This is a genomic window from Streptomyces sp. NPDC058796, assembly GCF_042745235.1.
In the GTDB taxonomy this organism is placed as follows: Bacteria; Actinomycetota; Actinomycetes; order Streptomycetales; family Streptomycetaceae; genus Streptomyces.
The window spans coordinates 1-115343 of sequence record NZ_JBHYOP010000007.1 but is presented as its reverse complement, the minus strand read 5'-3'; the positions used below and the strand labels follow the sequence as shown (position 1 = coordinate 115343).

The window sequence follows — 115343 nt, the reverse complement described above, 5'->3', positions numbered from 1 at the left end:
TGATGGGCCAGAGCAAGATCCGCATCAGCGAGTCCGAGATCAACAGCAACCCGGACCCGTACAACACCTACACCAACAAGGGACTGCCGCCCGGCCCCATCGGCAACCCCGGCGAAGAGGCGCTGAAGGCGGCGCTCGACCCGACGAGCGACGGCTGGATGTACTTCGTCGCCACCGACGGCGTGAGCAAGACAGAGTTCGCCAAGACACACGACGAGTTCCTGAAGCTGAAGGACAAATACAATGCCAGCTCCGGCAACTGACCGTCGCCGGGCCGCCGTTCTCGGTTCCCCGATCGCGCACTCGCTCTCCCCGGTGCTGCACCGCGCCGCCTACGCCGAGCTGGGGCTGGAGCGCTGGGCGTACGACCGCTTCGACGTCGACGAGGCGGCGCTGCCGGGCTTCTTCGAGAAGCTCGGCCCCGAGTGGGCGGGACTGTCGCTGACCATGCCGCTGAAGCGGGCGGTCATCCCGCTGCTCGACTCGATCAGCGAGACCGCCGCCTCCGTGGACGCGGTCAACACCGTCGTCTTCACCGAGGACGGCCGGAAGATTGGCGACAACACGGACATCCCGGGCATGGTCGCCGCCCTGCGCGAGCACGGCATCGAGAAGACCGAGACCGCCGCGATCCTCGGCGCCGGCGCCACCGCCTCCTCCGCGCTGGCCGCCCTGGCCCGGATCTGCACCGGCGAGATCGCCGTCTACGTCCGCAGCGAGGCGCGCGCCGCCGAGATGCGGGGCTGGGCGGAGCGCCTGGAGGCCGATGTGCGGATCGCCGACTGGGCGGACGCCGAGGAGGCGCTGCGCGCCCCGCTGGTCGTGGCCACCACCCCGGCCGGTGCCACCGACGCCCTCGCCGCCGCCGTCCCGGAGATGCCCGCGACCCTCTTCGACGTGCTCTACGACCCGTGGCCCACCACACTCGCCGCCCGCTGGTCCGCGTACGGCGGCGCCGTCGTCAGCGGCCTCGACCTGCTGCTGCACCAGGCGGTGCTCCAGGTGGAGCAGATGACCGGCCGGTCGCCGGCGCCGCTCGCGGCCATGCGCGCGGCCGGGGAACGCGCCCTCGCCGGCTGACCGCCGCGCGGTGCGCCGCGCCCGCTCCCGCCCTGTCCGTCCAGCGGACCGGTTCCGGACCGTACCCGCGGACGTGGGAGGATCGGAGGTGGCGGGCCGGGGCCGCGCACCCGGTCGGGCCGTTGCCGTACGTGGTCAGGACGCGTACGCGAGGCATAACCGGGGCGCGAGCACTGAGGAGCACCGTTGAGCAGGTTGCGCTGGCTGACCGCGGGGGAGTCCCACGGTCCCGCACTCGTCGCGACGCTGGAGGGTCTGCCCGCCGGCGTGCCGATCACCACGGACATGGTGGCGGACCATCTGGCGAGGCGGCGGCTCGGCTATGGCCGCGGTGCGCGGATGAAGTTCGAGCGTGACGAGGTCACCTTCCTCGGCGGTGTCCGGCACGGGCTCACCCTCGGTTCCCCGGTCGCGGTCATGGTGGGCAACACCGAGTGGCCCAAGTGGGAGCAGGTCATGGCGGCCGACCCGGTCGACCCGGAGGTACTGGCCGGCCTGGCCCGCAACGCGCCGCTGACCCGTCCGCGTCCCGGTCACGCGGACCTCGCCGGCATGCAGAAGTACGGCTTCGACGAAGCCCGGCCGATCCTGGAGCGCGCCTCCGCGCGGGAGACGGCGGCCCGCGTGGCGCTGGGCGCGGTGGCGCGGTCGTACCTCAAGGAGACGACCGGCGTGGAGATCGTCAGCCATGTGGTCGAGCTGGCCTCGGCCAAGGCCCCCCAGGGCGTGTACCCGACGCCGGCCGACGTGGAGAAGCTGGACGCCGACCCCGTGCGCTGCCTGGACGCCGACGCCTCGAAGGCGATGGTCGCCGAGATCGACCAGGCCCACAAGGACGGTGACACCCTCGGCGGCGTCGTCGAGGTCCTCGCCTACGACGTGCCGGTGGGCCTCGGCTCGCACGTCCACTGGGACCGCAAGCTCGACGCACGGCTCGCGGGCGCGCTCATGGGCATCCAGGCGATCAAGGGCGTCGAGATCGGTGACGGCTTCGAGCTGGCCCGGGTGCCGGGCTCCCAGGCCCACGACGAGATCGTGAACACGGCCGAGGGCATCCGCCGGGTCTCCGGCCGCTCCGGCGGCACCGAGGGCGGCCTCACCACCGGCGAGCTGCTGCGGGTGCGGGCCGCGATGAAGCCGATCGCCACTGTGCCGCGCGCCCTGAAGACCGTGGACGTCACCACCGGCGAGGCCACGCAGGCCCACCACCAGCGCTCCGACGTGTCCGCCGTGCCGGCCGCGGGCATCGTCGCCGAGGCGATGGTCGCCCTCGTCCTGGCGGACGCGGTGGCGGAGAAGTTCGGCGGCGACAGCGTGACCGAGACGCGCCGCAACGTGCGGTCCTACCTCGACAACCTGGCGATCCGGTGAGCGCCCCGCTGATCGTCCTGATCGGCCCGATGGGGGTCGGCAAGTCCACGGTGGGGCAGCTGCTGGCCGAGCGCCTGGGCACGGGCTACCGGGACACGGACGCGGACATCGTCGCCGCGCAGGGGCGGGCCATCGCCGAGATCTTCGTCGACGAGGGCGAGGCCGCCTTCCGGGCCCTGGAGAAGGAGGCCGTGCGGAGCGCGCTCGCCGAGCACGAGGGTGTCCTCGCCCTCGGCGGCGGTGCGATCCTGGACGCGGACACCCGCGCGCTGCTCGCCGGGCAGCGCGTCGTCTACCTCTCGATGGGCGTCGAGGAGGCCGTCAAGCGCACCGGTCTGAACGCCGCGCGCCCGCTGCTCGCCGTCAACCCGCGCAAACAGTGGCGCGAGCTGATGGAGGCCCGCCGCCACCTCTACGAGGAGGCCGCCACGGTCGTCGTGGCCACCGACGGCCGTACGCCCGAAGAAGTCGCCGAAGCCGCCCTGGACGCAGTGGAGTTGAAAGAAGCATGAGCGAGGCAGTCACCCGGATCCAGGTCGGCGGCACCCCGGGTTCCGACCCCTACGAGGTCCTGGTGGGCCGTCAGCTCCTGGGTGAGCTGGGCGGCCTGATCGGCGCCAAGGCCAAGCGGGTCGCGGTCATCCACCCCGAGGCCCTCGCCGAGACCGGTGACGCGCTGCGCGCCGACCTCGCCGAGCAGGGCTACGAGGCGATCGCCATCCAGGTGCCCAACGCGGAGGAGGCCAAGACCGCCGAGGTCGCCGCCTACTGCTGGAAGGCGCTCGGCCAGTCCGGCTTCACCCGCACCGACGTCATCGTCGGCGTCGGCGGCGGGGCCAGCACCGACCTGGCCGGCTTCGTGGCCGCGACGTGGCTGCGCGGCGTGCGCTGGATCGCCGTGCCCACCACCGTGCTGGCCATGGTGGACGCGGCCGTCGGAGGCAAGACCGGCATCAACACCGCCGAGGGCAAGAACCTCGTCGGCTCCTTCCACCCGCCGGCCGGTGTCCTGTGCGACCTGGCCGCGCTGGACTCGCTGCCGGTCAACGACTACGTCTCCGGACTCGCCGAGGTCATCAAGGCCGGCTTCATCGCCGACCCGGCGATCCTGGACCTGATCGAGGCCGACCCGCAGGCCGCGCGCACTCCCGCCGGACCGCACACCGCCGAGCTGATCGTGCGCTCCATCAAGGTCAAGGCGGAGGTCGTCTCCTCGGACCTGAAGGAAGCCGGTCTCAGGGAGATCCTCAACTACGGCCACACCCTCGGCCACGCCATCGAGAAGAACGAGCGCTACAAGTGGCGCCACGGCGCCGCCGTCTCCGTCGGCATGCACTTCGCCGCCGAACTGGGCCGTCTCGCGGGCCGTCTGGACGACGCCACCGCCGACCGGCACCGCAGCATCCTCGAAGCGGTCGGCCTGCCGCTGCACTACCGCTACGACCAGTGGCCCAAGCTCGTCGAGAACATGAAGGTCGACAAGAAGTCCCGCGGCGACCTGCTGCGCTTCATCGTCCTGGACGGCCTCGCCAAGCCCACCGTGCTGGAGGGCCCCGACCCGGCCGTCCTCCTCGCCGCCTACGGCGAGGTGGGCGAGTAGTACCCCGGCGTACCTTCCGTCCGATTCGCCTTGCGGGGCGGGCACTTCACACCGCCCCCGGCCGTTCACCAAACGACGGCCGGGGGCGGTACCGTTCGGTAGCAGCGGGCGGGCCACCCCCTCCCGCCGTCAGCGCCCATCGCCTGTACGAGACGGAGTGGCACCGGATGCAGCACGCAGTGGGTTCTCCGCTGCCGCCGCCCCCTCAGCCGGGGCACGGACCGGCCGTCGGCTGGTCCCCGGCCGCACACCACCCGGGCCCGCACCAGGGGGCCGCCCCGGTGCCGCCGCCCGTGGCGCCGGGATACCCCGCGCAGGCCCCGCCTCCGCACCCCGTGGCCCCCCAGCAGGCCCCCGCCCCCCAGCAGCCCCCCGCCCCCCAGCAGCCCCCGGGCGCGCACCAGGCGCCAGGGCCGCACCGGGCCGCCCCCGTACCGCCCGCGCCGGACACCACCGGCACCACCGGCCACGTTCCGCTGCCGCCCGGCGCCCCCGTGGCCGTGCCCAGTGTGCCGCCGGCGGCGACGGCCCTGCCCGACCCGGCCTCGGCCACCCTGGCGGTACTGCTCATCGGTCCCGCGGGCGCGGGCAAGACCAGCGTCGCCAAGTACTGGGCGGACCACCGCCGGGTGCCCACCGCGCACATCAGCCTCGACGACGTCCGTGAATGGGTCCGCTCCGGCTTCGCCGACCCCCAGACCGGGTGGAACGAGAACAGCGAGGCGCAGTACCGCCTCGCCCGCCGCACCTGCGGTTTCTCCGCCCGGAACTTCCTCGCCAACGGCATCTCCTGCATCCTCGACGACGCGGTCTTCCCGGACCGCCCGGTCGTCGGCCTCGGCGGCTGGAAGCGGCACGTCGGACCCGGTCTGCTGCCGGTCGTCCTCCTGCCGGGCCTGGACATCGTCCTGGAACGCAACGCCGAGCGCAGCGGCAACCGCCGCCTCACCGACGAGGAGGTCGCCCGCATCCACGGCCGCATGGCCGGCTGGTACGGCTCAGGCCTCCCGATCATCGACAACTCCCAGCTCGACGTGCCGGAAACGGCGAGAGTCCTGGACGAGGTCCTGTCCCGCTCGATAGCGAGCCCGCCTGCCTGGTAGGCGCGGGGGAGTATGCCGGCCAAGGGGCGTGGGGAACTGCGCGACCAGCCCCGACTCGCCGGTGGACGCCACACAACGATCACCCCCGCCCCAGTCGGCGCAACCCGGCATCCCCACTCGGCCTCTCCCGAGCGGCGCCAGGTGAGCGGAGCTCATACGCTCGCCTCATGTCACAGGTGTACGCGGCCCGCCGAACCCGCCTACGAGAACGCTGCAACGCGGGCGGCAGCGCGGCGGCGCTCGTCTCCCGGCCCGCCAACGTGCGCTACCTCGCGGGTACCGCCCCGCACGGTGCCGTGCTGCTCCTGGGCAAGAGCGAGGACCTCCTGGTCTGCTCCGTCCCGCCGGACGACCGGCCCGCCGACGGAAGGCCCGACGACTCACTCCCGGTGCGCACGCTGCCCGGCCCCGGCGGCGACGCGGCCGTCGCGGCCACCGGCCTCGCGGCGGCCCAGGGCGCCGAGTCCCTCGCCACCGAGGACCACCACCTCACCGTGGTCCGGCACCGCGCCATGCGCTCGGTCGCACCGCGCCTGCGCCTGACCGACCTCGGCCAAGCGGTCGAGCAGCTCCGGGTGGTCAAGGACGAGGAGGAGATCTCCTGCCTGCGCATCGGCGCCGAGATCGCCGACCAGGCCCTCGGCGAGCTGCTGGAGTCCATCCTGGTGGGCCGTACCGAGCGGCACCTCGCCCTGGAGCTGGAACGCCGCCTGGTGGACCACGGCGCCGACGGCCCCGCCTTCCCGACGTCCGTCGGCACCGGCCCGAACTCCGGGCGCCGCGGCCACCGCCCCACCGACCGGCGGGTGGAGGAGGGCGACTTCCTCTCCGTCTGCCTGGGCGCCACCTACCGCGGGTACCGCTGCGAGATCGGCCGTACGTTCGTCATCGGAACGTCTCCGGCCGACTGGCAGATCGAGCTGTACGACCTCGTCTTCTCCGCCCAGCGGGCCGGCCGGGAGGCCCTCGCGCCCGGCGCGGCCTGCCGGGACGTGGACCGGGCCGCCCGCCAGGCACTGGATTCCGCCGGGTACGCTGAGCACCTTCCCGCCCTCACCGGTCACGGGGTCGGACTCGAAATCGACGAGGACCCGCAGTTGGCTCCCGCGGCCATGGGTAAACTGGACGCTTGTGTGCCGGTCACCGTCGAACCGGGGGTTCACCTCCCGGGCCGGGGCGGGGTCCGGATCGATGACACGCTCGTCGTGCGCCCCGAGGCGGACGGCGGACCCGAGCTACTCACCATCACGACCAAGGAGCTGCTCGCGCTCTAGCCTTCGCGCTGTGCGCATGCCTGCACCGGGGTCGTCCACGTCAGTCCAGTCCAGGAGATTCCGCAACCGTGGCTTCCACGAACGACCTCAAGAACGGCATGGTGCTCAAGCTCGAAGGCGGCCAGCTCTGGTCCGTCGTCGAGTTCCAGCACGTCAAGCCCGGCAAGGGCCCGGCCTTCGTGCGCACCAAGCTCAAGAACGTGCTTTCCGGCAAGGTCGTCGACAAGACCTTCAACGCCGGCGTCAAGGTCGAGACGGCCACTGTCGACAAGCGTGACATGCAGTTCTCGTACATGGACGGCGACTACTTCGTCTTCATGGACATGGAGACCTACGACCAGCTGCACATCGACCGCAAGGTCGTCGGCGACGCCGCCAACTTCCTGATCGAGGGCTTCGAGGCCACCGTCGCGCAGCACGAGGGCGAGGTGCTCTTCGTCGAGCTGCCGGCCGCCGTCGAGCTGGTCATCCAGGAGACCGAGCCGGGCGTCCAGGGCGACCGCTCCACCGGCGGCACCAAGCCCGCCATCCTGGAGACCGGTCACCAGATCAACGTCCCGCTCTTCATCACCACCGGTGAGAAGATCAAGGTCGACACCCGCACGAGCGACTACCTCGGCCGGGTGAACAGCTAACCGTGGCTGCCCGCAACACGGCCCGCAAGCGCGCCTTCCAGATCCTCTTCGAGGGCGATCAGCGCGGCGCCGACGTCCTGACGGTCCTCGCCGACTGGGTCCGGCACTCCCGGTCCGACACCCGGCAGCCGCCGGTGAGCGAGTACACGATGGAGCTGGTCGAGGGCTACGCCGAGCGCGCCGAGCGCGTCGACGAGCTCATCGCCCAGTACTCGGTCGGCTGGACGCTCGACCGGATGCCGGTCGTCGACCGCAACATCCTGCGCCTGGGCGCGTACGAGCTGATCTGGGTCGACGAGACCCCGGACGCCGTCGTCCTGGACGAGATGGTGCAGCTGGCGAAGGAGTTCTCCACGGACGAGTCGCCCGCGTTCGTCAACGGCCTGCTCGGCCGGCTGAAGGACCTCAAGCCTTCGCTGCGTCGCGACTAGCTCCACGACGTGCCGAAAACGCCGGGGTGGCGGGAACCGAACGGTTCCCGCCACCCCGGCGGCACGTTTCTGCTGAGGCTGCTGCGGCTCAGATGTCCTCGTGGGACGCCACCGCGCGGCGCGCGTCCGCGTCCAGGACGCCCCAGCTGATCAGCTGCTCGGTCAGGACCGAGGGCGACTGGTCGTAGATGACGGCGAGAGTGCGCAGGTCGTCCTGGCGGATCGAGAGCACCTTGCCGTTGTAGTCACCGCGCTGCGACTGGATCGTGGCCGCGTAGCGCTGGAGCGGGCCCGCCTTCTCGGCCGGCACCGTGGCCAGCCGCTCCAGGTCCAGGACCAGCTTCGGCGGGGGCTCGGCGGCACCGCCCGGGGTGGTGCCCGGGAGCAGCTCCTGCACGGGAACGCCGTAGAAATCAGCCAGCTCGGCGAGGCGCTGCACGGTCACGGCGCGGTCGCCGCGCTCGTACGAACCGACCACCACGGCCTTCCAGCGGCCCTGGGACTTCTCCTCGACACCATGGAGGGAAAGGCCCTGCTGGGTGCGGATGGCCCGGAGCTTGGCCCCGAGCTGTTTGGCGTATTCGCTGGACATATGGCTCCCCGGACAAGGTGTCGACGCGGTCTGCACAGGTGCGCACCCGCGCGGCTGGTAACTCACTGTGAGGTTACGCAGCGTTACTCTTGTGCGTCAAGCCGAATGGTCCGCACCGACTCTTCCGTGGTATTCGCCTTCCGTTGCTCCGAACGGGTGGTGACGGGGTGGCGCAAGGGTGACGCGGGAGCGTCCCAGGGGTCGTCGAGACGGTTCTGTGAGCCTGATACCGTGGGTGGCGCACATCCCGACGTCCTTTAAGGTCCGTCCCGTGAGGCGGAGAAGGAGGTCCGTTTCGTATGGACAAGCAGCAGGACGCGCCCTCGGGCGCGCAATCCGATGCGCGGCCCGTTCTCGAAGGCCCCGACATCGCCCGGGTCCTGACCCGCATCGCCCACGAGATCGTCGAACGCGCCAAGGGTGCCGACGACGTGGTGCTCCTCGGCATCCCGACCCGCGGCGTCTTCCTCGCCCGGCGGCTCGCCGACAAGCTCGAGCAGATCACCGAACGCAAGATGCCGGTCGGCTCGCTCGACATCACCATGTACCGCGACGACCTGCGCATGCACCCGCCGCGCGCCCTGGCCCGCACCGAGATCCCCGGTGACGGCGTCGACGGCCGTCTGGTCGTCCTCGTCGACGACGTGCTCTTCTCCGGCCGCACCATCCGTGCCGCCCTCGACGCGCTGGGCGACATCGGCCGCCCGCGCGCGGTGCAGCTCGCCGTGCTCGTCGACCGCGGCCACCGTGAACTGCCCATCCGCGCCGACTACGTCGGCAAGAACCTCCCGACGTCGCTGCGGGAGACGGTCAAGGTCCAGCTCGCCGAGGAGGACGGTCGCGACACCGTGCTGCTCGGTGCCAAGCCGGCCTCCCCGGGCGCCCACCCGTAGCACCCCGCGTACGCGCCCAGCCGTGCCGTACGCCCGCTCGGTGTGCCCGCACGCACGCCCGGCCGCCCGAATTATCCCGCTCTTCCGCATGAATCGCCCTACGGAGCCTGACAGATGCAGCGTCATCTCATCTCGGCCGCCGACCTCACCCGCGACGACGCCGTCCTGATCCTCGACACCGCCGAGGAGATGGCCCGGGTCGCCGACCGGCCGATCAAGAAACTGCCGACCCTGCGCGGCCGGACCGTCGTCAACCTCTTCTTCGAGGACTCGACACGGACCCGGATCTCCTTCGAGGCCGCCGAGAAGCGCCTGTCGGCGGACGTCATCAACTTCACCGCCAAGGGCTCCAGCGTCTCCAAGGGCGAGTCCCTCAAGGACACCGCCCAGACCCTGGAGGCCATGGGAGTCGACGCCGTCGTCATCCGGCACGGCGCCTCCGGCGCGCCCTACCGCCTGGCCACTTCCGGCTGGATCGACGCCCACGTCATCAACGCCGGTGACGGCACCCACCAGCACCCCACCCAGGCCCTGCTGGACGCCTTCACCATGCGCCGCCGCCTGGTCGGCCCCGACGCCGGCCTCGGCAAGGACCTCGACGGCCGCCGCGTCACCCTGGTCGGCGACATCCTGCACAGCCGCGTCGCCCGCTCCAACGTCGACCTGCTGCACACCCTCGGCGCCGAGGTCACCCTGGTCGCCCCGCCCACCCTGCTGCCGGTCGGCGTCGAGACCTGGCCCTGCGAGGTCTCCTACGACCTCGACTCCACCCTGACCAAGTCCGACGCGGTGATGCTGCTGCGCGTGCAGCGCGAGCGCATGAACGCCGCCTTCTTCCCCACCGAGCGCGAATACTCCCGCCGCTACGGCCTCGACGGCGACCGCATGGCGAAGATGCCCGACCACGCCATCGTGATGCACCCCGGCCCGATGGTCCGCGGCATGGAGATCACCGCCGACGTCGCCGACTCCGACCGCTGCACCGTCGTCGAACAGGTCACCAACGGCGTCTCCGTCCGGATGGCCGTCCTCTACCTGCTGCTCGGCGGAGCCGAGCCCGCCGTCACCCACGCCCGCCCCACCGAGGAGAAGTAAGAAGATGAGCAAGACCCTGATCCGCGGTGCGAAGGTGCTCGGCGGCGAGCCGCAGGACGTGCTGATCGACGGCACCGTCATCGAGGCGGTCGGCCAGAACCTGTCCGCCGGGGGCGCCGAGGTGATCGAGGCCGGCGGCAAGGTGCTGCTGCCCGGCCTGGTCGACCTCCACACCCACCTGCGCGAGCCCGGCCGTGAGGACTCCGAGACCGTGCTGACCGGCACCCGCGCGGCGGCGAGCGGCGGCTACACCAACGTGTTCGCCATGGCCAACACCTTCCCGGTCGCCGACACCGCCGGTGTCGTCGAGCAGGTGTGGCGGCTCGGCCAGGAGTCCGGCTACTGCGACGTGCAGCCCATCGGCGCCGTCACCGTCGGCCTGGAGGGCGCCAAGCTCGCCGAACTGGGCGCCATGCACGAGTCCGCGGCCGGCGTCACCGTCTTCTCGGACGACGGCAAGTGCGTCCACGACGCCGTGATCATGCGCCGTGCCCTGGAGTACGTGAAGGCCTTCGGCGGCGTCGTCGCCCAGCACGCCCAGGAGCCCCGGCTGACCGAGGGCGCCCAGATGAACGAGGGCGTCGTCTCCGCCGAGCTGGGCCTCGGGGGCTGGCCGGCCGTCGCCGAGGAGTCGATCATCGCGCGGGACGTGCTGCTCGCCGAGCACGTCGGCTCCCGCGTCCACATCTGCCACCTGTCGACCGCGGGCAGCGTCGAGATCGTCCGCTGGGCCAAGTCCCGGGGCATCGACGTCACCGCCGAGGTCACCCCGCACCACCTGCTCCTCACCGACGAGCTGGTCCGTTCGTACAACCCGGTCTACAAGGTGAACCCGCCGCTGCGCACCGAGCGTGACGTCCTGGCCCTGCGCGAGGCGCTCGCCGACGGCACGATCGACATCGTCGCCACCGACCACGCCCCGCACCCGCACGAGGACAAGGACTGCGAGTGGGCCGCCGCCGCCATGGGCATGGTCGGCCTGGAGACCGCGCTGTCGGTGGTCCAGGAGACCATGGTGGACACGGGCCTGCTGGACTGGGCCGGCGTCGCCGACCGGATGTCCTTCAAGCCCGCCAGGATCGGACAGGCCACCGGACACGGCCGTCCCGTCTCGGCTGGTGAGCCCGCCAACCTCACCCTCGTCGACACGGAATACCGTGGCCAGGTGGACCCCGCGGGCTTCGCCTCGCGCAGCCGCAACACCCCCTACGAGGGGCGTGAGCTGCCGGGCCGTGTGACGCACACGTGGCTGCGGGGCAAGGCCACGCTCGTCGACGGGAAGCTCACGTGACATCTGTAGCACCGGTAATCCTGCTGGCCGCCGAGAAGGAATCGGCGGAAGTGACCGACTGGGCCGCCCGGATCGGCTGGGTCGTCGGCCTCGGCCTGTTCGTCGCGCTCGTCTACTGGCTGATGCGCGAGGGCTGGAAGTGGCGCAGCACGCTCCAGAGCGACCTCCCGGAGCTGCCCAGCGCGCCGGACACCCCCGGCCCGGCGAAACTGACCCTGAGCGGCCGCTACCACGGCTCCACCACCGCCGGGCAGTGGCTGGACCGCATCGTGGCGCACGGCCTGGGCACCCGCAGCCGGGTCGAGCTCGCCCTGACGGACGCGGGCCTGGACGTCGTACGCCCCGGCGCGGACGACTTCTTCGTCCCCGTCGCCGCACTGCGCGAGGCGCGTCTCGACAAGGGCATCGCCGGCAAGGTGCTCACCGAGGGCGGCCTGCTGGTCGTCACCTGGGAGCACGGCGACAAGCTGATCGACTCCGGCTTCCGCTCCGACCACGCGGCCGAGCACAGCGAGTGGGTCGAAACACTGAACGACATGATCAACAAGATGGAAACGGAAGGCGCGCGATGACGACCTCCACCCGGGGAGCCGGCAAGGCTCCCGCCGTACTCGTCCTGGAGGACGGCCGGATCTTCCGCGGCCGCGCCTACGGGGCCGTGGGGGCCACGTTCGGCGAGGCCGTGTTCTCCACCGGCATGACCGGCTACCAGGAGACCCTCACCGACCCGTCCTACCACCGCCAGGTCGTCGTGATGACCGCCCCGCACGTCGGCAACACCGGCGTCAACGACGAGGACATGGAGTCCAAGAGGATCTGGGTCTCCGGCTACGTCGTCCGCGACCCCGCGCGCGTGCCCTCCAGCTGGCGCTCCCGCCGCACGCTGGACGACGAACTGGCCGCCCAGGGCGTCGTCGGCATCTCCGGCATCGACACCCGCGCCCTCACCCGCCACCTGCGCGAGCGCGGCGCCATGCGCGTCGGCATCTTCAGCGGCGACGCCGTCCAGGACGACGCCGCGCTGCTGGCCCGCGTCCAGGAGGCCCCCGAGATGACGGGCGCCGACCTCTCCGCGGAGGTCGCCACCACCGAGGCGTACGTCGTCCCCGCGATCGGCGAGAAGAAGTTCACCGTCGCCGCCGTCGACCTGGGCATCAAGGGCATGACCCCGCACCGCATGGCCGAGCGCGGCATCGAGGTGCACGTCCTGCCCGCCACCGCGACCGTCGAGGACGTCTACGCCGTCAACCCGGACGGTGTCTTCTTCTCCAACGGCCCGGGCGACCCGTCCACCGCCGACCACCCGGTCTCCGTGATGCAGGGCGTCCTGGAGCGCGGCACCCCGCTCTTCGGCATCTGCTTCGGCAACCAGATCCTGGGCCGCGCCCTCGGCTTCGGCACCTTCAAGCTGAAGTACGGCCACCGCGGCATCAACCAGCCCGTGCAGGACCGTACGACCGGCAAGGTCGAGGTCACCGCGCACAACCACGGATTCGCCGTCGACGCCCCGCTCGACAAGGTCTCCGACACCTCTTACGGCCGCGCCGAGGTTTCCCACGTCTGCCTCAACGACAACGTGGTGGAGGGCCTCCAGCTCCTCGACAAGCCGGCCTTCAGCGTCCAGTACCACCCCGAAGCGGCAGCGGGCCCGCACGACGCCGCCTACCTGTTCGACCGCTTCGTGAACCTCATGGAGGGCCAGCGTGCCTAAGCGCACCGATATCCAGTCCGTCCTGGTCATCGGCTCCGGCCCGATCGTCATCGGCCAGGCCGCCGAGTTCGACTACTCCGGCACCCAGGCGTGCCGGGTCCTGAAGTCCGAGGGCCTCAGGGTCATCCTCGTGAACTCCAACCCGGCCACGATCATGACCGACCCGGAGATCGCCGACGCCACCTACGTCGAGCCGATCACCCCCGAGTTCGTCGAGAAGATCATCGCCAAGGAGCGGCCCGACGCGCTGCTGCCCACCCTGGGCGGCCAGACGGCCCTCAACACCGCGATCTCGCTGCACGGCAACGGCGTCCTGGAGAAGTACGGCGTCGAGCTGATCGGCGCCAATGTGGAGGCCATCAACAAGGGCGAGGACCGCGACCTCTTCAAGGAGGTCGTCGAGGAGGTCCGCAAGAAGATCGGCCACGGCGAGTCCGCCCGGTCCTACATCTGCCACTCCATGGACGACGTCCTCAAGGGCGTCGAGGAGCTCGGCGGCTACCCGGTCGTCGTCCGCCCGTCCTTCACCATGGGCGGTGCCGGCTCCGGTTTCGCGCACGACGAGGAGGAGCTGCGCCGCATCGCCGGCCAGGGCCTGACCCTCTCGCCGACCACCGAGGTGCTCCTGGAGGAGTCCATCCTCGGCTGGAAGGAGTACGAGCTGGAGCTGATGCGCGACAAGAACGACAACGTCGTGGTCGTCTGCTCGATCGAGAACTTCGACCCCATGGGCGTGCACACCGGCGACTCGATCACCGTGGCGCCCGCGATGACGCTGACCGACCGCGAGTACCAGGTGCTGCGCGACGTCGGCATCGCGATCATCCGCGAGGTCGGCGTCGACACCGGCGGCTGCAACATCCAGTTCGCGGTGAACCCCGTCGACGGCCGGGTCATCGTCATCGAGATGAACCCGCGCGTGTCGCGCTCCTCGGCGCTCGCCTCCAAGGCGACCGGCTTCCCGATCGCCAAGATCGCCGCGAAGCTCGCCGTCGGTTACACGCTGGACGAGATCCCCAACGACATCACGCAGGAGACCCCGGCCTCCTTCGAGCCGACGCTCGACTACGTGGTGGTCAAGGCCCCGCGGTTCGCCTTCGAGAAGTTCCCGAGCGCCGACTCCACCCTCACCACCACCATGAAGTCGGTCGGCGAGGCCATGGCCATCGGCCGCAACTTCACCGAGGCCTTCCAGAAGGCGCTGCGCTCGCTGGAGAAGAAGGGCAGCCAGTTCACCTTCGTCGGCGAGACGGGCGACAAAAAGGCGCTGCTGGAAGAGGCCGTCCGGCCCACCGACGGCCGGATCAACGCCGTCATGCAGGCCATCCGCGCGGGCGCCACGCCCGAGGAGGTCTTCGAGTACACCAAGATCGACCCCTGGTTCGTCGACCAGCTCTTCCTGATCAAGGAGACCGCCGACGAGCTGGCCGCCGCGCCCGAGCTGACCGCCGACCTGCTCGCCGAGGCCAAGCGGCACGGCTTCTCCGACCAGCAGATCGGCGAGATCCGCGGCCTGCGCGAGGACGTCGTCCGCGAGGTCCGGCACGCGCTCGGCATCCGCCCGGTGTACAAGACGGTCGACACCTGCGCCGCCGAGTTCGCCGCGAAGACGCCGTACTTCTACTCCTCCTACGACGAGGAGACCGAGGTCGCGCCGCGCGAGAAGCCGGCCGTCATCATCCTGGGCTCCGGCCCGAACCGCATCGGCCAGGGCATCGAGTTCGACTACTCCTGTGTCCACGCCTCCTTCGCGCTCAGCGACGCCGGGTACGAGACCGTGATGGTCAACTGCAACCCGGAGACCGTCTCCACCGACTACGACACCTCCGACCGGCTGTACTTCGAGCCGCTCACCCTGGAGGACGTCCTGGAGATCGTCCACGCGGAGCAGCAGGCCGGCCCGGTCGCGGGCGTCGTCGTCCAGCTCGGCGGCCAGACCCCGCTGGGCCTGTCCCAGGCGCTCAAGGACAACGGCGTGCCGATCGTCGGCACCTCGCCCGAGGCCATCCACGCGGCCGAGGACCGGGGCGCCTTCGGCCAGGTCCTCAAGGAGGCGGGCCTGCCCGCCCCGAAGCACGGCACCGCCACGACCTTCGCCGAGGCAAAGGCGATCGCCGACGAGATCGGCTACCCGGTCCTGGTCAGGCCCTCCTACGTCCTCGGCGGACGCGGCATGGAGATCGTCTACGACGAGACCCGCCTGGAGGCGTACATCGCCGAGTCGACCGAGATCAGCCCGTCCCGGCCGGTCCTGGTCGACCGCTTCCTCGACGACGCCATCGAGATCGACGTCGACGCCCTCTACGACGGCGAGGAGCTGTACCTCGGCGGCGTCATGGAGCACATCGAGGAGGCCGGCATCCACTCCGGCGACTCGGCGTGCGCCCTGCCCCCGATCACGCTCGGCGGCTTCGACATCAAGCGGCTGCGCGCCTCCACCGAGGGCATCGCGGCGGGCGTCGGCGTGCGCGGCCTGATCAACATCCAGTTCGCGCTGGCCGGGGACATCCTGTACGTCCTGGAGGCCAACCCGCGCGCCTCGCGCACCGTGCCCTTCACCTCGAAGGCGACCGCGGTACCGCTGGCCAAGGCCGCCGCCCGCATCTCGCTGGGCGCGACCATCGCCGAGCTGCGCGCCGAGGGCCTGCTCCCGGCCAACGGCGACGGCGGCACGCTCCCGATGGACGCGCCGATCTCCGTCAAGGAGGCCGTGATGCCGTGGTCCCGCTTCCGGGACATCCACGGCCGCGGCGTCGACACGGTCCTCGGCCCGGAGATGCGCTCCACCGGCGAGGTCATGGGCATCGACACCGTCTTCGGCACGGCGTACGCCAAGTCGCAGGCCGGCGCCTACGGCCCGCTGCCCACCAAGGGGCGTGCGTTCATCTCGGTCGCCAACCGCGACAAGCGCTCGATGATCTTCCCGGCCCGGGAGCTGGTCGCCCACGGCTTCGAGCTGATGGCCACCTCCGGCACCGCCGAGGTCCTCAAGCGCAACGGCATCAACGCCACGGTCGTGCGCAAGCAGTCCGAGGGCACCGGCCCGAACGGTGAGAAGACCATCGTCCAGCTCATCCACGACGGCGAGGTCGACCTCATCGTCAACACCCCGTACGGCACCGGCGGCCGCCTCGACGGCTACGACATCCGTACGGCGGCCGTGGCCCGCTCCGTGCCGTGCCTGACGACGGTCCAGGCGCTGGCGGCGGCGGTGCAGGGCATCGACGCCCTCAACCACGGAGACGTGGGAGTGCGCTCACTCCAGGAACACGCGGAATTCCTGACCGCGGCCCGCGACTAGCAGTCAGCCCCGAGGGGGACACCGGAAACGGTGTCCCCCTCTTCACGAGGACACCATGTACAAGACCTTCTTCTCCCTCGTCTTCAAGCGGATGGACCCGGAGCGCGCGCACCACCTCGCCTTCCGCTGGATCCGCCTCGCCGTCCGCGTCCCCGTCCTGCGCACCTTCGTCGCGGCGGTGCTGGCACCCCGCTACGAGGAGCTGCGCACCGAGGCATTCGGCCTGCGCATGCACGGCCCCTTCGGGCTGGCCGCCGGCTTCGACAAGAACGCCGTCGCCGTCGACGGCATGGCGATGCTGGGCTTCGACCACGTCGAGATCGGCACCGTGACGGGGGAGCCGCAGCCCGGCAACCCCAAGAAGCGGCTGTTCCGGCTGGTGAGCGACCGCGCGCTGATCAATCGCATGGGCTTCAACAACGACGGCTCCCTGACCGTCGCCGCCCGCCTGGCCTCCCGCACGCCCGTGTTCAAGACGGTCGTCGGCGTCAACATCGGCAAGACCAAGGTCGTCCCGGAGGAGGAGGCCGTCGGCGACTACGTGAAGTCCGCCGAACGCCTCGCCCCGCACGCCGACTACCTGGTCGTCAACGTCTCCTCCCCGAACACGCCCGGACTGCGCAACCTCCAGGCGACCGAGGCGCTGCGCCCGCTGCTGACCGCCGTGCGCGAGGCGGCGGACCGCGTGGTCACCACGCGGCGCGTCCCCCTGCTGGTCAAGATCGCGCCGGACCTCGCCGACGAGGACGTCGACGCGGTCGCCGACCTGGCGGTGGAGCTGGGCCTGGACGGCATCATCGCCACCAACACGACGATCGCCCGCGAGGGCCTCGGCCTGACCTCCTCGCCGGCCCTGGTCCGGGAGACCGGCGGCCTGTCCGGCGCCCCGCTCAAGGAGCGCTCCCTGGCGGTCCTGCGCCGCCTCTACGCGCGCGTGGGCGACCGGATCACCCTGGTGGGCGTCGGCGGCGTCGAGAGCGCCGAGGACGCCTGGCAGCGCATCCTGGCCGGGGCCACGCTGGTCCAGGGCTACAGCGCGTTCATCTACGAGGGCCCCTTCTGGGGCCGGGCCATCCACAAGGGGCTCGCCGCGCGCCTGCGGCAGAGCCCGTACGCCACCCTCGCCGACGCGGTCGGCGCCGACGTGAGGAAGTCCCGATGACCGGTATGACCGAGCAATTCGGTGCGCGCCTGCGCCGTGCCATGGACGCACGCGGGCCGCTGTGCGTGGGCATCGACCCGCACGCCTCCCTGCTCGCCGAGTGGGGTCTGAGCGACGACGTGGCCTCTCTGGAGCGCTTCAGCCGCACCGTGGTGGAGGCCGTGGCCGACCGGGTGGCCGTCCTCAAGCCGCAGAGCGCCTTCTTCGAGCGCTTCGGCTCGCGCGGTGTCGCGGTGCTGGAGAAGTCGGTCGAGGAGGCGCGGGCGGCCGGCGCGCTGGTCGTCATGGACGCCAAGCGCGGTGACATCGGCTCCACCATGGCCGCGTACGCCGAGTCCTTCCTGCGCGAGGACGCGTCCCTGTTCTCGGACGCGCTGACCGTCTCGCCGTACCTCGGCTACGGCTCCCTGAAGCCCGCCGTCGACCTGGCGCGCGAGAGCGGCGCGGGCCTGTTCGTGCTGGCGCTCACCTCCAACCCGGAGGGTGGCGAGGTCCAGCACGCGGTGCGGGCCGACGGGCGGAGCGTCGGGGCGACAATGCTGGCGCACCTGGCGGCCGAGAACGCAGGGGAGGCACCCCTGGGCTCGTTCGGCGCGGTGGTCGGCGCCACACTCGGCGACCTCTCGTCGTACGACCTTGACGTCAACGGTCCCCTCCTCGCCCCGGGCATCGGTGCCCAGGGCGCGACGCCGGCCGACCTGCCCCGGGTGTTCGGAGCGGCGGTGCGCAACGTCGTGCCGAATGTCAGCCGGGGTGTCCTTCGTCACGGTCCCGACGTGACCGCGCTGCGGAACGCGGCGGACCGCTTCGCCGACGAGGTCAGGACCGCGGTGGCAGCCGCCTAGGCTTCCAGACCCTGGATACATCCTCAAATCCGAGGCAGTATGTCTGAAATGTCTGGCCTGACGGAGGCTGACCAGGACTTTTCCGCCGTTCTCGCTGACTCTGGCGGACTTGACCGCTAGTCTCCGTCGAGAGTCAACGGGCAAGCGTGTTGCTCGCGACTCCCCAGGTGTGGGGCGACTAGGTTCCTCACCGGTCCGTATCCGACAGTTCGACATCCGAGGTGACGTAGGCGTGGCTCTTCCGCCCCTTACCCCTGAACAGCGCGCAGCCGCGCTCGAAAAGGCCGCCGCGGCTCGCCGGGAGCGGGCCGAGGTCAAGAATCGACTCAAGCACTCCGGCGCCTCCCTCCACGAGGTCATCAAGCAGGGCCAGGAGAACGACGTCATCGGCAAGATGAAGGTCTCCGCCCTGCTCGAGTCCCTGCCGGGCGTGGGCAAGGTCCGCGCCAAGCAGATCATGGAGCGGCTCGGCATCTCCGAGAGCCGCCGCGTGCGCGGCCTCGGCTCCAACCAGATCGCCTCCCTGGAGCGCGAGTTCGGCAGCACCGGCAGCTGAGTCAGAAGCTGAGTCCGGACCACTGCGGAACAACTGGAATAATCGCCGCATGGCTGCAACATCCCGGGGGACGCCCCCCGTACCCCCGGAATCACGTCCGCGGCTGACCGTGCTCTCCGGCCCCTCGGGGGTCGGCAAGAGCACGGTCGTCGCCCATATGCGCAAGGAACACCCCGAGCTCTGGCTCTCGGTGTCGGCGACGACCCGCAAGCCCCGTCCCGGCGAGCAGCACGGAGTCCACTACTTCTTCGTCACCGACGAGGAGATGGACAAGCTGATCGCCAACGGCGAGCTGCTGGAGTGGGCCGAGTTCGCCGGCAACCGCTACGGCACGCCGCGAGCGGCCGTGCTGGAGCGCCTGGAGGCGGGTGAGCCGGTGCTGCTGGAGATCGACCTCCAGGGCGCGCGGCAGGTCAGGGAGTCCATGCCGGAGGCCCAGCTCGTGTTCCTGGCCCCGCCCTCCTGGGAGGAGCTGGTGCGCAGGCTCACCGGCCGGGGCACCGAGCCGCCGGAGGTCATCGAGCGCCGCCTCGCCGCCGCCCGGGTCGAGCTGGCGGCCGAGCCGGAGTTCGACCAGACCCTGGTGAACACCTCCGTCGAGGACGTGGCGCGCGAGCTGCTAGCCTTGACGAACGTCGTGTGATCGTTACTGGTCACCCAGCGGTCATCCTGACTGAATCTTTCCCATCCATCGGAAGGTAGAGCGTGTCCTCTTCCATCTCCGCGCCCGAGGGCATCATCAACCCGCCGATCGACGAGCTCCTCGAGGCCACGGACTCGAAGTACAGCCTCGTGATCTACGCGGCCAAGCGGGCCCGCCAGATCAACGCGTACTACTCGCAGCTCGGCGAGGGTCTCCTCGAGTACGTCGGTCCGCTCGTCGACACCCACGTCCACGAGAAGCCGCTCTCGATCGCCCTGCGCGAGATCAACGCGGGTCTGCTGACCTCCGAGGCCATCGAAGGCCCGGCGCAGTAACACCGGCAGTAGTATTTTCAGCCTGAAGCTGACTTGTCCACAGGCCCGGCAGCCCGACTGCCGGGCCTGTGGTGTGTGATGGGTCGTACGCGCTGCCCGAGCGCGTTATCCGAGCCGGGGAGAGACGGTGGACAAGCCCAAGGTCGTTCTGGGGGTCAGCGGCGGGATCGCCGCGTACAAGGCCTGTGAGCTGCTGCGCAGGCTCACGGAGTCAGGGCACGAGGTCCGCATCGTCCCCACCGCCTCCGCGCTGCACTTCGTCGGCGCCGCCACCTGGTCCGCCCTGTCCGGCAACCCGGTGGCGACCGAGGTGTGGGACGACGTCCACCAGGTCCCGCACGTCCGCATCGGCCAGCACGCCGACCTCGTCGTCGTCGCCCCGGCCACCGCCGACATGCTCGCCAAGGCCGCCCACGGCCTCGCCGACGACCTCCTCACCAACACCCTGCTCACCGCCCGCTGCCCCGTGGTCTTCGCGCCCGCCATGCACACCGAGATGTGGGAGCACCCGGCCACCCAGGAGAACGTGGCGACGCTCCGCCGCCGCGGCGCCGTCGTCATCGAGCCGGCCGTCGGCCGCCTCACCGGCGTCGACACCGGCAAGGGCCGGCTGCCCGCCCCGGGGGAGATCTTCGAGGTCTGCCGCCGGGTGCTCGCCCGGGGCGTGCGCGAGCCGGACCTCGCCGGACGGCACGTCGTGGTCAGCGCCGGCGGCACCCGGGAGCCCCTCGACCCGGTCCGGTTCCTCGGCAACCGCTCGTCCGGCAAGCAGGGCTACGCCCTGGCCCGCAGCGCCGCCGCGCGAGGTGCCCGCGTCACCCTCGTCGCGGCCAACGCGACACTGCCGGACCCGGCCGGCGTGGACGTCGTCCCGGTGGGCACCGCCGTGGAGCTGCGCGAGGCCGTGCTGCGCGCCGCGGCCGACGCCGACGCCGTCGTCATGGCCGCGGCGGTCGCGGACTTCCGCCCGGCTGCGTACGCCTCGGGGAAGATCAAGAAGAAGGACGACCAGGAGCCCGCACCGATCGCCCTGGTGCGCAACCCGGACATCCTCGCCGAGATCGCGGGCGACCGGGCGCGCCCCGGCCAGGTGATCGTCGGCTTCGCCGCCGAGACCGACGACGTCCTCGCCAACGGACGGGCCAAGCTGAAGCGCAAGGGCTGCGACCTGCTCGTGGTGAACGAGGTGGGGGAGCACAAGACCTTCGGTTCGGAGGAGAACGAAGCGGTCGTCCTCGGTGCCGACGGCAGCGAGACCCCGGTGGCACACGGTCCCAAGGAAGCACTGGCCGAAACCGTGTGGGACCTCGTGGCGGAACGGCTCGGCTGAATGACTCATTCACTCCACGGCTCCCGCCAACCCCGCGCATTCGAGCGTGGCGACCCTGGCCAAGGACGCTCCGTTCTGGGCAGAATGCCCGTGCCGCAGGTCACAGCCCTTCCGAGAGGCGAGACGGGTGGGCCTGTGGCGGAGCGCGACCGATAAACTGTTCTCGGACGTCGCCGGGTGCAGCTCCCCGTGCCGTCCACCAATGATCAGCCAGCAGCCGCTGCAACCCCAGGGAGCGTTGTGTCCCGTCGCCTGTTCACCTCGGAGTCCGTGACCGAAGGTCACCCCGACAAGATCGCTGACCAGATCAGCGACACCATTCTCGACGCGCTTCTGCGTGAGGACCCGACCTCCCGGGTCGCCGTCGAAACCCTGATCACCACCGGGCTGGTGCACGTGGCCGGCGAGGTCACCACCAAGGCCTACGCGGACATCGCCAACCTGGTCCGCGGCAAGATCCTGGAGATCGGCTACGACTCCTCGAAGAAGGGCTTCGACGGCGCCTCCTGCGGCGTCTCGGTCTCCATCGGCGCCCAGTCCCCGGACATCGCGCAGGGCGTCGACACGGCCTACGAGAACCGGGTCGAGGGCGACGAGGACGAGCTGGACCGCCAGGGCGCCGGCGACCAGGGTCTGATGTTCGGCTACGCGTCCGACGAGACGCCCACGCTGATGCCGCTCCCGGTCTTCCTGGCGCACCGCCTGTCCAAGCGCCTGTCCGAGGTCCGCAAGAACGGGACCATCCCCTATCTGCGCCCGGACGGCAAGACGCAGGTCACCATCGAGTACGACGGTGACAAGGCCGTCCGCCTCGACACCGTCGTCGTCTCCTCCCAGCACGCCAGCGACATCGACCTGGAGTCGCTGCTCGCGCCCGACATCAAGGAATTCGTCGTCGAGCCCGAGCTCAAGGCGCTGCTGGACGACGGCATCAAGCTCGACACGGAGAACTACCGCCTCCTGGTCAACCCGACCGGCCGCTTCGAGATCGGCGGCCCGATGGGCGACGCCGGCCTCACCGGCCGGAAGATCATCATCGACACCTACGGCGGCATGGCCCGCCACGGCGGCGGCGCCTTCTCCGGCAAGGACCCGTCCAAGGTCGACCGCTCGGCCGCGTACGCGATGCGCTGGGTCGCCAAGAACGTCGTCGCCGCGGGCCTCGCCTCGCGCTGCGAGGTCCAGGTCGCCTACGCCATCGGCAAGGCCGAGCCCGTCGGCCTCTTCGTCGAGACCTTCGGCACGGCCAAGATCGACGCCGAGAAGATCGAGAAGGCGATCGACGAGGTCTTCGACCTCCGCCCGGCCGCCATCATCCGCGACCTCGACCTGCTCCGCCCGATCTACGCCCAGACCGCCGCCTACGGCCACTTCGGCCGCGAGCTGCCCGACTTCACCTGGGAGCGCACCGACCGGGTGGAGGCGCTGCGGCAGGCCGCGGGGCTGTAGCAGCACGAGACGCCACCGCCGTCCCGCCGGACGGCACGTGACGAGGCCCGGTGTCCCGATGGGGCTCCGGGCTTCGGCGCGTCCGGCGCCCCGCCGCGCCGACAATGCGTTCGCGTGCCGCTGGCGCGCTCGCCTGCGCTGATCACCCTCCCGGTGCGCAGGCCGCGGGTACATCCAATGGAGCGCGCCCCGTCGCGCGCGGTGAAGTGGGAAACACGTGACCGCTGCCGTCTGGATCTCGGGAGGATGACACGACGCGTCCGGTGCGGCGTGCCCGAGTGGTCCACGGTCCAGTTGGTCCGTCGCCGGTGAGACGCGGTGCCGACTCGGGCGCCGTCGGTTGTCAGTGGTCTTTGGTAAAAATGCAGGCGTGAGCAGCGAGAACGAAGCGACGGGCGGTGGCGCGGGGGAAGCGCCGCCCGAGCAGCTCGCGCTCATCCGGGAGAGTGTGCGCCAGGCGAAGGCGCCGCGGGCCAAGCCGAGGACCTGGCGTGGAGCGGCCCTCGCCAAGGAGCGGCCCGTCGCCCGGGTCCTCGTCGACAAGGGCGTGCTCCATCTCGACCGCTTCTTCGACTACGCCGTGCCCGAGGAGCTCGACGCCGACGCCCAGCCGGGTGTGCGGGTGCGAGTGCGCTTCGGGGCCGGCCGGCACCGGGTGCGGGACGGGCGGCGCGAGGGCGGCGGACTCGTCGACGGTTTCCTGATCGAGCGGCTCGCCGAGTCCGACTACTCGGGCCCCCTCGCCGCGCTGGCCCAGGTCGTCTCGCCCGAACAGGTGCTCGACGAGGAGCTGCTGGGACTCGCGCGGGCGGTGGCGGACCGGTACGCGGGCAGCCTCGCCGACGTCCTGCAGCTCGCCGTGCCACCGCGCAGCGCGCGCGCCGAGAAGCGGACGTCGCCGGACCCGCTGCCCCCGCCGCCGGTGCCGGAGCCGGGGACGTGGGCGCGGTACGAACAGGGGGAGGCTTTCGTGGCGGCCCTCGCCTCGGGGGGTGCGCCGCGCGCGGTGTGGAACGCGTTGCCCGGCCCGCAGTGGGCCGAGGAACTGGCGCGGGCCGTCGCGGCGACGCTGGCCTCGGAGCGGGGCGCACTCGTCGTCCTGCCCGACGGGCGGGCGGTCGCCCGCGCCGACGCCGCGCTGACCGCCCTGCTGGGTGAGGGACGGCACGCGGTGCTCACCGCCGACGCCGGGCCCGAGAAGCGGTACGCGCAGTGGCTCGCGGTACGCCGGGGGGCGGTGCGGGCCGTGCTCGGGACCCGGGCCGCCATGTTCGCGCCGGTGCGGGACCTCGGCCTGGTCGCCCTCTGGGACGACGGCGACGACAGCCACAGCGAGCCGCACGCACCGCAGCCGCACGCGCGCGAGGTGCTGCTGCTGCGCGCCGCCCAGGACCGGTGCGCCTTCCTGCTGGGCGGCTGGGGCTGCACCGTCGAGGCCGCCCAGCTCGTGGAGACCGGCTGGGCCCGGCCCCTGGTCGCCGCACGCGAGCAGGTCCGGGCCGCCGCCCCCCTGGTGCGGACCGTGGGGGACCAGGACCTGGCCCGGGACGAGGCCGCCCGCGCCGCCCGGCTGCCGACCCTCGCCTGGCAGGCCGTCAGGGACGGGCTTCGGCGCGGACCGGTGCTCGTGCAGGTGCCCCGCCGGGGCTACGTCCCGCGGATGGCGTGCGCATCATGCCGCACGCCCGCCCGGTGCCGGCACTGCGCGGGGCCGCTGGAGGGCCAGGAGTCCGGGTCCGCGCTGCGCTGCGGCTGGTGCGGGCGCGAGGAGGGCGCCTGGCACTGCCCGGAGTGCGGGGCGTTCCGGCTGCGCGCCCAGATCGTGGGGGCGCGTCGCACCGCCGAGGAACTGGGGCGCGCCTTCCCGGCCGTGCCCGTGCGCACCTCCGGGCGCGAGCACGTGCTCGACACCGTGTCCGAGGCACCCGCACTGGTGGTGAGCACCCCGGGCGCCGAACCGGTCGCCGAGGGCGGCTACGCGGCGGCCCTGCTGCTCGACGGCTGGGCGATGCTCGGGCGGCCCGACCTGCGCGCCGGTGAGGACGCGCTGCGGCGCTGGCTGGCCGCCGCCGCGCTGGTGCGCCCGCAGGGCGCCGGGGGCACCGTCGTCGCGGTCGCCGAGCCGACCCTGCGGCCGGTGCAGGCGCTGGTGCGCTGGGACCCCGTCGGCCACGCGCTGCGGGAGCTGGCCGAGCGGACCGAGCTGGGCTTCCCGCCGGTTTCGCGGATGGCGTCCGTGGCGGGGCCGCCGGAGGCGGTGGCCGACTTCCTCCGCGCGGCCGGACTGCCGGGCGAGGCCGAGGTGCTCGGCCCCGTGCCGCTGCCGGTCACGGCCGTGGGGCGTCCGCGCCGCGTGGGCGCGCCGCCGCCGGGCGAACACTGGGAGCGGGCACTGATCCGGGTACCGCCGGGGCGCGGAGCGGCACTGGCCGGCGCGCTGAAGGCGGCGCAGGCGGCGCGGATGGCGCGCGGGAGCGACGTGGCGGTGTGGGTGCGTATCGATCCGCCCGACATCGGCTGAGACCGCCCGTACGCGGCCCGGCCCTCCGCCTGCCCGGGGGAGCGGGGGACGGAGGGCCGGTGAGCCCCGGTGCGTGCGGCTCAGCCGTTGCGCGGGCCGGGGAAGGCAGTCGGCCGGACGTCGTCGCGCAGGGCCGGACTGCCCGCCGTCGGCTGGGTCGGCATCGAACGGGCCGCCGGGACGGTGGGCACGGCGGGCACGGCGGGCAGGCCGGAGCCCGCGTTGACCGGGCGGGTGCCGGCCGGCTCCGGTGCGTGCTCGGCGGTCTCGGCCGCGGGCGCCGTCTGGACGGCGGCACGGCGGGAACCGTAGCGGCGGTGCACGGCCTGCTTGGTGACGCCGAGCGCGGAGCCCACCGCGTCCCACGAGAAGCCGAGCGAGCGGTCGAAGTCCACGGCGGCCGTGACCAGCGTCTCGACACTGTCCCGGAGTTCCTGGGCGAGACGGACCGTCGGGGCGGGGGCGCGTCCGTAGACGACGAAGCCCGTGGAAGGGCCGGAGCGGCGCGGGCGGTAGACGTTGCCCAGCTGGGCGGTGAGGGTGCGCAGTGCGTCCACCTGCCGGCGGACCCGCTCGATGTCCCGCACCAGCAAGTGCAGGCTGGCCCGAGCCTGGGCGTCGTGGGTTGCGTGGTCGGCCATGAACAAGCCTCTCGAACCGGCGTTGAAAGGAATCGGGCCGCGCGGGCGGCCCGGTGGTCAACTCTTCCTTGACCAACGCGTGGGCGCTCCGCTGGTCACGGGGTGGGGGCGTGGCGGCATATGCGTGCGCCCGGTTTCGAGGGTGTGCGCCTTGGCCTTCGGTCTTCGGCGTGTTCTCTCCCGCCTGCGCACCACCCGTTTCCAGTCGGCCGAGAGGCCGGGGTCCGCCGTGGGGGCGGGGCGCCGTCGGCGGCCTTCCGGTTGGGCCGGGCTCGTAGACTGGTGCGCTGCCCGCTGTCCGCCCTTGCCCGAGAGGCCCGTCCCACCCATGAAGCTCGTCTTCGCCGGCACCCCCGAGGTCGCCGTTCCCGCCCTGGACGCCCTGATCGCCTCCGGGCGTCACGAGGTGGCCGCCGTCGTCACGCGGCCCGACGCTCCGGCCGGGCGCGGACGCCGGCTGGTCGCCTCTCCCGTGGCCGAGCGGGCCGAGGAGGCCGGGATCGAGGTGCTCAAGCCCGCCAAGCCGCGCGAACCGGAGTTCCTGGAGCGGCTGCGCGAGATCGCGCCCGACTGCTGCCCCGTGGTCGCCTACGGGGCGCTGCTGCCCCGCGTCGCCCTCGACGTGCCCGCCCGCGGCTGGGTCAACCTGCACTTCTCGCTGCTGCCCGCCTGGCGCGGGGCCGCACCCGTGCAGCACGCGCTGATGGCGGGCGACGAGATCACCGGCGCGTCCACCTTCCTGATCGAGGAGGGCCTGGACTCCGGCCCCGTCTACGGCACGGTCACCGAGACCGTCCGCCCCACCGACACCAGCGGTGACCTGCTGACCCGGCTCGCCTTCGCCGGTGCCGGGCTGCTGGCGGCCACCATGGACGGGATCGAGGACGGCAGCCTGAAGGCGGTGCCGCAGCCGTCCGAGGGGGTCACCCTCGCCCCGAAGATCACCGTCGAGGACGCCCGGGTCGACTGGTCCGCCCCGGCGCTGCGCGTGGACCGGGTGGTGCGCGGCTGCACCCCCGCCCCCGGCGCCTGGACCACCTTCCGCGGCGAGCGACTGAAGCTCGTGCAGGCGGTTCCGGCCCCCGACCGGACCGACCTCGCCCCCGGGCAGCTCGCCGCGGGCAAGAACAACGTGTACGTCGGCACCGGCTCGCACGCCGTCGAACTGCTGTGGGTGCAGGCCCAGGGCAAGAAGCCGATGCGGGCCGCCGACTGGGCGCGCGGTGTGCGGATCGCCGAGGGCGAGCTGCTGGGCGGCTGACCTGCGCCTGCGCAGCATCGCTCACCGGTCCGGCGTACGCTGGTGAGCGCACTTCACCCCACACCCGGAGCACCTTTTTCGTGAGCGATCAGCCCCGCCGTCCCCGCAAGCCCGGCAAGCCGTACCGCAGGCCACAGAAGGACCCCGTCCGCATCCTCGCCTTCGAGGCGCTCAGGGCCGTGGACGAGCGGGACGCGTACGCCAATCTCGTGCTGCCGCCGCTGCTGCGCAAGGCCCGCGAGAAGGGGGACTTCGACGCGCGGGACGCGGCGCTGGCGACCGAGCTGGTGTACGGCACGCTGCGCGGGCAGGGAACGTACGACGCGATCGTCGCCGACTGCGTCGACCGGCCGCTGCGGGAGGTCGACCCACCGGTCCTGGACGTACTCAACCTCGGCGTGCACCAGCTGCTCGGCACCCGGATCCCCAGCCACGCCGCAGTGTCCGCCACCGTGGAGCTGGCGCGGGTCGTGCTCGGCGACGGCCGGGCCAAGTTCGTCAACGCCGTGCTCCGCAAGGTCGCGCGGGACGACCTCGACGGGTGGCTGGAGCGGGTCGCCCCGCCCTACGACGAGGATCCCGAGGACCACCTCGCCGTCGTGCACTCGCACCCCCGTTGGGTCGTCTCGGCACTGTGGGACTCGCTCGGCGGCGGCCGGGCCGGCATGGAGGAGCTGCTGGCCGCGGACAACGAGCGTCCGGAGGTCACCCTGGTCGCCCGCCCCGGCCGGGCCACGCGCGACGAGCTGCTCGCCGAGGAGGCCGCCGTGCCGGGCCGCTGGTCCCCGTACGCCGTGCGCCTGAGCGAGGGCGGCGAGCCCGGGGCCGTCGAGGCGGTACGCGAGAACCGGGCCGGCGTGCAGGACGAGGGCAGCCAGCTCGTCGCCCTGGCCCTGGCCAACGCGCCCTTGGACGGCCCCGACCGGCGCTGGCTGGACGGGTGCGCGGGCCCCGGCGGCAAGGCCGCGCTGCTCGGCGCCCTGGCCGCCGAACGCGGTGCCTTCCTCCTCGCCTCCGAGAAGCAGCCGCACCGGGCCGGGCTGGTGGCCAAGGCTTTGGACGGAAACCCGGGCCCGTACCAGGTGATCACCGCCGACGGCACCCGTCCGGCATGGCGCCCGGGCAGCTTCGACCGCGTCCTGGTCGACGTGCCGTGCACCGGCCTCGGCGCCCTGCGCCGCCGTCCCGAGGCCCGCTGGCGCCGCCGCCCCGAGGACCTGGACGGCTTCGCCCCGCTCCAGCGGGCCCTGCTGGGCAGCGCGCTCGACGCCGTCCGCGTCGGCGGCGTCGTCGCCTACGCGACCTGCTCGCCCCACCTCGCCGAGACCCGCGCGGTCGTGGCGGACGTCCTCAAACAGCACCCCGGCACCGACCTCATCGACGCCCGCCCCCTCCTCCCGGACGTCCCCCACCTCGGCGAGGGCCCCGACATCCAGCTCTGGCCCCACCTCCACGGCACCGACGCGATGTACCTCACCCTGATCCGCCGCACCGCTTGACGCGCCCCACTCACCCCGCGCCCACGAGGGCACCCCCAGGGGCGCGGGGAACTGCGCGACCAGCCCGCACGCATCCGCACCCGACAACCAACCCCCCACCCCCCCGGACCGATGCCGCTCATCCCCGGAGGGCATGGCAGGCTTGGGGCATGGCCGCGCAGATCAACCCCAGCATCCTGTCCGCCGACTTCGCCCGCCTCGCGGACGAGGCCAAGGCGGTCGAGGGAGCCGACTGGCTCCACGTCGACGTCATGGACAACCACTTCGTCCCCAACCTCACCCTCGGCGTCCCGGTCGTGGAGTCCCTGGCCCGGGCGACGGACACCCCGCTGGACTGCCACCTCATGATCGAGGCCCCCGACCGCTGGGCCCCCCAGTACGTGGAGGCCGGCGCCGGTTCCGTCACCTTCCACGCCGAGGCGGCCACCGCACCCGTCCGGCTCGCCCGCGAGATCCGGGCCAAGGGCGCCCGCGCCTCCATGGCGCTGCGCCCCGCGACGCCGATCGAGCCGTACGAGGACCTGCTCCCCGAGCTCGACATGCTGCTGATCATGACGGTTGAACCCGGCTTCGGTGGGCAGGCGTTCCTGGACATCATGCTGCCGAAGATCCGCCGCACCCGTGAGCTGATCAAGAAGCATGGTCTGGAGCTGTGGCTCCAGGTCGACGGAGGAGTCTCGGCGTCGACGATCGAGCAGTGCGCCGACGCCGGCGCGGACGTCTTCGTCGCGGGTTCCGCCGTGTACGGGGCGTCCGACCCGGCCGAGGCGGTACGTGCACTGCGCACCCAGGCCGACGCGGCCACCGCCAAGGCGTCCTGGGCGTGCGACCACTGAGGAACAGAACGTGAACGGCTCCCATCAGGGCTGATCAAGCGCGCCGAATCTGCAAGGATGAACGGCGAACCCAGAGTGTGAACAGCAGTGAGGAGAACGCCGTGTCGGGTATGTCGGCGGGCCGTTCAGCCATGCGGATGGGACCCGCTGAGCTGGTCCAGGCGGCGGCCATGGCCCGCCGCTTCTACCTCGAGGGCAAGTCCAAGATCCAGATCGCGGAGGAGTTCGGCGTCAGCCGCTTCAAGGTGGCCCGGGTTCTCGAGACCGCCCTCGAGAGAGACCTAGTGAGAATCGAGATCCGGGTACCTGCCGAACTGGACGCCGAACGTTCGGACGCCCTGCGGGCCCGCTACGGCCTCAGGCACGCCGTGGTCGTGGAGTCCCCGGCCGACGCCGAGGAGACGCCCGACCCGGAGAACCTGGGCGAAGTGGCCGCCGACCTGCTCGGCGAGCTGGTCAACGAGGGCGATGTGCTCGGCCTGGCCTGGGGCCGGTCCACCATCCACATGGCGGCGGCGCTGGACCGGCTGCCGCCGTGCACCGTGGTGCAGCTGACGGGCGTGTACGACGCCGGGACCGCCGAGCGCGGCTCGGTCGAGGCCGTCCGCCGTGCCGCCCAGGTGTCGGGCGGCGACGCCCACCCCATCTACGCGCCGATGCTGCTCCCGGACGCGGCGACCGCGCAGGCGCTGCGCCACCAGACCGGGATCGCCCGGGCCTTCGAGTACTTCGACAAGGTCACGGTCGCCTGCGTCTCCATCGGTTCGTGGGAGCCGGGCATCTCGACGGTGCACGACATGCTCAGCGACGAGGAGCGCGCCCACTACGCCTCGCTCGGTGTCGCCGCCGAGATGTCCGCGCACCTCTTCGACGCGGAGGGGCGCCGGGTCGGGCGCGACCTGGGGGAGCGGTGCATCACGGTCAAGGCCGACCAGCTCCGCCGTATTCCCGAGGTCGTGGCGATCGCGGGCGGGCAGCGCAAGGCGGCGGCCATCGACGCGGTACTGCGTTCCGGTCTCGTCACCAGCCTGGTGACGGACACGTCGGCCGCGGACTACCTGATGACGGCAGGCCCGACGCCCAAGTCGACGCTCAACAGGGCTGACCCGGACGGCATCTGACGAGTGGCCAGGAAGTCACCGGAGGGGGAGAGGGAGAGGCAGGGACGATGACCGAGGACCCCGCGGGGCGGCTCGTGGTCGTGCTGGACCTCGACGGCGTCACGGACAAGGCGGGCCTGATGGACCGCTGCGCCCGCGACCTCGCGCTGCCCGACTGGTTCGGGCGGAACTGGGACGCCCTCGCCGACTCCCTCGCCGACCCCTCCGTCTGGCCGGAGGAAGCGCAGGAGCAGGGACTGGTCCTGGTCGTACGGGGCTGGCGGGCGTACGCCGAGGAGCGGCCGGACGAGTGGGCGGTCGCCGAGGAGGTCTTCGCCGAGGCGACGGACCGGGGCCCGGGACTCTTCGTCACCCTCGGCCCTGGAGGTTCCTCCAAGGAGGCCGCTGACCAGCCTGGATGATCTGCCCGGGGATTATCGGTCGCCCGGCATGGGAGAATGAAGTACGTGCTCTTTCCCCCTGGCTGACCTGTCCGGGGGCCACCTCTGATCGACTGGGATGTGCAGCACGTGCGTTTCCTCAATGACATCCAGCCCTCGTACGACCTGACGTACGACGACGTCTTCATGGTGCCGAGCCGCAGCGCCGTCGGCTCCCGGCAGGGCGTGGACCTGGGCTCCCCGGACGGCACGGGCACCACCATCCCGCTGGTCGTCGCCAACATGACCGCCATCGCGGGGCGCCGCATGGCCGAGACGGTGGCCCGGCGCGGCGGACTCGTGGTCATCCCGCAGGACATCCCGATCGAGGTCGTCACCGACGTCGTCTCCTGGGTGAAGAGCCGCCACCTCGTCCTGGACACCCCCATCGTGCTGGCCCCGCACCAGACCGTCGCCGACGCGCTGTCCCTGCTGCCCAAGCGGGCGCACAACGCCGGTGTCGTCGTCGACGAGGACAACAAGCCGGTCGGTGTGGTCACCGACACCGACCTGACCGGCGTCGACCGCTTCACCCAGCTCGAAGAGGTCATGTCCAAGGATCTGCTCCTCATCGAGGCGGACATGGACCCGCGCGAGGCCTTCAACACCCTCGACGCCGCCAACCGCCGCTATGCGCCCGCCGTGGACCGGGACGGCCGCCTGGCCGGCATCCTCACCCGCAAGGGCGCCCTGCGCGCCACCCTCTACACCCCGGCCACCGACGCGAACGGCAGGCTCCGCATCGCCGCCGCCGTCGGCATCAACGGCGACGTGGCCGGCAAGGCCAAGCAGCTGCTCGACGCGGGCGTGGACACCCTCGTCATCGACACCGCGCACGGCCACCAGGAGTCGATGATCAGCGCGGTCAAGGTGGTGCGCGGCCTCGACCCGCGGGTACCGATCGTCGCGGGCAACATCGTCTCCGCCCAGGGCGTGCGCGACCTGATCGAGGCGGGCGCCGACATCATCAAGGTCGGCGTCGGCCCCGGCGCGATGTGCACCACCCGCATGATGACCGGCGTCGGCCGGCCGCAGTTCTCAGCCGTGCTGGAGTGCGCCGCCGAGGCGAAGAAGTACGGCAAGCACGTGTGGGCCGACGGCGGCGTCCGTCACCCCCGCGACGTGGCCATGGCCCTCGCGGCCGGCGCGTCCAACGTGATGGTCGGCTCCTGGTTCGCCGGGACCTACGAGTCCCCGGGCGACCTCCAGCACGACGCCAACGGCCGCGCCTACAAGGAGTCCTTCGGCATGGCCTCCGCCCGCGCGGTGCGCAACCGCACCTCCGAGGAGTCGGCCTACGACCGGGCCCGCAAGGCCCTCTTCGAGGAGGGCATCTCCACCTCCCGCATGTTCCTCGACCCGACCCGCCCCGGCGTCGAGGACCTGATCGACGCGATCATCGCGGGCGTCCGCTCCTCCTGCACCTACGCCGGTGCCGGTTCCCTGGAGGAGTTCGCCGAGAAGGCCATCGTCGGCATCCAGAGCGCCGCCGGCTACGCCGAGGGCAAGCCGCTGCACGCCAGCTGGAGCTGATGCCGCACAACCGCGCCGCACGGCCCCCGTTCCTCCCGCCGCCCGGGTGGGAACGGGGGCCGTTCCCTTTCCGGACGAGGGCGATTCGCTGGCCGGGAGCGGCCGTGACGAGGAGGAGCTCGACCGCTCCCAGCGGCTCGACCGCTCGCACTGAGCGACGTGGTGGCCCGCAGGCCGCACACGGGCGCCGGCTCACCATTCCGGGCCGCCCGGGAGGCGCACATGTGCTGGACCGAGGGGCAGGATGCCTCCTGCGGACGGCGACTGCTCCCGGCCCGGCGGACGGCTGTGACCAGGCTCGATCCGTCGGCAGCCGGCCCGTGCGCAACGCTGTGCACCCTCCGCGCAACGAACACACGCACCGCCCCGGGCAACGCAACGATCGTGCGGAGATGCGCAAGGTTGCTGCATTACCGGCGCGGCGCACCCCTCGTAGTGTTCTGCGCTGTACGTGGCGTGGCGGGGACCCCGCTCGGTGGGTCTCCGTGCTTCCGCACGGGTGCCCGCCGCGTCCCCGCCGCTCCAGAGCCCGCCGAGAGCCCGTCCGCTCACACCGACGGGCCCGACCGGCAGCGACAAAGGAGTCAACGCGTGCTCGACCAAGGCGCACCCCCGCACCACGACACACCGGCCGGCCCCGCGTCCCCGGGCCTGGCCGCGCGCCTCATGCGCCGCAAGCCCGTGGAAACGCTGGTCGCCGAGGGCGGCCAGGGCGAGGGCGGCACGCTGCGCCGCTCCCTCGGCCTGTGGCAGCTCACGATGATCAGCATCGGCGCCACCCTCGGCACCGGCATCTTCGTCGTCCTCGGCGAGGCCGTGCCCAAGGCCGGACCGGCCGTCACGCTCTCCTTCGTCATCGCCGGCCTCACCGCGCTCTTCTCGGCCCTGTCCTACGCCGAACTGGCCGGCACCATCCCGGTCTCCGGCTCCTCCTACTCGTACGCCTACGCCACGATGGGCGAGCTGGTCGCCTGGGTCTGCGGCTGGTGCCTCGTCCTGGAGTACGGAGTCTCCGTCGCCGCCGTCGCCGTCGGCTGGGGCGAGTACCTCAACGAGCTCCTCGACGGCACCATCGGCGTCACCATCCCGGCCGCCCTGTCCGCCCCGCCCGGCGACGGCGGCGTCTTCAACCTGCCCGCGCTGATCGTCGTGCTGCTCGCCATGACGTTCCTGCTGGGCGGCGCCCGCGAGTCCGCCCGCGCCAACACGATCATGGTCGTCGTGAAGATCGCCGCGCTGGTGCTGTTCTGCGCGATCGGCGTCCAGGGCTTCCGCTCCGGCAACTACGAGAACTTCATGCCCCTCGGCATGGCCGGCGTCAGCGCGGCCGGCGCCACGCTCTTCTTCTCGTACATCGGCTTCGACGCCGCCTCCACGGCCGGCGAGGAGGCCAAGAACGCCCAGCGCGACCTGCCCCGCGCGATCATGCTGTCCCTGGTCATCGTGACGGTGCTGTACGTCCTCGTCGCCGCCGTCGCCGTCGGTGCCCGCCCGTGGCGCACCTTCACCGACTCCGAGGCCTCCCTCGCCCAGATCATGACCGACGTCACCGGGCAGGACTTCTGGGGGACCCTGCTGGCCTTCTGCGCGGTCGTCGCCATCGCCAGCGTCGTCCTGACCGTGCTCTACGGCCAGACCCGCGTGCTGTTCGCCATGTCCCGCGACGGGCTGGTGCCCAAGGTGTTCTCCCGCGTCCACCCGAAGACCGGCGCGCCCCGCGCCAACACGCTGATCGTCTCCCTGTTCTGCGGCGTCCTGGCCGCCGCCATCCCGCTCGGGCAGCTCGCCGACGCCACCAGCATCGGCACCCTCTTCGCCTTCGCCCTCGTCAACGTGGCCGTCGTCGTGCTGCGCCGGACCCGTCCGGACATGCGCCGCACCTTCCGGGTGCCGCTGTCGCCGGTCCTGCCCGCGCTGGGCTTCGCCTTCTGCGTGTGGATGATGGGCAGCCTGTCCACCGTGACCTGGGTCGTGTTCGGTGTCTGGATGGCGGTCGGGCTCGTGTTCTACTTCGTGTACGGCCACCGCCGCTCCCGGCTGGCCGCACCGGACACCGTGACACCAGAAGCGAAGTGAACCACCCGCAGTGCTGAACGATCTCGACGAACGCATCGTGCACGCCCTCGCCGAGGACGCCCGCCGCTCCTACGCGGACATCGGGCAGTCGGTCGGCCTGTCCGCGCCCGCCGTCAAACGGCGCGTGGACCGGCTGCGCGCCACCGGAGCCATCACCGGCTTCACCGTACGCGTCGACCCCGCCGCGCTCGGCTGGGAGACCGAGGGGTTCGTCGAGATCTTCTGCCGTCGCAACACCTCGCCGGAGACCATCCAGCGGGGCCTGGAGCGCTACCAGGAGGTCGTGGCCGCGTCCACCGTCACCGGGGACGCGGACGCGGTCGCCCAGGTCTTCGCCTCCGACATGCGCCACTTCGAACGGGTCCTGGAGCGGATCGCCGGGGAGCCGTTCGTCGAGCGGACCAAGTCCGTGCTGGTCCTGTCGCCGCTGCTGCGGCGCTACTCGTCGGGATCGCCCACGTAATCCCGAGACCGAGGCCGGGTCACCCGACTACCATCGGTGCCATGACCTGGCGACATTGATCCACCAGCCGCGCCTCGTCCCGAGGGCCGCCGCGGACGCCGTACCTCCGGTGTCCGTTCCGCCCCCTCGGGAAGGCCTCATGACTCTCTCACCCGAGCGTGCCCCCACGACCGCCGGTGTCCGGCGGCTGACGCGCACGCTGTACGCCTCCGCGTTCTGCGACGAGTTCGTCCTGCTCTACCCGGTGTACGCGCTGCTGTTCAGCGACACCGGCCTGTCCGTCTGGCAGATGTCGTCCCTGTTCGCCCTGTGGTCGCTGACCGGCGTCCTGCTGGAGGTGCCTTCCGGCGCCTGGGCCGACGCGGTCTCCCGGCGGCGGCTGCTGGTGCTCGGCCCGCTGCTCACCGCCGCCGGCTTCGCCCTGTGGGTGCTCGTGCCCTCCTACGGCGCCTTCGCGCTCGGCTTCGTGCTGTGGGGCGCCGGCGGGGCGCTCGGTTCCGGAGCACTGGAGGCACTGGTCTACGACGAACTGGACCGGGCCGGTGCCGCCGACCGGTACGCCCGGACCATGGGCCGGGCGCGGGCGATCGGCATCGCGGCGACGATGGCCGCGATGGGCCTGGCAGGCCCGGTCTTCGCCTGGGGCGGATACGACGCCGTCGGCGCGGCGAGCGTGCTGGTCTGCCTGGCCGGAGCGGCCGTGGCGAGCCGGTTCCCCGAGCACCGCACACCGTCCGCCGACGGCGACCGCTGGACCGCGACCCTGCGGGCCGGGCTCGCCGAGGCACGCACCGACCGCTCCGTGCGCGGTGCGCTCCTGCTGGTCCCGGCCGTCACCGCGGTCTGGGGCGCGCTCGACGAGTACACCCCGCTGCTGGCGCACGACACCGGCGTGGCGCAGGAGACCGTCCCCTGGCTGCTGCTGGTGATCTGGACCGGGGCCACGGCCGGGAGCCTGCTGGCCGGCCCTGCCGAACGGCTGACCAGCACCGGGTTCGCCGTCCTGCTCGCCGGTTCCGCGCTGGCCCTGGCGGCCGGCGCCGCGGCGGGCACCCCGCCCGCCCTCGTCCTCGTCGCCCTGGCCTTCGGCGGCTTCCAGCTGGCGACCGTCCTGGCCGACGCCCGCCTCCAGCGGCGTATCGACGACACCGGACGGGCCACGCTGACCTCCGTCGCGGGCCTGGGCACCGAGCTGGGCACCCTCACCACCTACGGCGCCTACGCGGCGGCCGCCTCGGTGGCGGGGCACGGCACCGCGTTCGTCTGGGCCGCGGTGCCGTACCTGCTGACGGCGCTGCTGCTGGCCGCCGCCGCCCGGACTACAGCCGCGGCTGCCAGGGCACGACCGTGAAGTCGCCGGTCCCCTTCGCGACCTTCTCGAAGGGCGCCGAAGACACGCACCGGGGCAGCTCCCCGCCCTCGGCGGGGCTGCCCGTCGCGGCCCAGCTGTAGCCGAGCCGGTCGCGGTGCCCGCGGTCGTGGACGGTGACGCCGACCCGCTTGCCCTGAGCCCCGGGCAGGTCGGATTCGGTGATGACGCCGGAGACGACGGCCACGTCACCGCCGGTGATCAGGCAGTCGACCTCGGCCTTCGCCCGGGCGCCCCGGCCGTTCAGGTAGTGGCTGAACTCGAAGGTCCCGGTGGCCTCGAGGGGATCGTCGTCATGCTCGGCCGCCAGCCGGGCGTCGAAGGTGAAGGTGATGTCGTCACCGGCCGACCGGTACAGCTTGGCGGTGCCGGTCAGCGCGGCGGCCTCCCGCGGGGGCTGGTCCTCGTGGGGCCCGGAGGCGACGGCCGCCCCCGTGGTGACGGCGGTCAGCAGCAGTGCGACGCAGAGGGCGGCGGTCGTCGTACGGCGTTTCATGGCGGGTCCTCTCCCAAGGATCGAAGCGGGTGAACCGAACGCTCACCACTGTCCCGGCGCCGCGCCCGCACCACATCGCGCTCAGGGCGGGAGCGGCCTCCGCCGTGCGGCGGGGAAGGGGCGGACGGGCCCCCTTCTCGGGGATGACGGGAGGGGGCACGGGGGTGGCGCAACGAATCGCCGGGGGATGCCGGGCGTACGCAACGATCCGCTCACCGGCGCGCAACACGTCCTTCTTGTCCGTCCGAGCGCGCCGACCGTACCGTCTATCTGGCCCCCCGCCCCCCTTCCCTCCGGTGAGGAACACGCATGCGCACCGCCCTGCTCCAGAGCTCCGGCCGGCCCGGATCCGTCGCCGAGAACCTCAAGGTCCTCGACGAGGCCGCCGCCCGCGCCGCGGCCTCGGGCGGCGGGCTGCTCGTCACCTCGGAGCTGTTCCTGACCGGGTACGCGATCGGCGACGACATCGCCGCCCTCGCCGAGCCCGCCGACGGGGACTCGGCCGACGCGGTCGCGGAGATCGCCGGGCACCACGGCCTGGCCGTCGCGTACGGCTACTCCGAGCGGGACGGCGAGCGCGTCTTCAACTCCGTCCAGCTCGTCGCCGCCGACGGCACCCGCCTGGCGAACTACCGCAAGACCCACCTCTTCGGCTGCTTCGAGCGCGAGCACTTCACCCCCGGCGAGCAGCCCGTCGTCCAGGCCGAGCTGAACGGCCTCACCGTCGGCCTGATGATCTGCTACGACGTGGAGTTCCCGGAGAACGTCCGCGCCCACGCCCTGGCCGGCACCGACCTGCTGCTGGTCCCGACCGCGCAGATGCACCCGTTCCAGTTCGTCGCCGAGTCCGTCGTGCCGGTGCGGGCCTTCGAGAACCAGATGTACGTCGCGTACGTCAACCGGGTCGGGCCGGAGGGCGACTTCGAGTTCGTCGGGCTGTCCGTGCTCGCCGGCCCCGACGGGACGTCCCGTGCCCGCGCCGGGCGCCGTGAGGAACTGGTCCTCGCCGACGCCGACCCGGTCTTCCTCGCCGCCTCCCGCGAGGCCAACCCGTACCTGAGGGACCGCCTCCCCGGCCTCTACGGGTCCCTCGTCCGCAACCGCTGAACCCCGAGAAGCCCAGCCCCCGCTCCACCCCGCAAGGAGTCCGTGCCCCATGACGTCCACCGTGCCCAACGCGATCGAGCACGCAGACGAGCAGCAGCCGCCGATCACCATGTTCGGGCCGGACTTCCCGTACGCGTACGACGACTTCCTCGCCCACCCCGCCGGCCTCGGCCAGATACCCGCGACCGAGCACGGCGCCGAGGTCGCCGTCATCGGCGGCGGTCTGTCCGGCATCGTCGCCGCCTACGAGCTGATGAAGATGGGCCTCAAGCCCGTCGTCTACGAGGCCGACCGGATCGGCGGCCGGCTGCGCACCGTCGGCTTCGACGGCTGCGACGAGTCGCTGACCGCCGAGATGGGCGCGATGCGCTTCCCGCCCTCCTCCACCGCGCTCCAGCACTACATCGACCTGGTCGGCCTGAAGACCAGCCCCTTCCCCAACCCGCTCGCCGAGGCCACGCCGTCCACGGTCGTCGACCTCAAGGGCGAGTCGCACTACGCCGAGACCCTCGACGACCTGCCGCAGGTCTACCGGGACGTCGCCGACGCCTGGGCGAAGTGCCTGGAGGAGGGCGCCGACTTCTCCGACATGAACCGCGCCCTGCGCGAGCGCGACGTGCCGCGCATCCGCGAGATCTGGGCCAAGCTCGTCGAGAAGCTCGACAACCAGACCTTCTACGGCTTCCTCTGCGACTCCGAGGCCTTCAAGTCCTTCCGGCACCGCGAGATCTTCGGCCAGGTCGGCTTCGGCACCGGCGGCTGGGACACCGACTTCCCCAACTCCATCCTGGAGATCCTCCGCGTCGTCTACACCGAGGCCGACGACCACCACCGCGGCATCGTCGGCGGCTCCCAGCAGCTGCCGCTCAGGCTCTGGGAGCGCGAGCCGGAGAAGATCGTCCACTGGCCGTACGGCACCTCGCTGAAGTCCCTGCACCCGGACGGCGAGCCGCGCCCGGCGGTGACCCGGCTGAACCGCACCGCCGGCAACCGGATCACCGTGACCGACGCCGACGGCGACATCCGCACATACCGGGCGGCGATCTTCACCGCCCAGTCCTGGATGCTGCTCTCGAAGATCGCCTGCGACGACTCGCTCTTCCCGATCGACCACTGGACCGCGATCGAGCGCACCCACTACATGGAGAGCTCCAAGCTCTTCGTCCCCGTCGACCGGCCCTTCTGGCTGGACAAGGACGAGGAGACGGGCCGGGACGTCATGTCGATGACGCTCACCGACCGCATGACCCGCGGCACCTACCTGCTCGACGACGGCCCCGACAAGCCCGCCGTCATCTGCCTCTCCTACACCTGGTGCGACGACAGTCTGAAGTGGCTGCCGCTGTCCGCGAACGAGCGGATGGAGGTCATGCTGAAGTCGCTCGGCGAGATCTACCCGAAGGTCGACATCAGGAAGCACATCATCGGCAACCCGGTGACCGTGTCCTGGGAGAACGAGCCCTACTTCATGGGCGCGTTCAAGGCCAACCTCCCCGGCCACTACCGCTACCAGCGGCGCCTGTTCACGCACTTCATGCAGGAGGAGCTGCCCGAGGACAAGCGGGGCATCTTCCTCGCCGGTGACGACATCTCCTGGACCGCAGGCTGGGCCGAGGGAGCCGTCCAGACCGCGCTCAACGCGGTCTGGGGCGTCATGCACCACTTCGGCGGGCAGACGGACCCGACCAACCCCGGCCCGGGTGACGTGTACGACGAGATCGCGCCGGTCGAGCTGCCCGAGGACTGACCCTCCGACCGGCCCTAGACCCCGGCCGCCCGGGCCTTCTCGTACACCTGGGCGGCCAGGTCCTGCAGCTCCTCGGCGTCGCGGGCCGAGCCCTGGAGGTCGAGCAGCATCTCGTCGAGGCCGATCTCCGCGTGGGCGGCGATGTCCTCGACGATCTGGTCGACGCTGCCGTGGAAGGGGCGGCGGTCGGCGCCCTCCTGGCCCGACGCGCGGTACCGGGCGTTGACCCGCAGTACCGTGCGGATCGGTTCCGTACGGCCACGTTCTCCGGCCAGCTCCCGCAGCTGCCGCCACTGGCCGGCCACGGCCTCGACGCCGACGGCGTTGGGCAGCCAGCCGTCGGCGTGGTCGACGAGCCTGCGCCGGGCCCTCCCGCTGCTCGCCGCCAGCAGGACCGGGATCGGCCGGGCGGGCTTGGGGCCCACCACGGCGGACGCGATCTTCGTGAGGTGCCCGTCGTACACCACCGGGTCCGGGCCCCACACCGCACGGCACACCCCGATCAGCTCGTCCAGGGCCTGCCCGCGCTCGGCGAACGGCCGCACGCCCGCCGCCGCGTACTCGTCGTGCGACCAGCCCGTGCCCAAACCGGCCACCACCCGGCCGCCGCTCGCCGCGTCCAGCGAGGCCAGCGCCTTGGCCAGCTGGAAGGGCCCGTGCAGCGGGGCGACCAGCACGCTGCTGCCCAGCTCCGCGTGTTCGGTGGCCGCGGCGGCGAGGGTCAGGGTGATCAGCGGGTCCGCCACGCTCCGGTAGGAATCCGGCCAGGGCAGGCCTTCGATGCCGTACAGCCCCTGGGCGGCGGGCTCGGGGAACAGGGCGCGCTCGAAGACCCACAGGCTCTCGTAGCCCATCCCCTCCGCCGCGCGGGCCACGTCGGGGACGTCCTTGCCGAGGTCGTACTGCCGCATCTGGGGGAGGCCGAGGCCGAGCCGGGTCGCCATGTCCGGGTGCTCCTTCGCCGTCGGGACGCGATGTCGCTCAAGGGTGCAACGTACAGCGACGGCACGGGCGTTCCGGGTGTGCGCGCCGGGAACGGCCGGATCAGTCCGGCAGCGGGGTGAGCAGCATGCGGCCCGCGAAGCCGACCGCCGCGTCCAGCCGCTCGGTGAACTCCCCGGCGACCTCCGGCAGCCGGCGCAGCGCCCACAGCGCGCGGGCCGCCGCCCAGGTGGCGTCGCGGGCGCGCTCCAGGCTCCAGGAGCCGAGCAGATGGGTCAGCGGGTCGGCGATCTGGAGGAGGTCGGGACCCGGCATCAGCTCTTCACGGACCCGCTCCTCCAGCGTCACGAGGAGATCGCCCACCCGGTCGAACTCGTCCTCGACGTCGACGGGTTCGCAGCCGAGCGTACGGCAGGTGTCCACCACGGCCAGCGCGAGATCGTGCCCGATGTGCGCGTTGATGCCCGCCAGCGCGAACTGCAGCGGACGTACGCCGGGATGGCGGCGGAACTGGAACAGGGGCCGCCAGCAGGCGGGCGGGCGGCGGCCGTCCTCCACCGCGTCGACGGCCGCCAGATAGCGCTCCGCGAACCGCACGTCCAGCGCGATCGCCGAGCGGGCGTCCGGGAACCGGCCGCCGTCGATGTGCCGGTCGACCGCCTCGGTGACGGTCAGGTAGACGCGGTTGAAGACCGCCACCCCGTCCCGCGCGGGCAGCGCCGCGTCGAGGGCGCGCATCCGGGTCAGGACCGTGTCCACCGACCGGAGGACCGTCGGGACTTGCTCGCAGTGCGCCATGGCGGCAGGGTCGCAGCTTTAGGCTGGCGGGAGTGCCGGCGGGCCGGTGCTTCCCCAGAACGGGGGAACGCGCCCGCCGTGCGGGGGAGGGGGAACCGTACGTGTCAGGCCTTCGTGCCCGGCGCCTGGCCGCTCGCAGGGCCGAGCGCAGGCGTGCCGCCCGCCGCAGCGCGATGGTCGCGGCGGCGTCCGTCGTCGTCGCGGTCGGCACCGCGACCGGCATGCTCACCGCGCTCGGCGACGACGGCGGCGGCACCGACGAGGCCCGGCCGGAGGTGACGCGCTCGCCGAGGCTGCAGTCCCCGCCCGTCGTGCCGTCCCCGCCCCCGCCCCCGTCGGCGAAACCGTCGGCCTCCGCCTCGCCGTCCGCCTCCGCCTCGGCGAATGAGGCGAGTCCCAGTCCTTCGCGGAAGAAGACGCCGGAGGCGAAGCCCCGGGCGACCCCGGCGTCCACCCGGCTCTACCGGCATCCCGAGTCACAGGTCCTGTCCTGGGTCCGGGCCCACCCCGACGACCCGCGCCAGGACGTCATCCGGTCGCGGATAGCCGACCACCCGGCCGCCGTGTGGTTCGCCGACTACACGCCCGCGACCATCACCTCCCGGGTCCGGGCCGTGACCTCGGGCGGTGCCGCCGAGGGCCGGGTGCCCGTGGTCGTGCCGTACGCGATACCCGACCGGGACTGCGGCGGCCACTCCCAGGGCGGCGCGCCCGACCTCGACGCCTACGACGACTGGATCGACCTTTTCGCCGCCGGGCTCGGCTCCCGGGAGGTCGTGGTCGTCCTGGAGCCCGACTCGGTGGCCCAGGCGGAGTGCCTGTCCGCCGGGGACCGCGCCGACCGCTTCGCCTCGCTGGCCCGCGCCGGCCGCGTGCTGAAGGACGCCAATCCCAACGCCCGCGTGTACTACGACGCGGGACACTCCGGCTGGCACGCGCCCGCCAAGCAGGCGGGCTGGCTGAAGCAGGCCGGCGCCGCCTCGGCCGCCTCCTCCGACGGCGTCTTCAGCAACGTCTCCAACTTCCACACCACCGCCGACGAGGTCGCCTACGACCGCGCGGTCCTCGACGCCCTCGGCGGCCCCGAGAGCCTCGGCGCCGTCATCGACACCAGCCGCAACGGCAACGGCGCCCCGCCCGACGGCGAGTGGTGCGACCCGGCCGGCCGCAAGATCGGCCGCACACCGACCCTGAGCACCGGCCTGGGACGCATCGACGCCTACCTGTGGGTCAAGCTGCCGGGGGAGTCGGACGGCTGCAAGGGCAGGCCGGGCACCTTCACGCCGTCCTACGCCTACGACTTGGCGCGCTGAGAACCGTCGCCGGGCCCCTCGCCGGCCCCGTCGCCGCCAGCGGCCGTCTCGTCGTACGACGACGTGCCCTCGTCCAGCAGCGGCTGCTGGGTCTTGAGGTGGGCCGGGGCGAAGGCGCGCAGCGCGTGGTAGCCGGTGATGACGACGAGGGTGCCGAGCGCGATGCCGCTGAGCGAGAAGTTGTCGGTGAACTCCATGCTGACGTTGCCGACGCCGATGATGATGCCCGCGGCGGCCGGTACCAGGTTCAGCGGGTTGCGCAGGTCCACTCCGGCGTTGATCCAGATCTGGGCGCCCAGCAGGCCGATCATGCCGTAGAGGATGACGGTGATGCCGCCCAGCACCCCGCCGGGGATCGCGGCGACGACCGCGCCGAACTTCGGGCAGACGCCGAAGAGGAGCGCGAAGCAGGCGGCGGCCCAGTAGGCGGCGGTCGAGTAGACCCGGGTCGCGGCCATCACGCCGATGTTCTCGGAGTACGTGGTGTTGGGCGGGCCGCCGACCGCGGTGGACAGCATCGAGCCGACGCCGTCCGCGGAGATCGCGGTGCCCAGCTTGTCGTCGAGCGGGTCGCCGGTCATCTCGCCGACCGCCTTCACGTGCCCGGCGTTCTCCGCGATCAGCGCGATGACGACCGGCAGGGCGACCAGGATCGCCGACCACTCGAAGCTCGGCCCGTGGAAGGAGGGCAGCCCGATCCAGTCGGCCTGCCCCACGGCGGAGAAGTCGAGGCGCCAGTGGTCGGTCACCTTGCCGCTGCCGTCCACCGAATGGATCTTGCCGAAGATCCGGTCCAGGGCCCAGGAGAGCACGTAACCGAAGACCAGCCCCAGGAAGATCGCGATCCGGGACCAGAAGCCGCGCAGGCAGACCACGGCCAGACCGGTGAACAGCATCACCAGCAGCGCCGTCCACTGGTCCTGCGGCCAGTACGTGGAGGCGGTGACCGGGGCCAGGTTGAAGCCGATCAGCATCACCACCGCGCCGGTGACGATCGGCGGCATCGCGGCGTGGATGATCCGTGCCCCGAACCGCTGCACGGCGAGCCCCACCAGGAACAGCGCGGCACCGACGACCAGGACCGCGCCGGTCACCGTGGCACTCGTACCGCCCTGGGCCCGGATCACCGCGGCGACACCGACGAAGGAGAGCGAGCAGCCGAGGTAGCTGGGGACCCGGCCGCGGGTGGCGAGCAGGAAGATGGCGGTCGCCACGCCCGACATCATGATCGCGAGGTTGGGATCGAGGCCCATCAGGACCGGAGCCACGAAGGACGCCCCGAACATGGCCACCACGTGCTGGGCGCCGAGCCCGAACGTGCGGGGCCACGAGAGCCGTTCGTCGGGGCGGACCACCGCTCCGGGGGCGGGGACCTTCCCGTCCCCGTGCAGCTTCCAGCGCACGCCGAGGTCCATGGTGAGGTTTCGCTTTCTCTGTACGTGATGACTGTCCGGACCATTGTCGGGGGTGCCCGGCCGTGCGGCTGACCTGCACCCTTCCCCGGCCGCCATCCTGAGCGTCCGCTTAGAATGACGGTGTACGCCCGTACGCCCACCGCACCGCGTACCACCCCGCACCACCCAGGAGCCCACGTGACCGCCGAAGCCCCCGCCGCCCCCGCCGTGTCGTACGGCCGCCTCGTCCCCGTCACCGTGCACTTCGACGACCTCGACGCGCTCGGCCTGCTGCACAACGCCCGCTATCCGGTGATGGTCGAGCGCGCCTGGGCCGAGCTGTGGACGGAGCACGGCTTCCGGTTCGAGGGCGACTGGGCGGCGGCCGGCGACGCCTGCAACGCGGTCAAGGAGCTGACCATCACGTACGAGGCTCCGGTCACCCGGCCGGGCGCCTACGCCGTCCACCTCTGGCTGGACCGGCTCGGCACGACCGGGCTGACCTATGGCTTCCGCTTCTGCTCGGCGGACGGCACCACCACGTACGCCCGCGGCACCCGGGTGCTGGTCCGGCTGGACTCCGAGACCTTGCGCCCGGCGCCGTGGAGCGACACCTTCAGGACCGCCGGTCGGGCACTGCTGCGCTCGGCGGACTGACCTTCGGCCGGTCCCGGTCCCCGGCGCGCAGCACCTTCGCGAACACCACCAGGCAGCAGGCCAGCGCGGTCACCAGGCCGAACGACACCACCAGGCTGGTCGCCTGGGCGAGGCCGCCGATCGCGCTCGGGGCGATCAGGCCCGAGGTGTACGTGATGGTGGCGACGCCCGCGATGGCCAGGCTCGGATTGGAGCCGGCCCGGCCCGCCGCCGCGAAGCACAGCGGGACGACCACGGCAATACCGAGCCCCATCAGCGCGAAGCCGGCCATCGCCACCGCGGGATGGCCGCCGACGACGACCAGCAGGCCGCCGAGGGTCGCCAGCACCCCGCTCACGCGCACCGTGCGCACCGCGCCGAACCGGTCCACCACCTTGTCGCCGGCGAACCTGGCCACGGCCATCGTGAGCGTGAAGCCCGTCGTGCACGCCGCCGCCAGTCCGGCCGACGTCTCCAGCTCGTCCCGCAGGTAGACCGCCGACCAGTCCAGGCTGGCGCCCTCCGCGAACACCGCGCAGAACCCGACCGCGCCGATCAGCACGGCCGACCGGGGCGGCAGCGCGAACCTCGGCGGCGGGTCCTCGTCCTCGGCGGACTGGAGGTCCAGCACCCAGGAGCAGGCGACCAGTCCCGCCACGGTCAGCACGGCGGCGGCCAGGACGTGGTGCAGGCGGGCGTCCGCGCCCAGGTGGGCGGCGAGCGTGCCGGCCGCCGAGCCGATCAGGGCGCCCGCGCTCCACATGCCGTGCAGGCCGGACATGATCGATTTGTCCAGCCGGTTCTCGACCTCGACGCCGAGCGCGTTCATCGCCACGTCCGACATGCCGGCCGTGGCCCCGTAGACGGACAGGGCCAGGCACAGGGTGAGCAGGTTGGGGGCGAGGGAGGGCAGGACCAGCGCCAGCGTCCACAGGGCCAGCAGGCCGCGCAGGGCGGTGCGGGCGCCGAAGCGGTGGGTGACGCTGCCGGCCAGCGGCATGGCGACCGACGCGCCGAGCGCCGGGAAGGCGAGCGCCAGACCCAGCTGGCCCGCGCTCACGCCGGCGTGGTCCTGGATCCACGGCACCCGGGTGGCGAACGAACCGGTGACCGCGCCGTGCACGGCGAACACGGCCGCCACTGCGTACCGGGAGCGCCTCACCTGGCGTTGCTCGTAGACCACTGCGCTCATTCTCGGCCCCTCCGCCGGGTCCGCACCCGGCTCGTCTCCCTGTGCGTCGCTCGCTGCCGCACTGCGCCGCGTAAACTATCAGGGACCCTTCCTGATGGATAGGGGATATCCGGCGCGGGCCACCGCGCCGCCGATCTGGAAGGATCCCGGCATGCCCGCATCACCGCGCACCGCCCGGGCCATCAACGACCGGCTCGCCCTGCGCCTGCTCCAGCAGGAGGGCCCGCTGACGGCGGGGCAGCTGAAGCAGCTGACCGGTCTGTCCCGGCCCACCGTCGCCGACCTCGTCGAACGCCTCACCGCCTCAGGACTGGTCGAGGTGGTGGGGGAGTCGGGCGAGCAGCGCCGCGGCCCCAACGCCAGGCTGTACGGCATCGTCGCCGGCCGCGCGTACCTCGCCGCCCTCGACGTGCGCACCGAGAGCGTCACCGTCCTGGTCTCCGACCTGCTCGGCCGCGTCCTGGCCGAGGCCTCCGTGCCGATCGGCGACGACACCGGGACGGGACCCGCGGTGGAGCAGGCGGTGAGCCTGGTCGAGCAGGCGGCGAAGGAGGCCGGGGCCTACCGGCTGCACACCGTCGGCATCGGCGCGCCCGGCCTGATCGACCCGGCGAGCGGGGACCTCCGCCCGTCCCTGGGCCTGCCCGCGTGGCATCGCCGGCTGACGGCGGCGCTGCAGGAGAAGTTCCCCGAGGCGCGGGTCGGCGTGGAGAACGAGACGAACCTCGCCGCCCTGGCCGAGCAGCGCGACGGGGCGGCCCGGGACCGGGACACCTTCGTCCTGCTCTGGCTCGGCCTCGGCATCGGCGCCGCGGTCGTCCTCGACGGCACGCTGCGCCGGGGTGTCTCCGGTGGCGCGGGCGAGATCGGCTTCATGCCGGTGCCGGGCACCGCGGGCCTGCCGTCGGCCACCGACTGCGACGGCGGCTTCCACTCCGTGGCCGGCGCGGCGGCGGTGAGCGCGCTGGCGGCGGAGCACGGTGTGACCGCCGTGCCCGAGGGGCCCGAGCCGCACGCCGCCGCGCTGGTGCGGGAGGCGGTGCGCCGGCCGGCCACGGCCCCGGGGGCCGCCCGCTTCCTGGACGCCCTCTCCGACCGGGTCGCCCTCGGCGCGGCCGCCGTCGTCTCCGTCCTGGACCCCGGCTGCGTGGTGCTCGCCGGTGAGATCGGGCGGGCCGGGGCCGACGCGCTCGCCGCACGCGTCCAGGACCGCCTCACCCGGATGTCGCCGCTGGCCACCGAGGTACGGGCCACCGCACTGGGCGGCGGCGCCGTCCTGCGGGGGGCACTGCTGACCGCCCGGGACCGCGCCCAGGACGAGCTGTTCGCGCCGCCGGAGCGGTAGCCGGCGGCGCACCGGGCACACCTGAGGGGGTAACCGGTGCACACCACGGCGGCCCGCGCGGGGTCAGGCCTCCGGCCGCTGCCCCCGGCCCGGTCCGGCCGGCGGAAGGCCGCCCCGTCCGCCGCCGGCCACATCAGTGCCGCGGGCAGCAGCACCCCGAGCCCCAGCAGCGCCATGAACCCGGCGGCGCTCCCTGCCGACAAGGGCTCCAGGTGCCGGGCGTGGAACAGGAGATGGCGACGGAGTTCACGAGGTGGGCCACCGGGGCCGTCAGCACGAGCCGCCGTTCCATCGCCGCCACCGCCGCGCACAGCACCACGGCCAGGGCCAGGCTCGCCCCGCCGAGGTCGCGCAGCGGATGCTCGTTGCAGGGCGGCAGGTGCGAGACCCACGGCCACTTCCAGAACAGCTCGGGCAGCACCAGCACCCACAGCCCCAGCACCAGCTGCGCACCGGCGGGCAGCCCCAGCCCCGCCCGCAGCCACCCGCGTCCGCTCATCCGCTCCCCGCGTCCGTGCCGACGGACACTCCTCGAAGGCCCGCTTCCGATCGTCCTCTCGGGCGCGAGGTCGCCGCCGGTGCGGATCCCCTGGCCAGGCCTTCCCCGCGAGCGGCGCCTTCAGTCCGACAGGGCGTCCCGGTGCGGAACGCCCTGTCGTCGCATGGGAGGCCCGGCGGCGGGCAAGGGCCGTCGTCACCGCCGCCGGGCCGGTCCTGCGGGGGCTCAGCAGGCGCCGAGGTCCTGCCAGACGCCCCACTCGCCGGTGGTTCCGGGCTCCTCGCCCTTCGTCCACCACTTGGACTTCCACGAGTGCCCCTCGTGGGAGACGGTGACGCCCCCGCCGTACGGCGACGCCGCGTCCCAGGCCGGCGCCGCGCACTGCCCGGTGCCGTCCGTCGGGCCGGGCGTCGGGGTCGGGGACCCGGTCTCCGTGGGCGTGGGCGTCGGGGCCGGGCTCTCCGTCCCCGGTTCCACCACGGTCGTTCCCCGGGCCAGGTCACCCGCCAGCGCGTACGTCTTCCCGCCGAAGGACACCGTCCAGTTCGACGGGGTCGACACCGGCAGGTAGTACACGAGGTCGACCGTCGTGGACGCGCCCGGCGCCAGCGACTGCCAGCCCGGCAGCTTCAGCGAGACGCGGTGGTAGTCGCCCTTCAGTCCGCCCACGTGGCCGCCCGTGTGGTCGCTGCGGATCACCGAAGTGCCCCAGCCGGACTGGTCCTTGGCGTTGCCCGGCGCGGAGGTGGAGTAGTCGAACCGGAACTCCGTACCGCCCGGCAGTGCCGTCTCCGTGTTGTTGGTGATCCTCAGCTTGGGGCTGATCGGGTAGTTGGAGTCACCGAGCGGGAACTCCCCGAACTCGACGTCGACGTCCAGCGCCTCGGCCGGCATGTCGGTCGTGGCGCGCTGCGCACCGTACGGGGAGGCGTTCTTGAACGCCTGGTACATCGTGTCGGTGAGCGTCGAACCCGGCACGTACTGCCCCTTGCCCGCGTCCCAGGCGTAGTCGCCCGCGAGCTCCCACACCATCGTGCCGCCGATGCCGCGGTCGGCCACGTAGTCCGCCTTGGCCCGCACCGACTGCTCGTCCTCGGTGGACAGGAAGACCTTCTTCTCGGCGTTCCACAGCCAGGGCGCGACCAGCGTGGCGTCGTAGTTGCGCTCGTAGGTCCCGGTCAGCTTCGTGTCGGCCGGGAAGCCGTAGTCGGTGACGTAGTCGCCGACGATGCCCTTCTCCAGGTTCTTCGCGTGCCACATCGGGTTGGAACCGGCGGGCGACTCCTCGCCGTCGGTGTCCAGGTCGTGCCACAGGTTGTCGATGCCGACCGCGCCGTCGCCGCACTTGGTCAGGCCGGAGCCGGCCGGGCAGTCCGTGGAGGGTGCCTTGCCCCAGAGCCCGTCGGTGCCGCCGGTGACGTTCTTGAAGCCGCGCGTGTAGTACGGCAGCCCGATGTTGATCCGCCCGGCCGGCATCGAGCCGCGGAAGTAGTGGTACGCCCAGTCGGTGTTGAGGTAGCCGATGCCGCCGTACTGGGAGGTCGTGTACACGCCCGCGGCGGCGAGTTCGGGGTCCTTGCCGTCGTCGAAGAGGGAGGCGTTCGGGCCGACGTGCTCGTTCCAGGCGCCGTGCAGGTCGTACGACATGATGTTGACGTAGTCCAGGTACTTCTGGACCTGGAAGGTCTCCATGCCGCGCAGCAGGTACCCGGAGGACGGCGCGGCGACGGTGAGCAGGTAGTGCCTCCCGTCCGCGGCGCCCGCGCGGTCGAGCTTCTCGCGCAGCGTCTTCATCAGGGCCGCGTAACCCTCGACCAGCCCGGCCCGGCGTCCGTTGGCGAAGGACCAGTCGAGCGGGTTGCCCGCGTCCTTCATCGTCGTCGGGTACTCGTAGTCGATGTCGACGCCGTTGAAGCCGTACTTCCGTACGAAGTCGACGGCCGAGTCCGCGAAGGTGTCGATGCCGGCCTGGTTGACCGAGCCGTCGGCGTTGGTGGCCATCGAGTAGAAGCCGCCCGAGTCCACACGGGTGCCGTCGTCGGCGAAGTAGCCGCCGGTCTCGGCCCAGCCGCCCACCGAGATCATCGTCTTGACGTCCGGGTGCTGCTTCTTGAACTTGTTGAGCAGGTTGAAGTGGCCCTTGTAGGGGAGGTCCGGGTCCATCTCGGCGCCCTCGGTCCCGGGCCACGTCATGCCGGTCGCGGGGTTGGCCGCGCTGTCCGAGCCGACGGAGAGCCTGTTGCCGCCGTCCACGTGCGCGAAGGCGTAGTTGATGTGGGTGATCTTGTCCCAGGGGATGTCCGAGGCGAGGTAGGCGGGCTTGCCGTCCTTGCCGGTGCGCCAGCCGGTGAAGTAGCCGATCACCCGGCGCTGGTGGTCGGCGCCCATCTTCTCCCGGCCGTCGGCGTCGTAGACCGAGCAGTACGGGACGTCGGCGCCGGGGGTCTGGTAGAGCCCGTCGGGGCGGCAGCTTTCCTGGCCGGCGGCCTGCGACGCGGTCGCCGGGAGGCCGGCGAGCACCAGGCCCGCGACGGCGGCGGCGGCCGCGAACAGGGCCGGTCTCGCTCCGCGGCCGGTTCTGGAGCGTGAGGGGGAAGGCACAGTCGGTTCCTCTCCACGGAAGTTGCGCAGACCCTAGAGAGGACTAGACCAGTGAGTCAATAGGTATGGACCAATCTCAAGATGTCCGGGCAGCGGCCCAGTTGGGAAACCGCGACGTGCTGAAGTCGCACTGAAGGAGCGCTCTGTGAGCCACTCCACACACTCCGTCCGCATGGACGGTCATCGGGCGTGGCACACTGGCCCTGTACCAGAAGCAGCGCACTCCGGGGTCGGTGAAAGTCCGAACCGGCGGTTACAGTCCGCGACCCGGTCGCCTCCAGCGACCGGTTGACCAGGTGAAATTCCTGGACCGACGGTTAAAGTCCGGATGGGAGGCAGTGCGCGGCGGGCGAGCATGCGTGCGCGCCGCCGATTTCTGGGCTCGCCCGTCACGGGTGGGTCCCGTCCGGCGTCGCTCCCGGTGCCCTCGCTCGTGACCTCTGTCGCTCTCGACAGCCCCGGAGTCCGTGCCCGAAGAGGCAGGAGGACCCGGGAAGTGTTCACCGGAATCGTCGAAGAGCTGGGCGAGGTCACCGCCGTCGAGACCCTCGACGACGCCTGTCGCTTCCGCCTGCGCGGCCCCGCGGTCACCGAAGGGGCGCGGCACGGCGACTCCATCGCCGTCAACGGCGTCTGCCTCACCGTCGTCGACCACGAGGGCGACGAGTTCACCGCCGACGTGATGGCGGAAACCCTGAACCGCTCCAGCCTCGGCGTCCTCACCACCGGCTCCCGAGTCAACCTGGAGCGCCCCACCGCCGTCGGCGCCCGCCTCGGCGGGCACATCGTGCAGGGCCACGTGGACGGCACCGGCGAGATCCTGGAACGCAAGCCCTCCGAGCACTGGGAGATCGTCAAGATCTCCCTCCCGGCCGGCCTCACCCGCTATGTCGTGGAGAAGGGCTCCATCACCGTCGACGGCATCAGCCTCACCGTCGTCGACGCCGGCCCCGACTTCTTCACCGTCAGCCTCATCCCCACCACCCTCGCCCTGACCACCCTCGGCCTCAAGCAGCCCGGCGACCCGGTCAACCTCGAGGTGGACGTCATCGCCAAGTACGTCGAGCGGCTGCTCGGCACCCAGGGGGGCACCCGGTGAACTGGCTCAACTCCGAGGCCTTCACCCTCTTCGACCAGCACATCAAGTGGTCGGACATGATCGGCAACGTGATCGGTCTGCTGGGCCTCGCCCTCGGCTGGCGGCGCTCGATATGGACCTGGCCCGTGCAGTTCGTCTCCGGCCTCATCCTCTTCACCGCCTTCGCCACCGCCCACCTCTCCGGCAGCGCCGGCAAGCAGATCGTCGTCATGCTCGTCGCCGCCTGGGGCTTCTGGCAGTGGAACCGCGGCCGGCAGCAGACGCAGGACGGCTCCATCGCCGTCCGCTTCGCCACCTGGCGCGAGCGCGGCGCCCTCGTCGCGGCCGCCGCCGTCGGCACCCTCGCGGTCGGCGGCCTGTTCACCGCCTTCCCGACCCTGTCCTGGGACCCCTGGCCGGACGCGTACATCTTCGTCGGCACCGTCGTCGCCATGTACGCCCAGGCGCGCGGCATGGTCGAGTTCTGGTTCGCCTGGCTGCTGGTCGACCTGGTCGGCGTACCGCTGAACTTCGCCAACGGCTTCGCCTTCTCCGGCTTCGTCTACGTCATCTACGGCGCGCTCGTCCTGTGGGGCCTGCGCGACTGGTGGCTGCGCTCCCGCACCGCGGCGCGGCCCGTCCCGGAAGGAGCGCCCGCATGAGCACGGCACCCATCCTCTACACGCCCGGCGGCCCCGACGACCTGCTCCTCGACCCCGTCGAACAGGCCATCGCCGACATCGCCGCCGGCCGCCCGGTGGTCGTCGTCGACGACGAGAACCGCGAGAACGAGGGCGACCTCGTCATCGCCGCCGAGAAGGCGACCGAGGAGATCGTCGCCTTCATGATGAGCGAGTGCCGCGGCCTGATCTGCGCCCCCATGGAGGGCGACGAACTCGACCGGCTCCGCCTCCCGCAGATGGTCGACGACAACACCGAGTCGATGAAGACCGCCTTCACCGTCTCCGTCGACGCCACCGCCGCGCACGGCGTGAGCACCGGCATCTCGGCCTCCGACCGCGCCACGACCCTCCAGCTCCTGGCGAGCGGCACCGCCGAGCCGGCCGACCTGGTCCGTCCCGGCCACATCTTCCCGCTGCGCGCCCGCTCCGGTGGCGTACTCGTCCGCAACGGCCACACCGAGGCCGCCGTCGACCTCGCCCGCCTCGCGGGCCTGCGCCCGGCCGGCGCCATCGTCGAGATCGCCGGCGAGGACGGGCGCATGCTGCGCCTGCCCGAGCTGATCCCGTTCGCCCGCAAGCACGGCCTGACGATCATCTCCATCGAGGACCTGATCGCCTACCGCCGCAGCGCCGAGCCCACCGTCCGCCGTGAGGCCGAGGTCCACCTGCCCACCCGGCACGGCGAGTTCACGGCGTACGGCTACCGCTCCACCGTCGACGGTGTCGAGCACGTCGCCCTCGTCCACGGCGAGATCGGCGACGGCGAGGACGTCCTCGTCCGTATCCACTCCGAATGCCTCACCGGCGACGTCTTCGGCTCCCAGCGCTGCGACTGCGGTCCCCAGCTGGACGCCTCCCTGGACCGCATCCAGGCCGAGGGCAGGGGAGCGGTCGTCTACCTGCGCGGCCACGAGGGACGCGGCATCGGCCTGATGTCCAAGCTGCGCGCCTACGAACTCCAGGAGCGCGGCCGCGACACCCTCGACGCCAACCTGGAACTCGGCCTGCCCGCCGACGCCCGCGACTACGGCGCCGGCGCCCAGATCCTCGACGACCTCGGCGTACGCTCCGTCCGCCTGATGACCAACAACCCGGACAAGAGCGACGCGCTGGAGCGGCACGGCATCCAGGTAACCGGCCGCGAGCCGATGCCCGTCCAGGCGGGCGAACACAACCTCCGCTACCTGCGCACCAAGCGGGACCGGATGGGACACGACCTGCCCTGGCTGGACACGACGCCCGTGTCCACCTGCGGCAACCAGTAAGCAAGCAACGCGAGGAGAGACGTGAGCGGCAAGGGTGCACCGGACCTGTCCGTACGCAACGTGGGGGACCTGCGGGTCGCCGTCGTCGCGGCACAGTGGCACGACAAGGTGATGGACGGACTGGTGGACGGCGCCCTGCGCGCCCTGCACGAGCTGGGCATCGACGAGCCGACCCTGCTCAGGGTCCCCGGCAGCTTCGAGCTCCCGGTCGTCGCCAAGGTCCTCGCCGGCCGCGGCTACGACGCGATCGTCGCCCTCGGCGTCGTCATCCGCGGCGGCACCCCGCACTTCGACTACGTGTGCCAGGGCGTCACCCAGGGCCTGGTCCAGGTCTCCGTGGAGACCGGCGTCCCCGTCGGCTTCGGCGTCCTCACCTGCGACACCGAGGAGCAGGCCCTCGACCGGGCCGGCATCGAGGGCTCCAGCGAGGACAAGGGCCACGAGGCGGTGACCGCGGCCGTCGCCACGGCGGCCACGCTCCGCTCAGTATCCGAGCCGTGGCGTTAGGCCGGTCGGCACTACGCGTAAAGTGGGCGGCACCATGTCCAAGAAGACTTTCGAGGAGCTCTTCACCGAGCTCCAGCACAAGGCCGCGAACGGCGACCCCGCCACCTCCCGCACCGCCGAGCTGGTGGACAAGGGGGTCCATGCCATCGGCAAGAAGGTCGTCGAGGAGGCCGCCGAGGTCTGGATGGCCGCCGAGTACGAGGGCAAGGACGCGGCGGCCGAGGAGATCTCCCAGCTGCTGTACCACGTCCAGGTGATGATGGTCGCCCGCGGCATCTCCCTGGACGACGTCTACGCCCACCTGTAAGCCGGACCCCCTTTTTCTCTCCACCCCTTCACACAAAGGAAGCCGACCTCATGCTGCGCATCGCCGTCCCCAACAAGGGTTCCCTGTCAGGCCCCGCGGGGGAGATGCTGCATGAGGCCGGCTACCAGCAGCGCCGCGAGTCCAAGGAACTGCGCATCGTCGACCCGACCAACGAGGTCGAGTTCTTCTACCTGCGCCCCCGCGACATCGCGATCTACGTCTCCTCCGGCAAGCTCGACATCGGCATCACCGGCCGCGACCTGCTGATCGACTCCGGCGCCGACGCCGAGGAGATCCTCCCGCTCGGCTTCGCCCGCTCCACCTTCCGCTTCGCCGGGAAGCCGGGCACCGCGAACGGCGTCGAGGACCTCAAGGGCCGCACCGTAGCCACCTCCTACGAGGGCATCGTCGCGGCCCACCTGGCCGAGCGGGGCGTCGACGCCTCCGTCGTCCACCTCGACGGCGCCGTCGAGACCGCCATCGAACTCGGTGTCGCCGGGGTCATCGCGGACGTCGTCGAGACCGGGACCTCGCTGCGCAACGCGGGCCTGGAGGTCTTCGGCGAGCCCATCATGAAGTCCGAGGCCATCGTCATCCGCCGCTCCGGCGCGGAGCCCGACGAGACGACCGAGCCCAAGGTGCAGCAGTTCCTGCGCCGACTCCAGGGCGTCCTGGTGGCCCGGACGTACGTGATGATGGACTACGACTGCCGCGTGGAGCAGCTGGAGAAGGCCGTCGCCCTCACCCCCGGCCTGGAGTCCCCGACCGTCTCCCCGCTGCACAACGAGGGCTGGGTCGCCGTCCGCGCCATGGTCCCCGCCAAGGACGCCCAGCGGATCATGGACGACCTGTACGAGATCGGCGCCCGGGCCATCCTGACCACGGCCATCCACGCCTGCCGCCTCTGAGTGGGACCCGGAGCCACCTCATGCCCGACACCACGCCGGACCTGCCGGCCCTGCCCGTCACCTTCCGACCGGGCCGCACCCGCGCCGTCCTGACCGTCCTCGCCGTCCTCACCTTCGCGGCCATCACGGCGGTCGGCATGCTGCTGGACGGCCTCGGCACGGGAGAGCGCCTCAGCTTCATGCTGACCGCGCTCCTCCTCGCCGGGGTCCTGTTCCTGCTGGCCCGGCCCCACGTCACCGCCGACGAGACGGGCGTGACCGTCGTCAACCTCACCACCAAGCGGCGCCTGGCCTGGGCCGAGATCCTCCGGGTCAACCTCCGGCAGGGCGACCCCTGGGCCTTCCTCGACCTCAGCGACGGCACCAGCCTGCCCGCGCTCGGCATCCAGCCGGGCATCGCCCGGCAGCGCGCCATCCACGACGCGCGCGCCCTGCGCGCCCTCGTCGAGGCCCGCTCCACCACCACCCCCGAGGCACCACGCGGCTGACGCGGGGGCGCCGACCCTGCCGCGGGCGCCCTTTTCGTGATTAATCTGGGAACGAGGACGCGGCCGTCGCGTCCTCGCCCCCGTCGCTCCGCCCGGTGCGCGGGGGGTCCCCCTACCCGAGGAGTGACTCCCTCCGGCGATGGACGGATCGTCCTGCAGTACCTGCGCCGCCCCCTGCTGTGAAGCCCCACAGGCGGCGGCATCATGACCACCCCCCTGCTGCTCCTGGCAGCCGCCTTCCTGCTGATCCTCGCCAACGGCTTCTTCGTCGCCGCCGAGTTCGGCCTGGTGACCGTCGGACGCCCCGACGCCGAACAGGCCGCAGCCGACGGCGACCGGCGCGCCCGCCGCGTCGTCGAGTCCCTGAAGGAGCTGTCCTTCCAGCTCTCCGGCACCCAGCTCGGCATCACCATCACCTCCCTCGTCGTCGGCATGCTCGCCGAACCGGCGCTCGCCCGCCTCCTGGACGGCCCGTTCACGGCGATCGGCGTCCCCGACGGCACCGTCCCCGGTGTCGCGGTCGTCGTCGGCATGCTGCTGGCATCCGCGGTCCAGATGGTGATCGGCGAGCTGGTGCCCAAGAACTGGGCGGTGTCCAGGCCCCTCCAGGTCGCCCGCTTCGTCGCCGGCCCCCAGCACGCCTTCGCCCGCCTGTTCCACCCGGTGATCGCCTCACTGAACGCCGTGGCCAACCGCCTGGTCCGCACGCTCGGCGTCGAGCCCGCCGAGGAGCTGGCCTCCGCCCGCACCCCCGACGAACTGGTCTCCCTGGCCCGGCACTCCGCACGGGCCGGCGCGCTGGAACAGGACACCGCCGACCTGTTCGTCCGCACCCTGTCGCTCGGCGGACTGACCGCGCAGCACGTCATGACCCCGCGCGTGAGGGTCAGTGCCCTGCACTCCTCGGCCACCGCCGAGGACGTGGTCAACCTGACCCGCGCCACCGGCCTGTCCCGCTTCCCCGTCTACCGGGAGAAGATCGACGAGATCGTCGGCATGGTCCACCTCAAGGACGCCCTCGCCGTCCCCGCCCACGACCGGCTGCGCACCCCCGCCGGCCGCATCGCCCGCCCGGCGCTGCTGGTCCCCGAGACCCTGCCCGTCCGGCCCCTCCTCACCCGTCTGCGCAGCGAGCAGCCGATCGCGGTCGTCGTCGACGAGTACGGCGGCACGGCCGGCGTCGTCACCCTGGAGGACATCGTCGAGGAGCTCGTCGGCGAGGTCCGCGACGAGCACGACGGCCTGGACGTCCCCGAACTCGCCGCCGCCCCGCCCGAGGACGGCCGCCCCGCCTGGGACGTCGACGGCAGCTGCCGCGTCGACGCCCTGCGAGGCATCGGACTCGACGCCCCCGAGGGCCCGTACGAGACCGTGGCCGGCCTCGTCGCCGACCTGCTCGGCCGCATCCCGGCCGTCGGCGACCGCGCGGAACTGCCCGGCTGGCGCCTCTCCGTCCGCCAGGTCGGCCACTACCGCGCCGAGCGCATACGGCTGGTGAGCACGGCACCGGTCTCCGTGCTGGAGGCCGCCCGATGAGCGTCCTGCAACTCCTTTTCGCCGCGCTGCTCGTCCTGGCCAACGGCTTCTTCGTCGGCGCGGAGTTCGCCCTGGTCTCGGTCCGCCGCAGCCAGATCGAACCGCTCGGCACCGCCCGCGCCCGCCAGGTGCTGTACGGCCTGGAACGGCTGCCCCAGATGATGGCCGCCGCCCAGTTCGGCATCACGGTCTGCTCACTCACCCTCGGCGCGGTCGCCGAACCGACGGTCGCGCACCTGCTGGAACCGGTCTTCGAGTGGCTGCACCTGCCGCACGGCGTCATCCACCCGCTCGGCTACGTCATCGCGCTGGCCGCCGTGGTCTTCTGCCACCTCGTCATCGGCGAGATGCTTCCGAAGAACCTCGCGATGGCCGCCCCCGAGAGGACCGCGCTGTGGCTCAGCCCCGGCCTGGTCGCCTTCGCCCGCCTCTGCAAGCCGGTCACCTTCGCCCTGGGCGCCTGCTCCCGGGGCATCCTGCGGCTGTTCCGCGTGGAGCCCAAGGACGAGGTAGAGGCCGTCTTCACCAGTGAACAGCTCAACCGGCTGGTGGAGGACGCCGGCCAGGCCGGTCTGCTCGACCCCGAGGCGCAGGAGCGCCTGGAGGACGCCCTGGAACTGGGCTCCCGCCCGGTGACGGACGTGCTGCTCGGCCGGGAGTCCCTGGTGACGGTCGGCCCGTCGGTCACCCCGGGGCAGATCATCGGGCTCACCGCCCGCACCGGGTACTCACGCTTCCCGGTCGCGGCCGGGCAGGGTCCCTTCATGGGCTACCTCCACGTCAAGGACGTCCTCGACGCCGAGGACCCCGACCGGGCCGTCCCGCAGCACCTCTGGCGCCCGATGACGACCCTCCGCCCCGACCTCCCCCTCGACGACGCCCTCACCGTGATGCGCCGCGCGGCCACCCATCTGGCCCAGGTCACGGACGCGTCGGGCCGGGTCCTGGGCCTGGTCGCCCTGGAAGACGTACTGGAACTCCTGGTCGGCGAGGTGCGCGACCCGGCCCACCGGGAGGTGACCCTGGCGACGTGACCGCCCCGGCTGCGGGCCTCACAGGGCCGACGGATCCCCCGGCCCCCTCCCCGACAGCACCTCCCCGTACGCCTGCATCAGATCCGGCAACCGCAACGTCGCCAGATCGTCCCGGCTCAGCACCCCCGGATACACCGACAGCCGCAGATCCCGGTACGCGCAGCTCTTCTCGTACAGCGTCCGCAGGAACCGCCCGTTCCCCAACTCGTCGATCCACCCCTGATCCACCACGTGCCCGGCGATCGACCGCAGCTCGTCCAGCGCCTCCTCGTCCCACACGTCCCCGTTCTCCGCCGCGAGCACCTCCCCGATCGAGGTGAGCTCCAGCGGCCGGTACGAGGGGAAGTCGACCCGCGTCGTGAAGCGCGACGACAGCCCGGGATTGGCGCCCAGCAGCCGGTCCATGCCCTCGGGATAGCCGGCCAGGATCACCACCAGGTGGTCCCGGTTGTCCTCGGCCCGCTTCAGCAGCACCTGCAGCGCCTCGTCGCCGTACGCGTCCCCCTTGCCGTACCCGGAGTTGGACAGGGAGTACGCCTCGTCCACGAAGAGGACGCCGCCGAGCGCGGAGTCGATCAGCTCGTTGGCCTTCACGGCGGTCTGGCCCAGGTACTCGCCGACCAGGTCGGCCCGCTGCGCCTCCACGAGGTGGTCGCCGCCCAGCAGGCCGAGGGCGTAGAAGACGCGGCCCAGGATGCGGGCGACTGTGGTCTTGCCGGTGCCCGAGGGGCCGGAGAAGACGAAGTGACGTTTGGGCGGCTGGACCGGCAGCCCCTGCCCGGCCCGCAGCCGCGCCATGTTCAGCTGGGCGGACAGGGCCTTGACCTGCCGCTTGACCGGCTCAAGCCCCACCATGCGCTCCAGTTCGGCGAGCGCCTCCTCCAGCAACGCGGGGTCGGTGGGACCGGTGGGCAGGGAAGGGGCCGCCCCGTCGGTCCTCTCGCGCACCGGCGGCCCGGACAGCGAGGGCAGCGGGGCGGCCGGGCCGGGCTCGGGGACGGACAGTTTGAGGTCGCGTTCGTCGGTGCCGGAGAGGGGATCGAGCCCGTCCGGGCCGTCCGGTCCCAGGCCGGCCTGCGCCAGTCCCGCGAGGTCGGCGGCCTCGTCGTAACCGTCGCCCTCGGCGATCGCGGCCAGCCGGGCGGAGGTGTCCATGAAGGCGGGGTCGACGCGGTGCACGGCCCGGTACAGCGGCAGCGCCGCGGCGCTGCGACCCGTGCCCTCGTGCGCCCGCGCCAGCCAGTACCGCAACTCCTTGCGCTGCGGCTGTTCGCTGCGGCACCGCATCAGGGCCGCCGACAGCAGCGGTTCGGCCTGCCCGTACATTTCCAGCCGCACCCGGGCCATGCCGCTGAACAGACCGGCCTCGATGCCCAGCAGGGGGTCACCCAGCAGCGGGTCGGTGTGCCGGACGAGCTGCTCCCAGTCCTTGACCAGGTAGGCACGGCAGGCGTGCAGGAAGCGGACCTGGGGGTCGGTGTCCACGGGCGGCAGCCCGGCCAGGGCCCGGTCCAGCTCCGGGACGTGGCGGCCGTCCAGCCAGTGGGAGGCGTGCGCGAGCAGCAGGTCGCGCGGGCTCTCCAGCACGGGCTGCACCCACCAGCCCAGCCAGTACCAGGAGTTGAGGGTCCGGCGGTGGCGGGCGCGCTGCTCGCCGAAGCGCTCGCGGTGCCGGAACATCCTGAGCAGGGCGTTGGTGGTGTCGACGCGCAGCGCGTGCAGTCCCAGCCAGCCGTCGGCCATCGCGGGGTCGATGCGCACCGCGGCCCGGAACTCCTCCTCGGCCTGCGGATAGGCCCCCATGGTGTAGGCGTCCACGCCGCGCAGCCAGGCGAGGTCGGCCGGGGCCTGAGGGCCCCGCGTGCCGAAGTCCATCCCGTCCCCCACGTACCGTGCCCCCGTCGGTATGCCGCCGGGCCGTCGCCCGCCGACCGCCTCGGCCAACGGCTCTGCCGAGGGCCGGAGTTGCAAGGTGCGCGCGGCAACTGCGCCCCGGGTCGCACCGAGGGCATCGTACCCGCGGCGGTCTTCCCTCCGAAGGGCGCCGGGGCGGCCCGTTCCACGAGGTGGGAGCGGACGGGGTGCATGCGGGAACGTCACAGAGGGTGAGCGGACAGCGTCACGGAGCAGCCGCAGAACGCGCTCAGAGCAGAACGAAGCCCCCGGTCACGGGGGAACAACCGGGGGCTTCGCGTCTGCGGGCGGCTCCGAACGGCCGCACAAGCAGAACGTAAGACCTGTACGGGCCTTGGGTCAAGCGGAGTTGAGGCGTTCCGACCCGGTGCCGCGCGGCGATCTTCACGAGTTCAGCACATTGCGGACCGTCCGTCACTCAGGGTGAGGAATCAGGGTGGGAAGGCGCATCCCGCAGGCCCCGGCCGCACCTCATACCCCTCCTCGCTCTGCCGCACCAGAAGGTGCGCGAAGGGGCGTGACGGGTCGGTGGCGAAGTGCCGGCGCTCCGCCGGGATCCACCCGTCCCAGAACGCCCGCTGCTCCGCTCCGTCGCGCGCCCGTCCGCGCGCCCACGCCTCCTGGCGCGGCAACTCCATCCAGAACAGCCGGGCCAGGTGCGGGCGCAGCGCTTCGCGCCCCGCGCCCACACCCTCGACCAGGACCACGGGGGCGGGAGGGAGAGGGAGGGGCGCGCCGAAGTGCCGGGCCCGCCAGTCGTAAGGAGCGTAGTGCGCGGTGTCGCCCCGCCGCAGAGGCTCGATCACCTGGCTCAGCAGCCGCCCGGTCCAGTCGAAGAGCTCGTCGTGGCTGGCGATGTCGTCGAGGCGCAGCACCGGCGCGCCTCCCAGCTCCGCGGCCAACCACCGGGCGAACGTGGACTTCCCGGAGCCGGCGTACCCGTCGACGCCGATCAGGCGTACGGGCCCGCAGGAAGGGGGGAGCCGGCGGAGCAGGGCTGCGAGGTCGTGGATGGCGGGTCCCGGGCGGCGCGGAGGGGCGGACGGCGTTTCGCAGGCACACTATCCCGCCACTGGTCGACACCAATGTTCATGGCGTGGCACACGCGGAAGTGCTGGCAGGAGCGGGCGCCTGCGGCCATAGTTGGCGCACGACCGTGCAAGGAGCCGCCCGACTCGGACACCTGGGGGTCTACCGCCCATGAGCAGAGCCGAACAGCCGTCCCGCAGAACCGTTCTGGCCGCCGCGGTCGCCGCCGCGGTGGCCGGCGGCGCTGTCCCGGCCACCGCCGCCGAAGCCGCACCGGGGGAGGGCGGCCAGGCGGACGCCGACCGTACCCCCGGCCGACAGGTCGACTACCGCGCCTGGACCACGTTCCGGGACTGGCGGTGCGGGGCCGTGCGGGGCGCGCGTCCCGTCGCCGGTGCCCGGCCCGGTGTCGTGATCGGCGCGCCGGCGGGCACCGCCGACCACACCGACCCGCACACCGGCAGGACCGCCGCCTGGGAGTACGCGACCTGGACCTCGCCCGTCCACCGGCTCGCCGTGCCCGCGACCGAGGCCATCGCCTCCTGGAACGCGCACACCCCGTCCGGCACCTGGATCCAGGTCGAACTGAAGGGGACCTACTCCGACGGCACGGACACGCCCTGGTACGTGATGGGCCGCTGGGCGGCGGGCGACGGCGACCAGGACATCCGGCGCACCTCGGTCGACGACCAGGGCGACGGCCGCAGCAGCGTCTGGACGGACACGTTCTCGATCGACGACGCCTCCACCGGCCTGCGCCTGGCCTCCTACCGGCTCCGGCTCACCCTGTACCGCCGCCCGGGCGCGACGGTCACGCCCACCGTCTGGCGGCTCGGCGCGATGGGCTCCGACGTGCCCGACCGCTTCACCGTGCCCGCCTCCACCCCGGGTCTCGCCCGGGAACTGCGCGTCCCGCGCTACTCCCAGGAGATCCACAAGGGCCAGTACCCCGAGTACGACAACGGCGGCGAGGCCTGGTGCAGCCCCACCTCCTCGCAGATGATCATCGAGTACTGGGGCGGCAGGCTCACCGAGGAGCAGCTCGCCTGGGTGGACCCCTCCTACGCCGACCCGCAGGTCTGCCACGCGGCCCGGTACACGTACGACTACCAGTACGCCGGCTGCGGCAACTGGCCCTTCAACGCGGCCTACGCGGCCACCTTCAAGGACCTCCAGGGCGTCGTCACCCGCCTCGGCTCCCTCACCGACCTGGAGACGCTGATCGCGGCCGGTATCCCGGCCATCACGTCCCAGTCCTTCCTGGAGGAGGAGTTGACCGGGGCCGGCTACGGCACCTCGGGTCACCTGATGACCGTGGTCGGCTTCACCGCCGACGGCGACGTGATCGCCAACGACCCGGCCTCGGACGACAACGAGGCCGTGCGCCGGGTATACAAGCGGCGCGAGTGGGAGAACATCTGGCTGCGGACCAAGCGGTACAACGCCAGTGGCAAGGTCGTCTCCGGAACGGGCGGCGTCTGCTACCTGTACTTCCCGGCGCACCCCGGCCCGCGTCAGCGCAAGGCCCTCGCGGCGGTGGGCGTGCGCTGACGCCCCTGTGACCAAGCTCTCGGCCGCAAAAGCCGCTCACGGTGGCAAGGTGGACACCGTGAGCGGGGGGACCTCACCGAAGCCGAAGCCCGAGAGCAGCGAGAAGCCATGACCGCACACACCTCCACCGCCGCCCGTGTCCGTACCGGCGGCCCCAAGGAAGACGGCCCGGAGATCCTCGAGCACGTCATGGGCTGGACCCTTGTCGTGGTGCTCGCGATGCTCGTGGCCCAGCTGGGTCTGCTGTGACGTGACCCTCATGTGACCTGCCCCACGACCCGACCTGCCATACTGCGGATGTCCCGCCCCCCGTAGGAGACCAGGGTCGAAATTGAATATCAGTCAACAGCGCGCCGACGTCCGTCCCCAGGCGCGCGGCACCGAGCGTTCGCTCGCACGCCGCGCCGAACTCATCGCCATCGGGCGGAAGTTGTTCGCCGACACGTCGTACGACGCGCTCTCGATGGACGACATCGCCCGCCAGGCGCATGTCGCCAAGGGGCTGATCTACTACTACTTCCGGTCCAAGCGGGGCTACTACCTGGCGATCATCCAGGACTCCGTCGCCGAGCTGGTCACCACCGCCGCGGGCGGCACCGAACTGCCGCAGGTGGACCGCGTCCATCGCACCATCGACGGCTACCTGCGCTACGCCGAGCACCACCAGGCCGCCTACCGCACCATCGTCAGCGGCGGCGTCGGCTTCGACACCGAGGTGCACGCCATCCGGGACGGGGTGCGCGAGGCGATCGTCGTCACCATCGCCGAGGGGGCCTACGGCCGCTCGGACATCGGGCCGCTCGCCCGCATGGGTCTGCTCGCGTGGGTGTGCAGCGTCGAGGGCGCCACCCTGGACTGGATCGGCCGCCCCGGACTGCCCCGCGACACCATGCGCGACCTGCTGGTGAAGTCGCTCGGCGGCACCCTGCGCGCCATCGAGGAGCTGGACCCCGCCTACCCGGCCCCGCCCGCCGCCCGTCGGGACTGACCAGAGGCCGATCGGGCCCTCCGGAGCCCTTCCGGGCCTTTCTGGAAGTAAGCGGTCGTTAACTGGTGACGCCGTGCCTCCGATCGGGCATACTCACAGGCCACAGCCGCTGGTCAGCCGCTTCCGCGACCCGGGAGTGCGAGCATCGGCCAAGCCGAACAGAGCCGGCGGAACCGCGTCCACCCAAGGCGCCCTCCGCCGACGCGCCCGACAGGGAGGAGAGCGTCGCCATGCCCGACCGCGCCCCGCAGCCGGTGGACCGGCAACTGCCCACGGACGAGGCACGGGACCTGATCTCACTCGTCCGCGAGATCGCGCTCCGTGAGATCGCCCCGAGCGCGGCCGAGGAGGAGGACGCCGGACGCTTCCCGCGTGAGGTCTTCGCCCTGCTCTCCGAATCCGGCCTGCTCGGCCTGCCCTACGACACCGAGCACGGCGGCGGCGAGCAGCCGTACGAGGTGTACCTCCAGGTCCTGGAAGAGCTCGCAGCGGCCCGCCTCACCGTGGGCCTCGGCGTCAGCGTGCACACCCTCGCCTCCTACGCGCTCGCCGCCTACGGCACCAAGGAGCAGCAGGCCGAGCACCTGCCCGCGATGCTCGGCGGCGGGCTGCTGGGCGCCTACTGCCTCTCCGAGCCCGCCTCCGGCTCGGACGCCGCCTCGCTGCGCACCAAGGCGGTGCGGGAGGGCGGCGACTGGGTCATCACCGGCACCAAGGCGTGGATCACGCACGGCGGCATCGCCGACTTCTACACGGTCATGGCGCGCACGGGGGAGGACGGCCCGCGCGGCATCACCGCCTTCCTGGTCCCCGGCGACGCCGAGGGGCTGAGCGCCGCGGCGCCGGAGAAGAAGATGGGGCTCAAGGGATCGCCCACCGCGCAGGTCCACCTCGACGGTGTGCGGGTCCCCGACGCCCGGCGCATCGGGGACGAGGGCCAGGGCTTCGCGATCGCCCTGTCCGCGCTCGACTCCGGGCGGCTCGGCATCGCCGCCTGCGCGATCGGCGTGGCCCAGGCGGCGCTCGACGAGGCGGTGACCTACGCGGCCGAGCGGCGCCAGTTCGGCAAGCCGATCGCCGACTTCCAGGGGCTGCGCTTCATGCTCGCCGACATGGCGACCCAGATCGAGGCCGGCCGCGCGCTGTACCTGACGGCGGCGCGGCTGCGCGACGCCGGACTGCCGTTCGCCAAGCAGGCGGCCATGGCCAAGCTGCACTGCACCGACACGGCGATGCGGGTCACCACCGACGCCGTACAGGTCCTCGGCGGCTACGGCTACACCGCCGACTTCCCGGCCGAGCGCTACATGCGTGAGGCCAAGGTGCTGCAGATCGTCGAGGGCACCAACCAGATCCAGCGGATGGTCATCGCCCGTCATCTCGCGGGTCCCGAGGGACGCTGAGGTCACCGGCGACCCGGAAGTCACCGGTGGTGAAGAAGTCCCCGAGCCCGCGCGGGGGCGCCGCGAGCCTCACCCACTCGGGGTCGTCGCGCCCGGGCAGGGTGCGGCCGCGGTCGGCCCAGGTGCGCAACAGCTCACGGTAGATCGGCGGGTCCGGGAGCTGCGGGGCCGGCGGGACCGGACCGGCGGGCACCGGGACGAACACGCGGCGCCGAGGCCCGGTCGCCGAGTACGTGGGGGTCATACCAGGGCAACGCGGCACCGTGCGGACAGGTCACCGGCCCGCGGAATCGAGAGTGAGTTCGCGGGCGTCCGGCACCGATCCGTCCTTGCCGCACCCTGTCCGGCCCGTGTCGGCGCGCCGTCCACCCGTAGTGCGGGGCAGGCGCGCCGAACCGCGTCCTTAGGCCGCCTCGCGCCGCATCACCGGCACCCGCATCGGGCGCGAGCCCGGGCCGCCGACGTGGGAGAAGGGCTGGGTCCGCCAGTCGAGGCCCTGCGGGAGGGTCAGCAGCAGGGCGGTGTCCTGCTCGTGGGGCCGGAAGGACTCGTCGGCCGGGCGGGCCTCGGTGGCCCGGCGACCGGTGCCGGCGCAGACCGTGAGCCCGAACGGGTTCCACGGCGAGGCGCACAGCGCGTGCTCCGGCAGTACTTCCTCGTCCGCCAGCAGCGCGATGGGCTGGGCGCAGTCCGGGCAGATCACCCGGTACATCTCGAAGGTGTCGTAGGCGTCGAGTTCCTCGTCGTCGAAGGCGTCGGGTTCGACGCCCTCCGGCACGGGCTCGACGACCGGCTGCTGCCGCTTGGGCGCGGTACGACCAGGGCGCTTAAGACTCTGCATGGGATTCTCCCCCTCGGGCTGGGCCGTGACGGCACTGCGGCCTCGACCACAGCAAGCACTTCCCGTCCCCAATACGGGGTAATCACGAGAACATCACGGAGACCGTACGGAAGGTGTGGCCTTCGTCACATGCCGCTCGCAGGTGCCCGGCGCCGGTTCGCCCCACTCGGCCGCCGTCCGGCTCCCCGTCACATCACGAACCGGGCATGACCTGGACCGCTCGGTACCCGAGGAGATCAACCGCACTGTAGGTTCTTGCGCCATGGAGGAGCTGGATCGACAGATCGTGCAGCTGCTCGTCAAGGACGGGCGGATGAGCTACACGGACCTGGGCAAGGCCACGGGCCTGTCCACGTCGGCCGTGCACCAGCGGGTGCGGCGGCTGGAGCAGCGCGGCGTCATCCGCGGTTACGCCGCGGTCGTCGATCCGGAGGCCGTCGGGCTGCCGATGACCGCGTTCATCTCCGTGAAACCGTTCGACCCCAGCGCTCCCGACGACATCGCGGACCGCCTGGCCGGCGTCCCGGAGATCGAGGCCTGTCACAGCGTGGCGGGCGACGAGAACTACATCCTCAAGGTGCGCGTGTCGACCCCGCACGAGCTGGAGGAACTCCTCGCCCGGGTGCGCTCCCTGGCCGGCGTCTCGACCCGGACCACCGTCGTGCTCTCCACGCCGTACGAGGCGCGGCCGCCCCGGGTCTGACGGCTACCGGGTCCGACGGGCGCCGAACGGGGTGACCTGCGTGCGGTGCGTACCCCGGGAGGGGCGAGACTGGTGTCCATGAGTGAGCCCACCGCCTCGTCCACCACCGCGTCCACGACCGTCCTGCTGCGCCGCGGCGAGGTCCACAGTCCCGCCGATCCCTTCGCGACGGCGATGGTCGTCGAACGCGGCCAGGTCGCCTGGGTCGGCTCCGAGGGTGCCGCGGACGCCTTCGCCGACGGCGTGGACGAGGTGATCGACCTGGACGGCGCCCTGGTCACCCCGGCCTTCACGGACGCACACGTGCACACGACGTCCACCGGCCTCGCCCTCACCGGCCTGGACCTCTCCGGCGCCCCCACCCGCGAGGCCGCCCTCGATCTCGTACGTGACTTCGCGGCGGCCCGCCCGGCCGACCGGGTGCTCCTCGGCCACGGCTGGGACGCCTCGCGGTGGCCCGACGGGCAGCCTCCGACCCGCGCCGAGCTGGACGCGGCCACCGGAGGGCGACCCCTCTACCTCAGCCGTATCGACGTCCACTCGGCCGTCGTCTCCACCGCCCTGCTCGACCTCGTCCCCGGTGACGTCGCCCGCGCGGACGGCCCCCTCACCGCCGACGCGCACCACGCGGTGCGCGCCGCCGCCCTCGGGGCCCTCGCTCCCGCCCAGCGCACCGAGGCCCAGCGCGCCGCCCTCGCGCACGCCGCCTCCCTCGGCATCGGGACCGTTCACGAGTGCGCAGGCCCGGAGATCTCCTCCGAGGACGATCTCGCCGGCCTGCTGCGGCTGGCGGCCGGGGAGGCCGGCCCGCGCGTGATCGGCTACTGGGCCGAACAGGACGTGGACAAGGCACGGGAACTGGGCGCGATCGGTGCCGCGGGCGACCTCTTCGTCGACGGCGCCCTCGGCTCGCACACCGCCTGCCTGCACCAGCCGTACGCCGACGCCGGCCACACCGGCACCGCCTACCTGGACGCCGTCGCCGTCGCCGCCCACGTCGTCGCCTGCACCGAGGCCGGTCTCCAGGCGGGCTTCCACGCCATCGGCGACGCCGCCGTCGGCACCGTGGTCCAGGGCGTGCGCGCGGCCGCCGAGAAGCTCGGTCTCGCCCGCGTCCGCGCCGCCCGCCACCGCGTCGAACACGCCGAGATGCTCACCCCTGAGGACATCGCGGCCTTCGCCGAACTGGGCCTGACCGCCTCCGTCCAGCCCGCCTTCGACGCCCTGTGGGGCGGCGAGGACGGCTTGTACGCGCAGCGGCTGGGTGCCGAACGGGCCCGTACCCTCAACCCGTACGCGGCCCTGCTGCGCGCCGGTGTGCCCCTCGCCTTCGGCTCCGACAGCCCGGTCACGCCCCTCGACCCGTGGGGCACCGTCCGGGCCGCCGCCTTCCACCGCACGGCCGAGCACCGTGTCTCCGTCCGCGCGGCCTTCACCGCGCACACACGCGGCGGCTGGCGGGCGATCGGGCGCGACGACGCGGGTGCCCTGGTGCCGGGCGCCCCCGCCGACTACGCCGTGTGGCGCACCGGCGAACTCGTCGTCCAGGCCCCCGACGACCGGGTGGCCCGCTGGTCGACCGACCCCCGTTCGGGTACTCCGGGGCTGCCCGACCTGTCCCCGGGCGGTGACCTGCCCGTCTGTCTGCGCACCGTGGTGGGCGGCCGGACGGTGTTCGTACGGCCGGGCGAGTGATCCACGCGGCCGACGGGGCGATGATCTTCTCCCGCCCGCGACCTGCGCATCCTCCGCGCTGACCTGGGCATTGGCGGGGAAGTCGCAGGTCGAACGACTGTTGACAGGCGACGGCGGGGGGCCGGTAGGTTCGGCGGAGTCCACCACCGGACGCCCGATCGGGGAATCCTCCGCGCGCGCGTCGCGGCGCCGCTGGGTCAGGGACGGTGTGCCGCACCGGGGCACCGTCACTGGGAGCCAGGCTCAGCGCTCGCGCCGTGACGACGGAACGTTCCGGCCGGTCGGGAGGTGTGACCCGGGTGGGGCCCGGGCGCTCAGTAGACAACGGCCCAGGTCGATCCGCAGCCGGCGGGTCCCAGGCCGGCCCGAAGGGCGCCGGGCCCCCATCCGCCGTGCAAACGGTCCAGAATCGCCTATCCCTACCCCGGTCCCGGGAAAACGACACCCTTTCCGGACGTCCTGTCACGTCCCCGCAGGCCGCGGCCATTATGGTGGTCCTCTGCGTACGGAGATGAAGGGACAGCGGTGAACGACGGCGACGGGACGCCCGCAGCGGCGGGGCAGGGGAGGCGGTTCGGTCCCCTGGGCACGGCTTTGGTGATCATTCCGACCTACAACGAGGCGGAGAACATCAAGGCGATCGTCGCGCGCGTGCGTGAAGCAGTCCCCGAGGCGCACGTACTCGTGGCCGACGACAACAGTCCCGACGGCACCGGCAAGCTCGCCGACGAACTGGCCGCTGGGGACGACCACGTCCAGGTCCTGCACCGCAAGGGCAAGGAAGGCCTGGGCGCCGCCTACCTCGCGGGCTTCCACTGGGGCCTGGAGCACGGCTACGGCGTGCTGATCGAGATGGACGCCGACGGCTCCCACCAGCCCGAGGAGCTGCCCCGTCTGCTGACCGCGCTCAAGGGCGCGGACCTGGTGCTCGGCTCCCGGTGGGTGCCCGGCGGCCGGGTGGTGAACTGGCCCAGGTCCCGGGAGATCATCTCCCGCGGCGGCAGCATGTACTCACGCCTCGCACTCGACCTGCCGCTGCGCGACATCACCGGCGGCTACCGTGCCTTCCGCCGCGAGACGCTGGAAGGACTCGGCCTGGACGAGGTGGCCTCCCAGGGCTACTGCTTCCAGGTCGACCTCGCCCGCAGGGCGATCAAGGCCGGCTACCACGTCGTCGAGGTGCCGATCACGTTCGTCGAGCGCGAGCACGGCGACTCCAAGATGAGCCGTGACATCCTCGTGGAGGCGCTCTGGCGGGTCACCACGTGGGGCGTGGGGGAGCGGGTCGGCAAGGTCCTGGGCCGTGACCGCCGGCCCGACCGGGCGGCGGACGCGCCGGCGACCGGCACGTCGTCACAGGCGACGGACAAGAACGCCTGATCGCCCCCTTATGCCGCGCTGAGCCGGGGCCAGGCACACTGGGAGTATGACGACTGGCGCTCAGACCCCCAGTTCCCCCGCCCGGCCCCCGCGTTCCAAGCTGCGCACCTTCGTGCCGCTGGGCATCGCCGCGTGGCTCGTCCTGGAGATCTGGCTGCTGACCGTGGTCGCCGGTGCCTCCAGCGGGTTCGTGGTCTTCCTGCTGCTGGTCGGCGGCGTCGTCCTCGGTTCCGTGGTGATCAAGGCGGCGGGCCGCCGGGCGTTCCGCAGTCTCCAGGAGACCGTGCGACAGCAGCAGTCCGGCGTCATGCCCGGGGCCCGGCCGAACAGCGAGGGCAACGGTCTGATGATGCTGGGCGGACTGCTCCTCATCATCCCCGGCCTGATCTCGGACGCGCTGGGCCTGCTGATGCTGCTGCCCCCGGTCCAGAAAGCCGTGAGCCGCTACGCGGAGCGGACGGTCGAGCGCAAGCTCCGCGAGGCGGGCCCGGGCACCCTGGGCGACGCATTCCGCCAGGCCCGCATGCACCAGCCGGACGGCAAGGTCGTCCAGGGCGAGGTCATACGGGACGAGCCGGGCGACGCCCCGCAGGACCCCCGCCCCCCGCTGACGCACTGAGCGTTCGGGGGGAGCGGTCCGGCGACCCACCGAAACCGCGGGTGCCGTACATGAGATTCATGTACGGCACCCGCGGTGTTCGTTATGTGTCGCCTGCGGTTTCCCGTCAGGAACTGTTGTCACGCACTCTTGCGGCTGTCTCGCGGGTGCACCGCGATGTTCATCGCGCCGGAGCGCAGAACGGCCAGCCGCTCCTCGAGGACCTCTTCGAGTTCCTCGCGGGTGCGCCGCTCCATCAGCATGTCCCAGTGCGTACGCGCGGGCTTGGCCTTCTTCTCCTCAGGGCCGTCGCCGTCCACCAGGAGTGCCTGGGCCCCGCAGACCTTGCACTCCCACTCCGGCGGGATCTCCGCCTCGACCGAGAAGGGCATCTCGAATCGATGCCCCTTCTCGCATGCGTACTCCACGGCCTGGCGCGGGGCCAGGTCGATGCCGCGGTCCGTCTCGTAGCTGGTCACCACGAGGCGCGTGCCGCGAAGAGCTCGCTCACTCATGAATCGTGCCTCCCGGGCTTGTCGCCCACAGGACAGGTGTCGCTGTCGTCGTCATCCGGTCAACGTCCGGGCGGCGGTAAAGATTCCCGTTCCGACTCCCGATCCGGGCCCTGCGTCGCCGTCGCAGCCGCAGCCTTGCAACCAGTGCAGTACCCGCCGACGTCCGGTTTGTCACCTCTGCTGACAGATGTGACATAGCGATTCGGCACCTTTGACGCGCAGTAACGGTACGCCTGGCAGGCCAAACGCGTACACTACCGCCCTTTCGCGCCGAGTGCTAAATCCTTTCGGGTACCGGATTGCCCGCGTCGCCGATCGCCCGCCGCACCGGCACCCGCGCGAGGAGCACGAAACCAAGGACGAAGAAGGCGACCAGTGAGATGATCGCGTCGCGATAGCTCCCGGTCAGCTGATAAGTGAGCCCGAACAGCAGCGGCCCCAGCCAGCTCATCCCGCGGTCGCTCAGCTCGTACGCCGCGAAGTACTCGGCCTCCTTGCCGGGCGGGACCAGGTGGGAGAACAGGGAGCGGGACAGCGCCTGACTGCCGCCCAGGACCAGTCCGATACCGGCGGCCAGCACGAAGAACCAGGCCGGCGCCCCGGCCGGCAGGAAGTACCCGGCCGCCAGCGTGACCGTCCAGGCGACCAGCGACCCGAGGATCGTCCGCTTGGCCCCGTACCTCCGCGCCAGCCGCCCCAGCGCCAGCGCGCCCGCCACCGCGAGCACCTGGACCAGCAGTACCGCCACGATGAGCGTGGACTGGCCGAGGCCCAGTTCCTCGGAGCCGTACACGGACGCCTGGGAGATCACCGTCTGGATGCCGTCGTTGTAGACGAGGTACGCCAGCAGGAAGGCCAGCGTCAGCGGGTGGCGCCGCATGTCGCGGACGGTCGCGGCGAGCTGCCGGAAACCGGGCAGGGCGGAACCCTCCCGCGCGGGAGCACGGCGGTCGCGCAGCCGCCGCAGCGGAATGAGCGCGAACGCGCCCCACCACAGCCCGGCGGAGGCCAGGCAGACGCGGACCGCCTCGCTCTCGGTCAGCCCGAAGGAGTCGTGGCCGGTGTAGAGGACCAGATTGGCGATCAGGACCAGGGCCCCGGCCGCGTAGCCGAAGGCCCACCCCCGCGAGGAGACCGCGTCGCGCTCCTCGGGCGGGGCGATCTGGGGCAGGTAGGAGTTGTAGAGCATCATCGCCACGGACTGCGCGGCGTTGGCGACGACCAGGAGCAGGCCGCCCAGCAGATAGCGGTCGCCGTCGAGGAAGAACATCCCGGTGGTGGCCGCCGCGCCGGTGTACGCGGCGGCGGCCAGCAGCGGCTTCTTGCGGCCCGAGCGGTCGGCGGCGGCGCCCACCAGGGGCATCACCAGCACCGCCACGATCACCGACAGGGAGACCGAGTAGGCGAAGAACGATCCGGCGCGCACGGGTATGCCCAGCGGGTGCACGTAACCGTCCGCGTCCGCCGCCGCCTGAGCGACCGAGGTCAGATAGGGCCCCAGGAAGACGGTGACCACGCTCGTCGAGTAGACCGAGCACGCCCAGTCGTAGAAGTACCAGCCGCGCTGTTCGCGCCGCCGGCCGTCGGCGCCGTCGGCCGCGTCCGTCCGCAGGGTGTCGGTGCCCACCCGTGCCCTCGCCTCCCCGTGCCCGCGCCGCCCCCGGGCCGGGCGGGGTCCTCAGACCCAGACGCCGCGGTCCTCCATGACCTCGCGCAGTGTGTCGATGTGATCGGTCATGATGCCATCCACTCCCAGGTCCAGGAGCCGGTGCATGCGGTCGGGTTCGTTCACCGTCCAGACGTGCACCTGGAGTCCGCGCGCGTGGGCGGCGCGCACGAAGCGGTGGTCCACCACCTGGATGCCCGACTGGACCTCGGGCACCTGCGCGGCCACCGCCGAACGGCGCAGCGCCGCCGGGACGCCCCAGGAGCGCAGCCGCAGGTTGAGGACGCCCCTGGTGCCGTACGAGGTGGCCAGGCGCGATCCGGCCAGGCGCTGGGCGCGCACCACACGCGCCTCGGAGAAGGAGCCGACGCAGATCCGGTCCCAGGCGCCCGTCCGCTCGATCAGCTCCAGCAGGGGCAGCAGTGCGGGCTCCGCCTTCACGTCGATGTTCCAGCGCACGTCGGGGAAGGTCTCCAGGAGCTCCTCGAACAGAGGCACCGGCTCCTCGCCCGCCACGCGCGCGTGGCGCACCCTCTCCCACGGCAGGTCGGCGATCCGCCCGGCCCCGTCCGTCACCCGGTCCAGGGTCGCGTCGTGGAAGGCGACGAGCTTTCCGTCCCGCGTGGCGTGGACGTCGGTCTCGATGTACCGGTAGCCCGCCTCGACCGCGCGCCGGAACTGCCGCAGCGTGTTCTCCAGGCCGTCCGCCGCCCCGCCCCGGTGGGCGAAGGCGATCGGACCGGGGTGGTCCAGGTAGGGGTGGCGCGGACGGCGTATCGGGGTGGTCACCGACGCAGTATCGCGCGCCGGGGTTGACCGGCGGCAACCACCGTGCTGCCGTCGGATGCCGCCGGGACGGCGAACACGCGCAGGAACACCTGGGCGAGCGGACCGATCGACAGGGCGTACAGGAGGGTGCCGACGCCGACCGTGCCCCCGAGGGCGAAGCCCGTCGCCACCACGGTGATCTCGACGGCCGTGCGCACCAGGCGCACCGACAGCCCCGTACGCCGGTTCAGTCCCGTCATCAGTCCGTCGCGCGGGCCCGGACCGAAGCGTGCGGCGATGTAGAGCCCGGTGGCCGCGCCGTTCAGGACGATGCCCGCCACCATCGCGGACACCCGCGGTGTCCAGCCGTGGGCGTCGGGCACGAGCGCCAGCGTCGCGTCCATCGCTGCGCCGATCACCAGTACGTTCGAGACCGTGCCGAGGCCCGGCCGCTGGCGCAGCGGGATCCACAGCAGCAGCACCATCGCGCCCACGATGGTCAGCACCACGCCCATCGACAGGCCCGTGCGCTCGGCGAGGCCCTGGTGCAGCACGTTCCACGGCTCCAGTCCGAGTCCGGACCTGACGAGCAGCGCCGAACTGGCGCCGTACAGCACCAGACCGCCGTAGAGCTGGGTGAGCCGGCGGACGAGGCGGGCGGGCTGGCTGGGTCGGCTGGACAAGGTGTCCCCCCTGTGTGGTGATAGTGGCCTGCTGCATGACACCCTGTGGCTTGAGAGGCAGGGCCAACCATGGCCAATTCGGGGAAGGTGGACTGATTTCCATGGCGCAGTGGACCTCGGCCGTGGGAGCGGGGCAGCTTGCCCGGCTGCTCGGCTCCCAGCAGGACCGCCCCGCCGGGCCCGGCACCCGCCGTCCGCCCGCCTACCGGGCGCTCGCCGACGGCATCCGCCTGCTGGTGCTCGAAGGACGCGTGCCGGTCGCCGCCCGGCTGCCCGCCGAGCGTGAGCTGGCCCTGGCCCTGACCGTCAGCCGCACCACCGTCGCCGCCGCCTACGAGGCCCTGCGCGCGGAGGGCTTCCTCGAGTCGCGCCGCGGTGCCGGCAGCTGGACGGCGGTACCGGCCGGGAACCCCTTGCCCGCGCGCGGTCTGGAGCCGCTGCCGCCCGAGGCCCTCGGCTCGATGATCGACCTCGGCTGCGCGGCGCTGCCCGCGCCCGAGCCCTGGCTCACCCGCGCCGTGCAGGGAGCCCTGGAGGAACTTCCCCCCTACGCGCACACCCACGGCGACTATCCGGCCGGGCTGCCCGCCCTGCGCGCCATGATCGCGGAGCGCTACACGGCGCGCGGCATCCCGACCATGCCCGAGCAGATCATGGTGACCACGGGGGCGATGGGCGCGATCGACGCCATCTGCCACCTCTTCGGGGGACGGGGCGAGCGCATCGCCGTGGAGTCGCCCTCGTACGCCAACATCCTCCAGCTGATGCGCGAGGCGGGGGCCCGGCTGGTGCCCGTCGCGATGGCCGAGGGGCTCACCGGCTGGGACGTGGACCGCTGGCGCCAGGTGCTGCGCGACGCCGCGCCGCGCATCGCCTACGTCGTCGCCGACTTCCACAACCCCACCGGCGCACTCGCCGACGACGACCAGCGGCGGCGGCTGGTGGACGCGGCCCGCTCGGCGGGGACGGTGCTGGTGGCCGACGAGACGATGAGCGAGCTGTGGCTGGACGAGGACGTCGAGATGCCGCGCCCGGTATGTGCCTTCGACCCGGCCGGCTCCACGGTCGTCACCGTCGGCTCCGCCAGCAAGGCGTTCTGGGCCGGGATGCGCATCGGCTGGGTCCGCGCCGCGCCCGACGTCATCCGCAGTCTGGTCGCCGCGCGGGCGTACGCCGACCTGGGCACGCCGGTGCTGGAGCAGCTGGGTGTGAACTGGCTCTTCAGCACCGGCGGCTGGGAACAGGCCGTCCAGGTGCGGCGCGAGCAGGCCCGGCAGAACCGGGACGAGCTGGTGGCCGCCGTACGCCGTGAGCTGCCCGACTGGGAATTCGAGGTACCGCGCGGCGGCCTCACCCTGTGGGTGCGGACCGGAGGCCTGTCGGGTTCGCGTCTAGCGGAGGCGGGGGAGCGGGTCGGGGCGCGGGTCCCGTCCGGGCCGCGGTTCGGCGTCGACGGAGCCTTCGAAGGGTACGTCCGGCTGCCGTTCACCGTCGGCGGCGCGGTGGCCGAGGAGGCGGCGGTACGCCTGGCCGCCGCGGCCCGGCTGGTGGAGAACGGGGGCGCCGGGGGCGGCGAGCCGCCGCGGACGTTCGTGGCGTAGCGAGCCGGGGGGCGCGGGCGCCGCTGGGCGGGGGAGCGGCGCGGAGTCCGGCCCTCCGGTCGGTCCCCGTTCCCGCCTTCGCTCTCCGGCTGCGCCCGCGATGAGACCTGCCCCGGCGGCCCGGTACGGCGAGGAGCCCTGCCCGACGTACCGGGCAGGGCTCCTCGCCGGTGGAGCGTCAGGTGGTCTCCGCGGCGACCGCCTTGGCGGCGACCGTCTCCTTGGGGGCCGGTTCCACCGCCGCGGCCGCCTCCTGCGGCGCCGCCTCCACGGCCACCGGGGCCGGTTCGGCGTCCGCCTCGCGTGCCTCCGGCTCCGGCTCCGGCTCGTCCTTCTTCTCGGTGCGGATCTTCTTCTCCAGCTCCAGCTCCGCCTCCGCCTCCACCGGCACCGGGGCCCGCTCCCCGTCCGCCGGTGTCGTGCGCGGCGGGAGCAGGTCCAGCACCGCCCGGCGGTGGGCTTCGCTCGTCGCGTCGTCGTACGGGTCCGGGGTGGCCGGGACCTGGAGGCGGTGCACCGGGCCCGTGCCCAGGCGGGCGTACCCCCGGCCCGGCGGGACCTGGTCGACGGGTGTGGTGTGCGGGGGAGCCCCGAGCGCGGCCGTCAGTTCGTCGGTCGTGGCCGGGCCGAGGACGACACGCGCGCGCGTGTGCTGCCGCACGGCGTCGTTGAGGCCGTCCAGGGCGTCCAGCTGGTCGGCGACGACCACCGTCACGTTCGCGGCCCGGCCGTGCCGCAGCGGAACCTGGAGCAGGGACTGCGGGTCCCGGCGGCCTTCCGCGGCGGCAAGGTGGGAGAAGGCGCCGGGCCGGTCCAGGAAGACCCACAGGGGCCGCCTGGTGTCGTCGGGCGGGACTTCGCCCTCCTGCCGGGCGCGGTTGACGGCGATCAGCCGCCGCTCCGTCTCGGCGGCGGCCCACTCCAGGCTGGTGAGCGCCCCGGTGAGCCCGCACTCGACGGCCAGTACGCCGTCCCGGCCGACCAGACAGGCGTACTCGCCGGTGCCGCCGCCGTCGACGATCAGCAGGTCGCCGTGGTGCAGGGCCTGCAGGGCGACCGAGCGCAGCAGGGTGGACGTGCCGGAGCCCGGCTGACCGAGGACCAGAAGGTGCGGCTCGGTGGAGCGGATGCCGGTGCGCCAGACGACCGGCGGCACGTCCCGCCGCTCCTCGCCGTGGGTGAGCGGGAGGGTGCGCTGGACCCGGGTCGGGTCGGTGAAGCCGAGGACGGTCTCGCCGGGCGCCGTCACGAAGCGCTGGGCGGCGATGTCGGTGGGCAGCGCCTCGAGCACCTCGACGGTGAGGTGGTTGGCCTCCTCGTTCCAGGTGAAGTGGTACTCACGGCCCCGGCCCGCCTTCGCGGTGAGCAGGTGCTCGATGCGGGCCCGGGCGTCCGCCTCGCCGTCGGTGAAGTACGCGGGGTAGCGGATCACCAGGTGGGCGAAGCGGCCGCCGTCGTCGAAGTCGTAGGCGGGGAAGGCCTTCTCCCAGGCGCCGCCGTGGGCGTACAGGGGATCGGGGTCCTCGGCGAGGGAGAAGTACGGGACGAGCGCCTCGTACAGCGACCGCAGGCGCTGGGACTGGGAGTCGTCGGGGCCCTCCGGCGCCGGCGGGGTGCGGTCCCTGCCCTGCCAGGCTGCCGCCGCCATCAGGACGATGACGGCGAGCAGCGGACCGTACGGCACGAGCGCCACGACCAGGACCACCGAGGCCACCAGGAACAGCAGCGCACCCCGCCGGTCCTTGGGGGTCTCGGTCCACCTGCGCCGCGCGGCCGCGGCCAGCCGGCGCAGACCGCGGCCGATCGTGATCAGCGGCTGGAGGACGTCGGTGGCGCTGTCGGCCGCCGTCCGGGCCAGCTCCCGGCTCCGGGCGAGCTGTGCGCCGCCGTTGCTCAGAATGCGGGGGAGGGGCCGCCGGGCCACTGCTGCCTCCTGGGAGTGCGTACGTGCGGATGTCGGGCGGGTTGTGGGGGGGGGCGTCAGAACTTGATGCCGCCGAGGAGGCCCGCCAGGCTCTCGCCGCCCGCCTTGATGCTCGGGGCGATGGCCGTGGACGCGAGGTAGAACCCGAACAGGACCGCGACCAGCGCGTGCGAGGCCTTGAGGCCGTCCTTGCGGAAGAAGATGAAGACGACGATGCCGAGCAGGACCACGCCTGAGATCGAGAGGATCATGTGAGTTCTCCTGGTTCGCGGGGACAGTCACCATGAGTACTTCCAGGCTCACAGGATGTATCCGTACGATAAAAGGTGCAAATGGGGGAAATTCGGCGAAGTTGCCCCGGGTGGGGTAGGTGGGGCTGGGCCGGATGAGCAGTGCTGTTGCGCGCGGCCGGGTCCTTGCCGATCTTTACCCCCCGGCACTTCGGCTCACGTGCCGTGCCAGCCAGTACCCTGGCGATTCACTCGCACGGCCGCGCCGCTCGCGGCCGTGCGCACCCGCAGTCCCCGACGTCCGCACCGTGCGACGTTCGTAGTGAGAGGTGGTCCGGCCGATGAGTGAAGCCCCCGACCCCGAGGTCGTGGAGCTGGCGACCAAGATCTTCGACCTGGCCCGGCAGGGCCGGACCGAGGAGCTGGTCGCTTATGTGGACGCCGGTGTCCCCGCCAATCTGACCAACGACCGCGGCGACTCACTCGTCATGCTCGCCGCCTACCACGGCCACGCCGACGCGGTGCGCGCCCTGCTGGCGCGTGGCGCCGAGGCCGACCGCGTCAACGACCGGGGTCAGACACCGCTCGCCGGGGCCGCCTTCAAGGGTGAGACGGAAGTGACCAAGGCGCTCCTGGAGGCCGGCGCGGACCCGTCCGCCGGTACCCCGTCGGCGGTGGACACGGCGCGGATGTTCGCCCGGACGGACCTCCTGGAGCTGTTCGGCGCCCAGTGACCGGACGCGGGACCGGACCTGTTCCGGGCTCGCTCCGCCCATTCTGACCAGGCGAAACACAAAATACGGGGGAGGCGGTACCGGGCCGCCGAAATTTCGGTCGCGGCAGATGTGACCGCCGGGCCATCATGACGACGTGGTTCACGGACGTGATGGCTGGGCAGATGTTGCCGCACCGCGCGGGCCGTGACACGGCCCGCAAGGGCCACCGACGAGAGGCAGAGGAACATGGTCTTCAGCAAGCAAGAGACGGCGGGCGCTTCGACGTGTTGGCGCACGGCCAGGTAACGCGTGCTCCCCGGTTGCGTCGACGCTTGATGTGAGGCTGTTTCCCATGTTCGATCCGGTCATAGCGCCCAGCGGTACGCTGCTCGGCCTGCTTCAGCGGGGTCGCGGCGACGGCACGCTGCATGCGCTCACCGCTCCGCGAGCCGAAGCGCTCGCGGCACTGAACCACTGTGTGCTCCACGACCCCCGCCACGACTGGCAGGTCGAGAACCGCTCCCTCTACTACGCCCGCCTGTACCTCGACCTGGGCGGCGAGCTGGACGCCATCGAGGCCCACCTCTTCGACCCCGAGGACGTCCTGGACTCCGACGAGTCACGCACCGGGCTGACCCTCGCGGTCCTCGGCCATCTCGCCTCGTACGGCAGGCTGGACGCGCTCCAGCTGCTGCGCAGGTACGCCGCCCACGGCGTGAACTGGGCGTGGGCCCTGGACGAGCTGGCGCTGCGCGACGACGACGCCGGCCTGCGGGCCCTCGCCGCGCCCGTCCTCGCCCGCTTCCCCCGTGACGCGGAAGGCGACGCCGAGCTGGCCGTCGCCGTCCGTGACGCCTTCGAACCCCGGCCGTGGCGCCTGTGGGCCGACGATCCGCGCGAATCGATCGCCGCGCGGGTGCGCGCCGCCCAGGAGCGCGGCTGTTTCGACCGATGGCAGCGGCAGCTGGATTCCACCGGGCCGCGCCCGGGGTGGAGCGTGCGGGCCGTGTTCGACTGGGCCGATCAGGGCGTGGAGCGCGGCGCCGCGCTCCACGTGCCGGCCGCCCGGTGCCTCGCGGCCGTCGCCGGTCCCGAGGACCGGTCCGAGATCATCGAGGCCGCCCGGACCGGCGGCGAGGGCGCCCGCTGCACTGCCCTGCGCTACCTCGCCGACGGCAACGATCCGGACGCCCTCTGCCTGATCGAGGGCGCCGTGACCACCGGTTCGACACCGGTCATGGAGGCGGCGGTCTCCGCCTTCGAGCGCATGCGCAGCCTCGCCGCCGTCGACCGAGCCCGCAGCTGGGTCCACCGGCCCGACGCCCTCGGCGCCGCCGCCGGGCGCGTACTGGCCTGCCGGGGCGGAGCGCAGGACCGCGACCTCGTCCTGGCCGCCCTGCGGGAGGCGATCCGCGGCGAAGGCCCCGACGCGCCGACCCTGTGGACCCTCGTCGACGGCACCGGCCGGCTCGGCATCGCCTGCGCCGCCCCCGTGCTGCGCCACATCTACCGCGAGACCGCCTCCTCCCACCTGCGCGGCCGTGCCGCCCGGGCGCTGGCCGCCACCGATCCCTCGTTCGCCGCCGGTTTCGCCATCGAATGCCTGTGGGACTGCGAGGAGACCACCCGCGAACTCGCCGCCCGCCACGCCGAGACCGGCGACAACCGCGTCGTGGAGCGCCTGCGCAGGCTGGCCGCCGACCCGGCCGAGGAGGACGAGGTCCAGACGGCCGTACGCAGCCGCTTCGGCCCGGACGCGCCCGCGGTGTGAGCGCACCGGGGGGCGCTGAGCAGGCACGGAAACCTGGGCGGGCCGGGTCCGGCCGCGCCGGGGGGCCGCCCGCGCCGGTCCCGCTCGCAGAGCCGCGCCCCGGTCCGGCCGCGCGGCGAGCGTTCGGCCGGGCCGTCGCGGGCGGACACCGACGGGCCGGTTGCCGCGTCGAGGTCGCGGGCCGGTGCCCCGCCCGTCCCGTCCGCCTGAGTAGGTGCGGGCGAGGGCCGGCGAGCACGTGCGCGGGCCGAGGCGGCGGCGTTCGTGCCGAGTGGCCCGCCTGTGGGACGGTGCCCGCGGCCGTCCGGTCGCGGGTGGGTCGCGTACGTTTCCGCCGCCGGGGGTAATGCTGTGCGAGCCCGTGTCTTCGTGCCGCCGCGCGCGTTCCCGGTGCGAGCCGGTGCCCGCTCGCCGACGGAGCCCGGGCGGACGGGACCGGCCCGGGGCGGGGCTCGTGTGCGTGGTCCCGAACCGCCGGGCGGCGGCCCTGCCGCGTGAACGACGGATGGCCCGCGGGTACGGCGGATGTGGCCGCGGGCTGACCCGCCCGAGCGGGCGGGTCAACGCTCATGGGACGTTCCTCGCCCGGAAAGATCGACGTTGACGCGAGCACGTCCAGCGCGGCGACAACACGGGTATGCGTGTCGTCATCGTGACCGAATCCTTTCCCCCCGATGTGAACGGCGTGGCCCACTGCACGCTCCAGACCGCCCGGCACCTCGTCGACCGCGGTCACGACTGCGTGGTCGTCGCTCCGGCCACCGCCCCCGGCGCCGACGCGGACCCCTCCGCGCCGTGCCCCCTCGTCCGGGTCCCCTCCCTCCCGCTCCCCGGCTACCCCCAGGTCCGCGTCGCCCTCCCCAGCCGGCGCGTGGCCGCGGCGATCGCCGAACACCGTGCCGACCTCGTCCACCTGGCCAGCCCGTTCGTCCTCGGCGTGCGGGGCATGGCCGCCGCCGCCCGCCTCGGCGTCCCCGCGGTGGCCGTCTACCAGACCGACCTCGCCGGCTACGCCCGTACGTACATGGGAGCGGGCGAGGCGGCGGCCTGGCGGCGCATCCGCTCCGTGCACTCCGCCGCCGACCTCACCCTCGCCCCGTCCGGAGCGGCCCTGCGCGACCTGAGGGCGCACGGCGTGCCCCGGGTCAGCCTGTGGCCGCGCGGTGTGGACACCACCCGCTTCCGGCCTGACCGGCGCGACGAGACGCTGCGCCGCGAACTCGCCCCGAACGGCGAGCTGATCGTCGGCTACGTCGGGCGGCTCGCGCCGGAGAAGCACGTGGAGCTGCTGTCCGGTGTCTGCGGGCTGGACGGCGTACGGGTGGTGATCGTCGGGGACGGACCCAGCCGCCCCGGCCTGGAGCAGGCCCTGCCGGGCGCGGTCTTCCTCGGCCGCCGAACCGGCGACGAACTCGCCCGGGCTTTCGCCTCCCTGGACGTCTTCGCGCACACCGGTCCCTTCGAGACGTTCTGCCAGACCGTGCAGGAGGCCATGGCGAGCGGTGTTCCCGTCGTCGCGCCCGCCGCGGGCGGCCCCCTGGACCTCGTCGCCCACGGGCGCACAGGTCTGCTGGTGCCGCCGCGCGACGCCGCCGCCGTACGGGACGCGGTGTGGTCCCTGTCCGCCGACCCCGCGCTGCGGGCCGCGTACGGCGCCGCCGGGCGGGCGGCCGTCGAAGGCCGCACCTGGGCGGCCGTCGGCGACCGGCTGCTCGGGCACTACACGGACGTCCTCGCCACCCGGAAGGCGGTGCTGGCGGCATGAGCGGCGCACTGCGGATCGTCCGGCTCGCGAACTTCGTCGCCCCGGCGTCCGGCGGCCTGCGCACCGCGCTGCGCGAGCTCGGCAAGGGTTTCCGGGCCGCCGGACACGACCCCGTCCTCGTCGTCCCCGGCGAACACGCCGACGACCGGGAGACGGAACAGGGCCGCGTCATCACCCTCCCCGGGCCCCTGGTGCCGGGCTCCGGCGGCTACCGCGTCCTGACGGACAGGCGGCGCGTGGCCGCGCTGCTGGAGGAACTGGCCCCCGACCGTCTCGAGGTCTCCGACCGCACCACGCTGCGCTGGACCGGCAAGTGGGCCCGGCGGGCCCGGGTCCCCGCCGTGATGGTCTCCCACGAGAGCACGGACGGTGTGCTGCGTACCTGGGGCGTGCCCGAGCGGACGGCCCGGCGCACCGCCGACGCCCTCAATCGCCGTACGGCACACACCTACGCGCGCGTGGTGTGCACGACGGAGTTCGCCGAGCGGGAGTTCGTCCGCATCGGGGCCCGCAACGTCGTACGCGCTCCGCTCGGTGTCGACCTGGCCGGACGGCACCCCGCGCTGCGCGATGCGGCGCTGCGCGCCCGGCACGCGCGCGCGGACGAGACCCTGCTGGTGATGTGCTCGCGGCTCTCCGTGGAGAAGCGGCCCGGCACGGCGCTCGACGCGCTGGCGGCGCTGCGGCGGCGGGGTGAGCGGGCGGTGCTGGTGGTGGCCGGGGACGGGCCGCTGCGTCCGCGCCTGGAACAGCGGGCGCGGGAGCGCGGGCTGCCGGTGACCTTCCTCGGGCACGTCGCCGACCGCGGGCTGCTCGGTGCCCTCCAGGCCTCCGCCGACGTGTGCCTGGCGCCCGGACCGGCCGAGACCTTCGGGCTGGCCGCGCTGGAGGCGATGGCCTGCGGTACGCCCGTGGTGGCCAGCGCGTCGTCGGCGCTGCCGGAGGTCATCGGCTCCGCCGGCGCAGTCGCGGCCGGCCACGGGGAGGGCTTCGCCGACGCGGTGGCCCTGCTCCTCGGCCGCCGGGAGGCGGAGCGGCGGGAGGCGGCACGCGCGCGTGCGCAGTGTTTCGGCTGGGACGCGGCGGTCCGGGCGTTCCTGTCCGCGCACGACGCGGCGCTCCCCACGCACCCCGTGCTGCCGGAGACCGTGTCATGAGACGCGTCCGGTTCGTGGCCCTCGGCGACTCGCTGACCGAGGGCGTCGGCGACCCGGTCGCGGGCGGATGGCGCGGCTGGGCCGCGCTGCTCGCCGCGGGACTCGCCGACGAGCCCGTGGAGTTCACCAACCTCGCCGTCGGCGGGGCGCAGACCCTCGACGTGGCCGGGCGGCAACTCCCCGCCGGCCTCGCCCTGCGGCCGGACGTCGTGTCCGTCGTCGTCGGCGTCAACGACACCCTGCGCCGCACCTTCGACGTCGGCGGGGTCGCCGCCCGGCTGGACACGGTGTACGCGGCGTTCACCGCTCGGGGCGCGCTCCTGCTCACCGCCTGCCTGCCGGACCCCGGGACGATGCTCGGGCTGCCGGGGGCGCTGGCCCGCCCGCTGGCCCGGCGGCAACGGGCGGTCAACGACGTGGTGCACGCGCTGTCGGACCGGTACGGGGCCGTGCACCTGCACGCGTGCGAGGGCGACTGGACAACGGACCGCGCGATGTGGAGCGCGGACCGGCTGCACCCCGGCGAGCGGGGCCACCGGCAGCTCGCCCTGCGCTTCCACGCGCTGCTCGCCGAGCGCGGTGCCGCGACCGGTCCCGCGCCCTCGCCCGACACCGAGTTCCCCCCGCCCACCAGGTCGGCGAGCCTGTGGTGGCTGGCCACCGCCGGTACCGGCTGGGTGGCCCGGCGCTGTACCGATCTCCTGCCCCAACTGCTGACCCTGGCCGCCGACGAACTGCGCCACCACGCGCGCGGCACGAGCGCCCGCCTCGACCTGCGCACGTCCGCCGCCGTCTCCGCCGCGCTCACGGCCCTTTCGGCGACCGAACGGCGGGAGGCGGCGTGACGGGGGCGGCATGACGGGGGATCGTGACGGAGTTCGACCGAGGTCCGCTCTCCGGTGTCCCCGCTCTCCGGCGTCCGTCGGCGCGTTTCAGGACTCAGACCACGCGGTACTGCTCGTCCCGCGCGTCGGTGAGGAACATCTGCCCCGGCGCGTGGGTGAGCGCGAAGGGCGGCCGCGAGGCCATGACCGCGGACTGCGGGGTCACGCCGCACGCCCAGAACACCGGGATGTCGTCAGGCTCCGCGTCCACCGGGTCCCCGAAGTCCGGCCGCTCCAGGTCGGCGATGCCCAGCGCCGACGGATCGCCGCAGTGCACCGGGCTGCCGTGCACCGCCGGGAGCAGGCCGGTCTCGCGGATCGCCGCGTCCAGGTGCGCGGGCGGCACCGGACGCATGGACACGACCATCGGCCCGCGCAGCCGCCCGGCCGGACGGCACTGCCGGGTGGTGACGAACATCGGCACGTTGCGGCCCTGCTCGACGTGGCGGACGGGGACGCCCGCCGAGAGCAGCGCCCACTCGAAGGTGAAGCTGCAGCCGATCAGGAAAGTCACCAGGTCGTCTCGCCAGTGCGCCCGTACGTCCGTCGGCTCGTCCACCAGCTCGCCGTCCCGCCACACCCGGTAGCGCGGCAGATCGGTGCGCAGGTCCGCGCCGTCGGCGAGTGCGGTGGTCCACGCCCCGGCGTCCGTGACGTCGAGCACGGGGCAGGGCTGCGGATTGCGGGTGCAGAAGAGCAGCATGTCGTACGCCCAGTCGGCGGGCACCGAGATCAGGTTGGCCTGGGTGTGGCCGGCCGCGACCCCGGCCGTGGGGCCGGTCAGACCTTCCCGGAAGCGTGTGCGGGCCGTTCTCGGGCTCCACGCGTGCGCGCGCTCGTCGACGAGGACGACCGGCCGGTCCTCGGCCGCCGCAGGGCGGGAGGAGTACGTCACACCAGTTCCCTTCCGCGCGTCTCCGGCAGTGCCAGCAGGGCCAGCGCCGCGATGCCGTAACCGATGGCGCCGAAGACCAGCGCGCCGCCCACACCCCAGCTGTCGGCCAGGAAGCCGACCGTGGTCGGGAAGACGGCGCCCACGGCGCGCCCGGTGTTGTACGTGAAGCCCTGGCCCGCGCCCCGCACCGCCGTCGGGTACAGCTCGCTCAGGTACGAACCGAAGCCGCTGAAGATCGCGGACATGCAGAAGCCGAGCGGGAAACCGAGCACCAGGAGCAGGGTGTTGGCGCCGCTCGGGATGTTCGCGTACGCCAGGATGCAGACCGCCGACAGCAGGGCGAAGAGCCAGATGTTGCGCCTGCGGCCCAGCCGGTCGGTGAGGTAGCCGCCGGTCAGGTAGCCGATGAAGGCGCCCGAGATCAGGAACGTCAGGTAGCCGCCGGTGCCGACGACCGACAGGTCGCGTTCGTCCTTGAGGTACGTCGGCACCCAGGTGGCGAGCGTGTAGTAGCCGCCCTGGACGCCGGTGGAGAGCAGGCTCGCGAAGAGCGTCACGCGCAGCAGGCCCGGCGTGCCCGCGGTGCCCCGCCTGAAGATCGCCGCGAACGAGCCCTTCCCCGCACCCCGCTGACGGACCTCGGTGGCCCCGGGCGCGTCGTGGACGCTGCGCCGCACCCAGACCACGAGCAGCGCGGGCAGCGCGCCCGTCCAGAACATCACGCGCCAGGCCAGGTCGTCGCCGGCCAGCGAGAAGACCAGCGTGTAGACGACCACCGCGAGCGCCCAGCCCACGGCCCAGGAACTCTGGATCGCGCCGAGCGTGCGCCCCCGGTGCCTGGCGCTCGCGTACTCGGCGACCAGGATCGCGCCGACCGCCCACTCGCCGCCGAAGCCGAGGCCCTGGAGGGCGCGGAAGACCAGCAGGGTCTCGTAGTTGGGGGCGAAACCGCAGGCCACCGTGAACACCGCGTAGGTGATCACGGTGAGCAGCAGCGCCTTGACCCGGCCGACGCGGTCCGCCAGGACGCCCGCGAGGGCACCGCCGACGGCGGAGACGACCAGCGTGACGGTCGTGAGCAGCCCCGTCTGACCGCTGTCCAGGCCGAAGTAGGCGGACAGCGCGACCATGGTGAGCGGCAGCGTGAAGTAGTCGTACGAGTCGAGGGCGTAGCCCCCGAACGCGCCGCCGAAGGCACGGCGGCCCCGTGGTCCCAGGGCGCGCAGCCAGCCGAACGGGCCGTCTTCGCCGGGGCGTTGGCCGGCGGCGGAACCGGCTTCGGCGGACAGGGCCGACGGGGGAGGAGGGGATGTGCTCATGGGCACCTCGCAGGGGGAGGGCGGGCGATCGGGCGCTGGGCACTTCACGGCACCGTAGGGGATCGTTCAACGATCCCTCAATACCCCTGTTGTTTCGTTCTGACATCTGCGATTGAATTCCGGGCATGGCAGAGCAGTTGACGGGACTGGCGGACGACCGCGCCCTCCTCGGGCGGACCAGTACCGCGGAGCGGGTCTCGGACATCCTCAGGAGCCGGATCGCCGACGGCTACTTCCCGCCCGGCACCCGTTTGTCGGAGGACAGCATCGGCGGTGCGCTCGGGGTCTCCCGCAACACCCTGCGCGAGTCGTTCCGGCTGCTCACGCACGAACGCCTGCTCGTCCACGAGCTGAACCGGGGCGTCTTCGTCCGGGTCCTGACCGTCGAGGACGTCGAGGACATCTACCGCACCCGGACCCTCGTCGAGTGCGCCGTCGTCCGCGGCCTGGGAGACCCGCCGTACGCCCTCGACGGGCTCGCCGAGGCGGTCGAGGACGGGCGCCGCTCGGCCCGCGAAGGTGACTGGAAAGGTGTGGGTACGGCCAACATCCACTTCCACCGGGAACTGGTGGCCCTCGCCGGCAGCGAACGCACCGACGAGCTGATGCGCAGCGTCTTCGCCGAACTGCGCCTGGCCTTCCACGTCGTGGACGACCCCCGGCGCCTGCACGAGCCCTACATCGCGCGCAACGCGGAACTCCTCGACACCCTGCGGAACGGCGAACGCGAGCAGGCCGCGCGACTGCTCGCCGTCTACCTCGAGAACTCGCTGGAGCGGGTCGTGGAGGTCTACCTGCGGCGGGTCGGGGACGAGGGGTAGCCGCCCGGGGCGGAGCTTGCCGTCCGGCGGGTCCGGGCCGCCCGTGACGCCTGTCGCGTCGGGACGCATCTGTGCCGTTTGGGTCGTTGTCAGACCGAGGACCTAGTCTGTGCACCGTGACTTCGCCTGCATCGACGGACAGCGTTCCGCCCCAGCTCAGCGCGGGGCCGCGCCCCGCACCGGGCCCGGCCGCCGACGAGGGACTGGCGCGGCGGCTGCGCGCGCTCGCCTGCACGGCCCCGCTGCACGACCTCGACGCGCGCAAGGCCAACCTCGCGGGTGAGTACTCGGTGTACGGCATGGCGGAGGTCGCCCTGGCCGCCATCGACCTGGTCACGCTCAACATGGACTTCGACACGGGCGCCGACCACGACCAGATCGTGGCCCGGCTGATCCCGCGCGTCGCCGCCCAGGCCCCGGCGCGGCCCGCCGCCGAGCACGAGCGGGTGGCCCGCTGGGTCCTGGAGAACCTGATCAACGTCGGCAGCGTCGACCGCGGCTTCCGCGCGGTGTACGGCACCTTCGGCCCGGACGGCACCTATGTCCGCCGCGACTACGACTTCAAGCTCCTGGAAGAGGTCCCCGGCCCCGGCGGCACCGTCTACCTGCGCACCACCGACGAGGCGGTCAACGTCCTCGTCGGCGCCCTGGACACCGACGTCACCAGCGCCCAGATCGCCGCCGAGGTCAAGCTGGAGGTGCTGATCAGCCGCGGCCGGCTCGCCGACGCCCAGCTCGCCGCCGAACAGGCCCGGTACCGGACCGTGCAGTACTCGGAAACCCTGCGCAAGGCCCTGGACGCCACCCGGCGCAACGTCCGAGCGGTGGACTGGCTCACCGCCGTCCCCGACATGATCGCCGAGGCACTGGAACACGTCGCCGACCGGTACCGCCACGAGAACGCCATCCTCACCAACATCCGCAAGGCCCGCGACGAGTCCGAGGACCCCGAGCACAAGCGCCGCGCCGCCGAGCTCGTCGACATCGTCAAGGACTGCATCCGCCGCCACACCCAGCTCCAGTCCCGCCTCCTGGAGGCCGGACCGCTCTTCCGCGCCGAGCAGGACCGGCAGGCCTTCGGCACCCCCCTGACGACCTCGGGTCTGGACCTGTACGGCCACCTCGTCGCCCCCGTCCTGCCGCTGCCCCTGGAGCAGGCACTCCGCGCCACCGACGCCTTCTTCGCCCGCGGCACCGGTCTGCGCACGCCCGTCTCCGTCCGGGTCGGCGAGCTCGTCGACATACTGCTGACACCGCCCGTCGAGCGGGAGCACCTGGGTGCCGAAATGCCGGAACCCGACCTGATCGCCACCCCGGACGACAGCCGCTTCAGCGAGGAGCAGCTCGCCGCCGCCATGGAACTGCTCGACCTGCCGCACGACGCACCGCGCCGACTGTCCGGACTGCTGGCCGACGCCCGCGCGCAGGACCCCGAACTGCCCTACCTCGTCGCCCTGCTGGCCGTCCACGCGGCCAGCCCGCCGGTCGGCACCGCATACCGGCAGGGCGAGCCCAAGCTGCTGTTCGCCGTGGACGACGGCACCGAGCTGGACGACCCGGAGTTCGGCGGCGCCGACCTCATCGTCGGCACGGCACTGCTGGACGCGGCCGGAATGGCCGCCGACCGCACGGAGGCGGCATGAGAACGCGCCGTCGGTCATGCCCCCGGCCCCCAGACCACCACCAGCACAGGCAGCATCAGGACAACGAGGAGAACCGACCGTGACCGAGCACGTCGACCGGAGCGAACCGGAAGCGGGCGCGGCACCGGCCACCGCGGCCGTCACGCCCGCCGACGCCGCCGACGCGGCGCGGCTCGTCTCCTTCGGCCTCCAGCCCAAGCTGCTCCCCGCCCGCGACCAGGAGTACGCCGACCTGCTGCGCCGCTACCGCGAGGACCCGCCCTTCGCCCGCCTCGCCGACGCCGTGGCCGCCGGGCTCGGGCTCGTCGTCCTGGAGGTGTCCCCGCGCGCGGGGATGGCCGTCACCGCCGCCGAGGACTCGGTGTTCGCCGTCCGCATGGGCGACTACGCGCGCCGCGCCGCCACCGACTCCGGCGACCGCTTCCTGCACGGCCTCGCCCACCTCGCCGTCGCCGCCATGGCCTTCCCGCGTCCCGAAGACCTCGCCGACGACGGCTACATCGGCCGCGTCACGGTCAACGGAGTGGACGCCTTCGTCCGCCAGGCCTGCCGGCGCCTGGAGGAGCGCGCGGAGGAACAGGGTGAGAACACCGACCCGGCCACCGACGCGCCCGGCCTGGAGGCCGCCTGGCGGATCTGGGCCAGACGCAGCTCGACCGGCGCCACCAAGGACGCCCGCAGGCTCCCCGGCTCCACCACCGGCATCGTCGGCAAGGCGGCCGCCTTCCTCACGGAGTCCGGCTTCCTCCAGCGCACCGGCGACGACAACGGCGGCACCTACCGCACCACCGCCCGCTACCAGCTCCAGGTACGTGACATGGCGGGCAGCGCCGCCATGGCCGAGCTGCTGGAGCTGGGCATCGTGCCCGTCACCGACGGCACGGCGACGCTGCTGCCCGCCGACGAGACGGACGACCTGGAGCTCGTGGCCGACGCCGGGCTGCCCTTCCACGGCTCCTGACCCACGGAGCGCTCCGCTCACCGCCCGCATCCCCACCTTCACCTCCCCGACTACCCGAAGACTTACGAGAGTCCGCCATGTACGAGCTGTCCCGGGTCCGCCTCTACTCCATCGGACCCGCCGGTGCGCGCTACGCCGACACCGTGCTTGACCTGCGCGGTGTCGGTGAGCCCGTGCCCGACCCCGCCCCCACGCAGGCGGAGTTCTTCGAGGAGGAGCCGGTCGGCCCGCCGCGCCGGCCCGCGCCCGCCGGCGTCCTGTTCCTGGAGAACGGCGGCGGCAAGTCCGTGCTGCTCAAGCTGATCTTCTCGGTGATGCTGCCGGGCCACCGCAACACCCTGGGCGGAGCCAGCTCCGGCGTGCTGCGCAAGTTCCTGCTCGCCGACGACTGCGGACACGTGGCGCTGGAGTGGCAGCACGTGCAGACCGGCGAGTGCGTCGTCGTCGGCAAGGTCAGCGAGTGGCGCGGGCGCCAGGTCTCCAACGACCCGCGGAAGTTCGCCGAGGCCTGGTACTCCTTCCGGCCCGGCCCCGGACTGACCCTGGACAACCTGCCCGTCGCCGAGGCCACCGCCGTACGCCCGCCCGTCGAGGGCGTCTCCGGCGCCCAGGGACGCCGGCGCACCATGAAGGGCTTCCGGGACGCCATCACCGAGGCCTCGAAGGCCTACCCGCACCTGGAGGTGCACTGGGAGGAGATCCACGACCGCTGGATCGAGCACCTCGGCGACCTCGGCCTGGACCCCGAACTCTTCCGCTACCAGCGCGAGATGAACGCCGACGAGGGCGAGGCCGCCGGCCTCTTCGCGGTCAAGAAGGACTCCGACTTCACCGACCTCCTGCTGCGCGCCGTCACCGACACCCGCGACACCGACGGACTCGCCGACCTGGTCGGCGGCTTCGGCAACAAGCTGGGCCGCCGCGCTGAACTGATCGCCGAACGGGACTTCACCGCCGGTTCCGTCGACCTCCTCGGGCGGATCGTCGACGCCACCGAAGCGCGCGGCCGCGCCCGCGACATCCACACCGCCGCCGAACGCCGGACCAGGACCCTCGCGCGCCGGCTCGCCGCGCGCGGCGCCCAGGAGCGCCTCCGGGCCGGCGACCTCGCCCAGCGGGTCACCGCCGCCGCCTACTCCGTCACGCACGCCGAGTCCGCCCGGGACCGCAGCGCTCTCATCGCCGCCGAACTCGCCTACCGGCACGCCTCGCTGGCCCTGACCTCCGCCGAGAAGTCCGCCGCCGCGCAGAAGCGTGAACTCGCCGACGCCCGCACCCTGCACTCCGCCTGGCAGGCCGCCGAAGCCGTGCTGCGCCACCGCGCCGCGGCCGACCGCGTCTCCCGCGTGTCCGCCGCCATCCAGGAGGCCGAGCGGGACGCGGCTCCCGCGCTCGCAGCCCGCTCACAGGCCGCCGTCGACCTCGTCCGCGCCCTGCACGCGGCGGCCGGCAAGGCGGAGCACCACGCCAACGAGGAGGAGGAACGCTCCGCCGCCCTCCAGGAAGTCAGCGACGCCGCCCACCGGGACTCCACCACCGCCGCCACCGAGGCCCAGCGGGCCCGCAGCGAGGCCGGGCACCTGCGCCAGCGCCTCACCGAGGTGGAGCAGGAGACCGCCGAGGCGGTCCGCGCCGGCTGGCTCGACGACAGCGCACCCGACGCCGACCCCGCGCGGGCCGCCCTCGCGGCCAGCGACGCCGAGAAGACGACCGTCGAGGCGTGGGACACCGCCCGGGAGGCGGCACGCCGGGCCACCGAGCACGCACGCGAGGCCGCCGCCGCGGAGAGCCGCGCCGAACTGACGGCCGCCCGCGCGGCCGACGCGGCCACCGCGGCCAGACACGCCCACGAGACCGAGCGCCGCACCGCCGAGGCACTGGCGGCCGAGGAACGCCTCGCCGAGCTGCTGGGCCTGGCCGCCGCCTCCCGCGCCGGCATCCCGCAGCCCCGCCAGGACACGGACGGCGGCGAGCCGGCCGCCGCACACCGCACGGCCGACGGAGCACTGACCGCCGAACAGCTCGACCGCTTCGCCGACGAACTGCGCGAACTGCTCGACGACACCGTCTCCTCCGCCGAACGCCAGCTCTTCGACCTGCGCACCGCCGCCGCCGACGACTCCCGCATCCTCGGCGCCCTGGGCGACGGCGGACTCCTGCCGCCCGGCCCCGACGTGCTGGCCACCGTGGAGTTCCTGGGCGAACACGGCATCCCCGCCCTGCCCGGCTGGCGCTACCTCGCCCAGGCCGTCGACCCCGCCGACCACGCGCGCGTGCTGGCCGCCCGGCCCGAGCTGGTCGACGGCGTGATCATCACCGACCCCGACTCGCACACCCGCGCCCGCGAGGTCCTCGGCGACGCGGCCCTGCTGCCGCGCTCCGCCGTCGCCGTCGGCACGGCCGCCGCCCTGCTCGCGCCCACTCCCGCCCCCGACTCCGCCGCCGGCGACGTATTCCTCGTACCGCCGAACCCGGCCATGCACGACGAACACGCCGCCGACGAGGAGCGGCAGGCGCTGCGCGCACGGGCGACGGAGCGGGACGAGGAGATCCGCGCCCTCGCCGCGCGGCTAGGCAAGGACCGGGAGCTGGCGGCCCGGCTCGCCTCCTGGCGCACCGGCTGCCCCGCCGGACGCCTCGCCGAGCTGGCCCGGACAGCCGAGGAGGCGCAGGCCTTCGCCGAGGAGACCGAGGCCGAGCTGACCGAGGCGCGCACCGCGCGTGCCGAGGCGGAGGAGAGCGCCGCCGAGGCCGTACGGGTGCGCGACGAACGGCAGGAGGCCGCGCAGAAGGCCCGGCGTGCCGCCGACGCCCTCGCCGGGCTCGCCTTCCGGCTGCGCGAGCGCGCCGGCTGGCAGGCCAGGCTCCGCGAGCTGGCCGACGAGGGCACCGAGGCCGAGGCCCGCGCGCAGGCCTGCCTGGAGCGGGCCCGCGCCGCCGACGAGGACCGCCGCGCCGCCCAGCGGGCCGCCGACGACGCCCGCCGCACCGCCCGCGCGCTGCGCGCCGAGCGGGCCGAGATCGCCGGGGCCCCCGACGACGTACCGGAAGAGGCACCGGGGGTCGGCACGGACGCGCCGAAGTCGCAGGCGTCCCTGCCGGACCTCCGCGAGGCCTACCGGGCCGCCTCCCAGGTGTACGAGAAGGTCGGCGTCGGCGCCGACCTGCGCGCCGAGCAGGCCCGCGCGGAGAGCGACGAGAGCGCCGCCCGCGCCGAACTGGACCGGCTCAGCAACAAGGTCCGCACCCGGGCCGCCCAGCTGCTGGAGTCGCCGGACGGCTCCGACGGACCCTCCCGGCAGGCGGCCGCCGCCCGTGCCGAAGAGCTGGTGCAGCTCCTGGAGACGCGGATGTCGCACGCGAGCGAGCAGCTCGGCCGGCTGCGCGGTGAGGCCGAACGCCACGCACCCGAGGACGGCGACGCCCACACCGAACTCCCCGAAGAGCTCGTGCCGCGCGACGCCGAACACGCCCAGGCCCTGCTGCGCACCGCGACCGCCGAACTCGCCTCCCGCACCGAGGCGCTGTCCCAGGCGCGCGAGGCCCACGCCGAGCTGCTCGACGCCCACCGGGCCGCCGAGGACGCGGCCGGCGGCTTCGACGAGGTCGCCGCCATGCTCCGCGACCTCCTGCGCGAGCACCACGAGGAGGAGCAGGAGGAGCCGGAGCCCTACCCGGAGACCATGGAGCAGGCCCGCCGCGCCGCCGCCGAGGCCCGCCGTTCCCTGCGCGGCTGCGCCGCCGACCTGTCCGCCGCCGAGGCCGCCGTGCGCGAGGCGAGCGACGTCCTCGTCCGGCACGCCAACTCCACCCGGTACGAGCAGGTCCGCACCCCCGCCCGCCAGCAGATCCGCGAACTGCCCGCCTCCGCGCTGCCCGAGCACGCGGCCAAGTGGGCACAGGCCTTCGCGCCCCGTCTCCGCGTCCTGACCGACGAGCTGGCGCAGCTCGAACGCAACCGCGACTCGATCGTGGACCGGCTGCGCGGCCTGGTCGAGTCGGCCCTCGCCACCCTCCGTTCCGCCCAGCGGCTGTCCCGGCTGCCCGAAGGCCTCGGCGAGTGGTCCGGGCAGGAGTTCCTGCGGATCCGCTTCGAGGAACCCGATCAGGCGACCCTCACCGAGCGGCTCGGCGAGGTCGTCGACGACGCCACCCGCGCCGCCGTCAAGAAGAACTCCGACCTGCGCCGCGACGGCATGTCCCTGCTGCTGCGCGGTGTCGCCGCCGCCCTCCAGCCCAAGGGCGTCGCCGTCGAGATCCTCAAGCCCGACGCCGTACTGCGCGCCGAGCGCGTCCCCGTCGGGCAGATGGGCGACGTCTTCTCCGGCGGCCAGCTGCTCACCGCGGCCATCGCCCTGTACTGCACGATGGCCGCGCTCCGCAGCAACGACCGGGGCCGCGACCGGCACCGGCACGCCGGCACCCTCTTCCTCGACAATCCCATCGGCCGCGCCAACGCCACCTATCTGCTGGAGCTCCAGCGGGCCGTCTCCGACGCGCTCGGCGTCCAGCTCCTCTACACCACGGGTCTGTTCGACACGACCGCGCTGGCCGAGTTTCCGCTGGTCATCCGGTTGCGCAACGACGCCGACCTCAGGGCGGGCCTGAAGTACATCAGCGTGGAGGAGCACCTGAGGCCGGGCCTGCCCCAGCCGGCCCCCGCCGGCGACGGCGAGACGGTGCACAGCGAGATCACGGCCACGCGGATGTTCAAACGGCCCGTGCAGTCACCGGCCTAGGAGACGTGCCCGCCCAGCCGACCTGGCAGCCACTCGCGGAAGACCCCGATGTGATGCTCGGTCGGCACCGGTACGCCGCCCGCGCGGCGGCCCGGGACGACATCGCCGGCGGGGCCCGCCCGCAGGCCGCGAAATGCTGGACGTTGACCCGGTGGATAGCCCGGCCGGCTTCGGCAGGAGCGCACGGGCGCCGCCACGGCGGCGAGCCCGATCTCCAGTTCCTTCTGGGTGATCGCGCAGCCCCGGTCCGCCACGGCCGCCGGCTCGCCGCGCCGTGGGGTGTGCCGGCCGAGTCAGTTCTGCGCCTCACCGAGGAGGTGCCGCGGGCCTGCATGATGTTGTCCGCCGCGTCGTCGTCGAGCACCGCGATGTTCGACGTCTCACCCAGTTCGTCGGCGGGTTCGCGGCAGACCGGAACACCCTCCTGGGAGATGTCCAGCCGAGCCGCCGCCGCTGCGCGAGGTACGGCCGCCGTCACCGCCGTGGCGCTCTCCGACGGACGCACCCTGCCGGCGGACGTGGTGGGCGTCGGCGCCGCGCCCAGCACGGGCCTGGCCGGCCGGTTCGCCGCTGGCGCTGAACGACGGAGTCCTGTGCGACGACGGCTGCGTCATGTCTCTCCCGCAGGTGGTCGCCGTCGGCGACGTGGCCCGCGTCGGCGGCACGCGCGCCGAGCACTGGACCTCCGCGACCGGGCAGCCCCGCGTCGGCGTGACCAACCTGCTCGCCGGGCGAACCGTGCGGAGCGCCGGAGAGGTGCCGTAGCCGTGGTCCGACCAGTACGGCGCCCGCATCCAGTTCACCGGCCGGCGCCCGTATCACCGAGGGCGGCATCACGACGGCGCTCCGGGCGCGGACGGATTCCTCGCCCGCTATGAACGGGACGGCCGGACGACCGCGGTGCTCGCGGGGGACCGACCGCGTTCCTTCACGCGGGCCCGACGCGGACTCGCCCGGGAGGCCGAACTGTTCGGGCCCGCTCAGCCGTGAACGGAGCCCTCCCGGGCGGCTCAGGGGTGCGACAACTGCCCCGCGCCGCCCCGCCCGCGTATCCGCTCCTGCGCCCGCTCCGCGGACCGGGCCTGCCGCCTTGCCCGTCGCCGCTCGCGCCGCATCGCCCGCGCGGTGCTGCTCGGCACGGACACCACGCCGTGCCGCTGGTTCCAGACCTGCCGGGTCACCCACACGTCCAGCACGCCCCACGTGGCCACCACCGTGCCCGCCACGCTGCCGAGCACCATGGGGAACGCCAGCCAGGACCCGGCCAACGTGCACAGGAAGGCCACCATCGCCAGGATCAGCGTCACGGCCACGACCAGCACCGCCCGCACGGCCGCCGTACGCACCGGATCCGGCAGCCGGCGCCGCCGGGCGGGCTCCTCCGTCCACAACGGCCGGTAGGCCGGTCGCTCTTCAGGCTCTCCGTGCCGGTCCGCCCGCGTCTGCCGCTCCTGCCCCGGCGCGTCCGGTCCCGCTGCCGGAATGTCACGATCCGGCGCCTCGCGCACCGAGCGGGCCGTCGACCCGGCCGCACCACCGTCCTCGGGCGCCTTGCGCCGCTCCGCCGTGCCCATCACCATGTCACTCCCCACCGCCTGCAAACCGCACGCCCGTGTCCGCGGACACGGCTCCCCTCTGGCTGCCCGGCTTGCGCTGCTTTACGCCGCCCGGAGGTGGGATGCGGCTCCTGTGGCCGATTCCGCCTCCATTTCCCGTAGTGAAGGACGAACGACGGCCGCTCAAGATTCCCGGGAAGCCCGCCCGGTCGAAAAAATCCGGCCAACCCACCCGCTCTGCAGGCGGGGCGCCCCACCCCGCCCGCCGCCGGATCCCGGTGGGCAATCTCCCGCAATGGCCGGACAACTGACCATCGCCGTACGGCGGTGCGGAGGTTCGGGTTCCGGACAGGTCTTCGAGTTACCTGTGTGTCAGTAGTAGGCTCGCGCCGTTTGTTGACGCACATGTGTACCCCCTGCCGGTGGGGGACGAGCTGGGGGAGGCCATGCGCTTTCGCGGGAAGTCGATCCGCCGGAAGATCGTGGCGCTGCTTCTCGTGCCGCTGGTCTCCCTGACCGCGATCTGGGGCTTCGCCACGGTGCTCACGGGACGTGAGGCGAGCCGCCTGTTCGACGTCACCACCGTCGTCGAGGAGATCGGCTACCCGGTCGAGGACACCGTCCGCGTCCTCCAGCAGGAACGCCGCCAGACACTCGTTCACCTCGCCGACCCGCGCGCCTCCGACGGCCTGGCCGCCCTGGAGCGCAGCCGCGCCGCCACCGACGAGGCCGTCGCCGAGATCCGCCGGGGCGCCGCGGACGCCGACGTGCGCGACGCGATGGGCCAGGCTGAACAGGAGCGGCTCACCGCCGTGCTGGACGCCTTCGAGGGCATCGGCTCGCTTCGCCGCAGCGTCGAGGACGGCACCGTCGACCGCGCACAGGCCCTCGGCCTCTACAACCGGCTCGTCGACCCCTGCCACGAACTGCTCGCCAACCTTCACGTCGTCGACGACGTGAACCTGGACAAGCAGTACCGCGCACTCGTCAACGTCTCCCGCGCGCGCGAGCTGCTCTCCCGCGAGGACGCCCTCCTCGGCTCCGCCCTGGTCACCGGCCGGCTCACCCGTGCCGAGATCCGGGACGTCTCCGACCTCGTCGCCCAGCGGACGATGATGTACGACATCAACCTCCCGCTGCTGCCCGCCGCCGAACGCGGCCGTTACCAGCGTTTCTGGAAGAACGCCGCCTCCGCCCCCCTGCGGACCGCCGAACAGGCGGCCGTCTCCACCGAGGCGGGGATGCCCCGCGGCGTCACCGCCCAGAGCTGGGACACCGCCGCGGGCAGCGTCCTCGACGAACTGGGCGACCTGGACGACCACGCCGCCGACCGCTACCAGGACCGCGTCGACCCGGTCGCGACGAACACCATCGCCAAGGTGGTCATCGCCGGTGCCCTCGGCCTGATCGCCCTGCTGTTCTCCCTCTTCCTGTCCGTGCGCGTCGGCCGTTCCCTCATCCGCGACCTCAGGCAGCTGCGCCTGGAGGCCCACGAGGCGTCCGGCGTCCGCCTGCCCAGCGTGATGCGCCGCCTGTCGGCGGGCGAGGAGGTGGACGTCGAGACCGAGGTGCCGCGCCTGGAGTACGACAGGAACGAGATCGGCGAGGTCGGCCAGGCACTCAACACCCTCCAGCGCGCCGCCGTGGAGGCCGCCGTCAAGCAGGCCGAACTCCGTGCCGGCGTCTCCGAGGTCTTCGTCAACCTCGCCCGGCGCAGCCAGGTCCTGCTCCACAAGCAGCTCACCCTGCTGGACACCATGGAGCGCCGCACCGAGGACACCGAGGAACTCGCCGACCTCTTCCGCCTCGACCACCTGACCACCCGCATGCGCCGGCACGCCGAGGGTCTGGTCATCCTCTCCGGCGCGGCCCCGTCCAGGCAGTGGCGCAAGCCGATCCAGCTCATGGACGTGGTGCGGGCCGCCGTCGCCGAGGTCGAGGACTACGAGCGGATCGAGGTCCGCCGGCTGCCCCGCGTCGCCGTCACCGGCCTGGCCGTCGCCGACCTCACCCACCTCGTGGCCGAACTGCTGGAGAACGCCACGGTGTTCTCCCCACCGCACACCGCCGTACAGGTCCTGGGCGAGCGCGTCGCCAACGGCTTCACCCTGGAGATCCACGACCGGGGCCTCGGCATGGCGGCCGAAGCCCTCCTCGACGCCAACCTCCGGCTCGCCGAGACACCGGAGTTCGAGCTGTCGGACACCGACCGGCTCGGCCTGTTCGTCGTCAGCCGGCTCGCCCAGCGGCAGAACGTCCGGGTGTCCCTGCAGCCTTCCCCGTACGGCGGCACCACGGCGGTCGTCTTCGTCCCCGACGCGCTCCTGACGGAAGACGCCCCGGACACCAACGGCGTCGGTTTCCGTCTCGACCGCCCTGACGTGACGGAAAAGGAGCGCGAGGAGAGCCGCCGCGCCGCCCTCGCCCACGTCCCCGCACGGCTGCCGGGACGCCCGTCCCCCGTACTGGACGGGCCGGTGGAACTGGAGGCGCCCGTCGACCTGGACGCCCTGGACGACCTGGCGGGCGGGCTCGGCGACCAGGACGGCGAACAGGGCGGCCTGTTCCGCCCGCGCCGCTCCCTCGTCACCACGGACGACGACCCGCCGGCTGCCCGCCGCTCGGACGGGCGACGCCAGGACCGGGACGACGACGCGGCGTCACCCCGGGGCGAGGAACCGGCGAGCGGGCCGGTCGCACTGCCCCGCCGCCGGACCCCGAAACTGGTCAGTTCGCACGGGCGGCCGGTCCCCCAGCGGGCCGGTCGGGACGAGGCGGACGAGACGCCCGCCAAGGACTCGGCCCGGAGGGAGATCCGGACGACGCCGCGGGAACGACCGGGCGAGCCACCCGCGCTCCCGGCCCGCCGACGGCGCGAGAACCGGGCCGAGGACCGAGCCGGCAACCGAGCCGGCGTCCGTGACGGCGGCCGAGGCAGCACCGGCACCGACCGCGCGGAGACCGACGCGCTGCCCTCCCTGCCGTCCCGCCGCCGCGGCGCGTCTCCCACACCCGGGGGCCCTTCGGCTCACGACGGCGAGCACCGCACCCGCGGCACCGGCCCCGCGCCCGGCGCGCAGGGCACACCGCCCGCCGCCGAATCCGGGGCGGACGCCCTGCCCCGGCGCGTACGGCAGGCCAACCTCGCCCCCCAGTTGAGGCAGAGCACCGAAAGACCGGCCGAGAACCGCCCCGACCCCGCCGACCGGGACGCCGAGGAGGTACGCAGCCGCATGGCCTCGCTCCAGCGCGGCTGGCAGCGCGGCCGCAGGGAGAACGCCGCGGGGGACGACGTCCCCGGCGGCACAGCACCACAAGCACCACGAGGAACGACTAAGGGGGACGGTCGATGACCGCACCGAAGGCGACCGGCCAGACCACCACCAAGTCCGGCGAGCTCAACTGGCTCCTCGACGACCTGGTGGACCGTGTCGCGAGCATCCGCAAAGCCGTCGTCCTGTCCGGCGACGGGCTGGCGACCGGGGCGTCCAAGGACCTGACCAGGGAGGACAGCGAGCACCTGGCGGCCGTGGCGTCCGGCTTCCACAGCCTCGCCAAGGGCGTGGGCCGCCACTTCGAGGCGGGCAGCGTCCGGCAGACGGTCGTCGAACTCGACGACGCCTTCCTGTTCGTCACCGCGGCCGGCGACGGCAGCTGCCTCGCCGTCCTCTCGGACGCCGACTCCGACGTCGGCCAGGTCGCCTACGAGATGACCCTCCTCGTGAAGCGGGTCGGCGCGCACCTGGGCACCGCCCCGCGCACCGATCTGCCCTCGGGTGGGTAAGCAGGACGACATGAGCGCAGACGGTCAGGGAAGCAACCACTGGTTCGACGACGAGGCCGGCCCCGTCGTCCGTCCGTACGCCATGACGCGTGGCCGCACCTCCAGTGCGGGCCAGCACCGCCTCGACCTGATCGCGGTGGTCGTCACGGAACCCCACGCGGACGACCCGGAGGCGGACGTCACGCTCGCCCCGGAGCACGTGGACATCGTCGGTCTGTGCCGGCACACGCCCCTGTCGGTCGCCGAACTCGCCGCCGAACTGGACCTGCCCGTGGGGGTCGTACGGGTCCTGGTCGGCGACCTCGTGGACAGCGAACTGGTCCGCGTGAACCGGCCCGTACCCCCGGCCGAACTGCCGGACGAGGGCATCCTGCGCGACGTGATCAACGGGCTGAGGGCACTGTGAACCGGCATGGGAACACCGCGAACCGGCATGATGGCACGGCAAGCGGCACGTTAAGGAGAAGAGATCGATGATCTTCGGGCGTTCTCAGCGCGGCAAGCCGCCGGTCGAACCCGTCACGCTCAAAATCCTGGTGGCCGGCGGCTTCGGCGTCGGCAAGACCACCCTCGTCGGCGCGGTCAGCGAGATACGGCCGCTGCGCACCGAGGAACTGCTCACCGAGGCCGGGCGGCCCGTCGACGACGTCAGCGGGGTGGAGGCCAAGCACACCACCACCGTCGCCATGGACTTCGGCCGGATCACCCTGCGCGAGGACCTGGTCCTGTACCTCTTCGGCACGCCCGGCCAGGAGCGGTTCTGGTTCATGTGGGACGAGCTTTCCGAGGGCGCGCTCGGCGCCGTCGTCCTGGCCGACACCCGCCGCCTGGAGGACTGCTTCGCCGCCGTCGACTACTTCGAACGCCGCTCCATCCCGTTCCTGGTCGGCGTCAACTGCTTCGAAGGATCGGCCCGTTACCCGGCCGGGACCGTCCGCCAGGCCTTGGACCTCGACCCGGACGTGCCACTGGTGATGTGCGACGCACGCGACCGGGAGTCGGTCAAGGAGGTCCTCGTCGGAGTGGTCCAGCACGCCATGGCCCAGGCCGCGGACCGCCGCCGGACCGTCACGACCTGACCGCCTCCCCGGAGACGGACGAGGTCGTCGTCCGCCCGCGGCCTAGCCGTCGCCGTCCTCCAGCCACCCGAAGCTCTTCTCCACCGCCTTGCGCCAGTTCCGGTGCTCCCGGTCCCGCACCGACGCCTCCATGGCAGGCGTCCACTCGGCATCCGGGCGCCAGTGCGCCTTGAGCTCGTCGAGGCCGTTCCACACACCGGTGGCCAGTCCGGCCGCGTACGCGGCACCCAGACAGGTCGTCTCGGAGACCCGGGGCCGGATCACCGGCACGCCCAGGACGTCCGCCTGGTGCTGCATCAGCAGACCGTTCCCCGTCATGCCGCCGTCGACCTTCAGGGTCGTGATGCGCACCCCGGAGTCCTCGTACATGGCGTCCACGACCTCGCGAGTCTGCCAGCTCGTGGCCTCCAGCACCGCCCGCGCGAGGTGCGCCTTGGTGACGTACCGGGTGAGTCCGGTGACGACGCCGCGCGCGTCCGAGCGCCAGTAGGGGGCGAACAGCCCGGAGAAGGCGGGCACGACGTACGCGCCGCCGTTGTCCGCCACGCTCGCCGCCAGCGGTTCGATCTCGTCGGCGCTGCGGATGATGCCCAGCTGGTCGCGGAACCACTGCACCAGGGCCCCCGTGACGGCGATCGACCCCTCCAGGCAGTACACGGGCGGCTCGTCGCCGATCTTGTAGCCCACCGTGGTCAGCAGCCCGCTCTTCGACGGCACCGGCCGCTCACCGGTGTTGAGCAGCAGGAAGCTGCCCGTGCCGTAGGTGTTCTTCGCCGTGCCCACGTCGTAGCAGGCCTGGCCGAACACGGCCGCCTGCTGGTCACCCAGGGCGGAGGCCACGGGTACGCCGGCGAGCTGCCCGACGGCGGTGCCGTAGACCTCGGCGGAGGACCTGATCTCCGGGAGCACGGCCTCGGGGATGTTCATGGCCGACAGGATGGACGGGTCCCACTCGAGGGTACGGAGGTTCATCAGCATGGTGCGCCCGGCGTTGGTGACGTCCGTGACGTGCCGGCCGCCGTCGGTGCCGCCGGTGAGGTTCCAGATCAGCCAGGAGTCGATGGTGCCGAAGGCGATCTCGCCCCGCTCGGCGCGGGCCCTGAGCCCGGGCACGTTGTCGAGCAGCCAGGCCGCCTTCGGTCCGGAGAAGTAGCTGGCCAGCGGCAGCCCGGTCTGCTCGCGGAAACGGTCCTGCCCGTCCGTGCCGCCCAGCCGGCGGCACAGCCCGGAGGTGCGCGTGTCCTGCCACACGATGGCGTTGTGCACGGGCTTGCCGGTCGCGCGGTCCCACAGCACGGTGGTCTCGCGCTGGTTGGTGATGCCCAGCGCGCTGAGCCGGTCGGCGCGCAGGCCGGCCTTGGCGAGCGCTCCCGCGACCACCGCCTGCGTCTTGGACCAGATCTCGGTGGCGTCGTGCTCGACCCAGCCGGGCTTGGGGAAGATCTGGCGGTGCTCGCGCTGGTCCACGGCGACGATCGCGCCGGCCCGGTCGAAGACGATGCAGCGGCTCGAGGTGGTGCCCTGATCGATCGCGGCGACGTACGTGGCGGAGTGGTCCGTCATGGCTACCCCTTGGGCTTGGCCGGTGGTGGGGGAGTGCTCGGGCGGCCGGTCAGAAGGCCGCGTTGTAGATCAGCCCGGCGAGCGCCCCGCCGATCAGCGGTCCGGCCACCGGGATCCACGCGTAACCCCAGTCGGAGGTGCCCTTGTTCGGGATCGGCAGGAACGTGTGCACGATGCGTGGGCCGAGGTCGCGCGTCGGGTTGATGGCGTAGCCGGTCGGCCCGCCGAGGGAGAGACCGATGCCGACGACGAGCAGGGCGACGATCAGCACCAGCGTCCCGGACTCGCCGAGCCCCTCCGTCAGCCCGAAGGCGAGGATCGGCAGAACGAGTCCCACGGTCGCGATGATCTCCGTCATCAGGTTGGCGACGGGGTTCCGGATCTCCGGGACGGTCGAGAAGATACCGAGCGTCGGCACCGGTTCGTCCGCCGTGCCCTCGGTGGTGCCGGTCTTGCGCACGTTGGCCTGGAACTGGGCGAAGTACGTGAGGTAGCACAGCACGGCGCCCAGCATCGCGCCGACGAACTGCCCCAGCACGTACACCCAGACCTTGCCCCACTCACCGGTGTCGACGGCGATCCCGAGCGTGACGGCCGGATTGAGGTGTCCGCCCGAGAGCGGGGCCGCGGTGTACGCGCCGGCCAGCACGCCGAAGCCCCAGCCGAACGCGATCACCACCCATCCCGCCGTCCGGGCCTTGCTGTACCTGAGGGTCACGGCGGCGCAGACACCGGCGCCGAAGAGGATGAGGATCGCCGTGCCGATGATCTCGCCGACGAAGATGTCTCCGTTGCTCATGACGGCTCCTAGGCCCCGGCCCGGGACGACCGGTCCCGGTCCGCACGTGCGGGTGCGTTTCCCATGGCGTCCTGCGCCGAGGGGGCGTGAGTGACGAGCGTGCCGTAGCAGCCGGACCGGCCGTGGGGGAGTGGTCCTCGAAGCGCGGGAGGACCCGCGCGACGCAGTGCCGGAATACGCCGAGATGTACGGCGATGTCGACTGACACCGGAAGTGTTCACCGGCACCCGCGGAGCGTCAAGGTGGCCGACCGCAACGGTTCGTGACCCGTGCCGCGGCCTTCCCGGACCAACCCCCGCCGAAGGGCTTGCCACCCCTCGGCCGGCGTGGCTGCCCCTCGGGGTTGTCATGGGCGGGACTCTCGGTGGTGGGGAGGTTGTCCGTGGGCGGGACACCCGGTGGTGGGGAGGTTGTCCGTGGCCGGGTTCGCATCGCTGTCCTGGGGGCGCTCGCGGTCGACTCCCACCGGGGGCGCGCCGCCCCTCAGCCGGTCCGTGCTGCCCCGGGGCCGTCGCGGGTGGATTCCCGTCCGCTGGGAATCGTCCTTGAGCGGGTCCCGTCGCAGCTCCGGGGCCGGTCCCGGGCGGCCCTCGGGGCGGGGAGGCCCCCGTCAGCCCGTCTGCGCCGCCGCCCGGTTCGAGCCGCGCCGGACCTCGTGCCCCGGCGTTCCCGCCCGGCCCAGCACCCAACTCGCCCCGCCCAACGCCTTCGCGGCCTCCTTCAGCGGCGCCAGACACGCCGCCGCCTGCCGGTGGTCCGGGACGCTCCCGGGCAGACACAGGACCGTCGCCAGGGACAGCGTCACGGGCCGCCCGCCGGCCGACCACGGCACGTCCAGCACGGCGGCGGCCAGCGGATCCAGCTCCTCCGGATCGGTGAGCACCAGGAAGTCGTCGCCACCGATGTGCCCCACGTGCGTGGACCCTGACGCCGACCTCTGCAGCGCCCGGCCGACCGCCCGGATCAGCTCATCGCCCGCCGCGAACCCGGCCCGGTCGTTCACCTGCTTGAAGTGGTCCACGTCGAGCCAGCTCAGCGCGAGAGCCCGCCCCTCCGCGATCCGCCGGTCCACCTCACCCGTGATCGCGTCCGAGCCGGGCAGCCTGGTCAGCGGGTTCAGCCCGGCCGCCTCCTCCACCCGGCTCTCGGCCAGCGCCCGCACGAGATCCGCGAGCCGTACGACGCCCACGCACCGTCCGTTCGCGTCGACCACGGCGACGTCGTCCGACGTACGGCCCCGGCCGCCGACCGCCACGACGTCCAGCACCTCCCAGGCCGTCGCGTCGACGCCCACCGTCCGAGGCACGTCCCCGAGCTTGGCCGCGGGCCGGTCGGCGTAGAGGGCGTGCCCGTAGCGCCCCGACATCGACAGGAGGAAGCGGGACCGGTGCACCGACCGCACCGGAACCCCGTTCCGGTCCACGAGCAGCACCCCGGACACGTCCGGCGACCCGGTGAGCAGCGCCCGTACCCGCCCCGCCGACGCCGTCGCGGGCAGCAGTGCGGCCGGCCGCACGAACTGCCGCACCGACGGACCCGAACGACGTGCCGACGGGACGCCGGGGGAGCCGGGCGGAACGTACACGTCCGCCACCGGCAGCCGCGCGGGCGGCGCGAACAGTTCCCCCTGCGCCCACTGCGCGCCGGCCGACCGCGCGGCGGCGCACTGCGCCTCCGTCTCCACACCCTCCACGGACAGCAGCGCGCCCAGCCCGTCGCAGAGCACCCGCATGGCCCGCACCGCGGCGGGCCGCGCCAGCAAGGAGGCGTCGAGCTTGACCAGCTCCGGCGCCAGGTCCGCCAGCAGCCGCAGCGGCGCGTCACCGTCACCGACCCCGTCCGCACAGATACGGAATCCCTGGCCCCGCACCGTGGACACCGCCTCCAGCAGCGCCCGCCGCGGCACGTGCGCGTACGGCGGGCAGACGTCCAGCGTGACCTCCCAGGGCATCCGCCCCGCCTCGCGCACGGCGTCGTACAGGGGCTGGAGACCACCGAGGTCGGCCAAGGTGCCGGCGAACACGTTGACGTGCAGGGGCAGCAGGGTCTCCTTGCGCACCGCCGCGCGGAACGCGGACACCGCCAGCCGTCCGTCGAGCTCGGGGTCGCGGCGGGCCTCGGCCAGGATGTCGCCGCTCTCCGGACGGGCGAGTATCTCCAGCGCCGCGACCCCGCCGGTCATCAGGTTGACCACCGGTTGGAAGGCGAAGCGGAGAGTGTCCGTCCAGGAGCGCACGGGAGCAGGATGGCGTCCCCGGGACCCGACCGGGCCCAGTTCATGAGACGTTCACGCATGATTCCGAATCGCTCACGGAGCGTACGCGGGAGCGTGCCGCCGGTCCGCCCACTTCCCCCGCGCCGCCCCCGCCTGATAGATGCAGGGAGCATGACACGTATCCCCACCGCGCTCCGTGGCCTGGTCACCGCCCTCGCCGCCCTGGTCGCCGTGACCGCCGCCCCCGGCACCGCCACCGCGAAACCCGAGCCCAGGGCTCCCGAGGACTTCGTGTCCCTGAGCAGCGTCGACCCCACGATCATCCAGGAGATGCGCTACGTCACCCGGCACAACTTCGTCGGCGAACCGATCGACGGCTACCAACAACGCCTGTGCATCCTCACCCGCCCCGCCGCCGAAGCCCTGCACCGGGCCCAGACCCGCCTGCTGCGGCAGGGCTACTCCCTCAAGGTGTACGACTGCTACCGGCCGCAGCGCGCCGTCGACCAATTCGTCCGCTGGGCCGAGGACCTCGGCGACCAACGGATGAAGGCCGAGTTCTACCCGGAGGTCGACAAGACCCGCCTGTTCGCCGACGGCTACATCGCCGAGAAGTCCGGCCACAGCCGCGGCTCGACCGTCGACCTCACCCTCGTCGAGGTCCCGGCCAAGCCAACCCGGCCCCACCACCCCGGACAGCCCCTGGTGCCCTGCTTCGCTCCCCAGGAGGAGCGCTTTCCCGACAACTCCGTCGACATGGGCACCGGTTACGACTGCTTCGACACCCGCTCCCACACCCTCGACCCCCGCATCCAGGGCGCCCAGCGCGCCAACCGGCTACTGCTGAAGGACGCCCTGGAGGACGTCGGCCTGGTGAACCTCCCCGAAGAGTGGTGGCACTTCACGTACAAGCCCGAGCCGTACCCGGACACCTACTTCGACTTCCCGGTCTCCGCCAAGTCCCTCGCCGGCCGCCGCTGAGCCGCCCGCCGGAGCCGCCCGCCGAGCCATCGGATACAGTCCGCCGCGTGTCCGAAACTCAATCCTCCGTTCCCAACTCCGCGCCCGGCTCCCACTGTTCGAGCTGCGGATCGCCCTACGGAGAGGGCGTCTCCGGCTGGCCCCGCACCTGCCCGGCGTGCGGCACCGTGGCCTACCGCAACCCGCTGCCGGTCGCGGTCGCCCTCCAGCCCGTGTACGACACCCAGGGCACCGCCCTGGTCGTCATCACCCGCACCGTGCCCCCCGCGCGCGGGGGCGTCGCGCTGCCCGGCGGCTACATCGACGACCGGGAGGACTGGCGGCAGGCCGTCGTCCGCGAACTCAAGGAGGAGACGGGCATCGACGCCGCGAGCCGCGACGTACGCCTGATCGACGCCATGAGCTCGTCCGACGGCCACCTGCTGATCTTCGGACTCCTGCCGGAACGGCCGGCCGAGAGCCTCCCGCCCTCCGCCGACACGAGCGAGACCGAAGGCTGGCACCTGCTGCGCAGGGCGGAAGAGCTCGCCTTCCCGCTCCACACCCGGGCCGTGCGGGCCTGGTTCGAGGGCCGCTACATCTGAGCTGCCGCTGCGTCCGACGCGCCGCTACCCCGGGCCCGAGCCCTCCGCGAGCCCGCGGACACGGACCGGGCGGGACGGCTCGCACACGCCGTCCTCGCCCTCCCGCTCCACCACCACCCGCCGACCCTCCCAACGCGAGCCGTACCGCTCGATCTCCGGCTCCTCCCAGCCGTCGCCCGCGTCCGGCACGACCAGTCCGCCGCCGGTCCGCCCCCGCGCGGGCGCCCACACCTCCAGTACCGTCCCACCGTCCTCCCCACGCACCGGAATCACGGCGCCCGCGCGTGCGAACACCGGAATCCGCGCCACGGGGGCGTCCACGAGAACCTGCGCGGGCCCTTCGTACGCCCGCTCCGTCGCCGTGTCGTACCAGCGCCCCCGGGGCAGCCGCACCGCCCGGCTTTCCGCCCCCGGGTCCAGCACCGGCGCGACCAGCAGGCAGTCGCCCAGCAGGAAGGCGTCCTCGCAGTCCCGCAGGGCCCGCTCCTCCGGAGCCGACCACCACAGGGGACGCACATAGGGAGCGCCCGTACGCCGGGCCAGGTACGCCAGCGTCACGAAATACGGCAGCAGCCGCCGCCGTCCGTCGAGCACCACGCGCGCGTGCTCCAGTACCTCGGCACCGAACCCCCACGGCTCAGCCCGCGTGCGGAACAACGGCAGATGAGCCGCCAGCTGCAGCCACCGCAGATACAACTCCGGCGAAGCGCTCCCGTCCGCCCCGCCCACGTCCGGTCCCGCGTACGGCACCCCGCACACCCCGAGCCCCGTCACCAGTGCCAGCGAGGCCCGCAGCCCGGGCCAGCCCGCACCCGCGTCCCCGGTCCACACTCCGCCGTACCGCTGCATACCGGCCCATCCGGAACGGGACAGGACGAACGGCCGCTCCCCGGGCGTCAGAGCCCGCAGCCCCTCGAACCCGGCGCGGGCCATGCACAACGCGTACACGTTGTGGGCCTCCCGGTGGTCGCCGCCCCGGCCCTCCAGCGAATGCCGCGCCGAAAGCGGCAGCGTCGGCTCCCCGAACGCGGCGAACGACGTGGGCTCGTCCAGGTCGTGCCAGAAACCGGCGAAACCCTGCCCGAGCCGCTCCTCGTACCACCCGCCCCACCACTCGCGCACCCGCGCGCGCGTGAAGTCGGGAAAGACGACCTCCCCGGGCCGCGCCACCCCACGCACGGGGGGCCCGGAGGCGCCCCGCACGAACACGTCCTCGTCCGTCCCACCGTCGTACACGGCGTTGCCGGGCACGGCAGGGACCGCGGGATCGACGACCGACACCAGCCGGACACCGTCCCGGCGCAGTTCCTCCGCGAGAACGGGCAGCTTCGGGAACCGTCCCTCGTCCACGGTGAACACCTGCCGGCCGTCGAGATGTCCGGCGCCCAGGTGGACGGCGTCCAGCGGCAGGTCGCGCTCCTGGAAACCGGCGACGACCCGCCGCACCTCCTGCTCGTCACCGGCGCCCGACCGCGCGTGCTGGTGACCGAGCGCCCACGCGGGCGGCAGCGCGGGTGCCCCGGTGAGCGACGCCCAGGCGAGCAGCACCCGCGCGGGAGTACCCACCGCCACCCAGCACCGCAACGGACCTCCCTCCATCCGCAGCACACTCCGCCCCGGCCGGTCGTGCCCCGACCCCGCACCCTCCTCGCCCTCCCGCAGCGTCACCGTGCCGTCCCACGAACTGTCGTGGAACACCAGGTGCGTCCCCGCGTCCGCCACCACCAGCTGCACCGGCATCGCGACCGACGGCCGGTCCCCGCCCGACGCGAGATCCGACTCCCGCGCGCCGTTCCACAACCGGTACGTGCCCTCCCTCAGCCGGGGACCCGCGCACCGCCCGCCCAGCCCGAAGAACCGGGCGTCCGCCGCCACCTCCGACCGCAGCGTCCAGCGCGCCGGACCGCCGCCGACCGGCTCCCACCAGCGCGGCGGCGCTTCCCGGCGCAACACCACACCCCCGGGCGTACGCACCTCGACCGCCCCGTGCCGGGAGACGGCCACCGTCGCCCGCTCGGCCACCACCCGCCAGCCGCCGCCCTTGTCCGGCTCCAGCACCGCCCGCGGATCCGCCTCCGGGCAACGGCCCGCCAACGCGTACGACGGCTCCGGCCCGGCCCCGTCCCACCCCCAGAACACCGCCCCGTTCACGGCGACGAGTACGCGCAGCTCCGAGCGGGCGAACCGGACCGTCCCGCCGCCGGGCCCGGGCTCGACCTCCCGCATCGGCCCCGGCACCCGGGCGCGCTCCGCCCCCCGCGGTGGGAGCCCCGCGGCATCCGCCCGCCGCCTGCGCCACGCCGCCCGCACGGTACGCAACCCCTGCGCAGCCCCCGCAGAGCCGACTGCTTTCATCGAACGCACCAGGTCACGACCGTCCATGCTGCTCACCCTGCCACCGACCGGCACCCGCGCGGGACGCGTTCAACTGCCGTTCACCCGTGACGCCACCACATCTTCATGACGCCGACTATGTGGGGCGCGCCCTGGTGCGGAAGTCGATCACATGGCATCGTCCCTGTCAGCCGCGTCACGCGCACACCCCAGCCCGTGCGCGGAGGACGCACACGACGCGCACAGTCCGGGAGCCGCCCATGTCGACCGTGAACCCCCAGCCGCTCTGGCAGCCGGATCCGCAACGCATCGCGCGAGCCCGGATCACCGCGTTCCAGGCCTGGGCAGCCGAACACCACGGCGCGCCCGCCGGAGGCGGCTACGCGGCCCTGCACCGCTGGTCCGTCGATGAGCCCGACACCTTCTGGAAAGCGGTCACGGACTGGTTCGACGTACGCTTCGCGACGCCCTACGCGCGCGTGCTGGGCGACCGCTCCATGCCCGGCGCCCAGTGGTTCCCCGGCGCCACACTCAACTACGCCGAGCACGCCCTGCGCGCGGCCGCCACCCGCGCGGACGAACCGGCCCTCCTGTACGTCGACGAGACCCACGAACCCAGCCCCGTCACCTGGACCGAACTCCGCCGACAGGTCGGCTCGCTCGCCGGCGAACTGCGCGCCCTCGGCGTACGCCCGGGCGACCGCGTCAGCGGGTACCTCCCCAACATCCCCCAGGCCGTGGTCGCCCTCCTCGCCACCGCCGCCGTGGGCGGGGTCTGGACCTCCTGCGCCCCCGACTTCGGCGCCCGGAGCGTCCTGGACCGCTTCCAGCAGGTCGAGCCAGTCGTCCTGTTCACCGTCGACGGCTACCGGTACGGCGGCAAGGAACACGACCGCCGCGAAACGGTCGCCGAACTCCGCCGCGAACTGCCCACCCTCCGCGCGGTGGTCCACATCCCGCTCCTCGGCAGCGAGGCCCCCGAGGGCGCGCTGGACTGGGAAACGCTGACGGCCGCGGACACGGAACCCGTCTTCGAGCAACTGCCCTTCGACCACCCCTTGTGGGTGCTCTACTCCTCCGGCACCACCGGCCTGCCCAAGGCCATCGTCCAGTCGCAGGGCGGCATCCTCGTCGAGCACCTCAAGCAGCTCGGCCTGCACTGCGACCTCGGCCCCGAGGACCGCTTCTTCTGGTACACCTCGACCGGCTGGATGATGTGGAACTTCCTCGTCTCCGGCCTCCTCACCGGCACCACGATCGTCCTCTACGACGGCAGTCCCGGCTTCCCGGACACCGGCGCCCAGTGGCGCATCGCCGAACGCACCGGCGCCACCCTCTTCGGCACCTCCGCCGCCTACGTGATGGCCTGCCGCAAGGCCGGTGTCCATCCCGCCCGCGACCACGACCTCTCCAAGGTCCAGTGCGTCGCCACCACCGGATCCCCGCTCCCGCCCGACGGCTTCCGCTGGCTGCACGACGAGTTCGCCGCGAGCGGCGCCGACCTGTGGATCGCCTCCGTCAGCGGCGGCACCGACGTCTGCTCGTGCTTCGCCGGCGCGGTCCCCACCCTCCCGGTGTACATCGGCGAACTCCAGGCTCCCGGCCTCGGAACCGACCTGCAGTCCTGGGACCCCGGCGGCGTCCCCCTGACCGACGAGGTCGGCGAACTCGTCGTCACCAACCCCATGCCCTCGATGCCGATCCGCTTCTGGAACGACCCCGACGGCAGCCGCTACCGCGACAGCTACTTCGACACCTACCCCGGTGTGTGGCGGCACGGCGACTGGATCACCGTCACCTCACGGGGATCGGTGGTCATCCACGGCCGCTCCGACTCCACCCTGAACCGGCAGGGCGTCCGCATGGGCTCGGCCGACATCTACGAAGCCGTCGAGCGGCTGCCCGAGATCAGGGAATCCCTCGTGATCGGCGTCGAACAGCCCGACGGCGGCTACTGGATGCCCCTGTTCGTGCACCTCGCCCCCGGCGCCACCGTCGACGAGGCACTGCTGACCCGCATCAAGCAGACCATCCGCGAACAGCTCTCCCCGCGTCACGTCCCCGACGAGGTCATCGAGGTGCCCGGCATCCCGCACACCCTGACCGGCAAGCGCATCGAGGTCCCGGTCAAGCGCCTCCTCCAGGGCACCCCGCTGGACAAGGCGGTCAACCCCGGCTCCATCGACAACCTCGACCTGCTCCACTTCTACGAGGAACTCGCTCGCAAACGCACCTGACCAGGCACTCCGCGAGCCGGCCACGCATCCGACGGCCGGCTCGCGACGCCTGCCCCGAGGCCGTTGTCAGTGCCGCCGGTTACTGTGAGTGAGCATTGATCGACTGCGCACAGGGGGAAAGATGGCGCACACCGACCAGACCACGCGACGCGTCCTGCGCCGGGAAATCGCCGGCACCATCGGACTGCTCACCGACGAGCACGACTTCCGCGCCATGCGGCGCTACCGAAGCTTCACCTTCGACGACCACGCCGCATATCTCCAACAGGTGGAAGCCCTGCTCAAGACACGCGCATCGCAAGGCAGCCACACCACCATCGCCCTCTTCGACCCCGAGGAGTACGCCGAATTCTGCACGGCGGCGGGCCTCGACCCCGACGCCCCCGCCAGCCGCAGCCGATTCACCGCCGAGCTGGCGGCCTGCGGCCCCACCGTCCCCTACGACGGCCGGCCCCTCGCCGACCTGCTCCCCGCCCTCGTCGACGAAGCGGTCCGCCAGGCCACCCGGGAGTACGCCGCCACCCTCCTCGCCCGCCTCGGCAGCTGCGTGACCTGCGGCGAGGACCTGGGCCGAGCCGCCTTCACCCGCGCATCGCGGCTCCTCCTGCGTGTCCTCGAGACCGCCCCACCGGGCAACCGCCACCTGGTCTGCAGCGTCTCCGGCTCCCCGGAAACCCTCGTCTCCGTACTCCACGCCGACGACGAACTCGACGGCACCCCGCACATCGACGAGGCCGAGGCCATGGAGTTCACGGGCGTCCTCGCCCTGGGCCTGGCCACCCACAGCCCCGGCGGACTCGTCATGCGCGTCAGCACCCCGGGCGGCCCCGACCGCATCCACGGCTGGCGCCTGCGCGGATACGGCCTGGAACCCCTCACCGCCGGAGAGGTCTTCGACGCCTACTGCACCGACATCGAGTCCGGCGACCTCATCTCCCCGGAATCCAACGTCGACTACTGCGCGCCACCGGACCTCGGAGACGACCACCTGCCACCGGGACACCACCACTGACGCACGCGGGGCGCCCCACCCGAAGGTGGAGCGCCCCGCACCGCGGCCGCGCGGACGGCCTCGCCCGGCCCTACTCGCCGGACAGCACCGCCTGAGCGGCGCTGCGCGCCTCCTCGGCGCTCTCCGCCGCCCGGGCGGCCGCCGCCGCGCGCTCACACTGAGCCAGCGTGAACTTCGCCAGCGTCGCCCGCACATACGGCAGCGACGCGGCGCCCATGGAAAGGGAGGTGACGCCCAGACCCGTCAGCACACACGCCAGCAGCGGATCCGACGCCGCCTCACCGCAGACACCGCAGCTCTTGCCCTCGGCCTTCGCCGCCTCCGCGGACAGCGCGACCAGGTCGAGCAGCGCCGGCTGCCACGGATCCTGCAGCCGGGACACCGCGCCCACCTGACGGTCGGCCGCGAAGGTGTACTGCGCGAGGTCGTTCGTCCCCAGCGAGAGGAACTCGACCTCCTGCAGCACCGAGCGCGCCCGCAGCGCGGCCGACGGGATCTCCACCATCGCGCCGAACTTCGCCCGCAGCCCGGCCTCGCGGCAGGCGTCCGCGAACGCCTTGGCGTCGGCGCGGTCCGCCACCATCGGGGCCATGACCTCGAGGTAGACCGGAAGACCTTCGGCCGCCTTCGACAGCGCCGTGAGCTGCGTGCGCAGCACCTCCGGGTGGTCCAGCAGCGTCCGCAGCCCACGCACACCCAGCGCCGGGTTCGGCTCGTCGCCCGGCGTCAGGAAGTCCAGCGGCTTGTCCGCGCCGGCGTCCAGCACCCGCACGACGACCCGGCCCTCCGGGAAGGCCTCCAGCACCTGCCGGTAGGCAGTGACCTGCTTCTCCTCGGACGGCGCGTTCTTGCTGTCGTCGAGGAAGAGGAACTCGGTACGGAAGAGACCCACACCCTCCGCACCGGCCTCGACCGCGGCCGGCACGTCGGCGGGACCGCCGATGTTCGCGAGCAGCGGCACCTTGTGACCGTCCGAGGTCGCACCCGGCCCCGTCGAGGCGGCCAGGGCGGCCTTGCGCTCGGCCGCCTCCGCCTCCATCCGGGCCTTCTTCTCCGCGCTGGGGTTGACGAAGATCTCGCCGGTGCTGCCGTCCACGGCGACGACCGTGCCCTCGGGAAGCTCCCCGGCACCGGGCAGCGCCACCACGGCGGGCACGCCGAGCGCCCGCGCGAGAATGGCGCTGTGGCTGGTCGGCCCGCCCTCCTCGGTGACGAAGCCGAGCACCAGCGCCGGGTCCAGCAGGGCCGTGTCCGCCGGCGCGAGGTCGCGCGCGATGAGGACGTAGGGCTCGTCGCTGTCCGGTACGCCCGGCATCGGCACCCCGAGCAGACGCGCGACGATACGATTCCGCACGTCGTCGAGGTCGGCCACGCGGCCCGCCAGGTACTCACCGGCACCGGCCAGCAGAGCACGATAAGCGGCGAAGGCGTCGTACGCCGCCCGCTCGGCCGTGCTGCCGACGGCGATCCGCCGCTCCACGTCCGCCATCAACTCGGGGTCCTGGGCCATCATGGCCTGCGCCTCGAGCACCGCCTGGGCTTCGCCCCCCGCCAGATTGCCGCGCGCCATCAGATCGGCGGCCACAGCCTCCACGGCCTTGCGGGCGCGCCCCTGCTCACGCTCGGCGTCCTCGGCCGGAATCTGCTTCGCCGGCGGCTCGAGCACCGCCGTCCCCATGTGCCGAACCTCGCCGATCGCCACTCCGTGGCTCACACCGACGCCTCGCAGCGTTGTCTCCATCTCACCCGTCCCGATAATGCGGCGGGTCCCGCCGCCGCGGTGGTTGTCCTGCCAGCCGTCCTGCGACGGCGCCGACGTCACTTCCAGAGGAAGAGACTCTCGCCGGCCTTCACCTCGCCGTCCTCACGGAGATCGGTGAGGGCCTCGGCGGTCGCTTCGAGAGCCACGATCGGACAGACCGGCGACTTGCCCGCGGCCTCGACGGCCGCCGGGTCCCAGCGCACCACGCCCTGCCCGCGCACGACGGTGTCCCCCTTGTTCACCAGCAGCTCGAAGCCCTCCCCGTTGAGCTGCACGGTGTCGATACCGAGGTGGGTGAGAACGCCGTGCCCGCTCTCGTCGACCACGACGAAGGCGTGCGGGTGCAGGGAGACGATGACCCCGTCCACGGGGGCCACCGCCTCGCCGGCCTCCCGGAGGGGGTCGATGGCGGTACCCGGGCCGACCATGGCCCCGGAGAAGACGGGATCGGGCACGGCGGCCAGTCCGATGGCACGTCCTGCGAGCGGGGACGAGACGGTGGTCATGGGAAGCCTCCCAGGGGCGGGGATGTATACGGGCCGTCACTGCCTGTCCCGGACGGCGCACTGTGCAGCAGGGTATGTCATAGGAAGTACCGGTTCCGCATGAGTGTTCCGATTAGAGGTCTAGACCACACTCCCCACGGATTTGCACCCGTTCCGCGGCCCCGTGTAGAGTCATTACTCCTGTCTGGGGCTGAGCGACGCGAAGTAAGCGCCCTCGCCACGGCAGCAACCAACTCGTCAGATCCTATCGCTGGATCGCCTTCTGCATGCCCGCAGGACGGTGGTCAGAAGCACCGGGAAAGCCTGGTAGTGTTGGAAACACCGAAGGGAAGCGCCCGGAGGAAAGCCCGAGAGGGTGAGTACGAAGGAAGCGACCGTTCCTTGAGAACTCAACAGCGTGCCAAAAGTCAACGCCAGATATGTTGATACCCCGACCTGATCGGTTCGATCGGGTTGAGG

General features: G+C 72.8%; 102 protein-coding genes, 1 pseudogene and 1 riboswitch (1 of these 104 running past the window's edge). Of the genes and pseudogenes, 74 read left to right on the top strand and 29 right to left on the bottom strand.

The window, feature by feature from the left end:
* The 9 genes from mltG to nusB form a co-directional block, all read left to right on the top strand.
* Nucleotides 1-263, top strand: the 3' portion of a protein-coding gene (gene mltG / locus ACFW47_RS18850) for an endolytic transglycosylase MltG (RefSeq protein WP_386286264.1). The gene continues 1510 nt to the left of window position 1, outside the view; only the last 263 of its 1773 coding nucleotides appear in the window; its start codon lies off the left edge, out of view; the stop codon is at nt 261-263.
* Nucleotides 244-1080 (top strand): shikimate dehydrogenase, encoded by an 837-nt coding sequence (locus ACFW47_RS18845; protein WP_386286265.1) that lies wholly within the window; start codon nt 244-246, stop codon nt 1078-1080. The genes mltG and ACFW47_RS18845 overlap by 20 nt, the downstream gene beginning before the upstream one ends.
* Nucleotides 1081-1266: 186 nt before the next feature.
* A complete protein-coding gene (gene aroC, locus ACFW47_RS18840; RefSeq protein ID WP_386306386.1) occupies nt 1267-2451 on the top strand; it encodes a chorismate synthase in 1185 nt (394 codons plus the stop codon).
* Nucleotides 2448-2963, top strand: coding sequence for a shikimate kinase (locus ACFW47_RS18835; protein WP_386286267.1), 516 nt, complete (start codon nt 2448-2450; stop codon nt 2961-2963). Before aroC ends, ACFW47_RS18835 begins: the two co-directional genes overlap by 4 nt.
* Entirely contained in the window at nt 2960-4051 is a 1092-nt protein-coding gene (aroB, locus tag ACFW47_RS18830) for a 3-dehydroquinate synthase (protein WP_217254646.1), read from the top strand. The genes ACFW47_RS18835 and aroB overlap by 4 nt, the downstream gene beginning before the upstream one ends.
* A gap of 167 nt (nt 4052-4218) precedes the next feature.
* Entirely contained in the window at nt 4219-5154 is a 936-nt protein-coding gene (locus tag ACFW47_RS18825) for a Pro-rich N-terminal domain-containing protein (protein ID WP_386306385.1), read from the top strand.
* A 167-nt stretch (nt 5155-5321) separates the two neighbouring features.
* Entirely contained in the window at nt 5322-6428 is a 1107-nt protein-coding gene (locus ACFW47_RS18820; RefSeq protein ID WP_386286269.1) for an aminopeptidase P family protein, read from the top strand.
* A gap of 68 nt (nt 6429-6496) precedes the next feature.
* Entirely contained in the window at nt 6497-7063 is a 567-nt protein-coding gene (gene efp / locus ACFW47_RS18815; protein WP_386286270.1) for an elongation factor P, read from the top strand.
* A gap of 2 nt (nt 7064-7065) precedes the next feature.
* Nucleotides 7066-7494, top strand: a complete 429-nt coding sequence (gene nusB / locus ACFW47_RS18810; RefSeq protein ID WP_386306383.1) for a transcription antitermination factor NusB — start codon at nt 7066-7068, stop codon at nt 7492-7494.
* Between the two features lie 88 nt (nt 7495-7582).
* Here the strand turns inward: nusB and bldD are convergent, their stop codons facing one another.
* Nucleotides 7583-8086 (bottom strand): transcriptional regulator BldD, encoded by a 504-nt coding sequence (gene bldD / locus ACFW47_RS18805; protein ID WP_019325075.1) that lies wholly within the window; start codon nt 8084-8086, stop codon nt 7583-7585.
* 299 nt (nt 8087-8385) lie between these two features.
* Between bldD and pyrR the strand changes: the two genes are divergently transcribed.
* The 14 genes from pyrR to ACFW47_RS18735 all read left to right on the top strand — a co-directional run bounded on the left by pyrR (nt 8386) and on the right by ACFW47_RS18735 (nt 25218).
* Nucleotides 8386-8979 carry a bifunctional pyr operon transcriptional regulator/uracil phosphoribosyltransferase PyrR gene (pyrR, locus tag ACFW47_RS18800; protein ID WP_386286272.1) on the top strand — a complete coding sequence of 198 codons (594 nt, stop codon included), beginning with the start codon at nt 8386-8388 and terminating at the stop codon, nt 8977-8979.
* Between the two features lie 114 nt (nt 8980-9093).
* Nucleotides 9094-10074, top strand: coding sequence for an aspartate carbamoyltransferase catalytic subunit (locus ACFW47_RS18795; RefSeq protein WP_164245018.1), 981 nt, complete (start codon nt 9094-9096; stop codon nt 10072-10074).
* 4 nt (nt 10075-10078) lie between these two features.
* Nucleotides 10079-11365, top strand: coding sequence for a dihydroorotase (locus tag ACFW47_RS18790; RefSeq protein ID WP_386306382.1), 1287 nt, complete (start codon nt 10079-10081; stop codon nt 11363-11365).
* The gene (locus ACFW47_RS18785) at nt 11362-11937 is read left to right on the top strand and encodes a hypothetical protein (RefSeq protein ID WP_386306381.1); all 576 of its coding nucleotides are present in this window, start codon (nt 11362-11364) and stop codon (nt 11935-11937) included. The genes ACFW47_RS18790 and ACFW47_RS18785 overlap by 4 nt, the downstream gene beginning before the upstream one ends.
* Complete coding sequence (gene carA, locus ACFW47_RS18780) at nt 11934-13076, top strand: glutamine-hydrolyzing carbamoyl-phosphate synthase small subunit (RefSeq protein WP_386306380.1); 1143 nt, start codon at nt 11934-11936, stop codon at nt 13074-13076. The genes ACFW47_RS18785 and carA overlap by 4 nt, the downstream gene beginning before the upstream one ends.
* On the top strand, nt 13069-16377 hold the full coding sequence (carB, locus tag ACFW47_RS18775; RefSeq protein WP_386286277.1) for a carbamoyl-phosphate synthase large subunit: 3309 nt from the start codon (nt 13069-13071) through the stop codon (nt 16375-16377). The genes carA and carB overlap by 8 nt, the downstream gene beginning before the upstream one ends.
* A gap of 55 nt (nt 16378-16432) precedes the next feature.
* Nucleotides 16433-17539, top strand: coding sequence for a quinone-dependent dihydroorotate dehydrogenase (locus ACFW47_RS18770; protein WP_386306379.1), 1107 nt, complete (start codon nt 16433-16435; stop codon nt 17537-17539).
* Nucleotides 17536-18384: an orotidine-5'-phosphate decarboxylase gene (gene pyrF, locus ACFW47_RS18765; protein WP_386306377.1), complete on the top strand. Its 849-nt coding sequence runs from the start codon at nt 17536-17538 to the stop codon at nt 18382-18384. The genes ACFW47_RS18770 and pyrF overlap by 4 nt, the downstream gene beginning before the upstream one ends.
* Before the next feature lie 232 nt (nt 18385-18616).
* Entirely contained in the window at nt 18617-18940 is a 324-nt protein-coding gene (locus ACFW47_RS18760; protein WP_003977346.1) for an integration host factor, read from the top strand.
* Between the two features lie 49 nt (nt 18941-18989).
* On the top strand, nt 18990-19583 hold the full coding sequence (gmk, locus tag ACFW47_RS18755) for a guanylate kinase (protein ID WP_386306375.1): 594 nt from the start codon (nt 18990-18992) through the stop codon (nt 19581-19583).
* A 62-nt stretch (nt 19584-19645) separates the two neighbouring features.
* Nucleotides 19646-19918 carry a DNA-directed RNA polymerase subunit omega gene (rpoZ, locus tag ACFW47_RS18750; RefSeq protein ID WP_003977348.1) on the top strand — a complete coding sequence of 91 codons (273 nt, stop codon included), beginning with the start codon at nt 19646-19648 and terminating at the stop codon, nt 19916-19918.
* Nucleotides 19919-20045: 127 nt separating this feature from the next.
* Nucleotides 20046-21248, top strand: coding sequence for a bifunctional phosphopantothenoylcysteine decarboxylase/phosphopantothenate--cysteine ligase CoaBC (gene coaBC, locus ACFW47_RS18745; protein ID WP_386306374.1), 1203 nt, complete (start codon nt 20046-20048; stop codon nt 21246-21248).
* 240 nt (nt 21249-21488) lie between these two features.
* The gene (gene metK, locus ACFW47_RS18740) at nt 21489-22697 is read left to right on the top strand and encodes a methionine adenosyltransferase (protein WP_073730792.1); all 1209 of its coding nucleotides are present in this window, start codon (nt 21489-21491) and stop codon (nt 22695-22697) included.
* A 370-nt stretch (nt 22698-23067) separates the two neighbouring features.
* Nucleotides 23068-25218 carry a primosomal protein N' gene (locus ACFW47_RS18735; protein WP_386306373.1) on the top strand — a complete coding sequence of 717 codons (2151 nt, stop codon included), beginning with the start codon at nt 23068-23070 and terminating at the stop codon, nt 25216-25218.
* A gap of 80 nt (nt 25219-25298) precedes the next feature.
* On the opposite strand, the gene ACFW47_RS18730 is transcribed toward ACFW47_RS18735, so the two are convergent.
* Nucleotides 25299-25859 carry a hypothetical protein gene (locus ACFW47_RS18730; protein ID WP_386286284.1) on the bottom strand — a complete coding sequence of 187 codons (561 nt, stop codon included), beginning with the start codon at nt 25857-25859 and terminating at the stop codon, nt 25299-25301.
* Between the two features lie 328 nt (nt 25860-26187).
* Here ACFW47_RS18730 and fmt point away from each other — a divergent pair, with 328 nt between their 5' ends.
* From fmt to ACFW47_RS18685, 9 genes are all read left to right on the top strand, one after another.
* Nucleotides 26188-27120: a methionyl-tRNA formyltransferase gene (gene fmt, locus ACFW47_RS18725; protein WP_386286285.1), complete on the top strand. Its 933-nt coding sequence runs from the start codon at nt 26188-26190 to the stop codon at nt 27118-27120.
* 80 nt (nt 27121-27200) lie between these two features.
* Nucleotides 27201-28619: an RsmB/NOP family class I SAM-dependent RNA methyltransferase gene (locus ACFW47_RS18720; protein ID WP_386306372.1), complete on the top strand. Its 1419-nt coding sequence runs from the start codon at nt 27201-27203 to the stop codon at nt 28617-28619.
* A gap of 149 nt (nt 28620-28768) precedes the next feature.
* Nucleotides 28769-29455, top strand: coding sequence for a ribulose-phosphate 3-epimerase (gene rpe / locus ACFW47_RS18715; RefSeq protein WP_386286287.1), 687 nt, complete (start codon nt 28769-28771; stop codon nt 29453-29455).
* Nucleotides 29456-29532: 77 nt separating this feature from the next.
* Nucleotides 29533-30576 (top strand): sugar-binding transcriptional regulator, encoded by a 1044-nt coding sequence (locus tag ACFW47_RS18710; protein WP_272590613.1) that lies wholly within the window; start codon nt 29533-29535, stop codon nt 30574-30576.
* Nucleotides 30577-30623: 47 nt separating this feature from the next.
* Nucleotides 30624-30977 (top strand): barstar family protein, encoded by a 354-nt coding sequence (locus ACFW47_RS18705; RefSeq protein WP_386306369.1) that lies wholly within the window; start codon nt 30624-30626, stop codon nt 30975-30977.
* A gap of 108 nt (nt 30978-31085) precedes the next feature.
* Complete coding sequence (locus tag ACFW47_RS18700) at nt 31086-32528, top strand: GuaB1 family IMP dehydrogenase-related protein (protein ID WP_386286289.1); 1443 nt, start codon at nt 31086-31088, stop codon at nt 32526-32528.
* 591 nt (nt 32529-33119) lie between these two features.
* Entirely contained in the window at nt 33120-34604 is a 1485-nt protein-coding gene (locus ACFW47_RS18695; protein ID WP_386286290.1) for an amino acid permease, read from the top strand.
* Between the two features lie 10 nt (nt 34605-34614).
* On the top strand, nt 34615-35067 hold the full coding sequence (locus tag ACFW47_RS18690; protein WP_043375183.1) for an Lrp/AsnC family transcriptional regulator: 453 nt from the start codon (nt 34615-34617) through the stop codon (nt 35065-35067).
* A gap of 139 nt (nt 35068-35206) precedes the next feature.
* Nucleotides 35207-36418: an MFS transporter gene (locus ACFW47_RS18685; protein ID WP_386306367.1), complete on the top strand. Its 1212-nt coding sequence runs from the start codon at nt 35207-35209 to the stop codon at nt 36416-36418.
* Here ACFW47_RS18685 and ACFW47_RS18680 read toward each other — a convergent pair.
* On the bottom strand, nt 36387-36932 hold the full coding sequence (locus ACFW47_RS18680) for a Repetin (RefSeq protein WP_386306365.1): 546 nt from the start codon (nt 36930-36932) through the stop codon (nt 36387-36389). The two genes, ACFW47_RS18685 and ACFW47_RS18680, sit on opposite strands and share 32 nt — an antisense overlap.
* A gap of 309 nt (nt 36933-37241) precedes the next feature.
* Here ACFW47_RS18680 and ACFW47_RS18675 point away from each other — a divergent pair, with 309 nt between their 5' ends.
* Nucleotides 37242-38039, top strand: a complete 798-nt coding sequence (locus ACFW47_RS18675) for a carbon-nitrogen hydrolase family protein (RefSeq protein ID WP_386286293.1) — start codon at nt 37242-37244, stop codon at nt 38037-38039.
* 49 nt (nt 38040-38088) lie between these two features.
* Nucleotides 38089-39786 (top strand): flavin monoamine oxidase family protein, encoded by a 1698-nt coding sequence (locus tag ACFW47_RS18670; RefSeq protein WP_386286294.1) that lies wholly within the window; start codon nt 38089-38091, stop codon nt 39784-39786.
* 14 nt (nt 39787-39800) lie between these two features.
* Here ACFW47_RS18670 and ACFW47_RS18665 read toward each other — a convergent pair whose 3' ends face one another.
* Nucleotides 39801-40730, bottom strand: a complete 930-nt coding sequence (locus tag ACFW47_RS18665; protein ID WP_386306364.1) for an LLM class F420-dependent oxidoreductase — start codon at nt 40728-40730, stop codon at nt 39801-39803.
* A gap of 100 nt (nt 40731-40830) precedes the next feature.
* A complete protein-coding gene (locus tag ACFW47_RS18660; protein WP_386286296.1) occupies nt 40831-41526 on the bottom strand; it encodes a DUF5995 family protein in 696 nt (231 codons plus the stop codon).
* 173 nt (nt 41527-41699) lie between these two features.
* Between ACFW47_RS18660 and ACFW47_RS18655 the strand changes: the two genes are divergently transcribed.
* Entirely contained in the window at nt 41700-42839 is a 1140-nt protein-coding gene (locus ACFW47_RS18655; RefSeq protein WP_386306499.1) for a glycoside hydrolase family 6 protein, read from the top strand.
* Here the strand turns inward: ACFW47_RS18655 and ACFW47_RS18650 are convergent.
* The gene (locus ACFW47_RS18650) at nt 42821-44254 is read right to left on the bottom strand and encodes a uracil-xanthine permease family protein (protein ID WP_386306363.1); all 1434 of its coding nucleotides are present in this window, start codon (nt 44252-44254) and stop codon (nt 42821-42823) included. The genes ACFW47_RS18655 and ACFW47_RS18650 overlap by 19 nt on opposite strands.
* Nucleotides 44255-44431: 177 nt before the next feature.
* On the opposite strand from ACFW47_RS18650, the gene ACFW47_RS18645 reads away from it, so the two are divergent.
* Nucleotides 44432-44890 carry an acyl-CoA thioesterase gene (locus tag ACFW47_RS18645; protein WP_386286298.1) on the top strand — a complete coding sequence of 153 codons (459 nt, stop codon included), beginning with the start codon at nt 44432-44434 and terminating at the stop codon, nt 44888-44890.
* On the opposite strand, the gene ACFW47_RS18640 is transcribed toward ACFW47_RS18645, so the two are convergent.
* Nucleotides 44850-46061 (bottom strand): MFS transporter, encoded by a 1212-nt coding sequence (locus ACFW47_RS18640; RefSeq protein ID WP_386286299.1) that lies wholly within the window; start codon nt 46059-46061, stop codon nt 44850-44852. The two genes, ACFW47_RS18645 and ACFW47_RS18640, sit on opposite strands and share 41 nt — an antisense overlap.
* Nucleotides 46062-46212: 151 nt before the next feature.
* On the opposite strand from ACFW47_RS18640, the gene ACFW47_RS18635 reads away from it, so the two are divergent.
* Nucleotides 46213-47406 (top strand): ROK family transcriptional regulator, encoded by a 1194-nt coding sequence (locus ACFW47_RS18635; protein ID WP_386286300.1) that lies wholly within the window; start codon nt 46213-46215, stop codon nt 47404-47406.
* A gap of 133 nt (nt 47407-47539) precedes the next feature.
* Here the strand turns inward: ACFW47_RS18635 and ACFW47_RS18630 are convergent, their stop codons facing one another.
* Together ACFW47_RS18630 and ACFW47_RS18625 are read right to left on the bottom strand one after the other, a co-directional pair.
* Nucleotides 47540-47905, bottom strand: coding sequence for a hypothetical protein (locus ACFW47_RS18630; protein ID WP_386286301.1), 366 nt, complete (start codon nt 47903-47905; stop codon nt 47540-47542).
* Between the two features lie 225 nt (nt 47906-48130).
* Nucleotides 48131-50506 (bottom strand): chitinase C-terminal domain-containing protein, encoded by a 2376-nt coding sequence (locus ACFW47_RS18625; protein WP_386306362.1) that lies wholly within the window; start codon nt 50504-50506, stop codon nt 48131-48133.
* A 215-nt stretch (nt 50507-50721) separates the two neighbouring features.
* Nucleotides 50722-50852: riboswitch (FMN riboswitch) on the top strand.
* 150 nt (nt 50853-51002) lie between these two features.
* Between ACFW47_RS18625 and ACFW47_RS18620 the strand changes: the two genes are divergently transcribed.
* From ACFW47_RS18620 to ACFW47_RS18580, 9 genes are all read left to right on the top strand, one after another.
* Complete coding sequence (locus ACFW47_RS18620; RefSeq protein ID WP_386286303.1) at nt 51003-51605, top strand: riboflavin synthase; 603 nt, start codon at nt 51003-51005, stop codon at nt 51603-51605.
* Nucleotides 51602-52246, top strand: coding sequence for a nicotinamide riboside transporter PnuC (locus tag ACFW47_RS18615; protein ID WP_386286304.1), 645 nt, complete (start codon nt 51602-51604; stop codon nt 52244-52246). Before ACFW47_RS18620 ends, ACFW47_RS18615 begins: the two co-directional genes overlap by 4 nt.
* Complete coding sequence (locus ACFW47_RS18610) at nt 52243-53532, top strand: bifunctional 3,4-dihydroxy-2-butanone-4-phosphate synthase/GTP cyclohydrolase II (protein ID WP_386286305.1); 1290 nt, start codon at nt 52243-52245, stop codon at nt 53530-53532. The genes ACFW47_RS18615 and ACFW47_RS18610 overlap by 4 nt, the downstream gene beginning before the upstream one ends.
* A 21-nt stretch (nt 53533-53553) precedes the next feature.
* Nucleotides 53554-54039: a 6,7-dimethyl-8-ribityllumazine synthase gene (gene ribH / locus ACFW47_RS18605; RefSeq protein ID WP_073730768.1), complete on the top strand. Its 486-nt coding sequence runs from the start codon at nt 53554-53556 to the stop codon at nt 54037-54039.
* Between the two features lie 34 nt (nt 54040-54073).
* Nucleotides 54074-54346 (top strand): phosphoribosyl-ATP diphosphatase, encoded by a 273-nt coding sequence (locus tag ACFW47_RS18600; protein ID WP_011027788.1) that lies wholly within the window; start codon nt 54074-54076, stop codon nt 54344-54346.
* Between the two features lie 50 nt (nt 54347-54396).
* On the top strand, nt 54397-55254 hold the full coding sequence (gene hisG / locus ACFW47_RS18595; protein ID WP_386286306.1) for an ATP phosphoribosyltransferase: 858 nt from the start codon (nt 54397-54399) through the stop codon (nt 55252-55254).
* Between the two features lie 20 nt (nt 55255-55274).
* Complete coding sequence (locus tag ACFW47_RS18590; RefSeq protein WP_386286307.1) at nt 55275-55742, top strand: PH domain-containing protein; 468 nt, start codon at nt 55275-55277, stop codon at nt 55740-55742.
* A 204-nt stretch (nt 55743-55946) separates the two neighbouring features.
* Nucleotides 55947-57278, top strand: a complete 1332-nt coding sequence (locus tag ACFW47_RS18585) for a hemolysin family protein (protein ID WP_386306360.1) — start codon at nt 55947-55949, stop codon at nt 57276-57278.
* The gene (locus ACFW47_RS18580) at nt 57275-58312 is read left to right on the top strand and encodes a hemolysin family protein (protein WP_386306358.1); all 1038 of its coding nucleotides are present in this window, start codon (nt 57275-57277) and stop codon (nt 58310-58312) included. The genes ACFW47_RS18585 and ACFW47_RS18580 overlap by 4 nt, the downstream gene beginning before the upstream one ends.
* Before the next feature lie 18 nt (nt 58313-58330).
* Here ACFW47_RS18580 and ACFW47_RS18575 read toward each other — a convergent pair whose 3' ends face one another.
* Nucleotides 58331-60187 carry an AAA family ATPase gene (locus ACFW47_RS18575; RefSeq protein WP_386306356.1) on the bottom strand — a complete coding sequence of 619 codons (1857 nt, stop codon included), beginning with the start codon at nt 60185-60187 and terminating at the stop codon, nt 58331-58333.
* Between the two features lie 470 nt (nt 60188-60657).
* Nucleotides 60658-61239 carry a uridine kinase gene (locus ACFW47_RS18570; RefSeq protein ID WP_386306497.1) on the bottom strand — a complete coding sequence of 194 codons (582 nt, stop codon included), beginning with the start codon at nt 61237-61239 and terminating at the stop codon, nt 60658-60660.
* Between the two features lie 187 nt (nt 61240-61426).
* Between ACFW47_RS18570 and ACFW47_RS18565 the strand changes: the two genes are divergently transcribed.
* The 4 genes from ACFW47_RS18565 to ACFW47_RS18550 all read left to right on the top strand — a co-directional run bounded on the left by ACFW47_RS18565 (nt 61427) and on the right by ACFW47_RS18550 (nt 65197).
* Entirely contained in the window at nt 61427-62806 is a 1380-nt protein-coding gene (locus ACFW47_RS18565; protein ID WP_386306354.1) for a peptidase C39 family protein, read from the top strand.
* Between the two features lie 108 nt (nt 62807-62914).
* Nucleotides 62915-63055: an SCO1431 family membrane protein gene (locus ACFW47_RS18560; protein WP_386286312.1), complete on the top strand. Its 141-nt coding sequence runs from the start codon at nt 62915-62917 to the stop codon at nt 63053-63055.
* A gap of 82 nt (nt 63056-63137) precedes the next feature.
* A complete protein-coding gene (locus ACFW47_RS18555) occupies nt 63138-63794 on the top strand; it encodes a TetR/AcrR family transcriptional regulator (RefSeq protein ID WP_386286313.1) in 657 nt (218 codons plus the stop codon).
* 230 nt (nt 63795-64024) lie between these two features.
* Nucleotides 64025-65197 (top strand): acyl-CoA dehydrogenase family protein, encoded by a 1173-nt coding sequence (locus ACFW47_RS18550; protein WP_386286314.1) that lies wholly within the window; start codon nt 64025-64027, stop codon nt 65195-65197.
* Here ACFW47_RS18550 and ACFW47_RS18545 read toward each other — a convergent pair.
* On the bottom strand, nt 65160-65441 hold the full coding sequence (locus ACFW47_RS18545) for a hypothetical protein (RefSeq protein ID WP_386286315.1): 282 nt from the start codon (nt 65439-65441) through the stop codon (nt 65160-65162). The two genes, ACFW47_RS18550 and ACFW47_RS18545, sit on opposite strands and share 38 nt — an antisense overlap.
* A 159-nt stretch (nt 65442-65600) precedes the next feature.
* Nucleotides 65601-66038, bottom strand: coding sequence for a hypothetical protein (locus ACFW47_RS18540; RefSeq protein WP_386286316.1), 438 nt, complete (start codon nt 66036-66038; stop codon nt 65601-65603).
* A 262-nt stretch (nt 66039-66300) separates the two neighbouring features.
* Here ACFW47_RS18540 and ACFW47_RS18535 point away from each other — a divergent pair, with 262 nt between their 5' ends.
* The 4 genes from ACFW47_RS18535 to fxsA all read left to right on the top strand — a co-directional run bounded on the left by ACFW47_RS18535 (nt 66301) and on the right by fxsA (nt 70435).
* Nucleotides 66301-66741, top strand: a complete 441-nt coding sequence (locus ACFW47_RS18535; protein WP_019325021.1) for an Lrp/AsnC family transcriptional regulator — start codon at nt 66301-66303, stop codon at nt 66739-66741.
* A 78-nt stretch (nt 66742-66819) separates the two neighbouring features.
* A complete protein-coding gene (locus ACFW47_RS18530) occupies nt 66820-68436 on the top strand; it encodes an amidohydrolase (RefSeq protein ID WP_386306353.1) in 1617 nt (538 codons plus the stop codon).
* A gap of 525 nt (nt 68437-68961) precedes the next feature.
* Complete coding sequence (locus ACFW47_RS18525) at nt 68962-69816, top strand: polyprenol monophosphomannose synthase (protein WP_386286318.1); 855 nt, start codon at nt 68962-68964, stop codon at nt 69814-69816.
* 46 nt (nt 69817-69862) lie between these two features.
* Nucleotides 69863-70435 carry an FxsA family membrane protein gene (fxsA, locus tag ACFW47_RS18520; RefSeq protein WP_386286319.1) on the top strand — a complete coding sequence of 191 codons (573 nt, stop codon included), beginning with the start codon at nt 69863-69865 and terminating at the stop codon, nt 70433-70435.
* 119 nt (nt 70436-70554) lie between these two features.
* On the opposite strand, the gene ACFW47_RS18515 is transcribed toward fxsA, so the two are convergent.
* From ACFW47_RS18515 to ACFW47_RS18500, 4 genes are all read right to left on the bottom strand, one after another.
* On the bottom strand, nt 70555-70929 hold the full coding sequence (locus tag ACFW47_RS18515) for an RNA polymerase-binding protein RbpA (protein WP_003977404.1): 375 nt from the start codon (nt 70927-70929) through the stop codon (nt 70555-70557).
* Nucleotides 70930-71206: 277 nt separating this feature from the next.
* A complete protein-coding gene (locus tag ACFW47_RS18510) occupies nt 71207-72556 on the bottom strand; it encodes an MFS transporter (RefSeq protein WP_386286320.1) in 1350 nt (449 codons plus the stop codon).
* Between the two features lie 51 nt (nt 72557-72607).
* The gene (locus ACFW47_RS18505) at nt 72608-73384 is read right to left on the bottom strand and encodes a glycerophosphodiester phosphodiesterase (RefSeq protein WP_386306352.1); all 777 of its coding nucleotides are present in this window, start codon (nt 73382-73384) and stop codon (nt 72608-72610) included.
* The gene (locus ACFW47_RS18500) at nt 73381-74046 is read right to left on the bottom strand and encodes a YitT family protein (RefSeq protein ID WP_386306351.1); all 666 of its coding nucleotides are present in this window, start codon (nt 74044-74046) and stop codon (nt 73381-73383) included. The genes ACFW47_RS18505 and ACFW47_RS18500 overlap by 4 nt, the downstream gene beginning before the upstream one ends.
* A 101-nt stretch (nt 74047-74147) precedes the next feature.
* On the opposite strand from ACFW47_RS18500, the gene ACFW47_RS18495 reads away from it, so the two are divergent.
* Complete coding sequence (locus ACFW47_RS18495; RefSeq protein ID WP_386306350.1) at nt 74148-75647, top strand: PLP-dependent aminotransferase family protein; 1500 nt, start codon at nt 74148-74150, stop codon at nt 75645-75647.
* Between the two features lie 178 nt (nt 75648-75825).
* Here ACFW47_RS18495 and ACFW47_RS18490 read toward each other — a convergent pair whose 3' ends face one another.
* Nucleotides 75826-77571, bottom strand: coding sequence for a hypothetical protein (locus ACFW47_RS18490; RefSeq protein WP_386286324.1), 1746 nt, complete (start codon nt 77569-77571; stop codon nt 75826-75828).
* Nucleotides 77572-77627: 56 nt separating this feature from the next.
* Entirely contained in the window at nt 77628-77822 is a 195-nt protein-coding gene (locus ACFW47_RS18485) for a hypothetical protein (protein ID WP_003977410.1), read from the bottom strand.
* Nucleotides 77823-78142: 320 nt separating this feature from the next.
* On the opposite strand from ACFW47_RS18485, the gene ACFW47_RS18480 reads away from it, so the two are divergent.
* The 5 genes from ACFW47_RS18480 (at nt 78143) to ACFW47_RS18460 (ending at nt 84055) form a co-directional block, all read left to right on the top strand.
* Complete coding sequence (locus tag ACFW47_RS18480) at nt 78143-78535, top strand: ankyrin repeat domain-containing protein (protein ID WP_386286325.1); 393 nt, start codon at nt 78143-78145, stop codon at nt 78533-78535.
* A gap of 334 nt (nt 78536-78869) precedes the next feature.
* Nucleotides 78870-80288: a HEAT repeat domain-containing protein gene (locus tag ACFW47_RS18475; RefSeq protein ID WP_386286326.1), complete on the top strand. Its 1419-nt coding sequence runs from the start codon at nt 78870-78872 to the stop codon at nt 80286-80288.
* Nucleotides 80289-80925: 637 nt separating this feature from the next.
* Nucleotides 80926-82053, top strand: a complete 1128-nt coding sequence (locus ACFW47_RS18470) for a glycosyltransferase family 4 protein (RefSeq protein WP_386306349.1) — start codon at nt 80926-80928, stop codon at nt 82051-82053.
* Nucleotides 82050-83210, top strand: a complete 1161-nt coding sequence (locus tag ACFW47_RS18465) for a glycosyltransferase (protein ID WP_386286328.1) — start codon at nt 82050-82052, stop codon at nt 83208-83210. The genes ACFW47_RS18470 and ACFW47_RS18465 overlap by 4 nt, the downstream gene beginning before the upstream one ends.
* Nucleotides 83207-84055, top strand: a complete 849-nt coding sequence (locus tag ACFW47_RS18460; protein ID WP_386306348.1) for an SGNH/GDSL hydrolase family protein — start codon at nt 83207-83209, stop codon at nt 84053-84055. Before ACFW47_RS18465 ends, ACFW47_RS18460 begins: the two co-directional genes overlap by 4 nt.
* Nucleotides 84056-84149: 94 nt before the next feature.
* On the opposite strand, the gene ACFW47_RS18455 is transcribed toward ACFW47_RS18460, so the two are convergent.
* Nucleotides 84150-84989 carry a putative hydro-lyase gene (locus ACFW47_RS18455; protein WP_386306347.1) on the bottom strand — a complete coding sequence of 280 codons (840 nt, stop codon included), beginning with the start codon at nt 84987-84989 and terminating at the stop codon, nt 84150-84152.
* Nucleotides 84986-86308 (bottom strand): MFS transporter, encoded by a 1323-nt coding sequence (locus tag ACFW47_RS18450; RefSeq protein WP_386286331.1) that lies wholly within the window; start codon nt 86306-86308, stop codon nt 84986-84988. Before ACFW47_RS18450 ends, ACFW47_RS18455 begins: the two co-directional genes overlap by 4 nt.
* Before the next feature lie 125 nt (nt 86309-86433).
* Between ACFW47_RS18450 and ACFW47_RS18445 the strand changes: the two genes are divergently transcribed.
* The 4 genes from ACFW47_RS18445 to ACFW47_RS18430 all read left to right on the top strand — a co-directional run bounded on the left by ACFW47_RS18445 (nt 86434) and on the right by ACFW47_RS18430 (nt 94472).
* Nucleotides 86434-87129 carry a GntR family transcriptional regulator gene (locus ACFW47_RS18445; protein WP_386286332.1) on the top strand — a complete coding sequence of 232 codons (696 nt, stop codon included), beginning with the start codon at nt 86434-86436 and terminating at the stop codon, nt 87127-87129.
* A 116-nt stretch (nt 87130-87245) separates the two neighbouring features.
* Complete coding sequence (locus ACFW47_RS18440; protein WP_386286333.1) at nt 87246-88772, top strand: hypothetical protein; 1527 nt, start codon at nt 87246-87248, stop codon at nt 88770-88772.
* Nucleotides 88773-88851: 79 nt separating this feature from the next.
* Nucleotides 88852-89733 (top strand): hypothetical protein, encoded by an 882-nt coding sequence (locus ACFW47_RS18435; protein WP_386286334.1) that lies wholly within the window; start codon nt 88852-88854, stop codon nt 89731-89733.
* Between the two features lie 77 nt (nt 89734-89810).
* Entirely contained in the window at nt 89811-94472 is a 4662-nt protein-coding gene (locus ACFW47_RS18430) for a hypothetical protein (protein ID WP_386306346.1), read from the top strand.
* A 176-nt stretch (nt 94473-94648) separates the two neighbouring features.
* On the opposite strand, the pseudogene ACFW47_RS18425 reads toward ACFW47_RS18430, so the two are convergent.
* A pseudogene (locus ACFW47_RS18425) lies at nt 94649-94926 on the bottom strand (IclR family transcriptional regulator); the annotation flags it as partial.
* A 158-nt stretch (nt 94927-95084) separates the two neighbouring features.
* Between ACFW47_RS18425 and ACFW47_RS18420 the strand changes: the two are divergent.
* The gene (locus ACFW47_RS18420; RefSeq protein WP_386306345.1) at nt 95085-95237 is read left to right on the top strand and encodes a hypothetical protein; all 153 of its coding nucleotides are present in this window, start codon (nt 95085-95087) and stop codon (nt 95235-95237) included.
* 27 nt (nt 95238-95264) lie between these two features.
* Nucleotides 95265-95462, top strand: a complete 198-nt coding sequence (locus ACFW47_RS18415; protein ID WP_386306496.1) for a hypothetical protein — start codon at nt 95265-95267, stop codon at nt 95460-95462.
* Between the two features lie 20 nt (nt 95463-95482).
* Here ACFW47_RS18415 and ACFW47_RS18410 read toward each other — a convergent pair whose 3' ends face one another.
* Nucleotides 95483-96052: a hypothetical protein gene (locus ACFW47_RS18410; protein ID WP_386289024.1), complete on the bottom strand. Its 570-nt coding sequence runs from the start codon at nt 96050-96052 to the stop codon at nt 95483-95485.
* 422 nt (nt 96053-96474) lie between these two features.
* Here ACFW47_RS18410 and ACFW47_RS18405 point away from each other — a divergent pair, with 422 nt between their 5' ends.
* The 4 genes from ACFW47_RS18405 (at nt 96475) to ACFW47_RS18390 (ending at nt 100891) form a co-directional block, all read left to right on the top strand.
* The gene (locus ACFW47_RS18405) at nt 96475-99381 is read left to right on the top strand and encodes a nitrate- and nitrite sensing domain-containing protein (protein WP_386306495.1); all 2907 of its coding nucleotides are present in this window, start codon (nt 96475-96477) and stop codon (nt 99379-99381) included.
* Entirely contained in the window at nt 99378-99812 is a 435-nt protein-coding gene (locus tag ACFW47_RS18400) for a roadblock/LC7 domain-containing protein (RefSeq protein ID WP_073730732.1), read from the top strand. The genes ACFW47_RS18405 and ACFW47_RS18400 overlap by 4 nt, the downstream gene beginning before the upstream one ends.
* Before the next feature lie 10 nt (nt 99813-99822).
* Nucleotides 99823-100218 carry a DUF742 domain-containing protein gene (locus ACFW47_RS18395; RefSeq protein ID WP_386289022.1) on the top strand — a complete coding sequence of 132 codons (396 nt, stop codon included), beginning with the start codon at nt 99823-99825 and terminating at the stop codon, nt 100216-100218.
* 67 nt (nt 100219-100285) lie between these two features.
* Complete coding sequence (locus ACFW47_RS18390; RefSeq protein WP_386289020.1) at nt 100286-100891, top strand: ATP/GTP-binding protein; 606 nt, start codon at nt 100286-100288, stop codon at nt 100889-100891.
* A 42-nt stretch (nt 100892-100933) separates the two neighbouring features.
* Here ACFW47_RS18390 and glpK read toward each other — a convergent pair whose 3' ends face one another.
* The 3 genes from glpK to ACFW47_RS18375 form a co-directional block, all read right to left on the bottom strand.
* Nucleotides 100934-102454 (bottom strand): glycerol kinase GlpK, encoded by a 1521-nt coding sequence (gene glpK / locus ACFW47_RS18385; protein ID WP_386306344.1) that lies wholly within the window; start codon nt 102452-102454, stop codon nt 100934-100936.
* A 49-nt stretch (nt 102455-102503) separates the two neighbouring features.
* The gene (locus ACFW47_RS18380) at nt 102504-103253 is read right to left on the bottom strand and encodes an MIP/aquaporin family protein (protein ID WP_386306343.1); all 750 of its coding nucleotides are present in this window, start codon (nt 103251-103253) and stop codon (nt 102504-102506) included.
* Nucleotides 103254-103863: 610 nt separating this feature from the next.
* A complete protein-coding gene (locus ACFW47_RS18375; protein WP_386306342.1) occupies nt 103864-105489 on the bottom strand; it encodes an EAL domain-containing protein in 1626 nt (541 codons plus the stop codon).
* Between the two features lie 150 nt (nt 105490-105639).
* Between ACFW47_RS18375 and ACFW47_RS18370 the strand changes: the two genes are divergently transcribed.
* Together ACFW47_RS18370 and ACFW47_RS18365 are read left to right on the top strand one after the other, a co-directional pair.
* Nucleotides 105640-106449, top strand: coding sequence for a M15 family metallopeptidase (locus ACFW47_RS18370; protein ID WP_386306340.1), 810 nt, complete (start codon nt 105640-105642; stop codon nt 106447-106449).
* A gap of 47 nt (nt 106450-106496) precedes the next feature.
* Entirely contained in the window at nt 106497-107033 is a 537-nt protein-coding gene (locus ACFW47_RS18365; RefSeq protein WP_386306339.1) for an NUDIX domain-containing protein, read from the top strand.
* 24 nt (nt 107034-107057) lie between these two features.
* On the opposite strand, the gene ACFW47_RS18360 is transcribed toward ACFW47_RS18365, so the two are convergent.
* Nucleotides 107058-109415 carry a glycoside hydrolase family 31 protein gene (locus tag ACFW47_RS18360; RefSeq protein WP_386306338.1) on the bottom strand — a complete coding sequence of 786 codons (2358 nt, stop codon included), beginning with the start codon at nt 109413-109415 and terminating at the stop codon, nt 107058-107060.
* Between the two features lie 212 nt (nt 109416-109627).
* On the opposite strand from ACFW47_RS18360, the gene ACFW47_RS18355 reads away from it, so the two are divergent.
* Complete coding sequence (locus tag ACFW47_RS18355) at nt 109628-111604, top strand: acetoacetate--CoA ligase (protein ID WP_386306337.1); 1977 nt, start codon at nt 109628-109630, stop codon at nt 111602-111604.
* Between the two features lie 121 nt (nt 111605-111725).
* Entirely contained in the window at nt 111726-112616 is an 891-nt protein-coding gene (locus tag ACFW47_RS18350; RefSeq protein ID WP_386289004.1) for a hypothetical protein, read from the top strand.
* 70 nt (nt 112617-112686) lie between these two features.
* Here ACFW47_RS18350 and ptsP read toward each other — a convergent pair whose 3' ends face one another.
* Both ptsP and ACFW47_RS18340 read right to left on the bottom strand, forming a co-directional pair.
* On the bottom strand, nt 112687-114357 hold the full coding sequence (gene ptsP / locus ACFW47_RS18345) for a phosphoenolpyruvate--protein phosphotransferase (RefSeq protein ID WP_386306335.1): 1671 nt from the start codon (nt 114355-114357) through the stop codon (nt 112687-112689).
* A 77-nt stretch (nt 114358-114434) separates the two neighbouring features.
* Nucleotides 114435-114884: a PTS glucose transporter subunit IIA gene (locus tag ACFW47_RS18340; protein ID WP_386289002.1), complete on the bottom strand. Its 450-nt coding sequence runs from the start codon at nt 114882-114884 to the stop codon at nt 114435-114437.
* Between the last annotated feature and the right edge of the window lie 459 nt (nt 114885-115343).

What these genes read in the sequence shown, in the direction of transcription:
- ACFW47_RS18845 (WP_386286265.1), top strand. Translation starts at nt 244, where the DNA reads ATGCCAGCTCCGGCAACTGACCGTCGCCGGGCCGCCGTTCTCGGTTCC.
- aroB (WP_217254646.1), top strand. Translation starts at nt 2,960, where the DNA reads ATGAGCGAGGCAGTCACCCGGATCCAGGTCGGCGGCACCCCGGGTTCC.
- ACFW47_RS18825 (WP_386306385.1), top strand. Translation starts at nt 4,219, where the DNA reads ATGCAGCACGCAGTGGGTTCTCCGCTGCCGCCGCCCCCTCAGCCGGGG.
- ACFW47_RS18820 (WP_386286269.1), top strand. Translation starts at nt 5,322, where the DNA reads ATGTCACAGGTGTACGCGGCCCGCCGAACCCGCCTACGAGAACGCTGC.
- bldD (WP_019325075.1), bottom strand. Translation starts at nt 8,086, where the DNA reads ATGTCCAGCGAATACGCCAAACAGCTCGGGGCCAAGCTCCGGGCCATC.
- pyrR (WP_386286272.1), top strand. Translation starts at nt 8,386, where the DNA reads ATGGACAAGCAGCAGGACGCGCCCTCGGGCGCGCAATCCGATGCGCGG.
- ACFW47_RS18795 (WP_164245018.1), top strand. Translation starts at nt 9,094, where the DNA reads ATGCAGCGTCATCTCATCTCGGCCGCCGACCTCACCCGCGACGACGCC.
- ACFW47_RS18790 (WP_386306382.1), top strand. Translation starts at nt 10,079, where the DNA reads ATGAGCAAGACCCTGATCCGCGGTGCGAAGGTGCTCGGCGGCGAGCCG.
- carA (WP_386306380.1), top strand. Translation starts at nt 11,934, where the DNA reads ATGACGACCTCCACCCGGGGAGCCGGCAAGGCTCCCGCCGTACTCGTC.
- ACFW47_RS18770 (WP_386306379.1), top strand. Translation starts at nt 16,433, where the DNA reads ATGTACAAGACCTTCTTCTCCCTCGTCTTCAAGCGGATGGACCCGGAG.
- pyrF (WP_386306377.1), top strand. Translation starts at nt 17,536, where the DNA reads ATGACCGGTATGACCGAGCAATTCGGTGCGCGCCTGCGCCGTGCCATG.
- gmk (WP_386306375.1), top strand. Translation starts at nt 18,990, where the DNA reads ATGGCTGCAACATCCCGGGGGACGCCCCCCGTACCCCCGGAATCACGT.
- ACFW47_RS18730 (WP_386286284.1), bottom strand. Translation starts at nt 25,859, where the DNA reads ATGGCCGACCACGCAACCCACGACGCCCAGGCTCGGGCCAGCCTGCAC.
- fmt (WP_386286285.1), top strand. Translation starts at nt 26,188, where the DNA reads ATGAAGCTCGTCTTCGCCGGCACCCCCGAGGTCGCCGTTCCCGCCCTG.
- rpe (WP_386286287.1), top strand. Translation starts at nt 28,769, where the DNA reads ATGGCCGCGCAGATCAACCCCAGCATCCTGTCCGCCGACTTCGCCCGC.
- ACFW47_RS18705 (WP_386306369.1), top strand. Translation starts at nt 30,624, where the DNA reads ATGACCGAGGACCCCGCGGGGCGGCTCGTGGTCGTGCTGGACCTCGAC.
- ACFW47_RS18685 (WP_386306367.1), top strand. Translation starts at nt 35,207, where the DNA reads ATGACTCTCTCACCCGAGCGTGCCCCCACGACCGCCGGTGTCCGGCGG.
- ACFW47_RS18680 (WP_386306365.1), bottom strand. Translation starts at nt 36,932, where the DNA reads ATGAAACGCCGTACGACGACCGCCGCCCTCTGCGTCGCACTGCTGCTG.
- ACFW47_RS18675 (WP_386286293.1), top strand. Translation starts at nt 37,242, where the DNA reads ATGCGCACCGCCCTGCTCCAGAGCTCCGGCCGGCCCGGATCCGTCGCC.
- ACFW47_RS18670 (WP_386286294.1), top strand. Translation starts at nt 38,089, where the DNA reads ATGACGTCCACCGTGCCCAACGCGATCGAGCACGCAGACGAGCAGCAG.
- ACFW47_RS18665 (WP_386306364.1), bottom strand. Translation starts at nt 40,730, where the DNA reads ATGGCGACCCGGCTCGGCCTCGGCCTCCCCCAGATGCGGCAGTACGAC.
- ACFW47_RS18660 (WP_386286296.1), bottom strand. Translation starts at nt 41,526, where the DNA reads ATGGCGCACTGCGAGCAAGTCCCGACGGTCCTCCGGTCGGTGGACACG.
- ACFW47_RS18655 (WP_386306499.1), top strand. Translation starts at nt 41,700, where the DNA reads ATGGTCGCGGCGGCGTCCGTCGTCGTCGCGGTCGGCACCGCGACCGGC.
- ACFW47_RS18650 (WP_386306363.1), bottom strand. Translation starts at nt 44,254, where the DNA reads ATGGACCTCGGCGTGCGCTGGAAGCTGCACGGGGACGGGAAGGTCCCC.
- ACFW47_RS18640 (WP_386286299.1), bottom strand. Translation starts at nt 46,061, where the DNA reads ATGAGCGCAGTGGTCTACGAGCAACGCCAGGTGAGGCGCTCCCGGTAC.
- ACFW47_RS18635 (WP_386286300.1), top strand. Translation starts at nt 46,213, where the DNA reads ATGCCCGCATCACCGCGCACCGCCCGGGCCATCAACGACCGGCTCGCC.
- ACFW47_RS18630 (WP_386286301.1), bottom strand. Translation starts at nt 47,905, where the DNA reads ATGAGCGGACGCGGGTGGCTGCGGGCGGGGCTGGGGCTGCCCGCCGGT.
- ACFW47_RS18610 (WP_386286305.1), top strand. Translation starts at nt 52,243, where the DNA reads ATGAGCACGGCACCCATCCTCTACACGCCCGGCGGCCCCGACGACCTG.
- ACFW47_RS18600 (WP_011027788.1), top strand. Translation starts at nt 54,074, where the DNA reads ATGTCCAAGAAGACTTTCGAGGAGCTCTTCACCGAGCTCCAGCACAAG.
- hisG (WP_386286306.1), top strand. Translation starts at nt 54,397, where the DNA reads ATGCTGCGCATCGCCGTCCCCAACAAGGGTTCCCTGTCAGGCCCCGCG.
- ACFW47_RS18590 (WP_386286307.1), top strand. Translation starts at nt 55,275, where the DNA reads ATGCCCGACACCACGCCGGACCTGCCGGCCCTGCCCGTCACCTTCCGA.
- ACFW47_RS18585 (WP_386306360.1), top strand. Translation starts at nt 55,947, where the DNA reads ATGACCACCCCCCTGCTGCTCCTGGCAGCCGCCTTCCTGCTGATCCTC.
- ACFW47_RS18580 (WP_386306358.1), top strand. Translation starts at nt 57,275, where the DNA reads ATGAGCGTCCTGCAACTCCTTTTCGCCGCGCTGCTCGTCCTGGCCAAC.
- ACFW47_RS18575 (WP_386306356.1), bottom strand. Translation starts at nt 60,187, where the DNA reads ATGGACTTCGGCACGCGGGGCCCTCAGGCCCCGGCCGACCTCGCCTGG.
- ACFW47_RS18565 (WP_386306354.1), top strand. Translation starts at nt 61,427, where the DNA reads ATGAGCAGAGCCGAACAGCCGTCCCGCAGAACCGTTCTGGCCGCCGCG.
- ACFW47_RS18560 (WP_386286312.1), top strand. Translation starts at nt 62,915, where the DNA reads ATGACCGCACACACCTCCACCGCCGCCCGTGTCCGTACCGGCGGCCCC.
- ACFW47_RS18550 (WP_386286314.1), top strand. Translation starts at nt 64,025, where the DNA reads ATGCCCGACCGCGCCCCGCAGCCGGTGGACCGGCAACTGCCCACGGAC.
- ACFW47_RS18545 (WP_386286315.1), bottom strand. Translation starts at nt 65,441, where the DNA reads ATGACCCCCACGTACTCGGCGACCGGGCCTCGGCGCCGCGTGTTCGTC.
- ACFW47_RS18540 (WP_386286316.1), bottom strand. Translation starts at nt 66,038, where the DNA reads ATGCAGAGTCTTAAGCGCCCTGGTCGTACCGCGCCCAAGCGGCAGCAG.
- ACFW47_RS18535 (WP_019325021.1), top strand. Translation starts at nt 66,301, where the DNA reads ATGGAGGAGCTGGATCGACAGATCGTGCAGCTGCTCGTCAAGGACGGG.
- ACFW47_RS18530 (WP_386306353.1), top strand. Translation starts at nt 66,820, where the DNA reads ATGAGTGAGCCCACCGCCTCGTCCACCACCGCGTCCACGACCGTCCTG.
- fxsA (WP_386286319.1), top strand. Translation starts at nt 69,863, where the DNA reads ATGACGACTGGCGCTCAGACCCCCAGTTCCCCCGCCCGGCCCCCGCGT.
- ACFW47_RS18515 (WP_003977404.1), bottom strand. Translation starts at nt 70,929, where the DNA reads ATGAGTGAGCGAGCTCTTCGCGGCACGCGCCTCGTGGTGACCAGCTAC.
- ACFW47_RS18495 (WP_386306350.1), top strand. Translation starts at nt 74,148, where the DNA reads ATGGCGCAGTGGACCTCGGCCGTGGGAGCGGGGCAGCTTGCCCGGCTG.
- ACFW47_RS18485 (WP_003977410.1), bottom strand. Translation starts at nt 77,822, where the DNA reads ATGATCCTCTCGATCTCAGGCGTGGTCCTGCTCGGCATCGTCGTCTTC.
- ACFW47_RS18480 (WP_386286325.1), top strand. Translation starts at nt 78,143, where the DNA reads ATGAGTGAAGCCCCCGACCCCGAGGTCGTGGAGCTGGCGACCAAGATC.
- ACFW47_RS18475 (WP_386286326.1), top strand. Translation starts at nt 78,870, where the DNA reads ATGTTCGATCCGGTCATAGCGCCCAGCGGTACGCTGCTCGGCCTGCTT.
- ACFW47_RS18470 (WP_386306349.1), top strand. Translation starts at nt 80,926, where the DNA reads ATGCGTGTCGTCATCGTGACCGAATCCTTTCCCCCCGATGTGAACGGC.
- ACFW47_RS18465 (WP_386286328.1), top strand. Translation starts at nt 82,050, where the DNA reads ATGAGCGGCGCACTGCGGATCGTCCGGCTCGCGAACTTCGTCGCCCCG.
- ACFW47_RS18460 (WP_386306348.1), top strand. Translation starts at nt 83,207, where the DNA reads ATGAGACGCGTCCGGTTCGTGGCCCTCGGCGACTCGCTGACCGAGGGC.
- ACFW47_RS18450 (WP_386286331.1), bottom strand. Translation starts at nt 86,308, where the DNA reads ATGAGCACATCCCCTCCTCCCCCGTCGGCCCTGTCCGCCGAAGCCGGT.
- ACFW47_RS18445 (WP_386286332.1), top strand. Translation starts at nt 86,434, where the DNA reads ATGGCAGAGCAGTTGACGGGACTGGCGGACGACCGCGCCCTCCTCGGG.
- ACFW47_RS18430 (WP_386306346.1), top strand. Translation starts at nt 89,811, where the DNA reads ATGTACGAGCTGTCCCGGGTCCGCCTCTACTCCATCGGACCCGCCGGT.
- ACFW47_RS18420 (WP_386306345.1), top strand. Translation starts at nt 95,085, where the DNA reads ATGTCTCTCCCGCAGGTGGTCGCCGTCGGCGACGTGGCCCGCGTCGGC.
- ACFW47_RS18410 (WP_386289024.1), bottom strand. Translation starts at nt 96,052, where the DNA reads ATGGTGATGGGCACGGCGGAGCGGCGCAAGGCGCCCGAGGACGGTGGT.
- ACFW47_RS18405 (WP_386306495.1), top strand. Translation starts at nt 96,475, where the DNA reads ATGCGCTTTCGCGGGAAGTCGATCCGCCGGAAGATCGTGGCGCTGCTT.
- ACFW47_RS18400 (WP_073730732.1), top strand. Translation starts at nt 99,378, where the DNA reads ATGACCGCACCGAAGGCGACCGGCCAGACCACCACCAAGTCCGGCGAG.
- ACFW47_RS18395 (WP_386289022.1), top strand. Translation starts at nt 99,823, where the DNA reads ATGAGCGCAGACGGTCAGGGAAGCAACCACTGGTTCGACGACGAGGCC.
- ACFW47_RS18390 (WP_386289020.1), top strand. Translation starts at nt 100,286, where the DNA reads ATGATCTTCGGGCGTTCTCAGCGCGGCAAGCCGCCGGTCGAACCCGTC.
- glpK (WP_386306344.1), bottom strand. Translation starts at nt 102,454, where the DNA reads ATGACGGACCACTCCGCCACGTACGTCGCCGCGATCGATCAGGGCACC.
- ACFW47_RS18380 (WP_386306343.1), bottom strand. Translation starts at nt 103,253, where the DNA reads ATGAGCAACGGAGACATCTTCGTCGGCGAGATCATCGGCACGGCGATC.
- ACFW47_RS18370 (WP_386306340.1), top strand. Translation starts at nt 105,640, where the DNA reads ATGACACGTATCCCCACCGCGCTCCGTGGCCTGGTCACCGCCCTCGCC.
- ACFW47_RS18360 (WP_386306338.1), bottom strand. Translation starts at nt 109,415, where the DNA reads ATGGACGGTCGTGACCTGGTGCGTTCGATGAAAGCAGTCGGCTCTGCG.
- ACFW47_RS18355 (WP_386306337.1), top strand. Translation starts at nt 109,628, where the DNA reads ATGTCGACCGTGAACCCCCAGCCGCTCTGGCAGCCGGATCCGCAACGC.
- ACFW47_RS18350 (WP_386289004.1), top strand. Translation starts at nt 111,726, where the DNA reads ATGGCGCACACCGACCAGACCACGCGACGCGTCCTGCGCCGGGAAATC.
- ptsP (WP_386306335.1), bottom strand. Translation starts at nt 114,357, where the DNA reads ATGGAGACAACGCTGCGAGGCGTCGGTGTGAGCCACGGAGTGGCGATC.
- ACFW47_RS18340 (WP_386289002.1), bottom strand. Translation starts at nt 114,884, where the DNA reads ATGACCACCGTCTCGTCCCCGCTCGCAGGACGTGCCATCGGACTGGCC.